The 115,343-nt window shown below is 52.1% G+C and carries 85 protein-coding genes and 1 tRNA gene (1 of these 86 running past the window's edge); 47 read left to right on the top strand and 39 right to left on the bottom strand.

What is annotated here, in order from left to right:
• Positions 1-3,515 carry the 5' portion of a PVC-type heme-binding CxxCH protein gene (locus RID21_RS19140; protein WP_350191602.1) on the bottom strand. 733 nt of this gene lie to the left of the window's left edge, so the window shows 3,515 of its 4,248 coding nt (coding positions 1-3,515); its start codon is at positions 3,513-3,515; the stop codon falls past the left edge of the window.
• A 69-nt stretch (positions 3,516-3,584) separates the two neighbouring features.
• Entirely contained in the window at positions 3,585-4,847 is a 1,263-nt protein-coding gene (locus tag RID21_RS19135; protein WP_350191600.1) for an SGNH/GDSL hydrolase family protein, read from the bottom strand.
• 206 nt (positions 4,848-5,053) lie between these two features.
• Between RID21_RS19135 and RID21_RS19130 the strand changes: the two genes are divergently transcribed.
• The gene (locus tag RID21_RS19130; protein WP_350191598.1) at positions 5,054-5,995 is read left to right on the top strand and encodes a cysteine hydrolase family protein; all 942 of its coding nucleotides are present in this window, start codon (positions 5,054-5,056) and stop codon (positions 5,993-5,995) included.
• A gap of 47 nt (positions 5,996-6,042) precedes the next feature.
• Positions 6,043-6,597, top strand: a complete 555-nt coding sequence (locus RID21_RS19125; RefSeq protein WP_149343946.1) for a suppressor of fused domain protein — start codon at positions 6,043-6,045, stop codon at positions 6,595-6,597.
• Positions 6,598-6,628: 31 nt separating this feature from the next.
• On the opposite strand, the gene RID21_RS19120 is transcribed toward RID21_RS19125, so the two are convergent.
• A complete protein-coding gene (locus RID21_RS19120) occupies positions 6,629-8,146 on the bottom strand; it encodes an FAD-dependent oxidoreductase (RefSeq protein ID WP_350191596.1) in 1,518 nt (505 codons plus the stop codon).
• Positions 8,147-8,412: 266 nt separating this feature from the next.
• Here RID21_RS19120 and RID21_RS19115 point away from each other — a divergent pair, with 266 nt between their 5' ends.
• The 5 genes from RID21_RS19115 (at position 8,413) to RID21_RS19095 (ending at position 15,392) form a co-directional block, all read left to right on the top strand.
• Positions 8,413-10,791, top strand: coding sequence for a PSD1 and planctomycete cytochrome C domain-containing protein (locus RID21_RS19115; protein ID WP_350191594.1), 2,379 nt, complete (start codon positions 8,413-8,415; stop codon positions 10,789-10,791).
• A 55-nt stretch (positions 10,792-10,846) separates the two neighbouring features.
• Positions 10,847-12,205 (top strand): DUF1501 domain-containing protein, encoded by a 1,359-nt coding sequence (locus RID21_RS19110; RefSeq protein WP_350191592.1) that lies wholly within the window; start codon positions 10,847-10,849, stop codon positions 12,203-12,205.
• Between the two features lie 94 nt (positions 12,206-12,299).
• Positions 12,300-13,682 (top strand): sulfatase family protein, encoded by a 1,383-nt coding sequence (locus RID21_RS19105; protein ID WP_350191590.1) that lies wholly within the window; start codon positions 12,300-12,302, stop codon positions 13,680-13,682.
• Positions 13,683-13,755: 73 nt separating this feature from the next.
• A complete protein-coding gene (locus RID21_RS19100; protein WP_350191588.1) occupies positions 13,756-14,394 on the top strand; it encodes a DUF502 domain-containing protein in 639 nt (212 codons plus the stop codon).
• Positions 14,395-14,492: 98 nt separating this feature from the next.
• Positions 14,493-15,392, top strand: a complete 900-nt coding sequence (locus RID21_RS19095; protein WP_350191586.1) for a metallophosphoesterase family protein — start codon at positions 14,493-14,495, stop codon at positions 15,390-15,392.
• 9 nt (positions 15,393-15,401) lie between these two features.
• Here the strand turns inward: RID21_RS19095 and RID21_RS19090 are convergent, their stop codons facing one another.
• The 5 genes from RID21_RS19090 to RID21_RS19070 form a co-directional block, all read right to left on the bottom strand.
• Entirely contained in the window at positions 15,402-16,730 is a 1,329-nt protein-coding gene (locus RID21_RS19090; RefSeq protein ID WP_350191584.1) for a Trx7/PDZ domain-containing (seleno)protein, read from the bottom strand.
• A 62-nt stretch (positions 16,731-16,792) separates the two neighbouring features.
• Complete coding sequence (locus tag RID21_RS19085) at positions 16,793-19,114, bottom strand: alkaline phosphatase D family protein (RefSeq protein ID WP_350191582.1); 2,322 nt, start codon at positions 19,112-19,114, stop codon at positions 16,793-16,795.
• Between the two features lie 161 nt (positions 19,115-19,275).
• The gene (locus RID21_RS19080; RefSeq protein ID WP_350191580.1) at positions 19,276-21,381 is read right to left on the bottom strand and encodes an alpha/beta hydrolase family protein; all 2,106 of its coding nucleotides are present in this window, start codon (positions 21,379-21,381) and stop codon (positions 19,276-19,278) included.
• Positions 21,382-21,530: 149 nt separating this feature from the next.
• A complete protein-coding gene (locus tag RID21_RS19075; RefSeq protein ID WP_350191578.1) occupies positions 21,531-22,583 on the bottom strand; it encodes an agmatine deiminase family protein in 1,053 nt (350 codons plus the stop codon).
• Positions 22,580-23,476, bottom strand: a complete 897-nt coding sequence (locus RID21_RS19070; protein WP_350191576.1) for a carbon-nitrogen hydrolase — start codon at positions 23,474-23,476, stop codon at positions 22,580-22,582. Before RID21_RS19070 ends, RID21_RS19075 begins: the two co-directional genes overlap by 4 nt.
• Before the next feature lie 317 nt (positions 23,477-23,793).
• Here RID21_RS19070 and RID21_RS19065 point away from each other — a divergent pair, with 317 nt between their 5' ends.
• The 4 genes from RID21_RS19065 (at position 23,794) to RID21_RS19050 (ending at position 29,322) form a co-directional block, all read left to right on the top strand.
• Positions 23,794-25,473 (top strand): NAD-dependent malic enzyme, encoded by a 1,680-nt coding sequence (locus RID21_RS19065; RefSeq protein WP_350191574.1) that lies wholly within the window; start codon positions 23,794-23,796, stop codon positions 25,471-25,473.
• Positions 25,474-25,519: 46 nt separating this feature from the next.
• On the top strand, positions 25,520-27,214 hold the full coding sequence (locus RID21_RS19060; protein ID WP_350191572.1) for an alpha-keto acid decarboxylase family protein: 1,695 nt from the start codon (positions 25,520-25,522) through the stop codon (positions 27,212-27,214).
• A 74-nt stretch (positions 27,215-27,288) separates the two neighbouring features.
• Positions 27,289-27,699 (top strand): acyl-CoA thioester hydrolase YciA, encoded by a 411-nt coding sequence (gene yciA / locus RID21_RS19055; protein ID WP_350191570.1) that lies wholly within the window; start codon positions 27,289-27,291, stop codon positions 27,697-27,699.
• A 177-nt stretch (positions 27,700-27,876) separates the two neighbouring features.
• Positions 27,877-29,322 carry an FAD/NAD(P)-binding protein gene (locus RID21_RS19050; RefSeq protein ID WP_350191568.1) on the top strand — a complete coding sequence of 482 codons (1,446 nt, stop codon included), beginning with the start codon at positions 27,877-27,879 and terminating at the stop codon, positions 29,320-29,322.
• 30 nt (positions 29,323-29,352) lie between these two features.
• Here RID21_RS19050 and RID21_RS19045 read toward each other — a convergent pair whose 3' ends face one another.
• Complete coding sequence (locus tag RID21_RS19045) at positions 29,353-30,267, bottom strand: class I SAM-dependent methyltransferase family protein (RefSeq protein WP_350191566.1); 915 nt, start codon at positions 30,265-30,267, stop codon at positions 29,353-29,355.
• A 40-nt stretch (positions 30,268-30,307) separates the two neighbouring features.
• Positions 30,308-31,273: a TauD/TfdA family dioxygenase gene (locus tag RID21_RS19040; protein WP_350191564.1), complete on the bottom strand. Its 966-nt coding sequence runs from the start codon at positions 31,271-31,273 to the stop codon at positions 30,308-30,310.
• 443 nt (positions 31,274-31,716) lie between these two features.
• Here RID21_RS19040 and RID21_RS19035 point away from each other — a divergent pair, with 443 nt between their 5' ends.
• From RID21_RS19035 to RID21_RS19015, 5 genes are all read left to right on the top strand, one after another.
• Entirely contained in the window at positions 31,717-33,246 is a 1,530-nt protein-coding gene (locus RID21_RS19035; RefSeq protein WP_350191562.1) for a class I adenylate-forming enzyme family protein, read from the top strand.
• Between the two features lie 31 nt (positions 33,247-33,277).
• The gene (locus RID21_RS19030) at positions 33,278-33,532 is read left to right on the top strand and encodes an acyl carrier protein (protein WP_350191560.1); all 255 of its coding nucleotides are present in this window, start codon (positions 33,278-33,280) and stop codon (positions 33,530-33,532) included.
• A 56-nt stretch (positions 33,533-33,588) separates the two neighbouring features.
• Positions 33,589-34,488, top strand: a complete 900-nt coding sequence (locus RID21_RS19025) for a 2-oxo acid dehydrogenase subunit E2 (protein ID WP_350191558.1) — start codon at positions 33,589-33,591, stop codon at positions 34,486-34,488.
• Positions 34,489-34,572: 84 nt separating this feature from the next.
• Complete coding sequence (locus RID21_RS19020; protein WP_350191556.1) at positions 34,573-35,904, top strand: bifunctional lysylphosphatidylglycerol flippase/synthetase MprF; 1,332 nt, start codon at positions 34,573-34,575, stop codon at positions 35,902-35,904.
• A gap of 206 nt (positions 35,905-36,110) precedes the next feature.
• A complete protein-coding gene (locus RID21_RS19015) occupies positions 36,111-36,485 on the top strand; it encodes a hypothetical protein (protein ID WP_350191554.1) in 375 nt (124 codons plus the stop codon).
• 12 nt (positions 36,486-36,497) lie between these two features.
• Here the strand turns inward: RID21_RS19015 and RID21_RS19010 are convergent, their stop codons facing one another.
• Entirely contained in the window at positions 36,498-36,950 is a 453-nt protein-coding gene (locus RID21_RS19010) for an SRPBCC family protein (protein ID WP_350191552.1), read from the bottom strand.
• A 330-nt stretch (positions 36,951-37,280) separates the two neighbouring features.
• Here RID21_RS19010 and RID21_RS19005 point away from each other — a divergent pair, with 330 nt between their 5' ends.
• From RID21_RS19005 to RID21_RS18995, 3 genes are all read left to right on the top strand, one after another.
• Positions 37,281-38,234 (top strand): DNA-methyltransferase, encoded by a 954-nt coding sequence (locus RID21_RS19005; RefSeq protein ID WP_350191550.1) that lies wholly within the window; start codon positions 37,281-37,283, stop codon positions 38,232-38,234.
• A 161-nt stretch (positions 38,235-38,395) separates the two neighbouring features.
• Positions 38,396-39,835 (top strand): hypothetical protein, encoded by a 1,440-nt coding sequence (locus RID21_RS19000; protein WP_350191548.1) that lies wholly within the window; start codon positions 38,396-38,398, stop codon positions 39,833-39,835.
• A gap of 91 nt (positions 39,836-39,926) precedes the next feature.
• Positions 39,927-40,433: a hypothetical protein gene (locus RID21_RS18995; protein WP_350191546.1), complete on the top strand. Its 507-nt coding sequence runs from the start codon at positions 39,927-39,929 to the stop codon at positions 40,431-40,433.
• Here the strand turns inward: RID21_RS18995 and RID21_RS18990 are convergent.
• Entirely contained in the window at positions 40,418-41,956 is a 1,539-nt protein-coding gene (locus RID21_RS18990; protein ID WP_350191544.1) for a M20/M25/M40 family metallo-hydrolase, read from the bottom strand. The two genes, RID21_RS18995 and RID21_RS18990, sit on opposite strands and share 16 nt — an antisense overlap.
• A gap of 370 nt (positions 41,957-42,326) precedes the next feature.
• On the opposite strand from RID21_RS18990, the gene RID21_RS18985 reads away from it, so the two are divergent.
• Together RID21_RS18985 and RID21_RS18980 are read left to right on the top strand one after the other, a co-directional pair.
• Positions 42,327-45,680 carry a spermine/spermidine synthase domain-containing protein gene (locus RID21_RS18985; protein ID WP_350191542.1) on the top strand — a complete coding sequence of 1,118 codons (3,354 nt, stop codon included), beginning with the start codon at positions 42,327-42,329 and terminating at the stop codon, positions 45,678-45,680.
• A gap of 262 nt (positions 45,681-45,942) precedes the next feature.
• Positions 45,943-47,820 (top strand): hypothetical protein, encoded by a 1,878-nt coding sequence (locus RID21_RS18980; protein ID WP_350191540.1) that lies wholly within the window; start codon positions 45,943-45,945, stop codon positions 47,818-47,820.
• A gap of 36 nt (positions 47,821-47,856) precedes the next feature.
• Here the strand turns inward: RID21_RS18980 and RID21_RS18975 are convergent, their stop codons facing one another.
• Positions 47,857-48,858, bottom strand: coding sequence for an EF-hand domain-containing protein (locus tag RID21_RS18975; protein WP_350191538.1), 1,002 nt, complete (start codon positions 48,856-48,858; stop codon positions 47,857-47,859).
• 436 nt (positions 48,859-49,294) lie between these two features.
• Between RID21_RS18975 and RID21_RS18970 the strand changes: the two genes are divergently transcribed.
• The 13 genes from RID21_RS18970 to RID21_RS18910 all read left to right on the top strand — a co-directional run bounded on the left by RID21_RS18970 (position 49,295) and on the right by RID21_RS18910 (position 69,993).
• Positions 49,295-53,059: a secretin N-terminal domain-containing protein gene (locus RID21_RS18970; protein ID WP_350191536.1), complete on the top strand. Its 3,765-nt coding sequence runs from the start codon at positions 49,295-49,297 to the stop codon at positions 53,057-53,059.
• A gap of 52 nt (positions 53,060-53,111) precedes the next feature.
• Positions 53,112-54,794: a GspE/PulE family protein gene (locus RID21_RS18965; RefSeq protein ID WP_350191534.1), complete on the top strand. Its 1,683-nt coding sequence runs from the start codon at positions 53,112-53,114 to the stop codon at positions 54,792-54,794.
• Between the two features lie 63 nt (positions 54,795-54,857).
• Positions 54,858-56,066, top strand: a complete 1,209-nt coding sequence (locus RID21_RS18960; RefSeq protein WP_350191532.1) for a type II secretion system F family protein — start codon at positions 54,858-54,860, stop codon at positions 56,064-56,066.
• A gap of 91 nt (positions 56,067-56,157) precedes the next feature.
• A complete protein-coding gene (locus RID21_RS18955; protein ID WP_350191530.1) occupies positions 56,158-56,610 on the top strand; it encodes a type II secretion system protein GspG in 453 nt (150 codons plus the stop codon).
• 45 nt (positions 56,611-56,655) lie between these two features.
• The gene (locus RID21_RS18950) at positions 56,656-57,276 is read left to right on the top strand and encodes a prepilin-type N-terminal cleavage/methylation domain-containing protein (RefSeq protein WP_350191528.1); all 621 of its coding nucleotides are present in this window, start codon (positions 56,656-56,658) and stop codon (positions 57,274-57,276) included.
• Positions 57,273-57,725 carry a type IV pilus modification PilV family protein gene (locus tag RID21_RS18945; protein WP_350191526.1) on the top strand — a complete coding sequence of 151 codons (453 nt, stop codon included), beginning with the start codon at positions 57,273-57,275 and terminating at the stop codon, positions 57,723-57,725. The genes RID21_RS18950 and RID21_RS18945 overlap by 4 nt, the downstream gene beginning before the upstream one ends.
• On the top strand, positions 57,722-58,648 hold the full coding sequence (locus tag RID21_RS18940) for a type II secretion system protein GspJ (RefSeq protein WP_350191524.1): 927 nt from the start codon (positions 57,722-57,724) through the stop codon (positions 58,646-58,648). Before RID21_RS18945 ends, RID21_RS18940 begins: the two co-directional genes overlap by 4 nt.
• A gap of 21 nt (positions 58,649-58,669) precedes the next feature.
• Entirely contained in the window at positions 58,670-60,376 is a 1,707-nt protein-coding gene (locus RID21_RS18935) for a type II secretion system minor pseudopilin (RefSeq protein WP_350191522.1), read from the top strand.
• Positions 60,377-60,444: 68 nt separating this feature from the next.
• A complete protein-coding gene (locus tag RID21_RS18930) occupies positions 60,445-61,929 on the top strand; it encodes a hypothetical protein (RefSeq protein WP_350191520.1) in 1,485 nt (494 codons plus the stop codon).
• A gap of 62 nt (positions 61,930-61,991) precedes the next feature.
• On the top strand, positions 61,992-63,890 hold the full coding sequence (locus RID21_RS18925) for a putative Ig domain-containing protein (RefSeq protein ID WP_350191518.1): 1,899 nt from the start codon (positions 61,992-61,994) through the stop codon (positions 63,888-63,890).
• Between the two features lie 548 nt (positions 63,891-64,438).
• Entirely contained in the window at positions 64,439-68,257 is a 3,819-nt protein-coding gene (locus tag RID21_RS18920; protein WP_350191516.1) for a secretin N-terminal domain-containing protein, read from the top strand.
• Positions 68,258-68,281: 24 nt separating this feature from the next.
• A complete protein-coding gene (locus RID21_RS18915; RefSeq protein ID WP_350191514.1) occupies positions 68,282-69,175 on the top strand; it encodes a hypothetical protein in 894 nt (297 codons plus the stop codon).
• A gap of 167 nt (positions 69,176-69,342) precedes the next feature.
• Complete coding sequence (locus tag RID21_RS18910; RefSeq protein ID WP_350191512.1) at positions 69,343-69,993, top strand: BON domain-containing protein; 651 nt, start codon at positions 69,343-69,345, stop codon at positions 69,991-69,993.
• 6 nt (positions 69,994-69,999) lie between these two features.
• Here the strand turns inward: RID21_RS18910 and trhP are convergent, their stop codons facing one another.
• The 4 genes from trhP to RID21_RS18890 form a co-directional block, all read right to left on the bottom strand.
• Positions 70,000-71,376 (bottom strand): prephenate-dependent tRNA uridine(34) hydroxylase TrhP, encoded by a 1,377-nt coding sequence (trhP, locus tag RID21_RS18905; RefSeq protein WP_350191510.1) that lies wholly within the window; start codon positions 71,374-71,376, stop codon positions 70,000-70,002.
• Positions 71,377-71,432: 56 nt separating this feature from the next.
• On the bottom strand, positions 71,433-72,362 hold the full coding sequence (locus RID21_RS18900; protein WP_350191508.1) for a sialate O-acetylesterase: 930 nt from the start codon (positions 72,360-72,362) through the stop codon (positions 71,433-71,435).
• A 160-nt stretch (positions 72,363-72,522) separates the two neighbouring features.
• The gene (locus tag RID21_RS18895; RefSeq protein WP_350191506.1) at positions 72,523-73,980 is read right to left on the bottom strand and encodes a DUF1501 domain-containing protein; all 1,458 of its coding nucleotides are present in this window, start codon (positions 73,978-73,980) and stop codon (positions 72,523-72,525) included.
• 9 nt (positions 73,981-73,989) lie between these two features.
• Positions 73,990-77,271 (bottom strand): PSD1 and planctomycete cytochrome C domain-containing protein, encoded by a 3,282-nt coding sequence (locus tag RID21_RS18890; RefSeq protein ID WP_350191504.1) that lies wholly within the window; start codon positions 77,269-77,271, stop codon positions 73,990-73,992.
• 453 nt (positions 77,272-77,724) lie between these two features.
• Between RID21_RS18890 and RID21_RS18885 the strand changes: the two genes are divergently transcribed.
• Positions 77,725-78,474, top strand: a complete 750-nt coding sequence (locus RID21_RS18885) for a hypothetical protein (RefSeq protein WP_350191502.1) — start codon at positions 77,725-77,727, stop codon at positions 78,472-78,474.
• Between the two features lie 159 nt (positions 78,475-78,633).
• Positions 78,634-79,128: an SsrA-binding protein SmpB gene (gene smpB / locus RID21_RS18880; protein WP_145043994.1), complete on the top strand. Its 495-nt coding sequence runs from the start codon at positions 78,634-78,636 to the stop codon at positions 79,126-79,128.
• Positions 79,129-79,188: 60 nt separating this feature from the next.
• Here the strand turns inward: smpB and RID21_RS18875 are convergent, their stop codons facing one another.
• The 10 genes from RID21_RS18875 to RID21_RS18830 all read right to left on the bottom strand — a co-directional run bounded on the left by RID21_RS18875 (position 79,189) and on the right by RID21_RS18830 (position 88,503).
• Positions 79,189-80,331: a PASTA domain-containing protein gene (locus tag RID21_RS18875; protein WP_350191500.1), complete on the bottom strand. Its 1,143-nt coding sequence runs from the start codon at positions 80,329-80,331 to the stop codon at positions 79,189-79,191.
• Between the two features lie 187 nt (positions 80,332-80,518).
• Positions 80,519-81,040, bottom strand: a complete 522-nt coding sequence (gene lptE / locus RID21_RS18870; protein WP_145043990.1) for an LPS assembly lipoprotein LptE — start codon at positions 81,038-81,040, stop codon at positions 80,519-80,521.
• A gap of 45 nt (positions 81,041-81,085) precedes the next feature.
• Entirely contained in the window at positions 81,086-82,558 is a 1,473-nt protein-coding gene (gene bamD, locus RID21_RS18865) for an outer membrane protein assembly factor BamD (protein WP_350191498.1), read from the bottom strand.
• 31 nt (positions 82,559-82,589) lie between these two features.
• Positions 82,590-83,336 (bottom strand): DNA repair protein RecO, encoded by a 747-nt coding sequence (recO, locus tag RID21_RS18860; protein WP_350191496.1) that lies wholly within the window; start codon positions 83,334-83,336, stop codon positions 82,590-82,592.
• A 258-nt stretch (positions 83,337-83,594) separates the two neighbouring features.
• On the bottom strand, positions 83,595-83,897 hold the full coding sequence (locus tag RID21_RS18855; protein ID WP_350191637.1) for a hypothetical protein: 303 nt from the start codon (positions 83,895-83,897) through the stop codon (positions 83,595-83,597).
• A 213-nt stretch (positions 83,898-84,110) separates the two neighbouring features.
• Positions 84,111-84,881, bottom strand: coding sequence for an alpha/beta hydrolase (locus RID21_RS18850; RefSeq protein ID WP_350191494.1), 771 nt, complete (start codon positions 84,879-84,881; stop codon positions 84,111-84,113).
• A gap of 63 nt (positions 84,882-84,944) precedes the next feature.
• Positions 84,945-85,682, bottom strand: coding sequence for a peptidoglycan recognition protein family protein (locus RID21_RS18845; protein WP_350191492.1), 738 nt, complete (start codon positions 85,680-85,682; stop codon positions 84,945-84,947).
• A gap of 357 nt (positions 85,683-86,039) precedes the next feature.
• A complete protein-coding gene (locus RID21_RS18840; protein WP_350191490.1) occupies positions 86,040-86,918 on the bottom strand; it encodes an HvfC/BufC family peptide modification chaperone in 879 nt (292 codons plus the stop codon).
• Positions 86,915-87,838, bottom strand: coding sequence for an MNIO family bufferin maturase (gene bufB / locus RID21_RS18835; RefSeq protein WP_350191488.1), 924 nt, complete (start codon positions 87,836-87,838; stop codon positions 86,915-86,917). Before bufB ends, RID21_RS18840 begins: the two co-directional genes overlap by 4 nt.
• A 125-nt stretch (positions 87,839-87,963) precedes the next feature.
• Positions 87,964-88,503 (bottom strand): hypothetical protein, encoded by a 540-nt coding sequence (locus RID21_RS18830; RefSeq protein ID WP_145191118.1) that lies wholly within the window; start codon positions 88,501-88,503, stop codon positions 87,964-87,966.
• Between the two features lie 592 nt (positions 88,504-89,095).
• Between RID21_RS18830 and RID21_RS18825 the strand changes: the two genes are divergently transcribed.
• A complete protein-coding gene (locus RID21_RS18825; RefSeq protein ID WP_350191486.1) occupies positions 89,096-89,908 on the top strand; it encodes a DUF255 domain-containing protein in 813 nt (270 codons plus the stop codon).
• Positions 89,909-90,049: 141 nt separating this feature from the next.
• Here RID21_RS18825 and RID21_RS18820 read toward each other — a convergent pair whose 3' ends face one another.
• Positions 90,050-90,928, bottom strand: coding sequence for a YHS domain-containing protein (locus RID21_RS18820; RefSeq protein WP_350191484.1), 879 nt, complete (start codon positions 90,926-90,928; stop codon positions 90,050-90,052).
• 359 nt (positions 90,929-91,287) lie between these two features.
• Here RID21_RS18820 and RID21_RS18815 point away from each other — a divergent pair, with 359 nt between their 5' ends.
• Positions 91,288-92,145, top strand: a complete 858-nt coding sequence (locus RID21_RS18815) for a hypothetical protein (RefSeq protein WP_350191482.1) — start codon at positions 91,288-91,290, stop codon at positions 92,143-92,145.
• A gap of 30 nt (positions 92,146-92,175) precedes the next feature.
• Here the strand turns inward: RID21_RS18815 and RID21_RS18810 are convergent, their stop codons facing one another.
• Positions 92,176-92,784, bottom strand: a complete 609-nt coding sequence (locus RID21_RS18810; protein WP_350191480.1) for a methylated-DNA--[protein]-cysteine S-methyltransferase — start codon at positions 92,782-92,784, stop codon at positions 92,176-92,178.
• Positions 92,785-93,009: 225 nt separating this feature from the next.
• On the opposite strand from RID21_RS18810, the gene RID21_RS18805 reads away from it, so the two are divergent.
• From RID21_RS18805 to RID21_RS18795, 3 genes are all read left to right on the top strand, one after another.
• Positions 93,010-93,627, top strand: coding sequence for a hypothetical protein (locus tag RID21_RS18805; protein WP_350191478.1), 618 nt, complete (start codon positions 93,010-93,012; stop codon positions 93,625-93,627).
• 128 nt (positions 93,628-93,755) lie between these two features.
• On the top strand, positions 93,756-95,018 hold the full coding sequence (locus RID21_RS18800) for a pyridoxal phosphate-dependent aminotransferase (protein ID WP_149343819.1): 1,263 nt from the start codon (positions 93,756-93,758) through the stop codon (positions 95,016-95,018).
• Positions 95,019-95,086: 68 nt separating this feature from the next.
• Positions 95,087-95,512: a VanZ family protein gene (locus RID21_RS18795; protein WP_350191476.1), complete on the top strand. Its 426-nt coding sequence runs from the start codon at positions 95,087-95,089 to the stop codon at positions 95,510-95,512.
• Between the two features lie 12 nt (positions 95,513-95,524).
• Here RID21_RS18795 and zwf read toward each other — a convergent pair whose 3' ends face one another.
• Complete coding sequence (gene zwf / locus RID21_RS18790) at positions 95,525-97,084, bottom strand: glucose-6-phosphate dehydrogenase (RefSeq protein ID WP_350191474.1); 1,560 nt, start codon at positions 97,082-97,084, stop codon at positions 95,525-95,527.
• Positions 97,085-97,152: 68 nt separating this feature from the next.
• Positions 97,153-98,298, bottom strand: a complete 1,146-nt coding sequence (gene ispG, locus RID21_RS18785; protein WP_350191472.1) for a (E)-4-hydroxy-3-methylbut-2-enyl-diphosphate synthase — start codon at positions 98,296-98,298, stop codon at positions 97,153-97,155.
• 207 nt (positions 98,299-98,505) lie between these two features.
• Between ispG and RID21_RS18780 the strand changes: the two genes are divergently transcribed.
• Complete coding sequence (locus RID21_RS18780) at positions 98,506-99,969, top strand: tetratricopeptide repeat protein (protein WP_350191470.1); 1,464 nt, start codon at positions 98,506-98,508, stop codon at positions 99,967-99,969.
• 79 nt (positions 99,970-100,048) lie between these two features.
• A complete protein-coding gene (locus tag RID21_RS18775; RefSeq protein WP_350191468.1) occupies positions 100,049-100,441 on the top strand; it encodes an outer membrane protein assembly factor BamB family protein in 393 nt (130 codons plus the stop codon).
• 34 nt (positions 100,442-100,475) lie between these two features.
• On the opposite strand, the gene RID21_RS18770 is transcribed toward RID21_RS18775, so the two are convergent.
• From RID21_RS18770 to RID21_RS18735, 8 genes are all read right to left on the bottom strand, one after another.
• Entirely contained in the window at positions 100,476-101,537 is a 1,062-nt protein-coding gene (locus RID21_RS18770) for a GNAT family N-acetyltransferase (RefSeq protein WP_350191466.1), read from the bottom strand.
• 140 nt (positions 101,538-101,677) lie between these two features.
• Positions 101,678-102,094 (bottom strand): (deoxy)nucleoside triphosphate pyrophosphohydrolase, encoded by a 417-nt coding sequence (locus RID21_RS18765; RefSeq protein WP_350191464.1) that lies wholly within the window; start codon positions 102,092-102,094, stop codon positions 101,678-101,680.
• Between the two features lie 24 nt (positions 102,095-102,118).
• Positions 102,119-103,132, bottom strand: coding sequence for a PIN/TRAM domain-containing protein (locus tag RID21_RS18760; RefSeq protein WP_145043950.1), 1,014 nt, complete (start codon positions 103,130-103,132; stop codon positions 102,119-102,121).
• Positions 103,133-103,858: 726 nt separating this feature from the next.
• The gene (locus RID21_RS18755; protein ID WP_350191462.1) at positions 103,859-104,371 is read right to left on the bottom strand and encodes an ExbD/TolR family protein; all 513 of its coding nucleotides are present in this window, start codon (positions 104,369-104,371) and stop codon (positions 103,859-103,861) included.
• A 56-nt stretch (positions 104,372-104,427) separates the two neighbouring features.
• Positions 104,428-104,898 carry an ExbD/TolR family protein gene (locus tag RID21_RS18750; RefSeq protein WP_350191460.1) on the bottom strand — a complete coding sequence of 157 codons (471 nt, stop codon included), beginning with the start codon at positions 104,896-104,898 and terminating at the stop codon, positions 104,428-104,430.
• Between the two features lie 72 nt (positions 104,899-104,970).
• A complete protein-coding gene (locus RID21_RS18745; RefSeq protein WP_145043945.1) occupies positions 104,971-105,867 on the bottom strand; it encodes a MotA/TolQ/ExbB proton channel family protein in 897 nt (298 codons plus the stop codon).
• A 164-nt stretch (positions 105,868-106,031) separates the two neighbouring features.
• Positions 106,032-107,075 carry a tetratricopeptide repeat protein gene (locus RID21_RS18740; RefSeq protein WP_350191458.1) on the bottom strand — a complete coding sequence of 348 codons (1,044 nt, stop codon included), beginning with the start codon at positions 107,073-107,075 and terminating at the stop codon, positions 106,032-106,034.
• A gap of 109 nt (positions 107,076-107,184) precedes the next feature.
• On the bottom strand, positions 107,185-110,820 hold the full coding sequence (locus RID21_RS18735; RefSeq protein ID WP_350191456.1) for a tetratricopeptide repeat protein: 3,636 nt from the start codon (positions 110,818-110,820) through the stop codon (positions 107,185-107,187).
• Positions 110,821-111,355: 535 nt separating this feature from the next.
• On the opposite strand from RID21_RS18735, the gene RID21_RS18730 reads away from it, so the two are divergent.
• The 4 genes from RID21_RS18730 (at position 111,356) to RID21_RS18715 (ending at position 115,188) form a co-directional block, all read left to right on the top strand.
• Positions 111,356-111,440, top strand: a tRNA-Ser gene (locus RID21_RS18730).
• 120 nt (positions 111,441-111,560) lie between these two features.
• A complete protein-coding gene (locus tag RID21_RS18725; protein WP_145441586.1) occupies positions 111,561-112,919 on the top strand; it encodes a tyrosine-type recombinase/integrase in 1,359 nt (452 codons plus the stop codon).
• Positions 112,920-113,100: 181 nt separating this feature from the next.
• A complete protein-coding gene (locus RID21_RS18720; protein WP_350191454.1) occupies positions 113,101-114,948 on the top strand; it encodes a serine integrase family protein in 1,848 nt (615 codons plus the stop codon).
• Positions 114,949-115,005: 57 nt separating this feature from the next.
• Positions 115,006-115,188, top strand: a complete 183-nt coding sequence (locus tag RID21_RS18715) for a hypothetical protein (protein WP_145441588.1) — start codon at positions 115,006-115,008, stop codon at positions 115,186-115,188.
• The last annotated feature ends 155 nt before the right edge of the window (positions 115,189-115,343 follow it).

Raw genomic sequence — 115,343 nt, 5'->3', positions numbered from 1 at the left:
TAATCGGGCGGCGAACTCGAACCGATGGCTGCCAGGTCCGGACCCAGTACAGGTCCTGCATTGGAAATGCTGTGGCACTTCATGCAGGCCAACTCGGCCCTGCGGAATATCAACTCACCCCGGGCGGCGTCCCCCTGCTCTCGGGCTTCACTGGCCAGATCGAGTACATTCTCTTTGAGTAGTTGCGCTTCCAGAGAATCCTGCATCACTCCCCCGCCAAAGGCATCGATCAAAGCCTTATTCGTTTCACCGGTTTCAATCAGATGTTGACGAATACGGGCCGCCATTTGAGCATTCAGCTTTGCCGATTTCAGCTGCTCTGCCAGAACCTCAGGGCCTCCTTTTCGTTTCGTGAATGCGGTCAGGAACCAGGCGGGATCAGAGTCCTTGGGATCCTGATTGAGAATGCCTGGCGTCAGACTGGCTGCCTCTTTGAGGTCATGCGCTGCCAGACCATAGATGCCCAGCAGACGCTGGTTGACAGGTTTCTGAGAGTTCGCGAGCCCCTTCAGATACTTGATCGAACCCGCATCGCCCAGCATTCCCAGCGATTCTGCTGACAGCTGTTTGATTTCTTGGTCAGTGTCTGCAGCATTCAGATTTCGCTGCAGTCGTCTGCCTTCACGCGTCAGTTTCCAGGAACCAATCAGCCGGGCTACTGATTTTTGCACAGGCACACCAGGCACCACCGCAGAGCGGCTGAGCATGGAACCGATGTTACCTTCGGGGACGACTCCCCGTTCCCGCGCAGCCCGATCCATCGCATCCAGCAAGATACTGAGTGCCTCGGGAGAGATGCCTTTCCCACCCTGTGTTTTGTATTCGCGTGTGACTTCCACCAGACTCAGCACCAGTGGTTCCAGTTGATTCGCATTGGCTTTTTCTGCAACAACCTGGGCGGGGCCTTTCAACAGATCAGCATCAATGCTGCCTGCATTGAGCAGATCAATAATCACGTCGATGGATTCATTCGACAGCAGATTCGCCAGGGCATAATTTTTATGTGCTGGCTTATCGAACTGAACCTTACCAGCCTGCTGCGCTTTGACCCAGTGTTCCTGTAACCCGTCGATCGTTAACTTCAGCGCGTGTTCCAGGTAGCGATCCATGGGGGCGTCGATGGCTTTGACCGCGATCGTGACCGAACGGGGATCGGGAATATAGCCTGCGGTCAGAATCGCTTCCAGGCGGACACGCGGATGCGCGTCATGAATTGCAGTTTCCAGTAGCTCAAGCGGATTTGTTACCTGGGCATGCCAGTAACGCAGCACACGCAGTGCAGCGGCCCGGGCACGTGGATCCTGGGCTTCCAGTACCTCTCGCAACAGTTTTTCATTCACGACTCCAATGGTCTGATAGCACCAGAGCGCTTCCAGGCGATGATGATCGTAGTTCGGTTCCTGGGGAGCCAGAGTCAGCAGCCAGTCATCCAGGGCTTTTTTCGCCTGTTGCTGGTCCGCATCATAGAGTACTCGCCTGACCTGTTGACGCGTGAAGCTCTCCGGATCTCTCAGGTGGTTCACTACATCTTTCAGGGGGACGTCGGTTAGTTGAGGACGCTCAACCAGCGGACGTCCCTTATAGGTCACCCTCCAGACACGACCATGTGTCGTGTCGCGCCGTTCATCCCGAAAGCTGTGTTGCATGTGACCAATCAGTGGATTGTACCAGTCCAGCACATAAGCGGCTCCATCCGGTCCCATCTTCAGATCGACGGGGCGGAAGTAAGAACTGCTCGACTGTAGTAAAGGCTCCAGCCCTTTGACCGAATAACCGGCTCCATCATCGGTGACTTCATAACGCGCGATTGAGTGTGTTTTATACTGGTTGGTCCAGATCTCTCCCTGGACTTCCGGGGGAAAATGGCGGCTGGCGACGAATTCGCCGCCACACTGCTTTGTTCCTTCGCCGCTGGCCTCGTAACCCAGCTTGGCGCGACTGTTCGCGGTCAGTGGTGCACTGAAATAGATGCGCGGGTTGTCGATCACGAACGACTGTCCCCAGTCATCGAACATGTGCCCCCAGGGATTCGAAGCACGATAATCCGCAAAGACATTCAGCTTCAGAGTGCGTGGCTGGAATTGAAACACGCCTCCATTTTCCAGGCGGACTGTACCATACGGTGTCTCTACCTGAGTATGCATGAAGGTCCCTTCCTGGAAGTAGAGCCAGCCTCCTGGTCCCCATCGCCAGGCACTGATTGAATGGTGATTGTCTTCCGTGGCAAATCCGGTCAGAACCACTTCCCGATGATCGGCTTTCCCATCTCCATTCGTGTCTTTCAGGAACAGGAGATCTGGTGCGTTGGCAACGTAAACGCCCCCGTCACCCAGTTCCAGTCCCGTCGGCACATAGAGCCCGTCGGCAAACACCGTTGATTTATCTGCCTGTCCATCATTGTCGGTGTCTTCCAGAATCACAATCTGATCGTTCGGTTTTTCTCCCGGAGAAACCTGTGGGTACGAGGTAGAACAGATCACCCACAGTCGCCCCTGGGGATCCCAGGTCATGTGAATCGGATTGACCAGCATCGGTTCGGCGGCGAACAGGTTCACTTCATAGCCAGGCAGCAATTGGAATGTCTTACGTTCCGTTTCGGGAGAGTGATCCTGCGTCAGTTCGAACGGTCGTTTCAGATTAGGAGCGGAATTCGCAACCGCCAGTTTTTCCGGAGTTGTGCCTACAGGCAATTCCAGGCACCAGTGCACAGCGTTGATCAGCAGGCGATTAAAAGCGTCCAGCCGAAATGAATCTTCATGTCCCAGCGTGGTGGTAAAGACACGACTGTCCCATTCATTCTTCCACGTCCAGGCAACGGGCCAGCTCATCTCGCCCGTCAGTTCATAAGTGCCAAACTGGTTTTTGAAGATCCCTTTACGTTTGGAGTTTCCTGTACCGGTCAAGAGCGGTGTGGCATCCGCAGGGATATCTGCCTGATAGAGGACACCGGGGGCCAGAAATTTCGCTGCGACCCCGTTCAGAATGTTATGATCGCGATATTCCAGCACATGCTCCACAACTGTTTCACCTGTGAGGTGAAAAAAATATTCGGAACCTAAAACGCGTTTGCCGAATCCCCGGTTCCACTCTTCCAGGGGATGCCCTTTTTCGTAATCGAAGGCATGCGTGCTGGTCCGCAGACCGATCACCGGTTTTCCGGATTTGATGTAGTTCTGAATGTGTGCAAACTGCCGCGGCGGTAGTTGCAGGAACCGCATGAAAAATACAGCCAGATCCGCCTCTTCCAGGACTTCCAGCCCCGGAAGTCCTTTCTGGTTACGTTCGGGATCACCGTCAGGCAGCACCACGGTCGTCTTGAAACCATACTGCTCCAGCCGCTTCGCGAATGCGGGCAGCGTTTTCTGTGGTGCATAATGGGTTGTCCCCACCACAAACACCACATGTGGTTGCGCCGGTTTCTGATCAGCAGCGAAAACGGATTGTGTCATCACAAAGCAGATCGAAGTCAGAATCAGTCCCAGGCAGAAGCGGGCTGAATAAGTTGAGTTTCGCATGAGTCACTCTATATATCGAATTGAAAAGTTTCAGTAATGATGGGGAAGTCTTGTCAGGTCGATTTGTAATCAGTCGACTCGAATCAGTTCCCATTTTGCTGCTTCGATGGGTCGAGCCTGTTCCTGAATCTTTTTCTCTCGAGACTGGATCAGTTCGTCGAATGTTTCCATCTCAGGTGGAAATGAGACGGCACCGAACGGCTTCGTGCGGCGACCGAAAATATACTCGGCGTTGTGTGCACGGTAGACATAAAAGAAGAGCTCATTCTTACGGTTGATGGTAGAACGAAGATCGGCCACCTGCACCTGAGACGGCAGGTTCAGCAACACAATGCCCCGGTCCCAGTCGCTTGCAGTGCCTGTCACAATCACAGTTCCGCCGACCACCAGTCGATAATTGCCCTCGGGTAATTGTTTAACGCTCAGGCGAGGTTGCCGGGCCAGCAGATCGCTGTCCGCGATCGCTCCTTCCGGCGGTACAGGGATCGGCAGGAGCAGCGGTTTCACGATGAATTCAATCTGGTCCGTCTTGAGCTTCTGCTGTGTGACCTCTGCATTGGTCGTTTCGATGTTCTGGGATTTCAAATCGATCACCAACTGAGGACTCGTGACCTCCTTCGCCAGCAAGCTGTCTGCGATCAGCTGACTCACCGCCCAATAGCCGTACTGGTTGAGATGGATGCCGTTATGGGTCAGCTTCTGCGAAGGGTTTGCTTCCATCAGTCTGGAAGTCGCATGATACAGGTCGACGAAAGGCAACTGGTGCTGTTCCGCTACGGACAGCATCGTTTTTGTATATGCAGCCAGACTCTGATTATGGTCTGCAGGATCAGGCAGTGGTGGTCCCATATTTTCATGGGCGATGGAGGAGAGGATCACCACACGCGGCGCAGTTGAACCATTATACTTCTTTGACTTCAGATGCTTGAGGAACTGTTCCCAGTGTTCGCGATACGCTTTCACCTCGCTCCGACCGGCGAACGATTCATTCATGCCAAAACAGGCGATAATCACATCCGCTTTCTCTGCTGTGAGATGGTCATCCAGTGAACCAAAATTCAACGGACGAGGCTGTAACGTCAGCGTGTCGCCTGACCAGGCCAGGTTGCGAAAGCTGAGTTTGCTGACCGGCGCTTGTGCCGTCAGCAGCGTTTCCAGGTAGTTATATAACCGCAGTTGGTCGGCGAACGTATTACCAATAAAGACAATGCGATCCCCTTCCTGCAATATCAGCCGTTTTGAGGGACTCTGATCTTGCTCTGCCGCATTGATTGCAGGGATAGACAGCAGGAGGCTGCTGAGCAGCAGCATCCATCCGATTTGATTGCGCATATTTCCAAATCCTGAAATTTCGTCACTGGAGAGGAGCGATTTCTGTTAGCTTGTTCTATTATGAATGGCAGACAGAGCAAAGGAAAGCCTGTCTTTAAAACGAAGGAATGCTCATCTGGAATTAATAAATCAATTCCGATTGAATTGTGCAGACAGCCCCAGCACAATGTGAGCGGTATTCACTTCCCCGAATAGAGGTAAGAGGCATGATGTTACATCCCGATCCCCGCTCGCGACGTCAGTTCCTGCAATCAATTCTGCAGGGCAGCCTGGCCGGTGCGCTGACTCCTTCCCTGGCTGGTTTGCTGGCGGAAGAGACGACTGAGGCAACCCGCCAGATTCCGCCAGTACCGGGAGTATTCTCCGTCGAATTGAGAAAACGGGGAAAAGAGGACTCCGCGCCTGCTCAGATGGAAACTGCTGAATGGAAGGCTTCCGAAACCGCCATCATTATCTGCGACATGTGGGCCGATCATCCCTGCAAGCTGGCTGCACATCGGGTCGGCCGGATGGCCCCCCGGATGAATGACGTCATCTCGAAAGCCCGCGATCGGGGTGTCGCCATCATTCATGCACCCAGCGGGGGAATCCAGCTCTATGAAGACACGCCTTACCGCAAACGAATCAAAGAAGCCAAACCGGCCCAACCTCCCGTCAAAATCCAGGGCTGGTGTTATCTGAATCCGGAAAAAGAAGGACCGCTCCCCGTAGACGATACCGTCAAACGCACCGATGGTCCCATCCGGGGCTGTGATGATCCTTTCCCGACCTATCAACCCAATCACGATCGACACGAACATCCGGCGATCAAAATCATCGGCTATGATGTCATCAGTGCTAATGGACAGGAAATCTATAACTTCCTGGAACAGGAACAGCGGAAAAATATCGTGCTGATGGGCGTGCATACGAATATGTGCGTGCTGGGACGACCATTCGGGATCCGACAGATGCGTTACCTCAACAAAAACGTGGTCCTCTGTCGTGACCTGACCGATGCCCTTTACGATCCCCGCGACAAACCTTACGTCAGCCATACCAGGGGGACCGAAATGATCATCGAACATATTGAACGCTACTGGTGCCCCTCGATCCTCGGTAAAGATCTGACTCAGGTCATTCCAGGATCAGATAACCCGGCCAGTTGAACTAACTACAACACCATCACTACTCGCTCTCAAGGATAAATTAATAAGTGGACACATTCGAAACGAACTGGCTCAAGGCATTAGAAGAACGCTTTGGAGAGATTGATGGAATTGTTGAAGTTCAAGCCAATGACGACCAGCCCGAGATCAAAGTGATCTACTTTGAGAACCTGCCTGAAGAGGGAACCCTGACTGCGGTTACCTGCGGTCTCTCACAGGCCTCTCATCCGGACTGGGAAGAAGGATCCAAACCAGAATTGATTGTTTCTCTGGATACGAAGGACCAGAGCTGGGGCTTCGCCGCCGGGTTCTTTGCCTCCGCGTTCTTCAACGAAAAACGATTTTCTTATGGTGACATTTTTCAGATCGACGATCCGATCTCCGAAGAAAGTGAGATGAGTGCGTACTTGGTATTCGCTCCATCGTTTCTGAGTCAGGAAGAAGCGACATTCGAACTGCCCGATCGAACAATTCATCTACAGGGGCTCTATCCACTGTTTGAATCAGAAATTGATCTCTACGATGAAATCGGCCTGGAAAAGTTCTGGCACCTGGACGGTTTTGATCTATACGACGTGAAACGAAAACCTGCGACCGCATAAGAGCACGGCAGCAGGGATAAATGGAGGGCGGTCACTGGTTGTTTGATTTCCCCAGGATTTCTCCCACCAGGCGACCACTGGTAAGTGCCCATGCGATGTGCAGTCCGTGTCCCCACAGCACCTGTCCGCCCATGCCGTTACAGCCAATCGCGTATAAGCCGGGAATCGGATCACCATGCTCGTCCAGTGCCTGCAGTCCGTGGTTGATCGCTACGCCCCCTTCCGTTGTGGTGAAGTAGGCCTTCGCCGGTCCCAGCAAAACCCAGCGATTTCCGGCCAGCGGTTCAGTATCACCAGTCCTCCCAAACGGATCTGCCTGCTGGCCTGAGGCATACGCATTGAATTGGGCGACGGTGTCCTGTAAGTGAGATGGATCAAGCTGGCGTTGATTCGCGAGTGCTTCCAGTGAACCTGCAGCGGCACTCACATCGGGACGTAGTTTCAGATAATCTTCCACGTACGCATAGGCGATCTTGGGCGCAGTCGAAATAAAATGCGGCCACTCGCTGTAACGGGCAGCGATGCGTTCATCCAACAGAATATAAGCCGCTTTATTCTCCTGTTCCGAAATCGCAATCTCCCTCTCCGGAGAGACTCGCTCGTTGCAGAAACGCTGCCCAACTGTATTCACGAGGATCGCACCATCGTCAAACAGTGCATTTTCCGGATGCTGCCACGTCAACAGCAGTCGCTTGATGCGCCAGTTAATCAAAAATTGAGGCAGATAAGGGACCAACCGCCCCATCAGTTGCGCCAGAAATCCGCTGGTAGGCAGCAGTTGTTCAAACGGATCACCCGGGGGCGGCACAAAACGGAGTTCCGGGCCATAGGTGATCTCCATGTTCAACAGTTGCGCACCCGTCTGTTCTGCCAGCAGATGACCATCGCCACATGCTTTGGGATTCACCCCTTCGATCGAGCGAAAACGATCTCCCTTGAATCGTCCGATGATCTCCGGGGCATTCGCATAATCGCCCGCTGCCAGTACGACGCCCCGTTGCGCTCGGATCGTCTGTCGTTCGCCTTGAATCTCAGCGACGACTCCCGTCACTCGCCCCGCTTCTCGAAGCAGTTCGACCACTGGTGCATCGCAGACAATCATTCCCTGTCGCTTGAGAATCTGTGTCTGGAAAGCGGCGATGTAGGCTTTCGCATTCGGCACAATATTATGCATTCGGGGCACACGGTTGGGAGGCTCAGGGTTCGGTCCATGAAAGTGCAGCCCCAGATCGCGCAGCCACTCGAGGGTCTCTGCGGTTTGTCCCAGAAAGAATCGCCGCATCTCAGAATGGTTCTGTGCTTCAATCTCAGGTGACGCGAACAGACCAGCGTCGGTTTCATGATCATCGGGATTGTCTTCGATCCCTGCGGCTCGTTGCAGGCTGGTATCATTACCAGTAAACGATCCGATGGCCATCCCCGTGGTGCCACCCAGCTGCGACTGCTTCTCCAGCACAAGTACCCGGGCACCGAATTCTAAAGCCCGCGCAGCAGCAGCCAGTCCACTGCCACCACCTCCGACGATCACAACATCAAATTTATTCTGCACAAGGTTCACTCTCTGTTGAATCACAATTTCGGGGCCGTTCTGCCGCTCATCGTAGCAAAACCACCGGTCACATCAATCAGATAGACTGTAGCGATCAGTGTTCCACTTTTAAAAATGCTGGGCATCGTCCTCAAACAGGACGAAGATATATTTAAGGTTGTTGACTTAAACACATCAACAAAGTATGATTTAAGCTTGTTCACTAATCTTGCCTGTACGCGCCTGGTCGCGTATGACTTTTCCCACCTGATTAGAATTCGTCGGCCATGCGTAAGTTGCTCACCCCGCTCACTGCCGTCTATTGGATCATTGCGATCGCTTTCTATCCCGCGATCCCTGCCTGGAGTGCGAACAAGCCCTCCAAAAACATGCATCCGCAGGAACGTGCCTTCTTCGAAAATAAAATTCGGCCCGTTCTGGTCAAAAAATGTTATTCCTGCCATTCCTCAAAGTCGGAAGAACTGGGGGGAAAGCTGCGGATGGATACCCGCGATGGAATGCGCGTCGGAGGAGAATCTGGCCCGGCGTTTGTCGAAGGACGCCCCAATGAGAGTCTGCTGATTCAGGCACTCCGTTATGATGGTCTGGAGATGCCCCCGGATGAGCCGCTGTCAGAAGCCGTGATCCAGGATTTCATTAAGTGGGTAGAAATGGGTGTCCCCGATCCGCGCGTCGAACAACCGGTGGTCGCCCGGAAGCCCACTGCAGAAAACGCGGCTGCGAACCCGGAACTCTGGTCATTCCAGCCGGTGAAGAACCCTTCACCACCGTCGGTGAAACAACAAGACTGGTGCTTTGATCCAATAGATCGGTTTGTCCTCTCCCGCATTGAACAGGCTAAACTGCAACCCACGCACGATGCTTCACCCGTACATCTGGTCCGCCGCCTGTATTTTGATCTGACCGGCCTCCCCCCCACGGCAGAGCAGGTAGAATCATTTCTGAACGATTATGAACAACATCGACAACAGGCGGTAACGCGACTGGTTGATGAACTGCTGGCTTCACCTCATTTCGGTGAACGCTGGGGACGGTACTGGCTCGATGTGGCCCGCTATGGTGAATCCAACGGCAACGATGGATTGGGACGTAATCCAACCTTTCCCCATGCCTGGCGGTATCGGGATTATGTCATCCAGGCTTTCAATGACGATGTCCCCTACGATCGGTTTCTCACCGAACAGATCGCCGGCGACCTGCTTTCAGCCGAGACTCCCAAAGAACGGGATCGTCTGCTGATCGCAACAGGCTTCCTGGCCATCGGTGCTAAACCTGCCAAGGCAATGAACGTCAACTTTGATATGGATGTGGTCGATGATCAGATCAATGTCATCAGCACCGGCGTCATGGGCCTCAGCGTCGCATGTGCCCGCTGCCACGATCACAAACACGATCCCATTCCTGCCAGCGACTATTATGCCCTGGCCGGTATCTTTCTCAGCACCGAAACCATGTGGGGTTATGCTGCCAATCAACCTTTGACGGCTCCTGAAACACCGCTGCACATCCTGAAAGCCAAAACCCACTATGTCGCACCGCCCGACAGTGGCGTGAAGCCGGTTGTCAACAAACGGGCTCAATCCCGTAAGAAAAAGCCCAAAAACGTTTATCCGGCTGGTACCGCACTGGCGATGGGCGTCCGTGAAAAGAAAAAAATTGTTGACTGTAAGATCAATATCAAAGGGGAATCCAAGAAACTGGGCCCCCAGGTACCCCGAGGTTTTCTCTCGGCCTGCAAGGTAGATCAGGCACCTGAAATTACTGACAAATCCAGTGGTCGTCTGGAACTGGCCCAGTGGCTCACCTCCGCCGATCATCCCCAGACGGCACGCGTAATGATTAACCGCATCTGGCTGAATCTGTTTGGTCAGGCACTGGTACGCACTCCCGACGACTTCGGCGTCTATGGAGAACGCCCCACACACCCGGAACTACTCGATCATCTGGCAACCCGCTTTCGCACGGAAGGCTGGTCGGTCAAACAGCTGATTCGTGCGATCGTCCTCAGTCATACCTATCAGCTCAGCAGTTTCTGCGATGCAGAAATTCTCGAAGCCGATCCAGAGAATCGCCTCCTCTGCCGACACAACCGTCGACGTCTGGATGCGGAATCACTCCGCGACAGCATTCTGGCAGCCAGTGGTCAGCTCAATCGAGAACCTGCACGGGGCTCAGCGATTGCCAACGTCGATGAACTGGTCAACAAGGTCAGTAATCTGCATCTGTCTCACAATCATCGTAGCATTTATCTCTGCATGCTCCGTCATTCTGATCCCCCCGAACTCTCTGCATTCGATCTTCCTGATTCCACCAAACCGGTAGGCAAACGCAATGAAACGACCCTGCCGACACAGAGCCTGTTCCTGCTCAACAGTCCGTTCCTGGTCGAGCAGGCAGACTGGTTTTCCAAAGAAGTGCTCTCCGATCCTGAACTCGATGAGAGCGGGCGCATTCATCTGGCTTATCGTCGTGCTTTGAACCGGACTCCAAACTCAGCAGAACTCGAGCGGGCTCTGGCATTGATCCATGACGTAGACCAGGCACTCGTATCGGAAATCTCACAAGAGGAACTCCGGAGGGTCGCAGTCTGGGCCACACTCTGCCAGGGACTGCTCAATACAAATGAATTCCGCTACGTTGATTAAATACTGAGAAGATAAATCCAAAAAGAGAAAAGAAGACGACACAAGGAATCCTGCCATGCTCGGAATCTCGCGCCGCGAAATGTTACGATCCGCCTCCTGCGGCTTTGGCTACCTGGCCATGTCGGCACTCTGTGGGCAGAATTCGTTTGCAGCAAGTTCTGCGACGGCGCCCAGTCTTAACGCCCGGCCTCCTCAGCTACCAGCTCGCGCGAAACGGGTCATCTTTCTCTGCATGAGTGGCGGACCGGCTCAGCTCGATACATTCGATTATAAACCGCAGACCGGCAAAAAGAAGCACGCCGGATCGGTGTTCGATTTTAAACAACATGGTGAAAGCGGTCTCTGGATTTCCGAGCTCCTCCCCGAAACCGCCAAACACGCAGATAAGCTCTGTGTCCTCAACGGCATGTATGCGGACATCACAAATCACGCCCAGTCATTCCTGCAACTGCACACCGGCGATCGCTTGCGACCCCGCCCCAGCCTGGGCTCGTGGATCGTGTATGGGCTGGGAACAGAGAATCAGAATGTGCCCGGGTTCATCAGTCTCTTTCCTCGCAAACCATCGGTTTATTCCAGTGCCTTCCTCCCCCCCGTCTATGAGGGAACCCCAATTGGCTTGAATACATCCGATATGTCGAAAGCGACAATCAATAACATCGCCAGCGATCACCTGCCGGCCCGCGTGAAACGTCGTCAGCTCGATTTCGTGCAGGCCATGAATCGCGAGCACGCCACGCGTCGTCCAGACGATTCCCGCCTGGAAGCCGTCATTCAGTCCATGGAACTGGGTTTCCGGATGCAGGTCGCTGCTCCCGAACTGCTCGATCTGAGTAATGAAACCAAGTCGACTCTCGAGCGTTATCGTGTCGGTCAGGGCAAAGTGGTGGGAGCCTGTGGAGATTCTGACTTCGGTCGTCAATGTCTACTGGCGCGGCGTTTCGCGGAAGCTGGCGTCCGTTTCATCGAAGTCAATCACGGCAGTTGGGATCAGCACAGTAACCACAGGGCCGATCTGACCGCCAACTGTGAATCAACGGATGCACCGATTGCCGCCTTACTGGAGGATCTCGAACAGCGTGGTCTGCTGGAAGAGACACTCGTTGTCTGGGGAGGCGAATTTGGTCGCCCCGGCCTCGTGCCGGAAAACAAGAAAGATGGAACCGGACACAACGCCCGCGGCTTCACATTCTGGATGGCCGGCGGTGGTATCAAACGGGGACTGGCCTACGGTAAGACTGATCCGACCGGAGCCCGGGCCATCGAAGGGAAAGTTCACTTCCGCGATCTGCACGCCACTATTCTGCACCAGATGGGCCTGCAGCATGACAAGCTTACCTTCAAACAGGGGGAACGGGAATTTCGTCTCACTGGTACCGAAGGGGGTAAGGTCGTCAAGGACATTATTGCCTGAGCCCGGCTTTTCTATACAATGGTGAGTTAGTCACAGAGGGATGATCTTATTCCCTGTTTCGCTGCCCGAATAAACTCACTCTGGTAAGAATACGATGCAAAGACAACACTTGCGCTGGTACCTCATTTACCTCCTGTTTCTAATCACGCTTGTGACACCTCTGCATGCAGGCGAGCGGCCGAACTTCCTGATTATCTTTACCGATGATCAGGGCATCCATGATGTCGGCTGTTATGGCAGCGAGATTCCCACGCCGAACATCGATCTCCTGGCAAAAGAGGGGCTGCTGTTTCGGCAATACTATTCTGCCTCCGCAATTTGTACCCCCTCCCGGTTTGGGCTGCTCACAGGACGCAATCCGAGTCGCTCACGCGACCAGCTGCTCGGCGCTTTGATGTTCATGAGTGACGTCGATCAGAATCGGGGCATCCAGCCGGGTGAGACGACTATCGCGGAAGTCTTGCAACAAAACGGATACCAGACTGCCCTGCTCGGTAAATGGCATCTGGGGCACGGCACTGAATCCTTCCTGCCGGTCTCTCACGGTTTTGATCTATTTCGCGGCCATACCGGAGGTTGTATCGATTACTTCACAATGACCTATGGAAACATTCCGGACTGGTATCACAATCGTCAACATGTGACAGAGAACGGGTACGCCACCGATCTGATTACCGAAGAAGCAGAACATTTCCTGAAAGACCAGCGGACGGCGGAGAAACCATTCTTTCTGTTCCTGGCGTATAACGCGCCCCACTTTGGCAAAGGCTGGTCTCCCAAAGCTCAGGAACCGGTAAACATCATGCAGCCGCGCGGTACTGACCTGAAACGGGTCTCCTTCATCAAAGACAAAGTCCGCCGCGAATTTGCCGCCATGACGGTCGCCCTTGATGATGGTATCGGCCGTGTCATGTCGACCCTGAAGAATAACGGTTTGGATGAAAATACAGTGGTGATTTTCATGACCGATCACGGCGGCGACTACGTTTACGGCGGCAGTAATCAGCCGTTTCGAGGGGGCAAAGCAACTCTGTTTGAAGGGGGTATTCGTGTGCCCTTTATCATGCGCTGGCCCGGCAAGATTAAAGCCGGAACTGAAACCAGCGAAGTCACCTGGGCGCTCGACCTGTTCCCCACCATCTGCCGCCTCGCTGATGTAGATACCAGCAGCCTGACTCTGGACGGTCGTGATATTTCGACACTGCTGACTGAGAGGAAGCCGGTTAGCTCCAGGGAATTCTACTGGCAGTTGGGGCCCCATCAGGAACTGGATCGAGGCCGCTGGACCGCTGTCCGGCAAGGGGACTGGAAATACCTCGAGGACGCCCAGGGAGCAGAATTTCTGTTCAACCTGAAAACAGATCCCTATGAAAAACAGAACCTGATTAAAACAGAGCCGGAAAAATATCAGGCACTCCAGCAGCGTCGGGATGAACTAGCCAAAGAACTCTCACCCCAGGCACAACCCCGCGAGTAATCATCGCCTCCTAAGTATTAAACTTTCCCCAGTCAGATTAACACCGCTGAATCTACAGAGACGAGATCCTTTTATGGAACAGCATGTCACACACGTTAAAAAGAGTTTTGGCTTTCTGAAAACCACCGCCATCGGGGGGCTGATCTTTCTGTTGCCCCTGATCGTCATCGGAATTCTGGTGGGGGAGATTGCTCCCATAGTACTGGCGATCGCCAAGGTGCTGTCCAATTCCAGTTACATCGACACAGAAAAACCTGCCGACGTCGCACTCTTGTTTGCATTGTCGATTGCGATCGTCGTGCTGATGTGTTTCTTAGCAGGGGTGATTGCCCGCTGGTCCATCGGACAAAAACTGTCCAGGTTCATGGAAAAGAATCTGATCATTCTCTTCCCCCGATATGCCATCTATCGTGAGCAGCTCAAAGGCAGTATTGGCGGCGAGCATAATAAACCGGAGTTGATTCCGGTTCTGGTCCGCTTTGACGATGTCACCCGGCTGGCTTTCGAAGCCGAACGTACGGAAGGTTCACTCGTTTCCATCTTCCTGCCCGGTTCCCCCGATCCCTGGACGGGGAATGTGATTTTCATGTCACCAAACAGAGTCGAACGACTCGACATTCCCTTCTCCGAAGCACTGGGGATCTGTGAACGGATGGGGCGCGAGTCGCTGCATTTTCTGGAACAGCCTCCCCAACCACTCACGGAAAATTAATTCAGGTTTCGGTTTCGTCTGGTTCGGGGGTCGAGTAGGATAATAGCTCTACCAGTTTATTCCTGCCTCTAAACTTAATCCATCAGGGAGTATTTCCCATGCCCGTGCATCTGCCCGCCCAGAACCGTCGCCAGTTCCTGCTTACTCTCGGAGCTGGTTTCCTCACGTATTCTGCTGGTGCCTTTGCCAAAGATTCACAACAGTCAGATATTATCTACCTGCTCAACGACACCCATATCGGTGAGAAGCACCCGGAGAATTCTCCCGTGTCCAGTCATCTCCGCAAAGTAGTCAGTGAACTGGTAAGCCTGGAACAGAAGCCAGCCTGCGTTCTCATCAACGGAGACCTGGCACTGCGGGATGGTCAGCCCGGTGATTACCGTCATCTGGCGAAACTGATTCGCCCCGTGCAGGAGGCAAAAATCGACATGCACCTGACCCTGGGGAACCATGACGAACGCGATGTGTTCTACAGCGTCATGCAGGAAGAACAACCAGAAACACCGCCGGTTAAATCGAAGCATATTTCCGTGGTGCAGACACTGCACGCGAACTTCTTTCTGCTTGATTCGCTGCATAAAACCATGGTTACCCAGGGAACGCTGGGAGCAGAACAGCGTTCCTGGCTGGCGAAAGCCCTTGATGCCCACGCCGATAAGCCGGCCATCATCATGACGCACCACAATCCCCGACTGGGAGGCGATCCCAATCATTTCCCGGGTGGCTTAACGGATTCGGTCGAACTCTGGGAAATCCTGGCACCGCGTAAACAGGTGAAAGCTTACATCCATGGACACATTCACCATCGTAGTAATGCCGAGCATAAAGGGATTCACATCATCAATACTCCAGCGACCTCCTATGTCGGGAATCCCAAAGCTTCCACGACCGGCTGGACGATCGCGAAACTGAGCCCCACGGGCATCACACTCACCACCCGTACAACCGACGATCAACATCCCTGGAATCACCAGAGCCAGACACTCACCTGGCGTTAAGCGAACCGCTCATTTCTGACGGGGCAGACTCAGCTTAAGCTGTTTCCCGCCCCGGAAGACAGTGACGTTTACCGTCTCTCCCGGTTGATGGGAGTTAACTCCGTAAGCTAACAGATCGGTCTCGCGGGCCAGGTTGGTTTGTCCGTCAAAGCCTGTGATAATATCTCCCTCCTGAAAGCCCCGTCGCCGGGCGGTGGCATGCAGACCATATTTGCCCAGACCCCGAATTCGCAGTGCCATCGATGCATTTGCAGGCAGACCGGCTGCCGTTCGTTCTTCCGGAGTTGTCTCTTCCAGGATCGCCCCTCCCAGTACCATCCGCCGCATCGGCCAACTGCTCACGCGCCACGACAAATCATCGGCTCGTTTCCAGCCGCTGGGTAAGGCAAGCGTCAGCTGTTGTATGTTACCGTCACGTTTGATCTCTGCCGTCAACTCATCCTGGCTCTCTGCGCGATGCAGGATCCACTGAATGTCTGCGATCGAGAGCAAGGGTTGACCTGCCAACATCAGGATCTCATCGCCGGGCTGAAATCCTGATTTCGCAGCAATCGACGCCGGTTTGACTTCTTTCACCGTCGCTTTTTCAGTCGGATCCAGAATCAGACCCAGGATTTTAGGATGCGGATACTGAAACAGGATTCGTTCCGGCAGAGGTTTTCCCTGTCGTAGATAAGAGTCTCGCTGTGCATCACCAACCTGATGACAGTGGATGCAGCTTTTGACTACTTCTTTTTTCTCGTTGATCTGCGACCGGTATCGTCCTTCCAGCAGCGGATACTTTTCTGGCGAAGGAACGTCGGGGCGAGGCCCCTGCTTGGCGGCCAGAGAATCTTTCACTGAGTCATATTTCGCATGCAGTTCCAGTGCCCCCTGCATCGCCTTGGCCAGTCCCTCGATCGACACATCTTCGGACCAGAGTGTATGATGCGACCGTGTGCCAAATCGTCCATAGATCGTACGATCCGCATTCAGCAGAAACACCGCAAATGACTGGTCATAATCGTATTGAAACAGGGAGAGATCCAGACCATTGGTCGAGATCTGCCGCACCCGCACAAACTGATCCATCAGGGGCTTCAGCTGAGGATCTTTTTCCATCAGCTCCTCATCCAGTTTGACACACTCTTCACAGGGAATGCACCGCAGGACAACCAGCATGGGGCGTTTTGTCTCACGTGCCTGCTGGAACCCCCGTTCCAGATCGTTATAGATCCAGTAGCCCGAGGCTTCCACTTTCTCCCGATCCCGACGCACCTTTTCTTCGCGCGTCTGGGCCTGGAGTAGTGAACCAAAAGTCAACACACAAAGTACACAGACGCAAACGTTCCTCAGCATAGTACTGTCTCCATAAACCGGCGGGTGGGAGTATGTCAGATGTATTGACGTGAAAAAGTGTCTCAGCTGATCAGTTTGGTTTCGCCTCCGTTTTCTTTCTGGTGAATCGTAACCGGCCAGCCTGGAAATTCATTGGATGCTCTCCCGTCGGTCGCATCTACCAGGAAACGATAGGAGTGCAACGTATACGTTTTTTCTTTGGGATCGATCAATACCAGACCAAAGCCGCTGCCTTTCTGATGTGCCAGATCGTAGCGGTTTTTCTCACTGGCCGGTTCCGGATTACCTACGGCGTAGACATACACCTTGTTGCCAAACCCGTCTACATATTCACCCGTATTGGGCAGACCATGTTTCGGGCGATTCTCATGCTGCATGCCGACTTCATCTGGACGCCACCAGCGGGGGTAACCTGCGGAAATCGCGGGAGTACAGAAAGCCCAGCAGCTGTCGCGCTGCTCATCGGCTCCATATTGGGACAATGTGGTCAGATGCTGATCGCCGTTGATATGCAGCGGCATCCCCTTACGGATAATACGCACAGCCCGGTTGCGGGCAGTCTGAGGCCAGCTGCCACAATCGAGGTCGGCTTTCAGGTAACCATCGTAACCGCCATGGTGGGTCGCGACTCCGGCAAAGACGGTCTGGCTGAACAGGACTTTAATCGTGTGGCCCCGCCAGTCATCGCACCAGCGTTCCAGGAATTTTTCCTGACGCTCGCCCAGCAGTACCAGGTCGGGTTTATCCAGTTTGGATGTATCGAAGTTGGCATCGGTCACATGGTCTGCCCGACCGCTGCCTGTTTCAACATGTTCAGGGCCACTCTTAAACTGCCGGTCGGCAACAATGGCAAAACCAACGTCGCCATAAACCATATCTCCATAGTAAACGCTGATATTCTGCTTGCAGGGAGTCGGGTCGGCGTAATCGGGATGATGAGCGGTACACGTTTTGTGAACTACATTCACCATCCGCGCCGGTTCCCGATAACCTCCATTCGAAGATGTGGTTCCTTCTTTCATCTTCATCCCGCCTTCCCCCCAGATATTTCCCTGGAAGACGTCATGATCGTCGGGTAGACAGATGACAGGACGGTCACGCATCGCTTCACCAAAGGCCCAGCCATGCATGTAGAATTTACGTAGATAATTCAGAATCGCGGGCTCCGCAGGTTCACGGATCAGGCCAAAGCCACCATGATCTTCATATAACTGATCGCCTGAGAAATAGAGCAGGTCCGGATCGACTTTCAGTAGATTGTTCGCTACCGGCTCATACGGAAACCCATAATCTTTCTGGCAGGTCAATGCTCCCAGTTTGAGCGGACGTCCGACAGGATTGGCGCGAATGATACCCGTTCGATCTGCATTGATCTCGGTACCATCTTTCAATTTTTCCTGATAGACCAGTTTAAAAGGCGTTTCCTCTTTTTCGTCCCAGTTGGGAACCCGAAACGTGGCTGTCCAGGCATCCGTATCCAGTTCAGCCGATCCCGCCGGTTTCCATTCGTTTCCCTTCTTGATGAACAGTAGCACTTCTTTGTTATCCTGCTCCCCCAGTGGACCTGTTAGAGCAGTCATCTTCATCACGAAACCATCGTCACTGCGCGAATCACTGAGTGAATACTGCGACCATAAGATAGGACCAAATTTATGATCGACGGAAACAGAAAATGCATCACCTGTTACCGACCAGTCGCTGAAGCGGTAACGGGCACCAATCATGCGTTTGAAACGTGGATCGAAATTGCTGACGACCGCGACGTTGCCCAGCACAGCCTGGGGAGGAAAGGTGTGTGAAATCGTATCCAGTGGCTTGTCTGATTCAGAATCGCTGACCAGCAGCGTTAATGAATACTTTTCCCCCTCGGGTTTACCAACAACGGTCAAGACACAGTCTTTCAGATCGACCGGCTGCTTGAGTTTCTGTTCTTTATTGCCCAGGATCAGTTTGCCGTTGACGACTCCCGCTTTGATTCCGCTCTTCGCGAAACAGTTGCTGCGGTATTCGTTAATATCACTTTTGACACCAATACGAAAACCGACGCCGCCGTCCTGCTGTTTGAATTCTACCTGACTGACATGGACGGACATGGTAAACGACGCTTTGGGATTCGTCAGTTGATGAGTCAGCAACTGAATATTGCGACTGCCGCCCGTTGACAGGCACTCGGCGGCCCCATCAATGATTCGCCAGTCTTCCATCGGATTGGCCCAGAATTCTTCTCCCAGCCAGACCCGATCATTCGTTTTCTTCCAGCGGCCGATGACAGGAGCGGCACTCTCTGACTTTGCTGCGGTTAATGCTGTTGTTTTTTTGAAACCGAAAAATGTCGTCCCCAGGGCAAACAGTTTCAGCGCCATCCGTCGGGTCAGTGATTGCATTAATTGTCTCCTGTCGAGCACAAACCGCCGTTCGAACCGGCGGAGATGAAATGTCGTAAATGAAGTCCAGAACCGTCATTATTAAGGGCGCAGCAGGCTTTGTCCAGCGTGGTTCAAAGAAGAACACGCTGTTTAAACTTGTTAAGAAATGCCTGTTCAGCTCAAGGCTCTCGCGTGGCCAGACCCGCTTTGACATCCGCCGGCTGGGAGACCTTGACCCGCTCTTTCCCTACCAGGGTGATCAGGTTTGGCAGGTCGTAGACCTTAAGTGATCCATGCACGGTATTGATCAGCTGATTCTGGGTTTCCGGTGTTTTCACAACTTCCCCCCAGGAGGAAATCATCCGGTTCAGATCGACTTCTGAAAAGAGTTGCGGTTCCAGAGCCGCGGCGTGCAGCGCGGGAATCCCCGTTTCTCCGATCGCGACCAGTTCAACCTGTTCTGGTTTGTCACTCGAACCATATTCTGACAGGAACCGGGCGGCGACCAGAATGTCTTCTGCCCGCAGTTTGACCATCGATTCACCCAGCAGGTAGGCCACCGCCCATTCATGATAGTTGGGGCCCAGCAGACCATGCGACCAGCCGATCTTACGATTGTTCTTGCGTGAAGTCTCTCCGATCGCACGAATATCTATCGCCAGAACGGTCTCGCCCTGTTTGACTCGCTGTTCAATCGGTCCTCCTGCTGCAGCATTCACCTGCTTGCCCTCACCATGCAGATAGAGGGTCCGTTTGCCGGTGGGGGCTTCCGGTTCAAACAGCAGCGCGGGCAGTGGGATACCGTGATCTGGTTTCAGGATCAGCTTTGTGATCTTGTAACCCGGTCGCTCAATAGAGCCGACTGTTTGGGATGTTGGGCGGGGCAGTGTCTCCAGTCGCTTGATTCCGCTCACTTCACGCACCTGATCGCGCAGCGTGCCGAGGTCGCCGCTGCTCCAGAGTTCCGCCCGTTCTTTTGCGAGCTGCTGATTCAGACCATCGTTGATTTCAAACAGCGAACGTTCGCCTGCATCGAGCAGTATCTGCCCCGACTGAGAACATTGCAGTTCCTCATCGGTAAAGACGGGCAGATCCCCTTCGAAGATCGCGTTTTCCTTGTGCAGCAGCCAGCGGTTCATCCAGCGTGCAGAACCTTCCCGCAGCTTGATAGTGAATCCATGCGGGGCGTCGGCTTCGATGATATCCACCCGCTCCGCATAACCCATGCGTGTATAGAACCGTTTGGCTTCGCGGAACAGTTCCCACGTACCATCAATTTTGAACGTCGAGTCATGTGTGCCGGCACAGATCAGCGTCGGTTTGGGAGCCCGCATCAATGTGTAATCGGCGATGTCCATGCCATAAGCCAGCTGTCCGAAGATATTCTGCTCGCCATCCTGGGGACCATTGAAGTCGATCAGGTAACGATACATGGTCGAGTAGCAGACCGGCGCTGCCGCCTGCACCCGTTCGTCCAGCGCCATGATGTAACTGGTCAGTGTGCCTCCGCCTGAATTTCCCGTACAGCCGATTCGGCTGGCATCGATCTCCGGACGACTGACCAGGTAGTCAATGCTTCGCATGCCGTCCCAGATGCGATAGCGGGCCGAGTTGCTGCCCAGGGGAATCGAGCTGACCGTCATCAGCGTATGCTCTGCCGTGCAGTAATACTGTACCTGTGGATGAGGCGGACGATAGCGACTGCCTCCTTTGAAGAATTCATTGGGTTGCTCTGACAATACCTGGTACCGTTCCCCCTGCCCGATCGGATCGTAGCAGAGTGCTGCCATCCCGTTTTTGGCCAGCAGCATGCAGGCCCGCTGGTATCCGTCTGATGCTTTTCCGTTATGACTGTGTCCGCAGGGGACCAGCACTCCCGGATAAGGGGGCGGCGTGGTGGGCAGATACAGGTTGGCGGTCACATGATGCCCGGGCCAGCTTTCGTAAATCACATTCTCGACTCGAAATCCGTCCCCCTTCAGTTTTCCGATCACGCGGGGATTCAGCGGCGTTCGTTCCGGAAATCCGCCAATCTGTGTTTGGAAGAAATCTTTCATCCGCTTCTGGTAGGCTTCACAGTCCTCCGGGGTTTTGATGTTTTCATAGACCTCTTTCCGTTTCGCGAATGCTGCATGCGCCCGTTTTTGCAGAGCCTGGTACACCAGACCGGACTCGGCGGCTTCGCCCGTCATTGGTGGCAGGACCGTGAGGTCTTCCGCAGAATAGACGAGCAGCGTGCTATTGAGAGTGAAAACACAAGCGAACAGTGACAGCAGGCATTTCATGGTAGAAGACCTCGGCAGCAGGAGTTCGGGCAGGTATCAGTAGTCGCTGCAGAAACGGCGACCGGCGGATAAATAAACAATATTAAATATGATACCTGTGTCGAACAGCAGACTCAATCGAATCCTGCGAGGTCAGGCAGGATTTGAGATTATTTTGCTGCTACGGCAATCTCATGACTCAGACAATGCAGCGTTCCCAGCCCCCAGACCAGATCGACTGCATGAATGCCAATCACCTGGCGATCCGGATAAAGCTCGCTCAGAATTCCCAGGGCCTGCACGTCGTTTGGATCGTTAAACGTTGGCATCAGCACACAACCGTTGGTGACCAGAAAATTCACGTAGCTGGCGGGGAGTCGTAAATCCTCAAAGTCGAGACGACCCGGCATGGGCATTTCTACCACTTTGAGCTTGCTGCCGTCTTCGAGGCGTGCACTTTTCAGACGCTCCCGATTCTGTGCCAGACGACGATGATTGACATCTTTTTTGTTCGGCTCCACGCAGGCAACAACGGTCGTCGGATTCACAAACCGGCAGATGTCATCCACGTGGCCGTGCGTGTCATCTCCTTCGATGCCGTCCCCGAGCCAGATGACATTCGAAACGCCCAGATATTCTGCAAAGACAGCGGCGTAGTCTTCTTTTGAGAAGCTGGGATTACGCACCTGGGTTTTCTGGTCGAGCAGACATTCCTCGGTTGTGATCAGGGTGCCCCGTCCGTTGACTTCGATCGCTCCCCCTTCCAGAACCACGGGACGTCCCTCATAGGTGACCTCCGTCAGGGGGAGCTTTAATGACTGCGCGACTGCAGAGGGGATTTGCCAGTCCAGGCGATGATTGGGATACTTGGCCCAGCCGTTAAAGCGAAACTGGAGTGCCTCGCGTTTGCCGTCACTCCGCTGCACGACGATCGGTCCCGAATCTCGCATCCAGCTGCGGTTCGTATTCTGCAGAATGTATTTGACCTGCTTCGTATTCGCGTGCGCCTGCTGCAGCATGGCAGCGACTTTCTGCTGCAGTGCCTCATTTTTCACAACCAGCAGCACGCGCTCATACTCGACCACCTTGCGGATGATTTCGATGAATGCCCATTGGATGACTTCGTACTTCCCCGGCCAGTCATTGCCATTATGCGGAAAGCAGAGCAGCGTGGCCTGGTGTGGTTCCCATTCAGCGGGCAGTCTGCGGGTGATCTCGCTCATGGCGTGGGATCGTCATGATAGAGTTTCAGAATATTGCCATATGCGTCAATCCGGCGGTCACGCAGGAAAGGCCAGTTCTGGCGAACCTCAGCGGTCTGATCCAGATCGACCTCTGCAATCAGAATTTCTTCCTGGTCCTCTGATGCCTGGACGATAATTTCTCCCTGCGGCCCACAAATGAATGAGGAGCCCCAGAATTCAAGGCCCGCCTGTTCCGGCTCCGGCTGTTCGAAGCCAACGCGGTTGACTGCAGCCACGAACGTCCCGTTGGCGATCGCATGACTTCGCTGAATTGTCATCCAGGAATCATGCTGCTTGGGCCCGTATTCTTCTTTTTCGTGGGGATGCCAGCCGATGGCGGTTGGATAGATCAGCACATTCGCCCCGGAGAGTGCCGTGATCCGGGCTCCTTCGGGGAACCACTGGTCCCAGCAGATGAGTGTTCCGATTTTCCCGAAACGGGTGGGGATCGCTTTGAAACCGAGGTCGCCGGGCGTGAAATAGAATTTTTCGTAGAAGCAGGGATCGTCGGGAATGTGCATCTTGCGATACAGACCAGCTTCACTGCCATCGGCGTCGATGACGTAGGCGCTGTTGTGATACAGCCCTTCGGTCCGTTTCTCAAAGAAAGGTACTACAATAACGACGCCCAGTTCTTTGGCCAGGTTGCTGAAGGCCGTGAAGGAGGGACCATACAGGGGTTCGGCGAACTTGAAGTACTCCGTGGTTTCCTTCTGACAGAAATAGAATGAGCTGTAGAGTTCCGGCAGACAGATGACCTGTCCCCCTTCTTCAGCGGCAGTACGGACCCAGTCCAGACATTTCGTCAGGTTTTCATCCGGAGTGCCATTCAGTGAGACCTGCACCAGTGCAAGTTGGAAGCGACGGACCATAAGACAAACTTATCCAGGAAATGAAAAGCAGAAAACTTAGAATCCGGTCAATCGGAACCGGGCCATGTGGATATTTACGATATCTGTTTCCGAGTTGCAAGGAGTGGATGCTAAACTTAAAACGTTTGCCGGCAATTTGCAGGGGGATGATTACTCTGCGCGAAGGTTTCAGGAATCGGGGCAGTTTCCTGAGAGTAACATCGACAGATTGGCTCTGTTTCCAGTATTCTATGCCTGTCGCCGGCGAATGCCAGAGGCGGCACGCCCGTTTCTCCTCATCCACTCGCGATCCTTCTTTTTTTAGGGCAATTCTTACTATGAATTCAGGACGGTCAACCGAAGAATTTTCGATACAGAAACGGGGACATCTGCTGATTGAGGATCCCCTCCTGAATAAGGGGACCGCCTTCAGCGACCAAGAACGCAGCCAGTTCGGTCTGGTGGGCCTCCTGCCACCCCATATCGACACGCTTGAGGAACAGGTTGAACGCTCCTATGAAGCCTTTTGCGATTTTCAGAACGATATCGATAAACATATTTTCTTAAGACAACTGCAGGACGAGAACGAGACTCTGTACTACCGGCTGCTGCTGGAGCACATCACCGAGATGATGCCCATTGTTTATACGCCGGTGGTGGGCTTGGCGTGTGAACGGTTCAGCCACATTTATCGTCGTCCCCGCGGAATTTTCATTTCTTATCCCGAACGTGATCAAATGGACGAGATCCTGGAAAATATCGAACGGGATATCGAAGTCATCGTGGTGACCGACGGGGAACGCATCCTGGGACTGGGCGACCAGGGGGCCGGCGGGATGGGAATTCCCATCGGTAAACTCTCGCTTTATACCCTCTGTGGCGGGATTGATCCGGCCAAGACACTCCCGATTCTCCTCGATCTGGGGACGAACAACGAAGAACGCCTCGATGATCCCCGCTACGTCGGCTGGCGGGAACACCGCATCAAAGGGGCGGAATACGATGCCTTTATCGATCAGTTCGTCCAGGCCGTCAAGAAACGGTTTCCGGACGTACTCCTGCAGTGGGAAGATTTCGCTTCAGTCGATGCGGAGCGAATTCTGGATAAATATCGGGATGACCTGTGTACCTTTAACGATGACATCCAGGGAACCGCCGCGGTCACAACAGGCACCATTCTCGCTGCCATTGAAGCAGCCGGCGGAAAACTCACCGACCAGAACATCGTCATGCTGGGGGCCGGTTCTGCAGGAGTGGGCATCTGCCTGCAGTTGAAACAGGCCATGCTTCAGTCCGGCTTGAGTGAGGATGAAGCAAAGGCCCGGTTTTATGTGATCGACCGAGATGGACTCCTGCATTCCGGCCGAAACGATCTGGATGAATTGCACCAGCTACTCGCGCAGTCACCAGAGAACCTCCAGGGCTGGGACTGCGATGTGAGTGGTGCGATCTCTTTCGCGGATGTCGTCCGCAATGCAAAACCAGGCGTCCTGGTTGGCGCCACGGGACAGACGGGCGCATTTACCGAAGAGATTATCCGGGAAATGGCCAGCCACGCAGAACATCCCGTCATCTTCCCGCTTTCGAATCCAACCTCACGGGCCGAAGCGACACCCGCAGACCTGTTAAAATGGACGGACGGCAAAGCCGTTATTGCCACCGGCAGCCCTTTCGATCCAGTGGAATATAATGGCGTGACACATATCATTGCCCAGTGTAATAACAGTTACATCTTCCCTGCGATGGGTCTGGGGATTCGGGCTTCCCGGGCGCGACGGGTTACCGATTCCATGTTCATGGCGGCAGCGTTTGCCTTAAAAGAGGCCTCTCCGGCCCTCAAGGATCCGACGGCTTCGCTACTCCCTTCTCTGACGATTATCCGCGACGTGGGTCGATCGATTGCCCGGGCTGTCGCGCAGGCAGCCATTGATGCTGAAGTCGCAGATTCCATGACCGCTGAGGAAATCGATCAGCGGATCGAAGAAACCATGTGGAAACCCGAATACAAGTCTCTCTAATTCGACTGATCGTCTCGCCAGCATTTTTTGTCTGTAAGGAACACTCATGACTGACCATTGTACCACCACCGTCGGTTCTTATCTGGCTGACCGTCTCGAAGAAATCGGCTTGAAGCATTACTTCGCCGTCCCGGGAGACTACAACCTGGTTCTGCTGGACCGGATCCTGGAGAATAAGAATCTGGAGATGATCTCCTGCTGTAATGAATTGAATGCCGGCTATGCTGCAGATGGTTATGCCCGGGCCACCGGTGGAGCCAGTGCCGTGTTCGTAACTTACAGTGTCGGTGGTCTGAGCCTGCTCAATGCTGTTGCCGGAGCGTATGCGGAAGACCTGCCTGTCATCGCTGTTTCCGGCGGCCCGAATACGAATTCTGAAGCCGAATTCGAAATGTTGCATCACACACTGGGGAAACTGGACTACGATTACCAGCGAGATATCTTTTCCAAAGTGACAGCGGAAGCGGTCACGATCCGCGATCCCCATGAAGCTCCAACGAAAATCGACCATGCGATTCAGACCGCCCTGCGGTTTCGTAAGCCGGTCTACATTGAAATCGCCTGCAACATTGCGGATGCAATCACCTCCAAACCAAATGTTCGCTCCTTTGGTGGTCCAACTGCCAGCGACCCCGTCTCGCTCCAGGCAGCCGTCGATCATGTGGCGAATCTGCTCAACAACGCAGCCAAGCCCGTTCTGGTCTCGGGGGTCAAGCTCCGTTCCTTTGGAGCCGAGGAAAATTTTCACAAGCTGGCTGATGCCTCAGGCTACGCGATTGCCAGTATGCCCAATGCCAAGGGCTTTTTTGACGAACAGCATCCGAATTATATGGGCATTTACTGGGGGCCTGTCGGATCGCCTGGCTGTGGCGAAATCGTCGATTCTTCAGATCTCTGCCTGTTCGCCGGCCCGACTTTCACCGATTACACGACAACGGGACACGCCGCACTGGTAGACCCGAGTAAGGTGATTCAGGCTCGCCCCAACAGCGTAGTCTGCCCGAATCAGACTTTCAGCAATGTGAAACTGTCCGAGTTCCTCGAGCAACTGGCTCCCCGCATCAAAGCCAACGATGCTTCCATGGTCGCTTATAAACGAATTCAGGAAGATCCGCCTGCACTATCTGCTGGTGCCCCCGAGACGCCTCTCTCGACCCGACAGCTGGTTTCGCGTGTCCAACAGATGCTGACCGCAGATTCCGCTGTCATTGCAGAAACGGGAGATTCCTGGTTCAACGGTATGCAGCTCAATCTGCCGACCGGATCCCGATTTGAAATCCAGATGCAATACGGTTCCATCGGCTGGTCTGTGGGAGCGCTGCTGGGATACTGTATCGGGGCGCCGGAACGACGGCCCATCGCATTGATCGGCGATGGTTCGTTCCAGCTGACCGCACAGGAAATATCAACCATCATCCGGTACAACCTGAATCCGATCATCTTCCTGATCAACAATGGCGGCTACACCATCGAAGTCGAAATTCACGACGGACCGTATAATAATATTAAGAACTGGAACTACGCTGATCTGGTTCATGTTTTCAATGCTGCGGACGGAAATGGCTGGAGTGGTAAAGCGGCGACTGAAGGCGAACTGGATGAGGCGATCAAAACGGCCAAGTCGCATAATGGTCCTGCTTTTATTGAAGTTATGATCGACCGCGATGACTGCAGTAAAAATCTGCTCGTCTGGGGCAGTCATGTTGCCAAAAACAATGGTCGACCCCCGCGAGTCAACTGAGCTGATCTGAGACACTTTCGAGGTGTCAGATTGACGAGTCCGTCGCCGACAATAGAGAAACAGGAATGACACCAATGGAAGAGCTCTGTGACCTCCCGGAAGGAAAACTGATTCTGCGCACGCTGGCCATGCCTGCGGATACGAACGCCAACGGAGACATCTTCGGCGGCTGGATCATGTCGCAGATGGATATTGCTGGTGGGATTCTCTCAAAAGAGGTAGCAGGTACCCGCACCGTCACGATTGCGGTAGAGTCGATGAAATTCATTCGCCCGGTCAAGGTGGGAGACGTTGTCTGCTGTTATGGCCAGATTGATCGGATCGGGACAACTTCGATCACCCTCTCGCTGGAGGTCTGGGTTCAGCCAGTACTGCGACACGAAGCGTCCGACTGCCCCCGTTTTAAAGTCACCGAAGCCGCCTTTACCTACGTGGCCATCGATGATCAGGGAAACAAAACTCCTATTGTTCAGCAGGACTGCTGATTGAGACCGGGCCGTTTATGGGCCGTTGTCTGTTGCTGGTAATACGATCTGGGTACAATTCAGAAGACTCCCTGAGTCAGATCGCAGTCATTCCATCAGCAAACATTCTGAGTGACACACTCACAGCCGGAACCCTTTTACTCCGGTCGACGCGGTGTGCGAAAGGACCGGACTCTCATGAAGACAGTGGCGATTATTGGAGGCGGATTCAGCGGGACCATGGCAGCGGTGAATCTGGCACGATTGAGTGACGGCCCGCTCTGCATTCAACTGATCAACGACCGCTATCCACTGGGACGTGGCGTCGCTTATGGCACGAAACGGGAAGAACATCTGTTGAATGTCGCCGCTCGCAACATGTCTGCCGTCCCCGACCATGCCAATCACTTTCTGGACTGGTTACGCACTCGCGTCGATTACAGCGACCTGCCCGATCCGCAACTGCGTGAGACTTATGTTCCCCGTCGGATCTATGGCGATTATCTGCGAAGTATCCTCGCGAATTACATGCAGCCGATTGATTCACATCATCCGGCGGAGATCCGCGTCATCGAAAATGAAGCCGTCGACATAGAATATAATTATGACGGGAGTGCTGAGATCACGCTCCGCGATGGTTCTACTTTAGAAGCTGATCGCGTGCTGCTGGCGACAGGGAATCAGCCTCCCTCTTCACTGGCTGGGGAAGATTTTGCGCATCCCGCCTATTCAGCAGATCCATGGGGAAACTGGATGGAAAAGATTCCGGATCCCGATCAGGACATCATTGTGCTCGGCACCGGATTGTCGATGATCGACGTCTTTCTCACGCTCAGCGAACTGGGCTGGGAAGGGAATATGATCGCAGTGTCGCATAACGGCATGATTCCGCAGGCTCATTTCCGCGGCATTGAATATCCCGACTTCCTGCCAGAAGAGCCGGAGAGCCTGGGCCTCGAAAACCTGGTCCAGTTACTGGAAAAACATTGTCGGCAGCTGCAACGGATAGGTGAGAACCCAGGCATCGTCGTTGATCGACTGCGGCCCCACACGCAGCGGATCTGGCAGCAGTTTGACCTCGAAGAAAAACAGGAATTTCTCAAACGTTACGCTGCCCGCTGGAATGTGATCAGACATCGGATTGCGCAGCCGATTCATCAACGGGTGACGGAAGCGATTACCGAAGGACGCCTCAAAGTAGTACGGGGCAGAATCACAGGAATCACGTCTCAGAATGATCAGGTCGTGGTGGATGTTCAGAATAAAGCTGGGTTAACCCAGACGCTTGAGGGGGGACTGGTCATTAATTGCACCGGACCCAATTGTGGATTCTCTGGCACCAGTGTGCCACTGTTCCAGAATCTGCTCAAACGGGGACTCATCCGGCCCGACGAACTGGATATGGGCATCGATGTCGGTGCTGATTTCGCGGTGATTGATGCGGAAGGAAATCCCTCTGAGTTCCTGTTCGCTGTTGGACCGTTGATGAAGGGGACTCTCTGGGAGACCACAGCAGTTCCCGAACTGCGTGGTCAGGCGATGCGTGTCGCGCAGTTGCTGTTGGATGATGTCGCTCTGGTCACGCCGGGACACGATTACAGGATGTCAGTCGAAGAGGAACACGTCATCGAATATTACATTTGAGACGTTGGCGTCAGCCCTGCATCACAGTCTTCAATCTGACTCTGACGCCGGTTTCACTGCGGTCACAATCGGATAGATTCCCATCGGTTCGGTTACCTGGTCGATGACGCGAAATCCGACTGTTTCCAACATCCTTCGTACATCATCGCCTGAGCGTCTGATGTGCTGTAGATTGAAGATCCGTTTGAGAGAGGGAGCACCATGCCAGGGATCGAGAATCCCATGCGTGACCAGATTTCCTCCCGGGACCATGATTGTATGCAGTGAGGTCAACAGTTCGTGTAACTGCTGGTCATTCAAGTATTCGATGAGACCGATCAGTTTGACGATATTCGGTTTGACATCCTGTAATACCGTCTGAATCTCACGCGCATCTCCCTGCAGGAAGCTGATACAGTCTGCAATTTCGAGTTGTTCTGCCAGTTGTTGTCCGTATTCGAAGGCATCATCATCCAGGTCGATCAGGTGGGCGTGGACTTCATCCGCGGTTAACTGCAATCGGGAAATCGCGGTCTGCACATGTCGACCCGGGCCAGCACCGACGCCCATGAGAATGACGGGACCGTCCGACTGACAAGCCTGAATCAGATCGATCAGGATTTGGGTTACCGTCTGCAATCGATTTCGCGAAGCTCTGGAAATGGGGTTATCCAAGATCGCCTGTCGATCCAAAAGGTCGACTGGTGCATCTTTCCGGTACAGGATTTCCATAGCCCTCCAGCCACCAGGGCGGCGGAAGGTCTCCGCGAGCAACTCGCTCTGACTCGACTGTAGCAATCTTTTGAGCCAACCGGCGGGGATCAGATAATTTTTGTAAGGATTGATCAGCCAGTTCCCGATTCGCTGTCCTCGGGTCATTGTTTCCAGCGGCTGCTGAAGATCCTGGGGAAGCCAGATCGCAGCAGAATCGGTGTCTGACTCAGGTGTTGCCGTTGTATGTGCCATACCGTCCTGCCTTAGTGGTTAGACATTTAAAACTCTGTATTTATCCCATTGCAACGAGAATCTTCCGTGGTCCTGCATAAGGCATCCGGCCATGGGCGACACTGAAATTATCCAGGGCCAGCACATCTCCCTGCTGCCACGGGAAGATAACGGCCGTCTCCCACAGGGTCTTTCGAACTACTGCGAGATCCTCATCGGTAATGGGGGAACCATCCCCGTAATACGCGTGGGTCGGCAGGTTTTCTTCTCCAAACCGCTGCAGCAGTTGGGCGCGGTTTCGTTCATTCACATTGGTGATATGCCAGAGATCGGCCTGGTTAAACCAGAGCATTTCTCCTGTAACTGGATGGGCCAGCGTGCCGGGGCGAATGGACCAGGTACGCAGGTTTCCATCGGCCGTCCATTCAAATTCGATGTCGTTGTCTTTGAGGTATGCTTCGACCTGATCCCGATCACTGGTTTCGAAATAATCCATCCAAGACTTGCCGATCCCCCGCTCCTGCCCGTGCATGTTCTTGACATAGCGGACTCCCCGTTCTTCGAACTTCGCCAGAATCTCGGCTGGCATCTCCCGGTAGAGTTTTCGGCAGTCGACGATCGGGGTTTCTCCCCCGGTTTCCGCAGCAAGATGACAGTGGAATACGATCCGCGGGGGAGGCGATTTGGTGTAGGAAAGCTCGTTGTGCAGCGTGATGCGAAACTGGGCAGGAAATTCGGTGGAAGTATATACGTTTCCGGTCACTTTGGTGCGGGGAGACTGTCCCTCGACGTACGGCTTTAACTCTGGAATCAGCGCCTGGGCCACGTCCTCAAATTCATCAATTTCCTGAATGGTGAATCCACGCAGCAACACGCCTCCCTGCTCCAGCAGAGTCTGGTCCAGCCAGTTCCGTTCCCGTGAGATGAATTCAATCAGGTCACTCAGGGAGGCAGACCCCTGTTCGGCCGGTTCAATGAGCAGAGGCAGGGTTTGTGGCTTTTCCAGATTCGAAGTCTTCACTTGCACGGGACTTACTCGGAATTAGAGAAAGGTTGAATGGCATATAAAGGTCAACCGGAGATTGTTGCTGGTGAAAGGGGCCTCAATCAGTGATATCGGCTACTTACTGAACGGGCGGATGATAGTTCTGAATAGATTGGGTGTAAATCCCTTTAAATCCCCTGTGATATTCGTTCTGTTTGGGCGGATGGGTGAAATAGGTTGTTTGGTCTGGTCGTCCTGATAAAAACGGGGGTATGTATACCGATTCAGCGGTGCAAACGATCATGGAACGCCGATAAGGATGAGGGATATTACCCTCCGATTTACGATCGTCCGAGGGATTTTCTCTGAAGAGAGCAATTTACACTTTGAGACCGTTTCGTATGCACTTCCCCATCGACTTTCTCTCCAGCCTCAGGCTGGTCCAGCATCCGCTAGCAGCCTCTCCCATAACCCTTTTGGAGGAGGTGACCTCTCAAAGCAGAGGAGCAGGGCTGGTCGATCGACTACTGGAAATTGCAGCTCTGCATAGTGAGCAACCCGCGGTTTCCACATCTGAGCGGACCTTGAGTTATGGTGAGCTGATTTTACTGGTCAGGCAAATTTCCGAACAGCTGTCTGGGATCACCGGTTTTGAATCTGGAAGCCGTGTTGTACTGCTGGTTCCCAATTCCGTGGAGTATATCGCTGCTTTCTACGCAGTCTTGTTCGCTGGCGGTGTCGTTGTGCCTGTTCCAGCGAATACGGAGAGCGGCGCGCTAAAGAATATTCTGGATTCAACGCAGGCGATCTGTACGATTACAACCACCCCGGTTTTAAGGCGTCATCCGGATCTGGAAGAATTTACTGTAAAGGGCATGGTTTCAGAGGAATCTGCGACTGGAACAGTTCCAGTAAATACACTCAATCCGGTTGCACGCTCTGAGAAGAGCCTGGCTGCGATTTTTTTTACATCCGGTTCCAGTGGAATGCCCAAGGGGGTCATGCTGAGTCATGGGAACCTGATCTCTAACGCGCAATCGATCCAGGAATACCTGCAGTTGCAGGCAGACGAACGGCCTATCTGCGTCCTGCCTTTCCATCATGCGTTTGGAAACTCGGTACTGCAGTCTCACCTTCTAAAGGGGACGCACCTGATTCTGGACGGGAATACCATTTTTCCTGAAAGCATTCTGGAAGCAATGATCCGCCATGAATGTACCAGTCTCTCAGCGGTCCCCGACCTGTATCGGATTCTACTGGAACGAACTTCGTTTAAGCAGACGCAGTTTCCACATCTGCGTTATATGTCTGTTGCCGGAGGTGCCCTGCCTCATGCACAAGCCGTCGAAATCAGCGACGTCATCCATCCGGCCCGGTTCTTTGTCATGTATGGACAGACGGAAGCTACGGCTCGCTTGGCCTATGTACCACCGGAGCAACTCGCCGGTGTAAGCGACGGCTCCATCGGTCAGGCAATACCCGGAGTAACGCTGCAGATCGTGGACGAAAGTGGACAACGTGTGACTGCAGGTACGGTCGGCGAGCTGCGGGCTCGTGGCCCCAACATCATGCAGGGCTACTGGAGAGATGCAGAAGAGACCCGCAAACGGATCCACAACGGCTGGCTCTATACGGGAGATCTGGCCACCTTCGATCAGTCAGGCAGAATCGTCATCAAAGGTCGACGAAATTCACTAGTCAAAATTTGCGGTTATCGCGTGCACCCAGCTGATCTGGAGCAATTCGCGCTGCGAACTTTTCCCCTGTCGCAGGCGGTGGCGGTCCCCTTTGAAGCAAAGAATACAGGTACGCGGCTGGCATTGTACATCGAAACCACTCCAGAAGGTACGGGACTCACGGAAGCAGAAATGCTGAGCGTCTGTCGCAGCCAGCTGCCACGCCAACTTGTGCCGGACCGGATCCGGATCTTACAGAAAATACCATTAAATCCCGCCATGAAAGTTGATCGGGTCAAGCTGTCAGAACTGGCAGCAGTCGGCGATCTGGAATCTTAACTTTCGTCTGCAACTGCAAAGGACACGATAAATGAGTGCATCGATCCAGGAACAACTGGTTGAATTTCTCAACTCCGTCACCGGACAGACAATATCTGACAGCACCGAACTGATTGATTCCGGTCTGCTGGATTCCCTGACGATGATGGACCTGCTGGTCTTCGTCGAATCTGATTTTGAAGTACGACTCGATTTTCAGGATATCAGACCAGATTTATTTAAAAATCCCGCCACGATTTCTCAACTGATTGCCGAGCGACAGGCAGAGCAGAAGAAGGCTGCCTGAAACTGCTCTGAACAGGATGTCAGAGCTTTACTAATTCAATAGACAGGATGTCTGATATGTATTGGGCGACAAAGAGTAAACCGGTGCCACTCTCCGAGATTGGCTGGATCAATACCACCTATCTCGCGAGTACATCACTCCGCTGCGATCCGATGCTCGTCTGGGGAACCACGGTCGATACCGAAGAGCTGGAGTCCTTTCTGGAGGAGCAGCGCAGCCGCAACTGCACTATGCTCACTCCCGCGCATGTTCTGGTACGTGCCGTGGCTGAAAGCCTGCGACAGCATCCAGAAGTCAACCGCCGAGTGATTGGGAAAAAAGTCTACCAGTACGAGGGCGTGAATATCGTCATGCCGATGCTGCAGACCAGCACTGGCGAAGTCGATTGTGTCTTCATGCGGAAAGCTGAAGATTATTCACTCGACGAGATCGCGGGTTTCTTCTGGGAATCTGCCCGAGAAAAATCGATGCAGGTGGCCCGTGATAGAAAACGTGCCAAAGAGGGATCGACGTTTAAAAACGCATTGATCAACCTGGGACGCTGGCTCCAACTTTCCTGGATTCTGCACACCTCGAAGGTAGGATTCACGGCTGGCAACTGGCTTCGGGCTCCCACCATCTGGCCCTGGCAGCAGGGACTGAATCATGCCGGGGCATTCGTCAATTATCTGGGGTTCTCAGGTGCACCGCCGTTGATTGCCCATAAACCCGCGTCGCTCCCGCTGAATGCTTACTGCATCGCCGTCACTATGGGAGCGACTGAAAAGCGAGCTGTCGTTGTGGATGACAAAGTCGTCGTGCGTAAACAGGCTTCCCTGTTTGTGCGGCTGGACCATCGAATGGTCAACGGAAATCAGTCTGCAGCGTTCATCAATACGCTGCGCGGCTTTCTGATGCACCCGCAGAGTCTGGTTCAGCAGTCTGAGGATACAGAATTACAGAAACGGGCTGCCTGAACTGAAGTTGTAATTCATTTAGAAATCCTGCTTCCCTTACGGGGATGTTCTGTACCACGGTCCGTTAATTTTCGGAGCACAAAAATGTCGTCAGCTGATTCTCATTCCAGACAGGGCCTGCAACTGCATCAGTGCGATCAGGGGCAGGCACGCCAGAACCAGCACGTCGACCAGCTGAACATTCAGAACGCAGACCGTGTTGAAAGAGCCAGTACACGGTGGCGGATCGATCCATCGCATCAGGCGTTCGATCAAGAACCGCTGGGTCTACCCGAGGAGCACACAGAAACAGAACTGCGCGATTTTATTTTTGAGCATGGCAGATATTTTGATTCCTATCTGGCTTCCGAACCGGATCGTGATCAGTTCTGGTCTCAGGGGAAACGGGGATTGATCTCCTACAAACGCTGGTACCGGCATGTCATCATCGGCGGAGGCCTGATTGCTCCCGAACCTCATAAGCCTCAACTGGTACGCGAATTTCTGGATTATGCGAAACAGAACCGACTATCAATTGCTTTTCACAACATCGGAGAAGCAGATCTTCCCCTGTTCCAGGAAATGCAGTTTCAGGTGACCAAGTGGGGCGAAGACCCAATGATCGATCTGGATACCTGCACCTGGCAGGGAAAAGATTATGAATGGGTTCGCCGACAGACCAATTATTGCCTCAGGCAGGGGATGACTGCCTGCGAGGTTCGTCCAGATCAACTGCATCCGCTGCACTGGTCCGATATCATCTCAGAGGTCATTGAAGTAGCTGACGAATCGTTGACGCGTAAACCTCAAAAAAAAGCGATGCGTTTCTTTGAGGGACGAATTGATAATCATGCACTCGGGCGACGGCGCCTGTTCGTTGCCCGCTACCAGGGACGGATCGAAGGCTTTGTGATCTGTAATCCCATTTTGAATGGGACCGGCTGGGCGACAGAACTCTATCGGCATCGCCTGGATTCGATCAAAGGTACCATGGCCTTCCTGATTCATTTCGTATTACAGCAACTGAAACAGGAAGGCGTTGCGCAAGCCGGGCTCTGTCTGGATCTGGGGCGTGACTGTCACCGCCTGCCTGGGGACAGTGCATTGGTAAGGCACGGCCTGCGATTTGCAGAAAATTATCTGACCAGCATTTTTGATTTTAGCGGACTGCGACATTTTAAGAGCCGTTTTCGACCACGCTATGAAAAGCGGTTCGCCTGCGTTTATCCCAAGGTCACCATCGGTTCGATTCTAGCCTTCGTCAGTACTACCGGCGTACTCGATCTGCATTACGGACGCTATTCCCGCATCCTCTACGATCAGCACTGCAAACGAAAGCTCCGCCGAAATCTGGCGACTGGTAATTCGACGCAGTCTGACACTGCTGCTTCGCCGAAAACGAATTCTAAACCTTTCTCTTTGCGGAAGAGTGCCTGATTCCCGGAAAACACAAATCTGTCTGGTTCGTAACCTGTATTCTGCCAATAGCTTAGTGTAGGCGGGGTCTATAATGCCTGAGAGGTTCACAGCAAGTTCCAGAAAAAAGGGACCAAAATTGTCGCTGCTGTCAGCGCTTTGACGAGTTTCAGTCAGAGAAATCATTCTTCTCTCTCAAAATTCGATTCAGGCAGGAGCAGGCGACGATGTCACGATTCATGCTGATTGCAGTGCTGGGGATGTTCTGCCTTTCCCAGGTCCGGGCTGGGGAGACACGGACCTGGGAAGGGAAATGGAATAACCGTAAGTACAATACCACGGGCCCCTTGAAATGCGTCGCTACGTCTGACGACAAGGGAAACTGGAAAGCCACCTTTACCGGGCTCTTTAAAGGGGATCCCTTCAAATACGCGGCGACCTTTCAGTCTAAATCCACAGGCAGTGAATACAAGCTGTCAGGTAAGGCGACGATTCGCGGGCATCAGTACCAGTGGATTGGCTTGATGAAAGGAGCAACACTTAGCGGAAAGTATAAGTCGAATATCGGCTACTACGGTGAATTCGTTCTCAAAGAGAAATAGTAAATCATCTACTTACAATTCGCCTTCCGTAGTTATCTGCTCTTTGATCCGTTGCAGGTTCGTCAGACCGGTTGGCTTGCCGATTTTCATAATCAACTTGACCAGCAGCCAGCCCCAGAAGGGGATTTCTCTCTCGAAAATAATGCGTTCGACAATTTGGGTGGCGCGTCCGCCGGGAATGATTTCATAAACCACGGTCATATGCTCAGGATCTCGCTTTTCTGGCTCTGTTTGAATGACGATATTACAGGTGACCTTTAACGGATCATCATCTTCCGGAACCATACCGGCAAATTCCAGTGTTTTGCCTTTGAACTCCATCTCGCCGAAACAACGATTCCCCTCTACTGTGACCGATTTAATCTTATCGTTGATCTTGGGCCAGTTCTCAAGATCGCTGAGCCATTCATGAATGACCTGCGGAGATGCATTCAGTTTCGTCTTTTCGGACAGCTCTAGTTTCATTTGTGGAGACATTCTGTCAGCTGGTTTGTTTTATTGAAGATTGCTAAGTATGTTTCGAATGAATTTTGACTGCAAGACTGAGTTGTTCGCTCCTCGTTCCTGGGACAGATAATAGTATTTAGTGACAGTTCCAGGATCTACCACAGCAGGGGGATTCAACTCTTTCCCGAAAATACAATTTCGTATATTCTTGTCCCGGGTCTTTTATCTGGTACATCAGATAAAAGACTGTGATGAGTTGCGAACTGCGAACGGACGTCAAAGCGGACATTAAGCTGCAACAATGACCTTTCGCTTTCTGATACGAAACCCGGCGAAAGAAAGAGTCAGATGAAAAACAATCCTCTGCCGCGCCTGGACGAAGATTTGGTTTTGAGAGAACAACTGTTACCATTCTGCCGATTAAAACCGGGAGAAGTCTGGGATGATCCCACCGGTCGACATCGAGTGGCCTGCGCAGATGCTACCAATTCAGAACAGATCAGCAGACTGATCGGCGAGGATCGTCCTGTTCTGGCGATTCAGGACCCGCCCTATAACCTGGTCGCCTTCGATCTGCGTAATATCGATAAGTTTATTGAGTGGTGTGCCGACTGGGTACGCATGTCTGCCCGCTTTCTGAGTTCGGATGCTTCCTTTTATGTCTGGCTGGGCGCGGATCAGAATCAGCATTTTCAACCTTTACCCCAGTTCATGATAATGATGCAGCAGACCGGGTTGTTCGACTCACGGTCCCTTGTCACCATGAGGAACCAGCGTGGGTATGGCACACAGAAAAACTGGATGGCCGTACGTCAGGAACTCTTATACTACACGCGTGGTAATCCATTTTTTGAAGTGCAATACACGGATATTCCGAAGATCCTGCGCGGGTACTATAAAAACATCAACGGAAAAAAGACGGAGAACCTCGAACGGGGCCGTTCCGAAAACATCAGGCCCGGGAATGTCTGGGTCGACATCCAGCAGGTCTTCTATCGCATGGAAGAAAATGTTTCCGGATGTTATGCCCAGAAGCCGATCAAATCGGTCGAACGAATTCTGCAGGCCAGTTCTCAATCGGATGACTTTGTACTCGATCTGTTTGCTCATTCCGGTACAACACTCATTGCCTGTGAGAAACTGGGCCGCCGCTGTCTGACCGCTGACCTGGATCCCATTTTCTGTGAGATCAGCATTCGTCGGCTGGAACATTTGCGTGCGACTGGGAAATCCGGTTGGCAGAACGGGCACCCCTTTGAAGACATTCCCGATTTGAATCCGCAGGCCGTTTCAGAAGGTTGAGTTCCGGTTGCCGGTTCGGTTTAAAGTAAAGCTGCACTGATGATGCCCGCTGGTTTCATCCATTGATGCAGATTGTTGTATTGGTAGTTCCTCATTCTTATAATTGTGGAAGCAACTTACGTACACAAAAATGCAGACCATCATCCAGAGGAGCAGACCAGATGACGTTTAAATACAGCCGACTTATGTCAGGGGCAGGAATCTGGGGGGCCAGTTTCTGTTTCTTCCTGTTCGTTTTCAGCACAACCACAACGTTTGCGGCTGATAAGGTTCTGAAGGCAGGGGCTGCGACCAGCAATATTACGCCGCCTCTGGGAGAATATATCGTCGGTGGATTCAAACCGTTTCCAGCTGAAAACGTACACGATGAACTGCACGCCCGGTGTCTGGTACTGGATAACGGTGAAACCAAAATTGCCTTCGTGATTTGTGATAATCTGGGGATCACTGTTGATGTATTTCAGGCGGCCCGGGATTACATCAAAGCAGAAACCGATTTGCCACCCGAAAATATTCTGATGGCGGCCACCCACACGCATTCCGCTACCCGCGCCAGTAGTTCCAAGTATCACGACTTCCTGGCACGAAGAATTGCTGATTGTGTTCGCTGCGCAATGGAAAATCGGGAACCGGCACGCATCGGCTGGGGCGGCGTAGATGAACCTTCTGAAGTCTTTAACCGTCGCTGGTATACCACAAATCCTGATTTCTGTAAGAATCCATTTGGTGGGGTCGACAAAGTGCGAATGAATCCACCCCGGGGCAATGCCGCTCTGGTAAAACCCGCAGGGCCCATTGATCCGGAAATCTCGTTCATCAGTGTGCAGTCGCTGGATGGTCGACCGCTGGCACTCCTGGCTAATTACTCTCTGCATTATGTGGGGGGCGTCAAGAAAGGAGAAATCTCTGCAGATTACTTCGGTATCTTTTCAGAAAAAATTGGCCCCCTGCTCGGAGCAAAGCCGGAAGACCCTCCGTTTGTGGGAATGCTGTCGAACGGCACCAGTGGTGACATCAATAACATCAATTTCCAGAAGCCCGGCAAACGGATGGCCGCTTATGAAAAGATGAACCAGGTAGCAGACTTGGTAGCCAGACGAGTAGCCGAAGCCTGTCAGCAGGTAAAGTATCAGACCTGGGTTCCTCTGGGTGCAGCCAATGCAGAACTGACGTTAAAAGTCCGGAAACCCGATGCCGAAATGCAGGCTTATTTCAAAAAGGTGATGGCCCAACCAGAGAACGCGGAACAGCATCATCGTTACGAGCGTAATTATGCAGGGCGAGTCCAGCGGCTCCTGGAAGGTCCTGATGAAATTACCGTAATACTGCAGGCATTGAAAATTGGTGATCTGACTGTTGCCGCGATCCCCTTTGAAACCTTTTGTGAAATCGGTCTGGAACTGAAAGAAAAAGCACCTTTTGAAGATGCTTTCACGATTGAACTGGCGAATGGTTACAACGGTTATCTGCCTACACCCGAGCAGCATAAACTGGGAGGGTATGAAACCTGGATGGGAACCAACCGGGTCCAGTTGGATGCTTCAGATAAAATTGTGGCAGTGATCCTGGACCTGATGCAAAAACTGAAATCTCAACCCTGATGTCTCTGTGCTCATCTTACAGCTGAATTTCGTATCAGAGGTGTGGTTCGATACAATGCGATTTTCTCTCACCCACTGACAGGACCGAATGATGCGCAAGCAACCAAAGCGAATGATGTATGCCGGGGGAGGCGTTTTAATTCTGGGGATCATTCTGGGTCAGTTCATCGGATTAACGCCCGGCATTAATTCCGGTCCAGGTGAGGGAGAAGAGAAGGCTGAACCACAGGCGGAAGAGAGTTCACCCTCCGTAATGGCGTCTACTGACTCAGATATGATCCCGGTTTTAATCCAACCGGAACCACGAGAACAGAAAACCCTGGCAGAGCTCCCCTTACAGGTCCTCGATATTTTGATCGACGATCGCAGTTACAAGGTCAAAGCCGACTCACAACCCCGCGAAAAATATCAGCCCGCTGATATTCAAACCATTCTCACGCTGGCAGGGCGGGCTACTGGGGACGAGGATGGTGTCAAAGTTCGCGTCTATCGTACCGGCTCTGCACGCGTGGTGCCGGAAAAGACTCTCAAAGAGGAACTGACACAATCCGGTCTTGATGCACACCAGGTCGAATGGAAATCTCATCTCATTGATTGAACTTCAAAGCTCCGCAGTCGTCCCTCGCGTTCGACCTGCAGTTTTAGAGGCAGAGGCAGATCTTTTACCAGTTCGCGAAATTCATCACTGCTCTCAAACGACCGTCCGCTGATCTCATAGATCCGGTCATTGATTTTCAAACCGGCAAGATCTGCAGGTGATGATTTGATAATGTTCGAGATCACCATGACTTCGGGTTCGGTTTCATCAGTCTGCCATTGAATTCCCAGTTTGAGTTGATTGCCTGAAAGTTCTACGGGGATTTCCAGTAGTTCCTCTTCGTTTTTTCGCTTGATCTGCAGCCTGATCTTTTCAGGGGAGCTTCTCACCAGTGCATCGAAGCCCGGTGCTTCTACAGGCGATCGTCCGTCAATTTTAATGATCTCATCTCCCACCTTCAGGCCGGCGGCATCCGCTGCTGAACTGGCCAGAACCTGGGTAATCATCAGGTGCCCTTTCTCGTACTTGTCTGCATTCCAGGCCACTCCCAACCGGGGCGGCTCCTGTGTCGTGATTCTAGTTTCCTGGTCGATCCCAGCCAGAATATCCTGATCTGCTGAACGGTATTCAGGCTTTTTATCCTGCATAGCAAATTCAAATACCAGTTGGGTCAACAACTGGGCACATTTCTGGGTGCCTTCGTAATCGATTTTAAACGCATCGTCTTCGGGACGATGATAGTCGTCATGCTTTCCGGTATGCAGCATCAGGAAGGGAATCCCCTTCTTGTAGAAAGGCCAGTGATCGCTGTCGGGACGGATTGCACTGTCGAATTTGATTTTCAGATCCGTGTCGCGATGATTGCATTTGACTGTGCAGGATCTCAAGCCGATGGAAGAACGGGATCCAAATAGAGTCAGCGGTTGTTTTTTGAGACGCCCGACCATGTCCAGGTTGAAATAAATTTGGATCTGTTCGAGTGGAACACTCGGGTAATTCATCCAGTGTCGGGAGCCTAACAGCCCCATTTCTTCTGCATCCCAGAAGGCAAAGAGGAAAGAACGCCGGGGGAGCTCTTTATGCTCGGAGATGGCTTCAATGATTTCCAGCAGAGCTGCAGTTCCGCTGGCGTTGTCATCAGCTCCATTATGAATCTGACCAACCCCACCCCGACTGTTCGAGGGCTTGCCGTACCCCACATGATCGTAGTGAGCCCCGATAACAATGTATTCATTTTTTAATTTGGGGTCGTTACCGGGAATGATTCCCAGAATATTTCGAAATCCCCCATCGAACTCCTGAAAGTAGCCTTCTTCACCCATACCTGGTTGGACACCGTGCTTCTGTAAAAAATTGCGGATATAGGTTCCAGCCGCCTGGCCACCCTGGGTACCTGCTTCGCGTCCTTCGAGTGCGTCACTGGCCAGGAACTCGATATGAGATTTCAGCTCATCTGTCTGAATCGAACTGGATGCGGTTTTCGCTGTAACCAGATAACTGGTCTCGGCAGCATTCGACGCAGAGAAACCCGCGACCCAGGTCAGGCAGAAGAAAAGCAGAGAATGCGTGAATTGGGATGGCAACCATGGACCATCTGGTTGGCTGCTCAGTCTGGTGACTGGGGGAGAGGCCATTGGGCGTTGGGTTTTCCGTTTCACACCGATGATTTCTATTCAAAGTGGAATGGGAGATTTTGGAGTCTACCTATTTTTACTCGATGACGTATTTTTGGCTAGTGCAGTATACAAGTGTGTTGTTGCCAGGCAAGTGGTAATGGGGTTACAACGACTGGTATTGCATATATTTACGCATTTTCGATAAAACACAGTCTTCGGTCCCTGCGATTCTATCGGCAGAAATTGCTGCTAAGGGACTCTTAAAGAATGACTTAGAGTATGAAACTTTAAGCCGTGATGCAATTCCGATTGATCAATAACGACAGGCAAGGAAGCCATGATACGTTCGTTTGCTCAAAATCTAGTCAAATTCACTCTCACTCTTGCTCAGACGCGATCAGGGTTCGCTTTCCTGTCCGGGTGGATTTGCGGTCTCTTTCTGCTCGCCTGTATTCAGCGTTTTCAGACCCTGGTTGGAGAGCATCTGTCTGTCGTTACAGGCATCGGTCTGGCGACGGTCATGGGAATCTGGCTGGGATTACCTTCAACCGTATCAGAAAATGTCAATCGCGAATCTGAAACGACGCTCTGGAAGCAGAAGCGATTTCGGACCGGCATCACATTGGCTCTGTTTTCAATCTGGACACTTTGTTTTCCAATACTGCTCTGGCAGTTCAACCAGATCCTACATCTGATCTCACTGGATCAGATTTCTAACCCGGTCTTTTTAACGGGACTGATGACACTTTCTGCCATGGTTCTCCTGCTGCCTGTTGTTTTCTGGACAGCCCGCATCTGCTGGTTCTCAGTCAGAACTTCACTGGAACAGCAGTCCGCAGGTAGTGCCCCCCTGGTCTCCCCTGTTGCACGTTTTCTCACCGGAGTGACACTCGCATTGCTGTCGGCAGTCTATTGCCTGGTTCCCGCGTTGGGCTGGAATCTCACATTAGGGATCGCAGCAGGCACCGCTCTGCTGATTGTAATCAGTCCCTGGTTGCGCAAGCTGGCCACTCGATACTTGCCCGGTATGATCAGCTGGCTGAAGTCTATGACCACTGACAGTTCGTTGAACGCCAAAACCGATTCCAAAAATGGAAGTATGCAGTGGAAACATTCCCGACTGCTGGTTGCCAGCGGCTTCCTGGTCAGCCTGGCGACCGGTTTTCTGACTGTCATTATTGAGCGTGTCGTCTTCCAGTTGTATCCGGACTCACTCTATTTGAAAGTGACTGCCTGGGCGGCGTTGCTCGCAGGCGTCAGTGCAGCCTGGTTCTGGATCGAAGCGCGTAGTGCAGCGCGAGGTTCACAACTCGCATCGCGCTTAACCCTGGGCGCTGCATTGATCGGAGCAGCGGCGCTGGCACTGTTCCCATTCCTGGTGAACTGGATGCTGTATGCCAACGCTTACATCGAATTTGCATTTCTGCTGGCGGTGATACGCGGCGGGCTGTTGACGCTCTTCCTGGCACCTTTGGGCTTCTGCTGGGGTGGTTGGATGAAGCTGTCGATTACACGTCAGTCAGACAGCACTGACAACACTTCCGTCTATCGTCTGCCGGTCTGGCAACCTTTCTGTTTGCTGGCAGGATTGCTCTGTGGGTCCTGGTTGCTTGGTACCGCACGCGTGGATCTCAAAACACTGTCTCTGGTGACTACGGGGGCTTTGTCCTGCTTGTCACTTCTGATCTGGGGTGTCCAGTTCCGCTTCCCCCGCTCACGCTGGCAGACAGCTGGTGTCAGTTGTGCTCTGGTCCTGCTGGTTGTCCTTAACTCCGGGTACAATAATTATGATCCGCATCGTTCTACGAAACTTCTGTTTTCTACGAATACATTCACGGGACTCCGTTACGGCTTAAAACCGGATCTGCTCCCCTACATGGACGAAGGTCGCTGTCTGTCAGAAGTAGAAGGACCCCACGGAACATATACTGTCTGGTCCTATCATGAAAACCAGCTGCAAATTCGCCGCAGCGGGCTGCCTGTAGGAGTCACCACTACCGATGCAGGGCTGTGCCCCCATACAACAGGGGAACTGATGCCCTTTGTGATACCGGTAACGTTGCATGACCGCCCCGCCGATGTGTTGTTCCTGGGACTGGGATCGGGAGTGAGTCTTAACTCCAGCCTGGATTTTCCCGTGCAGCATATCACCTGTCTGGAACATGATCCGGGACTGATTCAGTTATATCGGGATGAAATTGCTACTCGTAATTCGATCTCGGCACTGGATTCTGACCGCGTCACTCTGGTGCAGTCCCCTGTCGCTCTGGCCATGGCGTCGCGTGCAAAAACGACTGCTACTTATGACCTGATTATCAGCAATCCCGTGCAGTCGGTAGTCGCTCAATCTCAGTCAGAGTATACGGCTGATTTTTATCGAAATGTCTCCCGGCATTTGAAAGCAGGGGGTATGTTCTGCCAGCGTTTCCAGCATATTGACTTTGGCGCACAACCTCTGCGGGTGATTGCCCGCACATTTCTGTCGGAATTCAAACAGGTGATGGCTATTGAGATTGCGAACGGAGAAACTCTGTTCCTGGCGACCAACTCCGAAGAAGGTTTTATTCGCCCCGGTCTGATGGATCGCCTGCAGGCACCCCAAGTTCGTCGCACGCTGGCACAGGTTGGTTGGGACTGGTCAGTTCTGTTGAACCTGGCCGCCTACTCCAATGAGTCTCTCCAGCAGATGGTGGCAGATCAGCCGACCTCGGTAAACAGTTCAGCGACAGGTCAATTTGCATTTACTCTGCCTTACGAAATGATGCGCTGGGGATTGAAGCGGGAAGAAGTTCAGCAGATGGTGAGCCGTGATCAGCGGACCGAACGACTGATTAACTGGATGCATAATGAGCAGGACGACCCGATCGTGCTCCGTAGACTCTCCGAAGTCACAGCCCAGAACAAACTGATGGTGCAATATCCGGATCAGTACTGGAAATATCGCAAGCCGGCCAAAGAACAGATCACTGACAACCCTCGATCACTGATCAGACAGGTCGCTGCTGAAGGGCTGAATGAGAATGATTTTATCCACAACGAAGATAAACGCCGGATGCTCTACTTCAAGGCGCTATCCGATGCGATGGCGAAACCTTCTCCCTCGGTAGAATTGATTACGCGCGTTTCCCGCTTTACTTCGATCTATGACCCGATGATAAGTTACTTCATGCACGATGAAGTCGCTGAACTATATAGAAAATCTGATGATGCTCCACCGGAGCTGGAATTTGCTCATCGTCTGCACGCAATCAATTACGGCGCAGGCTCTGACCGTTCGATCAACTCGGTGGTCCGGGCGATTGAACTCGCTGCAGAGAAATCGGAACTCTTCCAGGAGACCGGGCAGCAGTGGGATCACCTGAATGGCCTGTTACAGCATTTGAAGACCCGTTGGGACAATCGTTCCCAGGCTCCGCCAGTGACGTCGAAGCAGGCGTTGCATGATATCGAACTCAGCATGTCCGCGATTGACCTGGCGTTTGAGACCATGGAAGAGATCCGGGAAAATGCGGGGATTTCTGAACAGGAGTGGTCTTTGCGCAAGAAAGTTCTGGATCGGACCCTGGTTCGCCCTCTGGAGACTTATCATCAGCGCGTACTGCCACACCATTATAAGCAGGACAGGAATAACCGACAGGAACGTAAGAAGCTCCTGGATAATCTCAACCTGCCCCAAGTGCCGTCTCTGTAACACATCGGTGTGTCTCACAACTCAGACGTCCTTGCGACTCACGCTGATCTAAAATTCCAGATTCCCTGAATCTATTTGATTTTTTCAGGGGTATACAGGATGATAGCGTGACAGCAGGCCTGTCTCGTCCCGGCTTCTCTGGCACAGAATATTGCATAAAATCAGTAGCTGTGCCGGTCTCGAAATGCAATCAGATCTTGTGGGCGATGGGCCGGGCTTCTGAAATATTCTGGTGAAACTCACGTCTGTGAAAAGGGATCGTATGATTTTTCCATATTCTGCTCCGAGCTTTACTCAACGACAATTCGGCTGCCGCTTCGTGTTTAGCCTGACCCTGCTGATGGCCCTGTTCTGTTGCGGCTCATTACAGGCACAGGAGTCGGACCAGAAAAAAAAGGATGAGGAGGCGGATAAAAAAAGTCAGTCCGTCGAAGCTCTCTTGCCCAAACCTGTCGTCGTGGTGAATGTTGCCAGCGTGGAGCGGATCCTGCAGGATATCGACTTCATTTTTGAACTGGCAGAGCGACCTGAAATTGCTGAGATTGCATCGGCCTCACTGGCAAATGTAAACGACCTGGAGGGGCTTGATCAGAATCGGAATCTGGGTTTCGAATTGTACTTGAAAACAGGCCTGCTGCCTCAGCCGGTATTCATCCCTTATTATCCCGTCTCGAAAATCAGTTCCTTCATCGAAACTTTTCAGAGTATTCTGCCCGGTTTCATGAATGCAGAAGAGCGTCTACCCCGCGAGGAAGGTTTGTATGTAGTCGAAGCGGGCAACAGCGCCTTTTACTTTCGTATCGAAGATAAATATGCCCATCAGTTTCATCAGCGGGGAGATGCGGCGCTCGATCTGGAAGTCTTTGAAACACATCAGTTCAAAGATCCTGCCCAACAATATCAGCAGCTGACGACTCAATTCGACGCCGCAGCACAACTTGATATGAGTTCAATTCCAGAACTGATGCGAACCACGTTTCTGGGATTTTTCCGCACGGCAATCGAAACACAGTTGCAGCAGCGGGACGGTGAATCCAATGCGGCTTACGAACTCCGGAGAATGTCGGGCAAGCAGAACCTGGAGAACATTGAATATTTTCTCAATGAAGCGCAGCAACTGACACTGGGAGCCCATATCGATAAAGAGCAGAAGCAGGGCTTCGTCGATCTGTTAATCAAGGCCCGTCCGAACAGTGACCTGGCACGCAGCATGAAAAATCTGCCAGGCCAGGCTAGTTACTTCAGCGTCGTGACAGCCCGTGAAACGTTACCGCTGGCGGCGTCTGTTTCCATGATCATGCCTCGGCGTGATCGCAAAACCTATCTCAATTATTTGAATTATTTTGAAACTCAGTTGAGCGAAAAATTGCTTACCGCCGATGAGCGGCTTCAGCAGACGAATTCCGTTCAGCAATTCTTCGCCCCAGTCAAATCCCAGGTAAACAAAGGCCATCTTGATGCTTTCGTGCAACTGGTCTCAACCCCGTCGAAAAAATTTGCCCTGATCGGTGGCATTAAAGTCGCTCCGTCGTCAAACCTACCGGCTGCTTTACTCGACATGATCAATCGTGTGGACAAAAATCCTGACAACAAGGCCCGCATTTATACAAACGCAGAAACCGTTCAGGGGATTGGCCTGCATCAGTTACAACCTGATGTTAAAAATGCCGATGATCGACAGCGACGATTCCTCGGCGGTGTCCCCTCACTTTATGTGGGCGCTGATTCTGAAGTCATCTGGTTTGCGATGGGAACCGAGATCGCGGTTGCCGCTCTGAATGAAGCGATCGAGCGGATCCACACTGCGACCCCCGAAGAACGCAAGGTCCAGCGGACGGCTCCGTTTCAGTTTGAATTCCATATCAAGCCCTGGCTGCAGTTATTCTCAGAAGCCGAGATCAATGAAAGTGAAATCATGAAAATCCTGGACGGAATCTTCACTTCAGAAAATGATCTGGTGCTCATCACAACTCAACCGACTGATACCGGAGTCCGCTCCCGTTTCCAGTTTGACGAGGGCTATCTGAAGTTGCTGGGAGTTTCCATCGGGAAACAGTTTGACCGGAATCAGGAACGTCGTTCGCGACGCAACAGGGAACGCGAACAAAAGCGAGACGCTCAACCCCAGCCGAAACCATGACTGTATCAAAGTGGTATCTGAGCGTTGTCGGCCAGATCAATCTTTTTTGATTGCGATATAATGCTTGACAAACTGTTCCTGCGACATGGTCACAGTCAGGTCGATGCTGGCTTCTTCGAACATGCGTCGCATGGATCGGCTCTTCTTCCATTCTTCTGGAGAGATGGAATTGTCTTTGTCGCGATCCAGCAGTTTAAAGAAGTAGTTTGCCTGGCTGACCATGGGGTCGGAACTGGGGGCCACAGGTTTTGTTTCTGCTGTCGGCTGGGCAGACTGTTCTGCTGATTTGGGTGCTGAAGCTGGAGTCGTGCTCGCAGAGGACTCCTGTGGAGCTGGCTGGGAAGTTCCTGATTGTCCCGAGTTCAAGGCGAACATGAATGAAGCAGCACTTCTCTGAGGGGTACCCGCTTTGGAGAGCTGAATTTCCTTCGGAGTCAGAAACCCGTCACCGTTGAGGTCCATGGAGAAGAACTCTGACAACTTGCCGGGGTTGTTTTTCCGCCATTCATAAAGTCCGATCTGCCCGTCCTGGTCGGTATCATGGGGTACAAAATCCGAATTCAGATCCACGGTAGTCCGTACCGGTTTGCTGGGTTCCTTTTGTGAACTGCTGGAGCGGCTGCGTGAATCGCCCTCGTCACGACCTCGATCTGATTGGAATGATCCGTAGCGTCCTCGCATGGAGTCCCGATCAAAGCCGCCTCGCGAGTTATCATCGCGGTCATCGTCGTCATCACCCCGGGAACGGGAAAAGGAGCTGGGCGGGCCACCGAAACCAGAACCACCAAAGCTGGGACCTCCAGAACCGCGGGAAAAACTGGAGCGACGTCGGTCATCACTGTCACCACCGCCGAAAGAGCCACGACGGCTCCGCATCTGTTCCATCACACGTGGCATGACACGTTCATATTCCTGAGCTGTCATGCTGCGGGATGTATCAACGCCCGCTGATTCGAGCATCTCTTTAAAGCGTCCCGGCATCCGATCGAATTCATCGGGTTCGATGACACCATTCCGGTTGCGATCCAGAAAGGACATGAACCCTCGTGAACGACTGTCACCTCCAGGCTGCGCATATGACAGATCAGCACTGAACGTTACCAGCAGTACAACTGGAACGAAATATCGGACAAACCGGAACATTTTCTGGCTCCACATGAAATAGAGCGGTCTTTCGAGTCAAAAACCGTGTTTAATAAACAGAGACAGGGATTTTGCGCATCTTTTGAAATAAGCTGTAATAACCCCGTTTCAGACTCTAACATAGAAACACCAGACCTCTGAGAAAAGATCGCTTCATTCTGAGAGAATCGGTAGATCTTTGAAACGGTTCATAACTCCTTGAAGTATAAGGTGATACTAACTGATTCGAATTTTTTATCTCGTAATTGATTTTCTGCAGTTCTAGCATAATGATCAAAAGAATATCTTATTTGCACTTCTTTGCCGTTTTATCGCAGAATCGTGATTGAATATGACTCGTAAAATGAAATATCAGTTCTTCCTGCTCAGCGTACTCTCTGTCACCTTCGTGTGTTCAGACTCTGTACACTTAGTGCTTCTTGCCCAGGAACCTTCCAGTGACTCTGAAGACCGAGGTGGTTTTGGAGGTCGACGGGACCGCGGAGGCTTCGGCGGCGACCGAAGTCGTTTTGGTGGCAGAGGTGGCTTCGGAGGCGACCGTGGCGGTTTTCGCGGTGGATTTGGTGGAGGTGGTTTCAGCGGCTTTCGTGGGGCGATTGGCTTCATGGTGACGCGTGAAGAGATTCAGAAGGAACTTCAGCTCACCGAAGATCAGATCAAACAGCTCCAGGAAGCAGCCCAGTCAATGCGTCCCAGTCGCGAGTCGATGGAGCCCTTCATGAACCGCATGCGGGATGCCCAGACTGATGAAGAGCGGACCAAGGTCCGCGAAGAAATGAGTGCTTCCTTTGAAAAACAGCGTACGGAAGGCGAAGCCAAACTCTGGGGTCTCCTGAATGAAAAGCAGGCAGCACGCCTGAAGCAGCTGCAGCTGCAGGAAAACGGCTATCGTCAGCTGACTGATGACGAAACCGCCAAACAACTCAAAATGACCGCTGAGCAGTTGGCGAAGATCAAAGAGCTTGAAGAGCAGCGCTCGTATGCCCGTCGGGATCTGGGGCGACGTGCTACTTCGGAAGAACGGGAAAAAGTGCAGCAGGAATTCGACCAGAAAATTGAGGCGGTCCTGACACCAGATCAAAAGTCTCAGTGGAAGCAGATGCTCGGTCCCGCACTGGTCACTTCAGAAAGCACAGCGACCCCGGGAGCGACGCCCTCTGTCAGCAGTACTCCCGGAGCTGCTCCGCGACCAAGACCGCAGATCCCCATTGAACCGGAAGGGCTCAAGCCTGAAGACCGCAGCATCTCTTTCGGTGCTAAACCAGTGGCAATGAATGAAAACGAAGCGGATGAGAAAACCGTCCCTGCGAAAAAGCCGGGTGAAGTTGGCAAGATGTCGTTCAACTTCCGTTTCGCACCCTGGGGCGATGTCCTGAAGTTGTTTGCTGAGTCCGCAGGCTATACGCTCGATCTCAACGATGTGCCCCCGGGGACCTTCAACTACTACGATCAGGGTTCTTACAGTCCCACCGAAGCGCTGGATATCATTAACGGATATCTGCTGCAGAAAGGGTATGTCATTGTTCGGCGGAATCAGTTCCTGGTAGTTTTGAACATCGATAACGGCATTCCACCAAACCTGGTACCCATCGTCGATGCCAGTGAGCTACCCCAGCGAGGCAAAAATGAACTGATGAGTGTGAGCTTCCAGCTGGAGGGAGTCGACATTGATCAGGTCGCCAAAGAAGTCCAGGCCATTCTGGGCCCGCAGGGTAAGTCCGTTGCACTGAAAACCGCCAATTCGATTATCGTTACCGATATCGGCAGCAACCTGCAGCGTGTGAAAAAACTGCTGGAAGGCGCCATTGCGAATGCCGGTCCTACCGATCTCGCATTCCGCGCGTTTGAATTGAAGTTTATCGATTCCAATGAGGCTGAGAAAATTGTGCGTAGCCAGTTCGGGCTGCCCTCGGCTACCCAGAATGTCAGTGCCAGCTCGTCCTCTTCTTCTTCACGCTACTACGATTATCGACGTCGCAGCAGTCGAGACAGTTCTCCACCTCCTCAGACGCCGACGAAAGATACGACAACACAGGTGACAGCGGACCCGCGTACTAATCGGCTGCTGGTAACTGCGACACCAGCCCAGCTTAAACTGGCGGAAGAAATTATCAAATCGATTGATGTCGACGAAGGCAACATGCTGGCCCCCGGTGGAAACAAGCCTTACTTGCGGGTTTACTCTGTCAATTCTTCGGATCCGCGGGAAGTGACCAAGACCCTGGATGCGATGATGCCGGGAGTCGTCGTTAATGAAGATGGTCGGAATAATAAGATTCATATCGTGGCGACCCCCAAGGAGCACCAGGAGATTGATGAATTAATCCGGCAACTGGATGGCGAAGGGGGCAGCCAGTCTGTCTCAGTCATCAACCTGAACAAGCTGGATCCCCTTTCCGCAACCACAACCTTGCGCTCCCTGTTTCTGCGGGATGGAAACGACGCTCCCACGATCGAAGCCGATCTTCTGGGACGGCGTCTGTTGATTCGGGGAACTCCGGATCAGGTGATTCAGGTCAAAGCCCTGCTGGCGCAACTGGGGGAGGATGGTACTGGCAGAGCCCAGGATGACTCAGATCGTGGTCCCATTCGCACGATCCCTCTGGGAGGTCGGGATTCGCGTGAAATCATGCAACTGATCGATAAGCTCTGGTCAGCCTCGTCCGGGGATGAAAATCCGATCCGCATCGTTGTTCCATCACAGGAAAGTCAGATTCGGGAACGTGTGTTGGGAGAAGATGAGAACCCCACCCGGAACCGGGGTTTTCGCAATCCATCACGGAATATCAGCACTCCGCTGGATCGACCGATCAAGCAGGAACGCCGGAAAGCCGATTCCGATCAGTCTCGCTTTCTGTTCACAGCCAGCGAGCAACAGAAAGAATCAGAGTCAGGGGCGAAGTCAGAATCAGAAAAACCTGCTACGGAATCAGAGAACAAAGCAACTGAAGCCGCCGTCGATTCTACAAAGAAAAATCCGATCGCGGTTTCCACCAACGGGGATAATTTGATTATCACATCCAACGACCAGGAAGCCCTTGATCGACTGGAGAAAATGATCGACGCCTTGACCCAGGCGATTCCTCCTAAAAATCAATGGACGGTATTTTATCTCCGTTCTGCCGATGCGACAGCCACAGCTAAGATGCTGGAAAGCCTCTTTCCCAGCAGTTCCGTTTCCGATACTGCCAGCGATTCCGGAATGTTCAGCGGGATCTCTTCGATTGGAGGCGGGCTGATGGATGCTACCGGACTGTCCACACTGGGGATGGGGCCGCAGACGCTCCGCATTATCCCCGAGGCACGTTCCAATGCTCTGTATGTCACAGGACCTCCTGATAAGGTGCGTTCGGTCGAACAGATGCTCAAAGTGCTGGATGCTTCTGAACTCCCCGACTCACTACGGGATCGTTCACCAGGCATTATCCCGGTGGAATACGCGTCTGCAACGGAAGTCGCGAATATCGTCAAAGAGCTTTACAAAGACTATATGGAAGCTCCCCGCCAGCAGAATAACTCTCGGGGCGGCAATCCCTTTACAGCGATGATGGGCGGACGGGGATCTCAGAATTCACAGAATGCACAGCCCCCCGAAGCCAAGCTGGCCGTCAGTGTGGATGCCAACGCCAACCAGTTACTGGTGTCAGCGAACGACTCTCTTTTCCAGGAGATTGAATCTCTAGTACGCGAGCTTGATTACTCTGCGCAAATGTCACGCAAGTCAGTCCGGGTTGTCACCTTGAATAACGGCAACTCGGCACTGATTCAGAATGCCTTAACCTCCTTGCTTCCCAATGTCAGTGTCAGTACCACCGGCAGCGATTCGCGTAAGAAAACAACCGAACCAACTCCCTCCAGCTCAAACCCGTCGGATAACTCCTCCGGATCAAGCGATCGTGGCGAAGAAATTCGACGCTTCTTCGAACAACGGATGCGGGAACGCATGGGTGGCGCATCGCCGGGTGGTGGTGACTCGGGCCGTGGTTCTTCCGGTTCACAGTTTGGTGGTCGGTCCTCACGTGGTTTCCGATTTCCCGGCAGCGATGGTGGCTCCCGTGGTGGCAGCAGCCGTTTCGGTCGAAGCCGTGGACGATAAACATACCTGAAATCATCTCCTGAAAAGTTCGTTATCCCATCGAGTCGAATCCATGGAAATCAGTGATATTCTCCAACGACGTGGCATCCTTGACGAACGCCAGTTGCTGTTAGCCCAGCAATCGGCCAACGGTCATCGTCTGGACCGCGTGGTGATGGAGATGGGGCTCGCCTCTGAAGAAGATCTGCTCAAAGTTTTCGCCGATGAGTTGGGCATGAAGTATTTCGAACTCAAAGACTATCAGATTGATACCCAGCTGCTGTCGCAGTTTCCAGCAACTCCGATCTTTCGTCATTCCCTGCTCCCCCTACAGCGTGAAAATGGACGAGTGCTGGTCGCCTCTGCCGACCCGTTTGACTTCGAAGCCCTGGATGAACTCAGTTCGCTCAGTGGTGAAGTACTTGAGCCGGTGCTGGCGTTGCATGAAGACGTCGTCGATCTGATCAAGCAGAACCTGGGTGTTGGCGGCGATACCATCAACGAACTGGTCTCTCAGAAAGCGGCTGAAGACGGCGTTGAACTTCTGGAAGAAGTCTCCGAGGAACATGGTGAACTGGCCGACATGGCACAGACGGCCTCGGTGATTCGTCTGGTTAACGAACTGCTGGTAGAGGCGCTGCAGCAGCAGGCCAGTGACGTGCACATTGAACCGCATGAAACCGGGCTGGTGGTCCGTTATCGCGTGGATGGTTTGTTGCGGGTACAGTCGGTGCCACCAGAGATCAATCATTTTTATTCAGCGATCATTACGCGTCTGAAAATCATGGCGCATCTGAATATCGCGGAAAAACGACTCCCCCAGGACGGACGCATCAAACTGCGAGTTACGGGGCGTGAAATCGATGTGCGTGTTTCGATCATTCCCATGATTTACGGCGAAGGAATCGTACTGCGACTGCTCGATAAGGAACGCATGGTTTTTCGTCTGGATAATGTGGGCTTGAATGCGGAGATGCTGTCCACGTTCCGCGAAATGATCGAGCTGCCTCACGGAATTATTCTGGTGACCGGACCTACGGGTAGCGGGAAAACTTCAACGCTCTATAGTGCTTTGAATGAGATCAAAAGTCCGGAAACGAAAATCATCACGGTGGAAGATCCGGTCGAGTATCACAGTGAAGGGATCAGCCAGATTCAGGTGAATTCCCGCATCGGATTGACTTTCGCAGCCGGACTGAGAAGTATTTTGCGTCACGACCCGGATGTAGTTTTGATCGGGGAAATTCGTGATGGAGAAACTGCGAACAGCGCCATTCAGGCATCGCTGACCGGGCACCTTGTTTTCAGCACGCTGCACACCAACGACTCACCCGGTGCTTTTACCCGTCTGGTTGATATGGGAGTGGAAGCATACCTGGTGGCCAGTACGGTAGAAGCCGTTCTGGCTCAGCGTCTGGTGCGTGTCCTCTGTAAACATTGTAAACGACCACATCAGCCTCACCCGGATAAAATTCCCCCGGACTTTCCCCTGGAACGGATGCAGGAAATTTATGAACCTGTGGGGTGTCGACACTGTAGAGAAATGGGATACTCGGGGCGTATTGGTATCCTGGAACTGCTCATAAATGATCCTGTTATACGAAAATTGTGTACCGAACACGCCAGCTCAGGCCAGATTCGCGATTACGCGCGAAAGAATGGCTGGCAGACCTTAAGGGATGCCGGTTGGGAAAAGGTCCTCGCCGGAATCACGTCGATCGATGAGATCCTGCGGGTCACCAAGGGAGATATTTAACTCGCACTCCCGCAGAGAGGAAAAAGTGTTGAGTCCAGTTAGTAAGTAATTGAAGTCAGTCAGATGCCCGAATTTCAGTATATCGCACGAGAAGCAACAGGCCGCCAGGTGACCGGTGTGCTTTCTGCTGCCAATCAGCAGGATGCACTGAATTCGCTGGCTGCCAAGAGTCTGTTTCCGGTCAAAGTCGATCTGGCAGATGCGGCGAAAGCGCAGCTGAGACGGTCTGGTAAACGGGTTCGGGCCCGCTATCTGTCTGTTTTTTATACACAGCTGGCCGACTTGCTCAAATCGGGGGTGCCTCTCTTACGCTCATTGGAACTGTTGAACCGGCAATCGACCAACCCGTCGCTCAAGCAGGTACTCGAAGAGGTTCGTGCGGAAGTCGCTGACGGAACCCGGCTGGCAGTCGCGATGGGGCAGCATCCCAAAGTCTTTTCGGAACTGGCAGTGAGTATGGTACGTGCCGGCGAGGAAGGCAGCTTCCTGGAAGACGTCTTAAAGCGAATTGCCAGCTTCACGGACCATCAGGAAGAACTCAAAAACCGGGTAGTCGGTGCGATGATTTATCCCGCGTTCCTGACCACCTTCGGAACTGTGATCGTCAGCTTCCTGCTGGTTTACTTCGTTCCCAAGTTTGAACCGATTTTTCAACGAATGTCTGAGCGAGGCGACCTTCCCTGGGCAACCACAACACTGCTTGGTTTCAGTGCCTTTATGCAGTCGTACTGGTTTCTGATTTTTTTTGCGATCGTTTTCGTGGGAGCCGCGGTTTATAAATATCTCGAGACAACGGAAGGCCGTCTGAAATTCGATCAGTTCCGGTTGAATGCCTATGGCCTGGGAGCGATTGTTCGCAGTCTGGCTATCGCCCGTTTTTGCCGAATTCTCGGGACCCTGCTGGCCAATGGTGTACCCATCCTGCAATCCCTGAGAATCGCCAAGGATGCCGCTGGTAATAAAGTCATCAGTAATTCGATTGGTGAAGCTGCAGAGAGTATTTCTGCCGGAAAATCGATTGCCCAGCCTTTTGCCCTTAGTGGTCAGTTCCCGGAAGAAGTCGTCGAAATGATCGCCGTTGGTGAGGAAGCCAACAACCTGGAACAGGTGTTGATCGATATCGCAGATAACATGGAACGCCAGACCAACCGCAAGCTGGATATGTTTGTGCGAATGCTGGAGCCGCTTATGCTGCTCATCATGGCCGCTGTGGTCGTTTTTGTGATGCTGGCATTACTTTTACCGGTTTTCCAAAGCTCTGGTTTAATATAATAGTACGTGACAAGTCATTGGTTTTATCTTACTCGGGTAGAACCCAGAACATTCCCTTCTGGAACAAGTATAAAGTAAAAAGGATGGAGACATGAAACAAATCAAGATTCACAACAAACAACAGCGGCGTGGTTTTACCCTCCTCGAAATGCTGATCGTGCTGGGCATTATTCTTGTGATCGCTGCGATGGTCGTTCCCAACCTGCTGGGAAGCCAGAAAAAAGCAAATATCAAAGCGACCCGCGCCAGTATCCATAATCTCGAACAGGCATTCAAACTCTATGCCGCCGAGAATAATGGTGAATATCCTCAAGGCGGACCGGAACAGTTGCAGCTGTTGCTCGAACCCGTCAGCTCGGATGGTCAGGCGGCTGAACCCTTTATTGAATCTCTGCCACTGGATGCCTGGGGGCAGATGTTCCACTACGAGTACCCCAACAATAAAGCGCAGTCCACCAAACCAGCCATCTGGTCCTCAGGCCCCAATCAGCAGGACGAAAACGGCTCCGGCGATGATGTTAATAACTGGGAGCAGACAGAATAGTTTCTGTCCCGTTCCAGTCTCTGATTTTACCAGAGGATATACCACGTGATCTACCAACAGTACCAGCCAGGAAAACAGCATTCACGACGGGCCGCTTTTACGCTGCTCGAGATGCTGCTGGTCCTGGCTCTGCTGCTGGTTCTGGTCAGTGTCGTCTGGCCAGCTGTGTTGCGGATCAGCGCGAGCAACCGGTTGCGACAGAGCATGCAGGATCTGAATTCCGCCTTTGCTGCCGCCCGGGTGCGGGCCATTGATCAGGGGGTGATGTATCAGGTTTTTCTGGAACCGGGAGGGCGGCAGTATCTGGTCGTTCCCGTCGATCAGGGACTGCTGGGAGGCGAATCTTCTGGAGCCAATACGGGTACCATCGCGACCAGTCAATCTGTGCTCTCGGGGAAGTTGCCCGAGGAATTCCAGTTCAGCCAGGAAACTTCCGCAGTTGTGACAGAGGCGGCAGTCCCCTATGCCTGGTTATCAAACCTGCCAAATTCAAAAGACTGGAACTGGATGCAGGGAGCTTTCCCCATCACGTTTTATCCGGATGGGACGGCTGCTTTTGATTTGAATCAGGATGTTCTGAAAGATAAACGTTCCGTGGCCCGCATTCAACTACGCGGCCTGACCGGGACGACCACGGTTTCCTACGGACAGGGGAAATCGTCATGATCAGCATTCCAACACAAAAACGCACACGTACCGGGCTGACCCTGCTCGAGGTCTTAATCTCACTGGCGATTTTCCTCGGCGCACTCACTGCCCTCAGTCAGTTGATTGGCATCGGTTCCCGGGCAGCAGTGCAGGCGCAGTTACGAACACAGGCAATACTTAAATGCCAGTCAAAACTCGCGGAAGTACTGGCGGGAGCCCAGCCTCTGGAAGCGGTCTCCCAGGCTGCCTTTGAAGATGAAGAAAACTGGAAATGGAGCCTGGATGTCCAGCCTGGCGCCTACGAGAACATGCTGCAGTTAACAGTCAGAGTACTCTACTCCGGAGCTGGAGAAAGTGTAACGACCAGCTATCAGCTGACACGACAGATTCGAGATCCGGCAATGCTGCTCGACGCAGCCAACACCGTGGAGTCAGCTTCAGAGCTGACACTGGAGGAGCAGCTATGAAACGCTCCCGGTCGCATAAGCATGTTCACATGGTACGATTACCCGGGTTCACCCTGCTTGAAGTCATCCTGGCCATCGGACTGACCAGCCTGCTGCTGGCTGCCATTTATTCTGCTCTGGATCTCTACTGGAAATATACGACGCTGGGGCATCGCCAGGTGGAACAGGCTCAGATTGCGCGGGCCGTCTTCCAGAAAATATCACATGATCTGCACTGTGTGACTTATAGACTGGAGACAGCAGAAGAAGAGACGGAGGGTACAGGCTCTGCTGATTCAGAGACCGAAGAAGCAGAAACCGTCGAAATCCAGGTGACCAGTACCGATGATGCCTACACTTCGGGAAACATTGGTGTGTATGGCGATAGTCAGTCTCTCGTGCTCCACACCAGCAGACCAGCCCGCCAGCCTCTGCTGCTCTCTTCGAATTCAGGAGCAACCACCACGCCGAGCGTCCGTAGTGATCTACTTTCCGTATCTTACTTTCTGGCAGTTGTGGGGGCCGGAGGACTGCAAGGGGCCGCCGGCGATCAGTTTCGGAATACTTCCGGGAGCGGTGAAGATGTGCAGGGAGTGGCTCGTCTGGAAGGAGACCGGCTCTCAATGAGCATGGCGGATCAGGCTGCGGATCTCGAGCAGATGGCATCACAGTCAGAACTCCTGGCGCCGGAAATCAGCAGTCTGCAGTTTCAATATTTTGATGGCAGCGACTGGCTTGAGCTTTGGGACAGCACTGAATACGGGACCGTACCGCAGGCAATCAGAGTCACAATCGGCTTTCGCAGCGACCTGCAACAGACAGCGCTGAAGTCTGTGAACGAAAAAATAAATGGTTACAACAATACCTACAGCATGGTGATTGCGCTCCCGCTGGCTCTACCTGCGGTTTTACAGACCACAGAACAGGACACCAGTTCGTTTTAATCAGAACTCTGATAATAATCCATGAAGTACACCGTCAATTCACAACCTGATTTTCGTAGTAGTCGACAGACACCTGTCGGCAGGCTGTCGGAACGCGCAGGTAGCACTTTGCTGGTCGTGCTAGTAGTCGTGGTGATGCTCAGTCTGGGGGCGTATACCTTTTCGGAACTGATGATCGTGGAGATCGAAGCCACCAACAGTTACGGTCGGGCGATTCAGTCTCGGGAGCTGGCGCTTTCCGGAATCGAACTGGCGGCTGCCTATGTTGGAGATCGTTCTGATGTTGATGGCTGGAATTCGTATCACAATCCGAGTCAGTTTCAGAATATCAATCTGATTCCCAGCGATGTCCCCCGCGCGAGTGGCTATTTCAGTGTTGTTGCCCCGGTCATCTCAGACGCACAATCAAAAACCATTCGCTTTGGTTTGAGTAATGAATCCGGCAAGCTGAATCTCAATATTCTGGCGACAGAAGAGGACAATGAACTGGATGTTGAGGCAATCACCGCGGTTGACCGTCTGATGTATATTCCGAATATGACTGAGGAAATTGCCTCAGCGATTCTGGACTGGATCGATGAAGACGATGATCCACGTGCGTATGGGGCTGAGAGCGATTACTACGGCACCCTGGAATCACCTTATTACGCAAAAAATGCCCCGCTGGAATCACTGGATGAACTGTTGCTTGTCCGTGGCGTGACTCCGGAACTGCTCTATGGTGAAGATGCAAATCGCAATGGTATTCTCGATCCGAATGAGAACGATGGCGATGCCACGCTGCCCCTGGACAATGCAGACGGTGTGCTGGATGCAGGCTGGTCAGCTTATCTCACAGTACACAGTCGAGAGATCAATATTCGTCCGGATGGCTCTGAGAAGATTAACGTCAATCAGACCATGCTCACGGAACTCTACGATCAACTGGAGACCGAACTGGGACCTGATGAAGCCCGGTTCATCGTCGCTTTCCGAGTGAGTGGGCCCCTGCAGACTGCTGAAGATCTGGACTCGGGGCCAACCTTGACAACCGTGGGAGGCAGTACCTCGGAACAACAGGCCTTAAATGAACTGGCGACCGGTCTGGCCAAAGCAATGTTTTCGGAAGAGGGAGTGACGGTCACCCGCGGGGGCATGGACCTGTCCGCCGGAGCCGCATTCACAATCAATTCCATTTATGATCTGGTGGGATCAGAAGTTGAAATCGAAATCGATGGAACCAAGACAACACTGACCAGTCCCTGGCCTGCAGATGCGGCCAGCATGACGACCAGTCTCCCGATTCTCCATGACATGTTGACGACCACAAAGAATCAGTACATTGAGGGACGAATTCAGATCAGTGAAGCCCGCCTGGAAACTCTGTTGGGAATTCCCGAAATGGATGAAACGCTGGCTAATGCGATCGTAAGTTCCCAAATGACTGCTACAAACGGAGCCCCTGCCACAGAAATCAGCCAGGCACGACAGACAACGGGATGGCTTGTGATTGAAGGTCTCACGACAATAGAACAGTTACGAAAACTGGCCCCCTATATCTGTAGTGGCGGTGATGTCTTTCGCGTGCAGGCGCTGGGTTATTTCGGTCAGTCCGGACAGATGACCCGCATGGAAGCCATTATTGATGGAACTTTTATTCCGCCACGTATTACCTATGTTCGTGATTTAAGTAATCTCGGTGCAGGCTATGATCTTTCGACCGTACAGGGAATGTCACCGGATCAATAATTGCTGAGTACCAGACAAACCGGCAGTCGAATTCAGCCTGTTTGAACTCGTTTATTGAGAATTTTATTATGGCAGATTATCTGGCAATCAACTGGGACAAATCGAAGCTGACTGGAATCGAAGCGCATGTCGGTGTGACCTCGGTCTCCATCAAACGTACCTTTGAAATTACCTGGCCTGATCAACATCGTCCTGCGCAGGATCCGGTCTCTGCCGGTAGCTGGCTTAAGAATGAACTCCACCGTCTGGGAGTCTCCGCGAAGCAGGTCCTGATTTCGTTTCCCCGTCACGAATCCACGGTTCGCCTGATCGAAATTCCCGATGTTCCTCTAGATGAAATTCCGGAAATCGTCCGGTTCCAGACTGCTACAAAATCTTCTGTCCCTCTGGGACAACTAATGCTCGATTACCTGCTGATGCCGGTTCAGGAAGGTAAGACCACCCGCGAAGTTCTTGTTGTCAGTATCGGGAAAGACTTACACGACAAAGCTCTGAAAACATTTCAGTCGATGGGGTTGGAAGTCGTTTCCACCGGACTCAGCTCCGTCAGTGCTGCGGAATGGGTTGCCCATACGACAACGGGAGATCTGGAATCGCCGACATTGATTCTAAATTCGACTGACGATTATCTGGAAATGTCATTGATCCAGTCGCGACGGTTACTGTTTACCAACTCCGTACCGGTTCCGATAGCAGACGGAAATATTTCGAATCAGACAATCCAGACCGAACTGAAACGTTTTCTCATGGCACGTAGTGCCCAACTGGCTGGCCAGGATATCGGTTCCATTACTCTGATCGGAGATGAATCCCATCTGCAGCCACTCATTCAGGATCTACAGGAACAGTATCTGTGTCCGGTTGAAGTTTTGAATCCGTTGGTGTCCGTTACGACTGCGGAGAATTCAGAGACCTCTCCTTTACCTGGAACTGTGTCAGGCCCGCTGGGACTCGTCTATGCTCGGCAGCACAAACGTCTTGAAACAGTTGATTTTCTGCATCCCCATAAAGCCGAAGAAAAGCCAGACCGCAGAAAACTGCAGATTGCTCTGGGAGTTGGTGGACTGGCGTTGATCGTATTGACGGCGTTTTTCCTCACACATCAGCGGGTCTCAGAACTGGATGAAGAAATTGCAGAGCGGCAAAAGGTACAGCGCGATCTCGATGAACTGCTCAAGCGGGGCCAGCCCACCCTGGAGTCGGTGGCTGTGATCGAAGAATGGGAGAAATCGAATTCTCCGACCTTAAAAGTATTTCAGGAACTGGAACGCGTATTACCGGGAACAGACCGGATCTATTTGAGTGAGCTCTCTGTGAGTCGTTCCAGCGGCCAGTCATTGAGCCGGCTGCGTACGACTGGCAATGCCAAAGACGATCTGGATGTGAGAGATCTGAATCAGCAGCTCTCATACAATAATTACCGGGTCCATCCCAAACGAAGCAATAATCTGACGAGCGATACCGATTATCCGGTTCCCTTTGAAATTGATGCAGAACGCCTGCCGTCTCAAGAAACACCTTCAGCAAAGACGGCAACGGAAATAAAAAAATAATGCCAGCAGTTATTAACTGTCTGAGCTGCCACGATCTTGATTAGTGTTGAATGTAAAAAGTTATGCAGAAACGAGAAAAAATACTGGCTGCGATTTTTGGGACCATCATTCTGGTCTGGCTCGGGATGCCTGTGATTAACAGCACCTTCATCGAACCGGTTCAGACACGGCAGAATCAACTTAAGGTATTGAATCAACAGATCGATCAGAAGGAGAACAAAGAACTGGAACTGCTCCGCTCTGCCCGACAACTGGGTGACTGGGTGGCGCATAGTCTCCCTCCAGACGAGCATGACGCGCAGCGTCTTTACCTCGAATGGTTGAGCGATCTAGCGGAACTCTCGGGTATTACCAATCTGAAACTCTCACCCGGGCGGCGGATTCGAGAAGGAAAAACCTATATTGCGATTCAGGTGTCGCTGGAAGGGACTGCAACCTACGCTCAGCTCGCTCAGTTTCTGCTGCACTTCTACCAGACAGATTTACGTCAGAACATCATCAATCTGGAATTGGACAGCACCGGGACAGCAAAAGCAGATCAACTCGAATTGAAGTTAACCGCGGAAGGGCTGGCGCTGAGTAAAGCCAGGCCGCGCGAACAGCTGTTTCCGCGTACCAGGCTGTCTGAGAGTCTGAATTTTGATGCAACCAGTCTGAAGCTGAATGGGGCTGAGGAATTCCCGAACGAAACGCCGTTCCGCGTGCGGATTAATCAGGAATTCCTGACAGTGAATGCGATCAAGGGTGATAACTGGACAGTTACCCGTGGTGCCAGCCAAACGGTACCGGCGCGCTACGATGCAGGGACTCCGGTCGAACTGGCTCCCATGAATCAGACAGCAGAAGGAAGTACGAAGCTGCAACAGCCTCTGACCCAGGATGCTCAACTGCTCAAGGTTCTGTCGGATCGCTATTTCCCCTCTGGCGAGAGCTTCCTGATCAAAATTGATAACGAAATTCTGAATGTGAGCAGTCGTAGTTCAACAGAGTGGACTGTCCAGCGTGGTGTGCTTGATACCAGACCAGCCTCGCATAACAAAGGAGCGGCTGTAACTCAGGTGCCGGAATACCTGCAGGCATTGTATGACTATCAGAAGATCGCTGATAACAGTCCTTTCGCCAAACCGGTTCCTGATAAGGTCTATCAACTGGAACTCCGCGATATTGGGAAACAGACTCTGATCAGAGGTAGCTCCCTGGATCTGTCCCTGCCTCTTGCAGGGATCAATCCCTCACAGTCAGCACCGAAGATTTCAGTCAAATCAGATTTACCCGGCATTGTGGCCCAGGCTGGAAAACTGCAATGGGCACCGGCAACAGAACAGAAGACCGGAACGTTTCCCGTGACTATCACTGCCACTCAAGGCGATCAGAAAGTTGAGAGAACGTTCGAGATCGAGTTTCTGGAAAAAAATACCGCCCCTCAACTGGAATCGGTAACTACTGTGACGGCATACCAGACGCGCCCCTTAACGCTCCAGGTAAAAGCGACCGACTCGGATCAACCTGCTCAGAGACTGACGTTCGAATTAGAGTCAGGTGCTCCCGAGGGTATGCAGATCAATGCTCAGACAGGTGAGTTGACCTGGACGCCGTCCGTTGCGACAGAAATGAAAGAATACCCTGTGACAGTCAAAGTTACCGATTCCGGGATACCGTCTGCGTCCAGCACACAGAAGCTGACAGTCAAGGTCACGTTGGATGATGCATTTTTTACATTTTTAACAGGCAGTATCGAACTGGACGGCCGTCGAATCGCCTGGATCCGCAATCGCGCTACCAATGAAAAACGAGAAGTCAAAGAGGGGGATTCAATCGAAGTTGCAGATTTACATGCGGTTGTGAAAACGATCACTGATCAACACATCGTTCTGGAAATAGACGGAAAGCCCTGGATGCTCTCTCTGGGAGAAAATTTCAGATCTCTGCGAAACCTGGCCTCGGTTCCCGTGTTAAATTAGCGCCACATCCCCTCTCTCTCATGTGGCATTTGTAAAAACAAAACCATCCTATCTACGTAGACTTACCTCTCCTTTTATCAATCCAAGATGTCCTATTTTGCCTGTCGGTATTCGCCAGCAATGTATTTCTTCCTGCGCCTGTATTCCGAGTGGCGTTGTAAGTTACTGATAAATCTGCGCTTAACGCGATAGATGTCCGGTTTAAAAACACCGACTTTCTTGGCAAAATCAAAACCTTTGTTCAATGTGAATGTTAAACTTTACCGATAATAACGATTGTAGGGATTCTGTCGGAGATGATCTCGCTCGAGATGCGTCCACTTTCCCGACCTTTAATTCCTCTCGTTCACTTCTGATTCTAATGGGGTGCCCCCTTGTTTTCTTACAATAGAATAGTCAGAAATATTTCCAGACATCTGCGTTGTCTGTTAGCGATTCTTGTGCTGTGCGGTCCCTCTCTCGCAGCATACGCTGACAGCAAACCGGGATTATGGAACCGCCTGCGTAAACCCTCTAATGCATCGTCTGATCAGTCGGCAAAAGCAGCTGTGGTTACTTCAAAGAGTGTTCCCGTATCAGAACTGCCCGTAGAGGAACTGGATGAAACGCAAAACAGCGAAGATGTTGCGAATATCACCCTGAACCATCTGCAGTCCACCTGGGATCAGGTGCTTCATAAAGTCGCCGAACAAAGCGGACTGACACTCGTGATGGACGTTGTTCCCAAAGGATTCTTCTCCCGCAGAGATAAACGGCCACATACCCTCGAAGAAACGTTTCAGATTTTGAACCGGGATCTGGAACCCAAAGGTTTCCGTCTGTTACAGAAAGATAAATTTATTGTCGTCCTGGATCTCCGATCGACCAAGGCCAGGTATATTCGTCCGACAATTCAGTCAGCAGAAAATGAATCAGACCAGCCTCAGCAGAAACAATCAGAGGTTGAGCGTGTATCACATCAGGAAAGAGCACAATCCTCAGTTCCAGCAACTAGACAAGCTGATATCGCCGCTGCTGTAGAACCACCGGCATTTGAGAACAGTGCCCGTCAACTGCAACCGAGCGCAGAAAATGCAAAAGTTCTTTTCAGTGTCCATCCCCGTACTGTTCATAGCACCGACATTCTCAGACTGTTTTATCATGCATTTGAAACACAGGCAGAACTGCAGGGGGAAGGTCCCCGGGGGTTGCCTGGTATTGTTGTATTTGAATCACGCCAGCAGACATTGAATCGTGATCAGGACAGTCAAAGCCTGGATGTGATCTCTGCTCAGGTCGATTTCCGTATCGGTCTGGACAAACAGAATAACGAACTGGTTTTCGAGGCATCACGGAAGAAAGCTGCTGTCCTCAAATCAACCGTTCTCAAGCTGGACCGATCTGCCAATGGTTATGCAGAATCGATTCAGCTCGTAACGGGTTCTCCACAAATTGGTCGAGTTGCACAGACACTGCATCAGCAGACACAGGTTGCCTCCACTGCTGCCGCTACCCGAAACAGGCCTGCAAAAGGCTATGTAGATCAGCTGGGGGTGCCTCGTGAGCAACAGATTGATCAGCTACGGGATCGTATCGACCAAATGTCGTTTGATGAAGCTCAACCACAAAACCCGAACGCTCCACAGGTACCACCTCAACCGGCTGAAAAACCGGAGAACATGTCACCGAAGCCATCGTTACCTGAACTGTTACAGGACCTGAGTGGTAACGTCAACATTGAGTCGGTTCCCGATCTGGGAGTCCTGATTCTGCGTGGGAAAGATGAAGATGTGAACGCGCTGATGAAGATCATCAAGGAACTGGAAAAACTCAGTGAAGGAACACGTCCCGATATTCATCTGTTAAACCTGCGGAATGTGAACTCCGCTGCCCTGGCAGAACTGTTGAATGGAGTATACGAAGACCTCGTCAAGCTGCGGGCAATCCAGGGGCAGGAACAGAAGATAAAAATCATTCCCCTGGTAAAACCGAATGCCCTGCTGATTCTGGCTCCGGAAACCGACATGCCATCCATTCTGAAACTGGCTGATGAACTTGATCAGCCAGTGGATCCGATGAACGAGTTTGGTGTATTTCAACTCAAGAGCGCCAGCGCCAGTCAGGTTGCGACAACCTTGCGTGAGTTTTACAACGAGCGTGGCGGACTGGGGACGCGGGTGGTGGTCTCACCAAATATTCGCACGAATTCCATCATCGTGCAGGCGCAGCCTCGCGATATGCAGGAAGTGGCTGCCTTGATCAAAAAGATTGATCTGGATCAGTCGCAGGCGGTGAGCCGTGTTAAGATCTTCCCACTCAAGAATGCCATTGCCGCCGATCTGGCGGAAACGTTGAATGCTACTCTGCAGAGCGTATTAAACCCGGCAGCCGCCCGGACCACGACCGGCCTGGGAGCCAATATCGGTGGCGCCGGTGGGGAAGCCGCACAGCAGTTGCAGGAAGCCCGCTCTGTGGTACTTGAATATCTCTCAAAAGAAGGACAACAGAGTCGGGTACTCAGATCCGGTCTTCTGGCTGACATTCGCCTGATTCCTGATCCTCGGGCCAATACACTGGTTGTAACCGCCCCTAAGGATAGCCTGGACCTGATCGGCGCCTTGATTCAACAGTTTGACGAACGCGTCACCACAGTTGCAGAGCTCAAAGTCTTTACTCTGAAAAATGCTGATGCAGAATCAATGGTTACATTGTTGCAGTCAACATTCTCAGAGGAAAACCAGCAGACCGATCTGGGAATTCAGATCGCAGGTGTAAATGATGCGAACAGCAACCTGATTCCGCTCAAGTTTTCAGTCGATCGCCGTACAAACTCTGTTGTTGCCCAAGGGGGCGCCGATGCCCTGCAGATCGTCGAAGCGATTCTACTCAAACTGGATAGTGCCGACAGCAGGAAACGGGAAACGACCGTTATTCAATTGAAGAATACCCCGGTGGCTGATGTATCTCAGGCAATCAATGAATTTCTCGAAACGCAGAGGTCACTGGTTGCCCAGGACCCGGATCTGATCAGCAGTTTTGAACTGCTGGAACGCGAAGTGATTGTGGTTCCAGAACCGATCAACAATAACCTGATCATCAGTGCGACTCCCCGTTATTTCGAACAGGTTTCCAACCTGGTCAAAGAGCTGGATAAAGAAGCACCGCAGGTGATTATTCAGGCTCTGATTGTTGAAGTGGAACTGGATAACGACGATGAGTTTGGTGTGGAACTGGGGATCCAGGACTCCCTGCTCTTTAACCGCAGTCTGATTGATAATGTTCTGACGGTACAGCAGACCGTAACCGGGCAGAATAACGTGACTCAGACAAATCAGACGATCGTGTCTCAGGAAGCAACACCAGGTTTCATCTTCAATTCTGTGAATCCTCTGGGGACTAATAATACGAATAACACCGGCAACACCGCAGGCCAGGCCCTGAGTAACTTCTCGCTGCAGAGAGGCAACAGTGATCTTGGTTTCGGTGGACTGGTACTTTCTGCCAGTTCGGAATCAGTGAGTATCCTGATTCGGGCCCTCGCCGCAAAACGGAACGTGCACATACTGAGTCGTCCACAGATTCGTACTGTAGATAATGTGACAGCTCAAATTCAGGTCGGTCAGATTGTGCCCGTGGTCAATGGAGTTTCTGTTACCGCAGTCGGTTCAGCGAATCCCGTCATCGTGCAATCGGAAGCAGGGATTATCCTGACGGTCACTCCTCGAATCAGTCCGGACGGTAACATCGTCATGGAAACCCTGGCAGAGAAAAGTGACTTTAACGGATCGAGTGTTCCCATCTTTACCGATGCGACCACCGGTAACGTTGTGGAATCTCCCATTAAGAATATTACATCCGTGCAGACAACAGTCAGTGTGCCCAACGGACAGACCGTTGTTCTGGGGGGCATGATTACAGAATCTGATACCACGATCGAACGTAAGGTTCCATGGCTGGGTGACATTCCCGTTTTAGGCATTCCATTCCGTTACGATTATCTTTCAACGCGTCGTAAAGAACTGCTTGTATTTCTCACGCCGAGAATTATCCGTAATGATGCAGATTCTGAATTCATCAAGCAGGTGGAAGCCGAACGTATTCATCTCCAGGTAGAAAAAGCGGAAGATATGCACGGCCCCATCTTTGCAGTGCCCCCGGGAGAACCGGAGTTCATGCCTGATGGCCCCGGTATGCTGGAAGAAATTCCCACGACTGTGATGCCACAATCGAATCTGAATCCTATGCCCGAAACTCCACCGGCACCAGCTTTGGGGGGAGAAATTCAGCAGATGAATTATGAGACGAAATCAAAGCCTGCGATCCCCACTAAACCTGCTCCGAAAACACGATTCAAGAAACCGAAATTTCCCTACTGGAAGCGAGACTAAGTAATGCAGCATTCGATCAGATCTATGCGATATTCTGTGATCTGCCTGTTGTGTTTCATTCCTCTGTCTGGTTGCAGCAGCCTGGCACTCACGACCTGGAACTGGCAGAATTCCAGACAGTATGCCAGTGCAAAGAAGCCGGCAGTGGAAGTGATCGCGCTGTGGGAGCCGGCAGAAGGCAAGGGAGTGGATGGTTTACCTACACGCGGATTCGCCGGACAGATACTCTTTTTTCAACACAACAATACGACCCCCGTCTACGTGAAGGGGGAGGTCATGATTTACCTCTATGACGATCAGGGCGAGGGGGCCGAGCAGTCCAAGCCGATCCACCAGTTCAAATTTGATTCCGGGGCCTGGCAGGTTCATGCTGTGGACTCGACCCTGGGGCCAGCTTATCAACTCTTCATTCCCTACGTGCGTAAAGGGAAGGATCAGGCGGAATGTGCTTTGCGGGTTAAGTTGACTCAAACGGAGGCCCCCGAAGTTTATTCCCGGATGGTTTCTGTCAAACTGGAAGGCAATAAGCCTCCTGCTGATTCGGCTCAACCACTGGCTCAACTATCACCTGCTCCTCAACCTGAAGAAGATGCTGTCACCTCCGTCGAGACGCTGGCACGACGTGAGCGCGGCAAGCGACTGGAACTGGCTGCCGATCTCAAACGGAAGTCTGTATCAGTACCGGTTCAGGAATCTGTGATTCAACAGGTGAGTGCCGAGTCTCTCGCGCCGCGCGAACAACCCCCCTCTGTCGATGATCGGGATCTGCGGATTCGACGACTGGAAGAACAGTTGGGTCAGTTGCTCAACGAGAATAAACAGACCCGGATTGAACCTGCACCTGTTCAACAGGGAACTTCGTTTGAATCTCAGTCTGACACAGAATATCGGCAATACCGTCTGAGTGGGAATCGCTAAAGAGGCAGCGGGCGACAAACGGATTATTTGCTTTCCCCCGCAAATGACGATGGTATAATTAGAGAAGTATCTGCAAGCCCCGGTTCTATCTCCCATTTTGAGGGAATATCATGTTGAATAAATTCTTCACAAGTTCAATGATCACTGCGGGTTTTGCGTGTGCGGTCATGCTGCAAACGCAAATCTGTCAGGGGCAGGTGCAGACGCTTTCTACCAGTGGTGGCTCACAATCATCACGGGGGGGTAATCAATCTTTGGGAGGATCCACATCCGGGTTGGGGGGAAGTTCAGGGACAGCACAGACTCCTCTGAACAATCTGCAGACACCGCTCTCATCTGGAATGGGGACGCCACAGAATCTGAACTCTCAGAACAATTTTATTGGCCGCTCTGATGCTGCGCAGAATGCATTTATTGGTCGCAATAATGCCCAGTCTGCGACCGGCGGTGCTCCCGGACAGAATCGGAATTTCAATCGTGCGACGGGGGGAGGCTCGCAAAACAGTCTGAATCAGCGGAATGCGGGGCAGACGGGGCCCAGGGTCCCTGAGTTCCGACCCCAGTTACGAGTCGCATTTACGGCGCCGGCTATTCCCATGAGTAACGTCTCCGCTTCAATCGGGAATTCCTTCGATCAACTGCGAACCCGAAATGACAAATTGAGTGGTGTTCAGTTTCAGGTCAACGCCGATCACAGTGTGACACTGCGTGGTGAAGTCGACTCAGCAGGAACTCGGAAGCTGGTCGAATTCCTGGCGATGCTCGAGCCGGGAGTGCGCATGGTCAACAACGAACTGACTGTTAAAGGTCAGAAGTAAACGGCTCTAGGTGAGTGAAGCCGTCGCTGGCGTCCCAACCGATTTCATGAGCAGTGCGAACTGTTGATCGTGGTCGCTCATCGAGCCTGCACTCTCTTCAAGCTGATTCTCTGTGAAGGGAATCTTCACTACGTGCCCACTGCCCGGCGCCACGTCCACAGATTCTGATTTCTGGTTCAGTAGCGATTTCAGTGAGAAGACCGTATTCCCTGCAGGAGTCATCAGCTCGAGTTCATCATTGAGCCCGAACTTGTTTTTGACATCAACAATCAGACCGTCTGCATCGCGGTCGATGATATCGCCGACAAACTGTTGCTTGCTGGCAACCGAACGACCGTGCTCGTAATTCTGCATGCTCTCTGATGCATGTCTCTGGAAGAAACCTTCCGTATAACCGCGATTCGACAGGCTGTCGAGCATTTCCATCAGTTCGTAATTGAACTCCACCCCTGCTGCAGCATCGTCGATGGCTTTACGATAGACCTGTGCGGTGCGGGCTGCATAAAAGAAGGACTTGGTGCGTCCCTCAATTTTCAACGAACTGATGCCCATGTCGGTAAAGGTCTTCACATGCTGTACCGCGCGGAGATCTTTGGAGTTCATGATGTAGGTGCCATGCTCGTCTTCATAGGCGGGCATATACTCTCCCGGTCGTTGTGGTTCTTCGAGCAGGAAAACCTGGTCCACGATCGGCAACTGTGGTTCACGTGGGGGCGGGGGATTCTTCAACACGATGTCCCCTTCTGGTGTCTGTACGGCTTCGTTGACTTTATAGTCCCAGCGACAGGCGTTGGTGCAGTTCCCCTGGTTGGAATCGCGATGATTCATATACCCCGATAGCAGGCAACGTCCGGAATAGGCAATACACAGTGCGCCATGCACGAAGACTTCGAGCTCCATGTCGGGGCATTCTTCCTGGATCTCAGCCACTTCCTTGATGGACAGTTCCCGCGACAGAATGATCCGGGTCAAACCAAACTTCTGCCAGAACTTGACGGTGGCATAGTTGACTGCGTTGGCCTGCACTGAAAGATGGATCGGCACATCGGGCCAGCGTTCGCGGACCATCATAATCAGTCCCGGATCCGACATGATCAACGCATCGGGCTGCATGTCGATGACCGGTTCCATATTCTTGAGGTAACTGCGGACCTTGAGGTTGTGAGGGGCGATGTTGCTGGCGATGTAGAATTTTTTACCCAGCTTGTGTGCTTCGGCAACCGCATCCGCCATGACATCCAGTTTATTGAATTCGTTTTCCCGCACACGCAGGCTGTAACGGGGCTGTCCCGCGTAGACGGCATCCGCCCCGAAGGCGTAAGCGTACTGCATGGCTTTGCGGGTTCCGGCTGGGGAAAGCAGTTCAGGTTTGGTTACAGACATCGAAAATCACACTCTCAAATAGAATATAAAAAGGAAAGTCTTCACGCAGGATAGTACTAATCCTGGGGGGCTTTCCATAGGGCCTGGGCAAATTTACTGCCTAAATCCAGATAACCTGCTGAATTATAGTGCCAACGATCCGAATAACCATATCCGTCTGTACTGGTTACCAGGGCCGCATGTCCGTCTTTTTTGACGAACGACGCCTGGGCATCGCGTACAATTTCACCATACTTCCAGACCTTTCCCTCCGGATTATCTCCGGAATCAGAAATACGTCCAATCACAACGGGCAGGTCATCTGTCAGTAGTGTAGCGCGTATTAAGTCCATCAGTCGCTTGAGGTTGGCTTCATACTGCTGGGCGATTTCTTCGGTGTAGGCAGCATCACTTTCTCCCTGCATCCAGACAATTCCAGCCGGCACCAGCGTATCTGGCTCTCCGTCCTGATCGATATCACGTGTCTGTAAGGCTCGTTTCATGCCTGCCAGAAAGTGGTCGTACTGGTTGATTCCCTGCCCTGCACCGGTTCCACTGTTAAAATCTGGGTCCCAACAACCGAATTTGCCGGCGGCATCGATGGCGATTGAGGTGCCACCACGCGAGATCTTGATCAGTGCCACCGGTTCATCAGGGGCCAGTTCCTTAATCTTACGGGCGAAGGTCAGCTCCACACCAAATCGATCGGAGTATGTATTCGAAGTTCCATCCGACTTGAAACCGGCTCCATGACCGGGTTTCAGAGGAGCCCAGATTCCGCGGCCATCGACGGGGACTGCATCTGGTGCCGGGTTCGCGTGAAAGATCATCACTCCAGAGACCTGGTCACTTAAGTCTTTCGGCAGATCTTTGACATAGCCATATCCATCCATGTTCGACTGGCCTCCCAGGAAATACACCCGGTAGGTTTTCGCAGTTGCCCGATCGATATTCAGCAACAGCAGGGATGAAAACAGTGTCAGCGCGAGACAGACAGAACGCAGCATGGGGACCCCTTTCGCAGCAACCTGGTAAATAAGGAAACCGTACGATTCTGAATCGTACGGTCTTATTATACCGGTTCCTTGAGCGGATTCGACCGGTCAGTAGAAAAGATGCCCGATGAATCCCTTGAAAAGCGGCTCGGCTGGTGATAGATGTGCTGGTTTATGCGATGATTTCATCAATGGGGTGACCGAAATCCATTTCGATACGCTTATGACCGGGCACTTCCAGCAGACGGGCATTCAGGCCAAGCTGCTTCATCAGGGTGGCATGCACGTCGGTCACATAATGCGGTTTTTCCACGGCGTGGAAGCCGAGTTCATCGGTTGCTCCGTGTGCAACGCCCCCTTTCAGTCCACCGCCGGCCATCCAGATTGAGAATCCGTAGGGATGGTGATCGCGGCCATTACTTCCCTGTGATCCGGGGGTCCGTCCGAATTCGGTGGCGAAGACGACGATCGTATCTTTGAGCAGGCCGCGGCGTTTGAGGTCTTTCAGCAGACCGGCGGCTGGCTGATCAACCTGATTGGCCAGTTTGGAATGGCTTTTCTGGAGGTTGGAGTGCGAATCCCAGGCACCGGCGGCACCAGGCCCGTGCATAATTTGTATGAATCGAACTCCCTTCTCGACGAACCGACGGGCTGCCAGCAGCTGCATGCCAAACGGTTTGGTCTCCGGGTTGTTGAGTCCGTAGAGATCCTGGGTCTCTTTGGTTTCCTGATCGAAACGAATCACCTCCGGGACGGCGGTCTGCATGCGGAACGCCAGTTCGTAGGATTTCATGCGTGCCTGTAGCGTAGTATCGTTCGGATACTGTTCGGCACTGAGTTGATTCAACTGGTTGACCAGCGAAAACTCAATCTGCTGTTCCCGGTGAGAAAGATCCAGTTCCGGCTTGGCATAAGGCAGCGGGTTTTTAGGGTCGACTTTCAGAGGAACGGAATCATAGGCGGGGCCCAGATAATGACCGTCGCGTACGTCAAAGAAACGCGGCCCCATATTAATAAACTGTGGGAGGTTCTGGTTCAGAGTGCCGAGCCCATAGTTGACCCAGGCGCCAATGGTAGGCACACGCCCATCGAGCATGTGACGGCCGGAATGGAACTGCACCTGGGCACCGTGGTTGTCATCGGTCGTCCACATTGAACGCACGATCGAAATGTCATCGACGCAGCCGCCGATATGGGGGAACCAGTCGCTGACTTCGATACCACTTTCGCCATACTTTTTGTAACCGACCTGCAACGGATAGATTTTATTCCGCTGCTGACCGTTGGCATCATTGACGACAACCACTCGGACTTTTTTCAGCTTTTCCGGGTCCTGCACGTCTTTCCAGGGAGTTTCACTGATCGATTTCCCCTCGTATTTGGTGAGCATCGGCTTGGGATCGAAGCTCTCCATATGACTCACTCCACCCCGCATGAACAGCCAGATCACACTTTTGGCTTTGGGACGAAAGTGTGGCTGTCCGGTCGGCGGGTGATGTCCGGAGGCTTGGGCCTCTTCCTGCAACAGTGAAGCCAGAGAGATTCCAGCCAGTCCGGAACCCAGGCTGCTCATAAAATGACGGCGGGGTAACGGGCTTTGTGTCTGATCAGTATATGATCGATGATTCATGAGGCACCTTCAGCGAATGGTGATGAAATCATTATGGTTAAGTAAGGCGTGAACCAGGTTCTCGCGGGAACGCCAGAGCGGTTCTTTCTGCCCGGACGTCTTGAGGACGGATTGCATTTCACCCAGGGCCTGCAGACAGAGTGACTGGGCCTCGGCCGTCGGTTCGACACACAGAATCAGTTCATAGGCACGCTTGACGAATTCCTCGTCATTGGCTTCGGGAGCCTGTTTTCGTAATCGAGCCGTGATTTTACGTGCCATCTGCAGGGAAACTTTACTGTTTGCCAGAGCCAGTGCCTGCTGAGGGACTACACTTTCCTGACGACGGTAACAGGCAAAGATGTCAGCGGCATCAAACATACTCAGGAATTTTTCCTGGGAATCACGAGAGTAGGTGAAGTACAGGCTGCGGCGTTTGCTGTCTGTATTTTTGTCAGGATCGATGGTGGGGCCACCCAGCGTCAGGTCCAGTTCTCCTGCCAGGGAGAGCAGGCTGTCACGGATGACTTCCGATTCCATGCGGACAGTATTCCGACGCCAGTAATACGCATTGGCTGAATCAGCTTTGAGTGTTTGAGGGTCGGCGTCGCGGGTTGAACTGCTGAGTTGATAAGTCTGTGAAGTGACCATCAGGCGATGCAGGTGTTTCATGCTCCAGTTGTGTTCCATGAAATCGACTGCCAGCCAGTCAAGCAGATCCTGATGCAGTGGCTGTTTGGAACGCAGGCCGAAGTCGGTTACATCTTCCACCAGTGGCTGACCAAAGTGCCTCAACCAGATGTGGTTGACGGCCACGCGGGCGGTCAGTGGATTCTGGCGATCAGTGACCCAGCGGGCGAAGGCAGTGCGTCGGCCGGTGCTGGTTGTAGGGTAAGGCTGCGAACGGGAAGCTTCCGTTTCAGCTGGTCCTTCCAGAGCCTTACGCGAAGCACGAACCCGCGTGTATTTTTCACCTGGTTCCTCAATCGCTTTCCGGGCTGCCTGCAGTTTGCTGTCGGCGGTCTGAATCTCTTTGTCCAGTTTTTTCTGATCCGCTGCTTTAGTGGTCGCTTGCCGTTTTTCCTGAAGCTGGGCCAGTTTCTCTTTTGCCTGAGCCAGCTCATACTGACGGGCCGCCAGGGCGGCAGCGCGTTTCAGTTCGGTCTGTTTCTCTTCGGGCAGATCAGAATATGCGGCTTTATCCGCGGCGAATGCGGCCTCCAGCGAGGCTTTATACAGTTTTGCCGACTGCAGGGCTGCTGCCGCGGTTCTGGTCCTGGCCTGTGCGACTTCCAGGCTCGGTTTGGCTGGTTGTTTACCTTGAATCATTTCTGCATCAGCTGGCAGTGGGATAATCTTGACAGAATCGAATTCCGCGGCAGCATCGAATGCCAGCAGATCGATTTTTCCGGCTTCCCGTGCCAGCGGTAGAGTATAAGCGATTGCATGTTCGCCATTGAGGGAGACGTTGACCAGCCGATCGCGAACTTTGATTTCCATTTCATAGTTCTCATTCAGGCTGACTTCGCAGGCGTGGCGCCCCTCGGAGGGATAGATAGATTTTGCATCTTCTTTGTAGCTGACCTGCAGCTTGGAACCGGGTTGGACGGCACTCAGGTAAATCCACTTTTCCCGGTCTCCATTCACATCGAATGCGAGTCCAACTGACCGCCATTTATCACCACCTGTAGTTTTGAATTTGAATGTGGCCTGGAAGTCCTCGGGGTGATCCGCCTTTGATCGCAGGTAAGCGCGGCCGTAACCGGTTTTTGTCTGGATCAGTTTTCCATCCTGATAGGCCCATTGTCCGGGACCGAGTTCCCAGAGTTCCGTATTGGCTTTTGCAAAATCGTCGATCAGAAAGGGTTTGGAGGGAGCAGGCGTCTGGGCTTGAGCAACCTGAGACCGGGCCGTCTTTTCCAGTTCCGCCAGTTGCTGTTCCGCTTTCTGATGACTGCTCTGTGCTGCAGCGATTTTTGCGTCAGCGGCTTCTAACTGGTCTTTGAGAACAAATTCCTGCAGGGCAGGATGATGTGCGGTTGCGGGGAGAGAGACCGGTGCAGGCTTATATTCTCGGAACGTGAAAATCTCCGGTGTTGCAGGCGGCATGGCCTGGCTTTCGTCCGGATCTTTTTCGTTACCCCGGACATGCACATAGGTCTTGGCATCATTGTGTGCATCGAAGATCCGCGGGAGCCCGTCTTGCTCCAGGTCGGTGACGCCCGGAACGGGATCCAGGCGGACCTGATATGGTTCGAAGATGGCCCGCATCTGGTAATAGTCGTGATGGGTCAAAGGGTCATACTTATGATCGTGGCACTTGGCACAGTTCATGGTGAGTCCCAGAAACGCTTTCGATGTGTGTTCCAGGGTGCTGTCCAGCCAGGTTGTGCGATTAAACAGGTAATAGTGTCGTGCGAGGAAGCCGGTGGCCCGCAGTGCATCGCGATCGGTCGGCTTGATTTCGTCTGCCGCCAGCATGTCCTGCACCATCTCGGCGTAACTGCTGTCGTTATTCAGTGAGTCAATTATCCAGTCCCGCCAGTGCCAGATATGCTTCTGGCTGTAACGTAACTGTTTTCCCAGACCGTACCAGTCAGTATAGCGCCAGATATCCATCCAGTGTCTGCCCCAGCGTTCTCCATATTGGGGACTGGCCAGCAGGCGATCTACGGCTTTTTCATAGGCTTTGGGATCGGTGTCGTTTACGAATTGTTCGATCTCTTCCGGTGAAGGTGGCAGGCCGATCAGATCCAGATAGACACGTCTGAGTAAAATTCGCCTGGAAGCCGGAGCGACGGGGATCAGATTCTGTGCCTGTTGTTTTGCCTTCAGGAGTGCATCAATCGGATTCAACTGATTTCCTGCAGGAAGTTTATATTTGACGGGAGGCTGGAAAGCCCAGTGGTCTTCCGGACGTCCGGGTATGGTCTCGACCGGCGACTCTGCCCCCTGCTCAATCCAGGTTTTGATGAGTTCGATCTGCTTAGTTGAGAGACGTGCACCTTCCTCGGGCGGAGGCATCTGTTCGTCTCCCTCTGCCATGATCCGGTAGAGCAGCAGGCTGTCATCTGGTTTGCCGGGAACGAGGGCCGCTCCGCTGTCACCGCCGTTGAGCATCAGCTCGCGGGTTTCGACGCGTAACTCGGCTTCCTGCTTCAGCGTACTGTGGCAGGCATAGCATTTTTCGGTCAGCAGAGGTTTGATCTGTTTCAGGTAGTCAACTTTCTCCGCAGCCTCTAAAGCAGGCGTTGAGACAGTGATCAGGGTTAAAAATCCCAGAACTGAAACGACACGAACAGGTTCAGGCAATCGTATTTTCATACATTAATATGTACCAAGGAATCGGGAGGTGAGTAAGTCCTTACTTTTGATTTTTATATATTATATATATTTTTCTTTGTATATTTTATACAAAATAGAGCCAGTCGGAGGCATAATCGGCAAACACAGTGGCCCTCGTCAATCAAACGACAATACAGCCAGGCGGGAATGAAGGTGGCAGGTCCTAAGTATCAGTCCCTAAACAGCCTTGCAGTCCGCATTCAGCACGTCTACTATTGCGGAACACTAACGATTCTGAATTGCCGGGAATACAACACATTTCCACCGAGACAGTGCTCAAATCGGGTTCTGCTTGCAGGTTTTAGTGATCCATGGCGGCTCAAAATGCGTTGTGCTCAAGGAAGTCAATTCGATCAATAACGGGGTCTGCTTTTCAGCGTCAGACTCCAGCACCAGTGAATAATGATAAGGGATTCGATCATGGCCGATGATTCCACGATGGGTGAGGAACTGAAACCGGGAGCCGGGCACCACAAAGATGATGTCCCCGACCGTATCTACCTGATTTCCTACCCCAAGATTGTGTTTCTCTATCCAACCCTGATCGTCTCAATCGCTGCTGCGATTTTTATGACCTTTGCTGGGGAATCAGCGTATGTGGGCGGTAAATCGGAACATACGGCTGAAGTCATGGCCTTGATCTTTCTGGGTGTCTTTGGCTTTAATCTGACAGTACTGGCGTTTGACTTTCCCCGCACCACGTCGTTGACTCTGTTCTTCCTCGGCGTGGCTCTGTTTATGGGGGCCTGGATGATCCTGCGGTTTAACCCGGAAATTGTCCCCGCACTGTCGAATTTCCTGAAAAGTCTGCGTCCTTGGGCCAATTCTCAGATGTACTGGATGTTCTCTGGGATTCTGGGGCTGATCTTTATCTGCGTGGGCATCTATGTTCGCTTTGACTATTGGGAAGTTCGTGGTAATGAACTGCTGCATCACCATGGATTCCTGAGTGACCTGGAACGATTTTCGGCTCCCAACCTGAAGATTGACAAGGAAATCAGCGATATCTTTGAGTATCTCCTGTTGCGTTCCGGCCGACTGGTACTGCATCCCCGTAATGAGCCACGGGCCATTGTGCTGGATAATGTTCCCTTCATTTCCAAAAAGGAAAAGCAGATTACCCGGATGTTAGGAGCTCTGCAGGTTCAGCTGCGACCGGACAGCAATTAAGTCATTTGCTGCTGAACCAGATCACACCTGTGTGTGTCAGTACCAGACGCGCGTGTGATTTCAAGCTGATTGAAATCAGTTCATTCTCGGTTAAAATGTACGTCTTTAGAGTAAGCATCGTTCGCCCGATTATCCGGGTGACTTCAGGAGATTCTGGCAATGGGTAAAAAGGGAAAGAAGAAAGCTTCGAAAGAAGATCCCAATTCGCGTACCGTCTGCCAGAATCGTAAGGCCCGCCACAATTACGAGATACTGGATACACTCGATTGCGGAATTATGCTGGCGGGGAGCGAAGTCAAAAGCATCCGCGCGAACAAGATCTCCATCGAAGAGGCTTTTGCCCGTGTGCAGGATGGAGAAGTCTGGCTCTTTAACTGTGATATCGCCCTTTACCCGCAGGCGAACACAATGAACCACCAGACCCGGCGTCCCCGGAAGCTGCTGATGAAGAAAGCCGAGATCCGCAAATTTGCTGAGCGGTCTGAGAATTCGAGTCTGACGCTGATTCCATTGACCGTCTACTTCACTCGTGGCCTGGTGAAGGTGAAACTGGGAATCGCCAAAGGTCGTAAACTGCACGACAAGCGGGAGAAGCTCAAGAAAGATTCCGCACGCATGGATATTCAACGTGCGATGCGCGCCCGCAATAACTGAAAAAGCCCCGGGGTGGTTTCCCCAGGGCTTTTCTATGAGTTATTTATGTTCTTACCCGGCTCAGTTTTGTGCTTTACTCGGATCGACGTAGAGCTTCAGATGAATCGTCTGGCCCTTCTGAGCTGCAGAACCTGGTACAGGAACCTGCTGATAAACCTGGTAGATCAGTTTGGGTTGTCCTGCAGGATCGCCTCGGTGAAACTGAGGTTTCAGGCCCATATCTTCCAGTACTTTTCTGGCGGATTTAAAGTCATGTCCGACCATATTCGGTACTTTAAAAGTAGCATGCTGAATAGGAGCGATCTGTTGCTGCGGAGCAGGTTGTAGCTCCTGACCGCCATCGGCTTGAGCGACCACTTTACCCTGGAGCTGATAGCCTTCCAAGTCCGGTGTAAATGGACTGTTTCCGAATACTGTAGCGATGATGCCTCTGGCTTTGTTCGCTTCCACTTTTTGGAAACTGTAAACAGTGGACTGATTCCCGCCTGGGTGAATTAACTGCACAGCTCGCGGCAGATACGTATTTGGATCCAACAGGACTTTGGCTTCCTGGTAATTTGCCGCATCTGCCCGCCGACGTGGTTTGACAGCGATGACAATTTGTTGTGGTGAGTTATCTATCAGTTTTAAATAATAGCGTTGCTTAGCAGTTTTTGCAGGCATCCCGAACAGGAACGGCAGGGGGCCTTCCATGATATTGGCACCACGACGCTCCAGGGGGATCGGAAAGACTTCGTACGCTTTTTCATCTTCATCAATTTTGAAAATCCGATGTCCGTCACAGATCCATTTCTCATTTTCGCCAGGTTGTAATATGAAGGGTTTTCCTGTTTTGGGATTCACTTTACCCGGCTTGGCATTCTTACCAATTTTCATGCCGGTAATATCGATCCGGCCTTTATCTGGTTTCTCGTAATAGAATTTTCCCTCGGAGCGTTTTTCGACACAGAAAACATCGTCATACCAGATGCGAACATGCTCGCCTTCCAGTTTATTGATTTTGCCTGATTCCTTTTCCCACTTCGCCAGAATGTCTTCTAACGCTTTGGGGAGTTCCTGGACCTGCATTACTGCGTCGGCCGGGTCGGGGCGTGGTTTTCGCTGATCGACCTGCGCTTCAAGAGACGCGGTCACAAGCAGTGTCAGTATCGCCCAGGAGAATAACGTGAGAGCACTTTGGTGTAAGACAGGTTTTGACTTCATTTGATATCCAAATCCTTCCCTGAATTGCAGGTCTGGCTTGAGGCCCGATGAGATTTCGCAATCCGTACTTGTGTAGTAGACAGGTTCATCTGAAAGGTGGGGATGGTTTAAATTGTTGGGTTTCTGAAATGGTGTAGGATTTTATCAGGATAGAGAGATCCTGACCATGTGTGTTTGTGAATCAAAATTACCAGGGGGCTTCCATAAGTTGTACAATCTGATTGGCCAGCTCATCGGTGACTCTCTGGGTCGCTGTCGCCAGGGATTGCCCGACTTCCGGTGCAAACGAAGCCTGGGAAACCAGGTTGACGACATCGGCAGTAATGGGAACCTGCTGCTGTGACAGAATTTGGCCACTTCGCATATCTTCCCAGGTGACATCCACGACAAACTCCAGATTCAGATTACGAGGATCGTCATTCTGAGTGGTCCCCAATACTGATTTATTGATTTTTCTGATGGTCCCGGTAAGCCGGGTATCAGCTTCTACGCCTTTGGCCAGTCGGAAAGGAGTTCGTGACTGAATCTTACGCTGCACGGCCTCGGTTAACTGGTACTCATATCCACGACGCAGAGTCTGATTTTCGAAAATAGGTACATACACTGTCTGTACGTCGGGCTGATACGAATTGCCGACGGTGTAGCCGCAGCCTGGCAGATTGACTGACAGCACCAGCAGCACGAACAGGTTGACCACAAAACGTTTCATAAACTAAGTCATACAGGGTGATACAATTCTGCCAGGCAGAGAGGTTTATAGTTGGATCCGTGCCGGTTCCGGTTCTCCGTCTGAGGGAATTCTTCTAATCGGTTCGTCCAGTCCATCCAGTCTCAAACGAGCCGGAGGTTCGAGTTCCGTATCCTCAGCGGGTGCCTGCTCAGCAGGTGCTTTGGATGGGGCGGGAATCGCCTTGGGTTCGTCGCTGCCAAAACCGGGTATGCCCGGAAGAGAGAAGCGAGATGGTTCTGGTTCTTTTTCAGCTGATTTTTTCCCTGGTACCGCATAATTGGCCCAGAGATGATTCGTGTTATCGCGTCCCAGTTCGGCCAGCAGATCGCGGGCCTGATTGGCAAAGGGAGATGTAGGATAATGTTCGATCAGCAGGTTACAGTAGACTGCTGCTGACTTGGGTTTGCTGCGGCGCATCCAGTATTCAACGGTCTCCCACTCACGCTTTGCTTTCGCGTATTCGATTTTCTGGAGTTCCGTCTTCAGCCGTTGCTTGTCGGCGTTGGGGAACATTCGCAGTGTAGTCTCTTTCAGGTTTCCAGCATCGTCGAGCACGGTGGCATCGTAGCGGGGGCCCTGGTAAGACATCAGTTTCACGTGCGTTCCCAGCATGAAGGCATCCTTCAGGTGGGGGCTTTTCGGATATTCTTCACGCAGCAGACTGAAGGTCCGGTCTGCATCCATGTAACGTCCCTTCTGCAGATAATGACTGGCGGTCAGCATCAGAGCGTCATCGGCCAGAGGACCGGTAGGGTCATGTAGCCAGATAGACTTGAGGGCTTCGAGAGCACGGTTTTCGGTATCGAACACAGGGCGACTGCGGTCAAACAGGTTTGGCACCAGTGCCCAGCGGCTGCTGCGTTTCTTACCATCATCGGGCAGTTCGGGGGAGTCCGACCCCGGTTCCTCCAGGTTAACCTGCTGGACTTCACTGCCGGAAATGATCGAAGGATCCTGCAACCAGTGGCGTGCGATGGTAAACATCCGCTTGGTCGTCTGGTCGAGGTGACGTGTGGAAGGGAAATCCACCAGCAACTGATCGTAGCTGTCCTGTGCCCAGGAGTATCGCTTCCGGGCAAACTGACACTCGGCGATCATGAACTGAGCGTCTTCTCGAATGGGATCGTTTTTGAATTTCTTGACGATGGCCTTGAATTCTTTTTCAGCCTCTTTGTAATTCTTGGCGTCAAACAATTCCTGGGCTTTTTTGTATTCAGTTGCACCAACGCCAGGTTTGATGAAATTGGATTCCCGTTCTTTTTTCCACATCGCTGTCTGCAGCACGCGCTGCATAGGGCCGCGTACGTTGTCGATAGTGGGATCATCGGTCACGCTTTTCTTAGACCAGGGCGGTTTCCACGCGGATAATCCGGTCGAACGGTCGCTGAACATGGCGCAGCCCGTGGCACTGACACAGACGCTGAGAATCAGAGCCTGAACTACAGTGCGGAATACGCGTGAAGTTTTATTAAGTCGATCATAAGTGGACATGGTCATCCGTGACTTCCACCTGAGGAAAATGAATTGATTACAGTTTGAGGTAGGACGCCATTTTGGGGCGACGCCCCAGGATATGGGACATGGTAGTTGACAGCAGGTGTCGAATCTCGCGTTGTTGTTGAAGGGACAGGTTCAGTCGCTGGGACAGTACCGTTTTTTCAGTTGACAGTTTCTGCAGTACCGAGATGGTTCCCCGCGAGACACGCACATTTCCGTGTCTCTGCTGTTCACAATCCCGGCAATACACTCCGCCATTATGGGCATCATAGAGATACGCTTCAGCAGGCCCCAGTTCGCCGTTACAGCCGGCACAGTATTCGAACTGAGGAAGCTGACCGATCTCCTCTAATATGGTTAATTCAAATTTAATCAAAGGTTTCTGGAAATCGTCGTGTTCCTGCAGGTGCTGTATTGTTTCGCAGACTGCGTCGTACAGCTCCGGGTGAGGATCGTACTCCTCGGTCAGAGCATCCAGCAGTTCTGCGATGTAATATCCCACATACAGGTGAGACAGGTTTCCAGGATAAGGTCGAAAACGATTCACGAGCTGGGCCTCGGTGAGAATATCGAGCCCGCCGGAAGATTTTCGGATGAAGACTATCCGACATGTGGCAAGTAAGTCAATAGCAGCCTCAAATGAGCTTTTCAGCCGCTTGGCACCTTTCGCCAGACACGCAGTTTTCCCAAAGTCCCGCGTAAACCAGGTAACCACTTTACTCGACTCGCTGAAGTCGGCCAGTCGAATGATGATACCTTCCGTTTTTTCGTTTGACATAAAGCTGTAACTGCCGGGCGTTTTGAATCGGGATCAGAGGGCTGGTCAGGGGAGGTCTATCGCCTGGGAAAAGTGAAACTGTGATTCCTGAGCCAGGATTCATTCTGAGATAATTTTAGAATGTCAGTGTCGATTGTGGAAAGTGGAACTGACGGGAAATTCAGTTCTCAGAGGGGAATTAAAAAAGCCTGCGAATACTTCGCAGGCTTTGGTGTTCAGATCACGGGGCGTGCTGTAGAGAGTCACGCAGGGAGTCTTTTAAAAGACGTCCAGATAGAAGTGATTGCCTTTGTGATAAGGGCGTTCACTGGGGTAGAAGTTGTGCCAGTCTTTGTTGTAAACCGGGATTCTCATATTTTCCGGATAACGGTAATAGAGATTGTCATAGCTCCCCTGAGGTCGCTGGAAATTCTGGGGATAATAGACATAGGGGTAATAGTAGAATCGTTTCCAGTCGGTTGGTTGTCCGCGTCCGGCTGCCAGTGCATCAGCAGGGGAAAAAGACGTGGCCAACCCAACCACAAACAGGAACAACCCTGCGAGCATGAGACGCCGCACCATCATAGTTCTCTCCTTGCCGGTCGGTAGAATAAAGCGAACAGTCCACAAAAGGCTGCCCGTAAATTTCAGCAGTCGGACTCCGGTGTCGGTACCGGGTTCCAGTTAATTCATCGGCCAGACTGGACGCACTACGACAGGAAACTTCGGCATAAACCGATTAATCGTCGTAATTGAAACTGTACAGGCGTAATCAGCTGTGGCAGAGAACCTGACTCAGGCCAGCTTCGCAGTGGAAATTCCTTCCATGATCCAGTAATCGAGGGCCCGCAGAAGTTCGCGCCCCTGGTTTTGTCCTGAATGCTGAGACGGATGCGGGAGTTGGACATCCGCGCCTCTGGTTTTCCAGAGTCTCATCAGTCGCTGTGTGGACAGGGGCTGCTGGGAGTGCTGTGGATCCAGCAGAATCCGTTTCCCTGCAAGATTACCGATTTCCTGGTACTGGAAATCATGCTTGCTGAAATGTCCCTCCAGGAGAGCAGCTCCCGCAAACAGGTTCTCTGACTGCAACAGCAGGCGGGTGGCGATTGAACAACCGGTGCCCTTCCCTGCCAGATAAATCCGGTCGGGATGGATGTGGAATACTTTTTTCAATTCTTCTACTGTCTGTTCCACCTGGCTGAGAAATAACTCAATAAACAGCTGGCTATCGGGCCAGCGGTAGCCGTTCTGTGGTGCTTTGGGATCAATGGCCGGAGCCCGGAATGAAAGCCCCAGATAATTCCGGGTACTGATTTTGGGCATTACCGTATGCAGGTCGTGTTCAGAGCCACAATCAGGATGCAACCAGATCACGAGCGGATAAGCGTAACCGGCCTGGTAATGTTCAGGGCGAAACAGGGAAATATGCTTCAGAGGCAGATTCAGCGTGGTGTCAGCCTCAGGTGTCTGCTCCCCGTTGCAGTCTGAAGAATTGAGACGGTCTAACCCTCTGCTCTCAGTCTGTAAAATATGTTCAATCCATTTAAGACGTTGAGAATAATCCATTTTCATTTTGCTTTCAGTGAGTGAATCAGGGGGTAGTCTTAAATGTGGGGGTGTCTGGTTGAGCTATTCCTGAGCCAGTTCGATCTCAGGTTTTCTCGTGGGTTCAGGTGGGGACGTTGATCCCAGAACGGGCAGATCAACGGCAGAGGCGACTTCGCTCATGGGGAAGTATTTCCCAGGGCAGGCGGTCGCTTTGACATCGCGGTGTCCCTGTACGTTTTGACTGGAGATACTGTATTCCGCTTTGAGGACTCCCACGAGCTTCTTCACTGCAGCCATTTGTGCTTCTGTGGGAGGTTCATTTTCAAAATTTCCAACCAGACAGATCCCGATACCTTTCTGGTTGTACGCATTATTTCCCGCATGAGCACCATGCATCTGCTCACGCCAGCGGAATGTGGATTCGATCTCTCCGTCAGGCATGCCGTTGCCATTGCCGATCACGAAGTGATAACCGATTCCCAGCCAGGAATTACCGGATTTATCCTTTTTCTTACTGTGCAGTTCGTGAATGCTTTCGACACTACCTGAAGAGGACGCGGTGTGATGAATCACGATATATTCCCAGTCACGCACCTCTGCTTCTGGCTTCCAGGGGTTGGACGGTTCGATTGCAATCGTCGGAGGCGTGGTGAACAGGGGCCCGGTAGGAGCTGGTTTTGCAGCTTGGGCCGGGTATTGTGGGGCTGGCATGGGAGCGGGAGAATTAATAGTCACTGGAGGCAGGGAGTTCCGTTGCGTACATCCCGTGATTTCAAAGGCTGGCAACATTGCAACACAACACATGATGATGCCCTTCATATTGCTGCCCTCCCTGACAGCCCCGCTGCTGATCATTTTCTTGAAAATAAGCTAAAGAATTATCCGTATGTAATTTTTATAAGTCGGGACTGTAATTCCGAGTCGTTTTTGTGTCAATGCGGGGCACGCGGGTGCTTTGAGGTGGGGGCCTGTCAGACGACAATACATCCTGATTTGTTGATTTGTATCTGCCTGCGGAGCCGATATTCCCTTGATTTTGAGCAGTAATTCTTTTGCTAGAATATCTAAGTTGTCCATTCTTTTCAACAGGCGCGATTTTGAAGCAAAAATTGAATTCGCTTGATTTCGTCTCAAGTCCCGGAAATCCGCTCTGAGATCAGCAGTCGCTTCACTTACTCAGTTGGTAAATCCAATGATGAACGCCGCGGCAGTCCAGTGGCGGAACCATTCGTGCAGATGAGCGACGAGATCTTCTGGATCCAGCAGTTCTGCTTCTACCAGCCCGGCGATCGCTTCTCCGATTTTCTGCCCTTCCTGCAATTGAGAGAGCAGTAAGTATTCAGGCTCGGAAATACTCTCTCGTCGGACAATAAAGTTGCGGCGGGTGATTGCCAGCCAGGTGGTCTGGGGAGCCGGAATGGCTGGCTCTTCTGACTTCCGGACAGAGGTAATGAATTCGTGCACAGGATATTGGAACCGGCGCAAACGGAAGCAGGGCGCTAACTGCAGTTTCAGTGCTGGCAACTCTTCGGGAGAGAGGGCGTTCAGTTTTTCCGGAGTCAACAGAGGTGTCTGTTCGATGCCCGGTCCATCGAAGACTTCGCTGTAAAGTCGCTCCAGCGTTGCGACTTCCACGAGGAAATCGGTCCAGTCCGGTTCCTTCGTCTCCTCCCGAGCCGGTCTGTTTTCTGACAGGAATTCAGGGAACTGGGCGCCCAGGTCCCCCAAGGTATAACTGGTTGAGGGACACGACTGCAGATATTGCATGCAGAAAGCCCCAAACGCGGTTTCTCCCAGAACAGCGATTAGTGCCGGGTATTCCTCACTCAGGCATTCCAGTAACCGGGCATAATAGGCGTTGGCATAGATTCCGATTCGTTCCTGACTGGTCAATTGAGTGGAGCGGGTAATCACGGTTTCCAGTTCATCAGGGTTCAGAGGAATCGCAGACTGCGCATCCTCTGAAGCAATTCCATCCTGGATTTCACCCGGCCAGGTAATTACGGCCTGCATCCAGCGCTGAATCTGATCCAGATGGCGTGGTTGCTGACTCATTCGAATTCCGCCGCGATAAATGAAGCCGGATGCGGAATTGCCTCAGACTGGAGAGACCCTCTTTCCGAGGAATCCTGCTCTGGAATGACCAGGTTTTCATCCATGTATTGTCGGGCTTTTAAGACTTCTGCATGCACGGTCGGGAAAGGCGGAATGTCGGCGTCCCATTCCAGCAGTGTTGCCACGCCTCCCGTACGCTGATGTAGCAATTGAAACAGGTTCCAGACCGGATTCACCACATGGCCGTTGTGCGTATCAATCAGATGCGTGCCACAGTTCGTGTGGCCCGCCAGGTGACACTGCACGACCCGTTCTGCCGGAATTGACTCTACGTAAGCGACGGGGTCAAATTCGTGATTTACGCTCGAAACATAGACGTTATTGACATCCAGCAGCAGTCCACAATCGGCTTCTTCCGCCATGCGACAGATAAAATCGCACTCACTCATGGTTGAGTCCTGAAACTCAAGATAGCTGCTCGGATTTTCGAGAATCAGGGGCCGCTCAAGAATCTCCTGAACCGTGCGAATCCGTTCGACGATATGCGTCAGCGTCGCTTCAGTATAGGGAATCGGCAGCAGATCGTGGGTGTTCCGACCTGCCACTCCCGTCCAGCAGACATGGTCTGAAATCCAGCGGGCATTAACTGAGTCGGCCAGTGTTTTCAGTTTCCGGAGATAGTCCTGATTGAGGGGATCAGTGCTACCGATTGAGAGGGAGACTCCATGCATGACGATCGGGTAGCGTTCTGCAATCTGCTCCAGAACGTGGCGGGGGCGTCCCTGTGAATCCATGAAGTTTTCGGAAATGATTTCGAACCAGTCGACTTCCGGCTGATGTTCCAGGATGTGTGAGAAGTGAACGGTCCTCAGACCGACTCCCAGTCCGAGATTTTCATGTCCAAGACGCGGCTCTGTCATTCGTCTTTCCCTCTGAGCGATTTCCCGGGTGCTGTTGTGTTTACAGTGTGGTGATCTGGCTCAAAAAACAGGCCCCTGATCCACTGTACTGGATGAGGAGCCTGGCAATTTTACTTTATGAGAGATTACTCTTTTTTAGGCTCTGGAGCGGGACCGACTTTCTTGCCGGCTTTTTCCATCGCTTTTTCGAATTCAGCGCGGGCCAGTTTCCAGGCACCTTCCATCAGCGGAATATGACAGCCCCCTTTTCCTTTACAGGAATTCATACCGGGGTTGGTGCCACAGCCACCCTGGCCTTTGCACTCATTCTGACCAGAGCAGGCATGCTCGGCGACCGAAGCACAGGCACCCAGACCAGCACAGTCATTTTTGATGCCTGCATTAGTTCCTTTGCAGGTATTCAGTCCACGACAGACGTGTGGCTCTTTCATCAGCAGGCTGACATCTTTATTTCCCTTTGCCGCTCCTGCATCATCGGCATGATCGTGGTCGTGATCATCGTGTCCTTCAGAGGTTGTACTACCGGCTTCGTCACCGGTTGCTGGTGTCTGCGGAGCTGGTTCTGATTTCGGCTGACAACCCGTCATCGAGCCAGCGACCATCCCACCAAAGGCGGCGAGTGTCATTCGATTAAAATCACGTCGATTGAGATCAGGGCGTTTCATGGAATACCTCAACGTTTCTATCGCAGGAAAGAATGAAATTTCAGACAAGGAGTTAAGACTAAAACCCGCTCCTCAATTGTTCTGTGAGTTATCTCACATTTGACTCTGAATTTAAACTGAGGATACGGGAAATCAAAGAAAAATCCCCCTTCTCCTGCTCTCAAAGTCTGAGCTGTAAACTCCATGAATTTCAGAGTTTGAGTATTCAAGTCACAGGCAAGTCCTGCCTGCTGGAACTGCTTTTGTAAGCTGCTTTACAGTCCCTGGCGCACAGAAAGACGATCTTCATCACAGACGGATTTATGACAAAATTATCCAATAAAATATGAATACTTTACGTATGAAGTATGTTGATAACTCTGAAAAAACTACCGACACAACCTACCCTGCAAAAGCGGTCGCACTGTGAAACTGGGGGAGATAAATCCCCTGCGTTATCCTCAGTGTTTATCTGAGCTTACGAATCGTTCTAAACCTCAAATCAATTACAAAAATCTGATCCAGAATAATCCTGCAAACTGAACGAATCATCAAATCTGTCCGATATGTAAAGCGTGCAGGAATTTTTGGGCTACTATCATAAGGGAATGTTATGCGCGCCAGGAACTTACTCGTTCTGACATTAAGTTTTGTTTTTCTTCAGTCTTTCACTCCCGCCTTAAGAGCGGATGAAATCAGCTGGCAAACCAACCTGAAGCAGGCTGCCCTGCAGGCCCGCGCTCAGGAAAAATCGATGTTCATTCAGATTGGAGCCAGCTGGTGTGGTTACTGTCATAAAATGGATAAGGAAACCTTCAAAGATCAGAAGGTGATTAAGCACATTAATTCCTGCTTCATCCCACTTCGCGTGGATGCGGATGAAAATCCGGAATTCGTAGAAGCCATCGGTGTCGCCGGTTTGCCTACAACGGTCATTATTTCGCCCGAGCTGAAGGTGGTCAAAAAGCTGTCGGGTTATGTGGCTGCCCGCGATATGTCGGGACACCTGCAGAAAATCTGCCTGGTGAATCATGAGCAAGCTGCTCCTGCTAAAGCCCAGACAGCAGAAATCAAGAAAATGAGCCAGAAGGAAGTGGCTCCCGAGTTTGCTTTCAAAGGGGTCTGTCTGGTCAGCATGCTCGACGATCAGGAGCTGCGGGAAGGGAGTGCGCAGTTTACTTCGGAATTCAAAGGACGCAAGCTTTGCTTCGCTTCTCGTGAACACAAACAGAAGTTTGATGCGAGTCCGATGGAATACTGGCCTGCATTCGACGGGCAATGTCGTGTATCAAAACTGGAACGAAATCAATCGGTCGAGGGCGATCCTTACGCGGGGGGCGTCTATCGGGAACGTCTGGTCTTCTTCTCCAGTGATGCAGAGCGGGAACGCTTTACATCAAATCCCTCTTATTACCTGGCCCGGTAATTAAAAAACACCTGACAGCATTCTTCGGCTCAGGTTGGAAGAGAGAGGAAGAAAACAGTCGCTGCCAGGTGTTGCCAATAATCAAAGTATTCAGACAGCCTGAAACCAAATTGGTCTCAGGCTGTTTTTCAGTTGATTTGATTATTTCACGGTTTCAATTGATTGAGGAGCGAGCCAGACGAAATTGCCTTTAGATGCAATTTCTTTGCCTTTGACTTTGACCTTCAAGCTCTCGAAACGGCTGTCGTACAGGCTGGGGTGGGATCTGTGAGCACCTTCGATCACATAGATTTTTCCATCCTCGCTTTTAACGGCGAGCCCCAGTTCACCGGGATCCTGTTTGGGATGTACGCCAAACTGACAGGCGGCACAACCGGTAGTTCCGGTGACAGAGACGAGCTGTGATGCAGCGTCTGTGGTACTACTGGTTTGAGAGTCAGTTTTGAGCTGGGAAATATATTTATCAGGACTTGCCTGGAATTTCTGCATGACAGCTTCGCTGGGAAACTGGTAACGCATGCCTTTGTGGATGGCGGTAAACTTCGCTTGACCAGGTACATCTTTTCCACCATCGACCTTGCAGACGATACACTTGCCGTTACAGGCCAGATCGACGTCTGAGTATTTTGCAGGCGCTTTATCAAATACAGCTTTGATCTGTTCGTTGGGGAACAGAAAGACGCGTCCCTGGTAAAAGCTGATGTGATCGACGGTTCCCGGATTGCGATGACCATCATGATGGGCAAAACAGACGGTGCAGTCACCCTTGAGTGCCGGCACATACTTTTCGGGGCTCGCCTCGAATTCCTGTTTCACTTTTTGAGACGGAAAAAGATAAGTCTGGCCATCGAAGACCACTTTGAATTCCGGTTTCCCTTTTACAATTTTCTTTCCATTCACTAGGCAGACGGCACAGTTTCCATCTAATGCAACGGGAGCTTCTTTGGCTTCCACGGCATGGCTGAGCATGACAGTTGATGCCAGAAATGCTGCCGTTAAAAATACGCGGACCAGATTCATTCGTTTCTCCTGAAAAATAACTCGAACAGACGTTTTTAGGTTGGGCCATGGTTCGAACCAGGGGGCGGCTGTGTCAGACGGTCCCCTTGTGGCATGTTTTGAATCACAACAGGTGAATCACAGCCTCAGTATTACAGGCGGTCCGGGTTCAATCTGTGGTGTATTTCACACTCTGCATATTTTTCTATTCTCGAAGTGAACTGCGGTCATGACCTGCTTGAGCTCTGGTCTGGAAATGAAAAACGGTCTTGCATCAAATGGCCAAGTATTGATAATCCCTGTCTCTCTCCCATCTATAAAGCATTTCAGCGAACTCTCAAGTCCTCTCCAGTTATTCAGTTATCAAAACCAGGTGCCTTATGTGGTGCACAAGTTGCCAGTCAGATGTGGCTGCCGAAGTTTCTTCCGATTCCACGCGGATCCATTGCGCGATCTGTGGAAATGACATGGGAAGTACGGCTGCAGCTCGAATCAGTGATAAAACCAAAGAAGCCCGCGAACTGCTGGCGCGCTGGTCGAATCGCGATATTCTGGACCCCTACGGGCCTCTGACAAAAGCCGAATCGCGCGTGCAGGACGCTTCTTCGTTATTTGCTTCCACAGAACAGAAGCCGCCAGAAAATTTGAAACCGCCGGTTTCAGAACCACCACAGGTGAAGGAAGCCCCTGCTGCGGCTCCGAAAAGTGAACCTGCTTTCGTACAGGATGATTCTGCCAGCTGGGCAGACGAAACTTTCCAAACGGAAGCTTACGATACAGAAGAGGTCGAAGAAGAATACGAGCCTGTAACACCTCGACTGCATTCCGATTTCCGCGATATCCAGAGCCTGATCGAAGAGGAAGATCAGAAGCCTAACTGGCTGGGACTGGTTGGTCAGCTGATGGCCTATGGCGGCGTGGCAGTTTTGACAATTGGAACGACACTCGTGCTCTGGGGTTATTATGGCGGACCAGCCAACTATGCCTCTACCGGCTGGTTGATCAGTACTGCAGGACAGATGCTGCTCTTTCTGGGAGTCATTACGCTCGTCTCTGCAGGCATGGAACAGACCTCGAATTCCGTCACCCGGCGGATCGATCGCCTGGGGCAGCGGATCTTTCTGTTTGAACAGGCCATGCTCGATCAGCAGCAGCAAGCAGAACACAAAAAACGCAACGCAGGGCCTCGCTCTCGCACAGCTTCTGACAGATCTTCGGAACTGCGAAAGTCCGCCTGAGACGATTGCTGGCAGTACCTGGACGGGAACTTACTCAGTGAATCCCCGGGATTCGAGTTGCAACAGGTGCGCTTTCAGCGAAGTCCCCTGTGGTGCAGAGAAGACTCCCAGTTTTCCTCCCGCAGCAACAACTCTGTGGCAGGGGATCAGCACTGGAATTCGATTCCCGGCCATCACCGTTCCCACCGCGCGAGCGGCCCGTGGTGAGCCTGCTTTGCTGGCTAACTCTCCATAAGTGATTAACTCACCGTAACCAACCTGCTGCAGAGCCTGGATGACACGGGACTGGAATGCCGTCAGTTGAGGCAGGTTCAGAGTGATGTCCTGAAAATCAACCCGGGCGCCCTGAAAATAATCCTGCAGTCGCTCCCGTAGCTCTGGAAACCAGTCGGCTTCTTCGATTTCTTCCTCTTTAAGCTCAGGATTTTGCTCGCAGAATTTTTGCAGAGATTCCAGCGCATCAGTGCGGGAATGGTGTCCCATCCAGAGTCGGGTTACCGTATTATCCCTCCCCAACAGTCCACACCAGCCTGTTTCGGTGGCAAACAGGGAGCATTTCAGGGGAGATGACTGACCAACACTGGTTTTCTGTTCGCTACTGCGAACTCCCTGCGGATCAGCAACTGTTCTTTGACCCATCTGAAAACCTCCGGTAGAATAGGCTGACTGTTGCGCTTCTGAATCTCGGACCCTGACTGGGCTCGTGCTGCTAATATACAAGATGATAGAACGATTATGCACCCTTACAGTATGCTGTCCGATGATTATTTCGTGAACCTGAATTTATGCACGGAAATGACGCTGCCTTCCTCACGGGATACAGTACTGAATTTTTTTGAGCGGGTGCAGAAGTCGTTTCCCTCGATGCGCAATTTTTATAACCGGGGAGAAAACGGCTTCATTCTGGAGGAAGATAAGGAAGAGGTCGGCCAGCAGCGATGGATGTCCCTGGAAACGCAACGGGTCTGCAGTGGCTATTTTAATCCCAATGACCCGGACGACTGCCTCACTCAACATCAGCTCATGCTGGAGCTAGTGCCCTATATGTTGTCAGTCAGTCCGCTCGACTGTGAGGCACTCGACTATATCGTCGGATTTGATTTTTCATATCGGGGAAATCACGACGCACTGGTCGCGGAAGCGCTGGGAGCAAATCAGGCCGTGGACAGCCTGTTGCAGATTCCCGGTTCCCGGGCATTGAATTATGAACCTTCGATTACCCTCAGCCTGGATGACTCCTGTCGCTGCCAGGCACGCCTGATGATCGAAACCCGTACGAACGCCTACCAGGTCCGCCGTGACGATTTTCCTGACGAGCAGATTTCGGTGTTCTTTACCCTCAGGCAGTACGGCAGCCTGTCGGCAGACACCCGGCTGGAAGAAACGATGTATGATCTGAAAGCCAAATCGGATCAGTTGATGAAAGACTATGTGATCGATCAGGTTCTGCGTCCGCTGGCACAGGCGATCTCAACGAAATAACGCGCGTGAAATAAAGTCAGTTTCAGAGAATGGGGGCCGAACCAGTTTCAAAAAACGGGCGACCCCTTTAAAGTAATCAGCATTGAGAACACTTCCGGAATAACTTCAACCTCAAAGGGGATTCTTTCGTGGCTTTACAATTAAGTGATTTTGCTCAGTCTCTTACCGTGGAAACCGCCTTCAGTGTTCTGGCAATTGCGAAACAACTCAAAGCGCAAGGCAAAGATGTTGTGGAACTGGAAGTGGGAGACAGCCCCTTTGACAGTACCGCTTCCGCGAAGGCTACCGGAATTGAAGCCATTCAAAATAACCAGTCGCACTATTGTGCCTCTCCGGGGATTCCCGAGTTCCGTCAGGCGGCTGCCGATTTCGTCTCCCGTGAGTTCCAGGTTGATGCCAAGCCGGAAAATATTGTTGTCGGGCCTGGTGCCAAGGTCTTTGAGCAGTTCTTCTGTGAAGCTTTTCTGAACCCCGGGGACGGCGTACTCGTTTTCAGCCCCTACTTCCCGACCTATCTCCCGAACATTGAACGCCGCGGCGCGCGGATGGTACTCTCCGACCTGAAGCAGGAGAATGAGTTCCGACCCGATCTGGCTGACATTGAGAAATTCATCAATGAAGACCCTGCTCCCAAAGCAATCTTCCTGAACTCACCTCACAATCCTACCGGCGGTGTGATTCAGGAATCCGATCTGAAAGCGATTGCCGACCTGATTCGTGGCAAGAACATTGCCGTCTTCAGCGATGAGCCTTACTGTCATATGGTCTGGCAGGGTAAACATCATTCGATCCTGGCACAGCCCGGAATGCTGGATCAGTGTGTGTCTGCTTACACCTTTTCAAAATCTTACAGCATGAGTGGCTGGCGGCTTGGGTTCTGCGTCGCCTCAGAAGAGGTCGCGACTTCCATCGGCAAAATGGTCAATACCACCCTCTCCTGTACTCCCCCCATCGTACAACTGGCGGGAGCAGCCGCGCTGAACAAGGATTCGCAGGAACGCGATGAGGTGATGTTGAAGTTCCGCGAAAAAGTCGTACTGCTGACCAACAAGCTGAATGAGATCGAACATTTTCATGCCCTCGATCCTCATGCCACTTTTTACGTATTCGTGAACGTCGCTCCCGTCTGTAACGAACTGGGAATCACCAGCCATGGTCTGGCTCTCTATCTATTACAGGGCGCCGATGATGATTTCGGTATCGCGTGCCTGGGAGGCGAATGTTTTGGCGAAGCCGGTCATGGCTTCCTGCGGTTCAGCTGTGCGGAACCCAACGACCGTCTGGAACAGGCCATCGACTTCATTCCGGAAGCGCTCTCCCGCAAAGATCGTATCGCCAGCTATCTGGAAGCGCATCCGGAAGCACGGCAGAAAACACCCTATCGGGTTTGATTCCGTTTTAGGATGATCTATCTGCAGGGGATTCGGTAACAGTTGACATTCGATTGGGCAGGGAAGTGATGCATCGTTATCATCTTTTGATTCGTACGTTGCTGATTCTATACTTGATGGTGCTGTTTACCGCGACTCACGTCCCTTTGAAAAAAGGGACGCTCCCCCAGGGAACCGATGTGCCTCTGCATTTTATCGCTTACGCAGGGCTGGCGTTTCTGCTGACCTGGTGGCTGTCACTGCGCTGGGATCGACTGTCCCTGAAGCGTCTGCTGTTGATCGTTCTGGGCGTGAGTCTGTTTGGGATTGTCGATGAACTGCTACAGGGGATCCCTGTATTAAAACGGGAACCGAGCGTCAAGGACTGGGTTGCCGATACGCTGGGAGCCTTGCTGGGAGTCACACTGTTTCTGCTGTTGTCAAAGCCACTGCAGGTACTGAAGCAAAAGTTAGCGGAGCCGCAGGAGTCAGAGCAGGCTGACTCTGCGGATTAATGCTTCGTCTGGTTATTCCTTCTTGCTTGTAGATGGGGTTCGCCAGTGTCGGCCGGATCTGCTCAACAGGTTTGTTGCACCTGAGGGGCCCCAGGTACCTGCATAATAAGGTTCCGGTGTATGGTCGCCTTTCTCCCACTGGTCGAGGACGGGAGTGACGAACTTCCAGGCAGCCTCCAGTTCGTCGCTACGGGTAAACAGAGTAGAGTCGCCGCGGAGAACATCCATCAGCAGTCGCTCGTATGCTTCGGGCAGGCTTTTGTGATAGGCGTCTTCAAAGGCGAAGTCCATAGTGACCGGCTGGATCTGATACTGCATCCCGGGCCGCTTCGTTGAAAACTTCATCGAGATCGACTCTTTGGGCTGAATGCGGAAGATCAGTTCGTTCGGCTTGCGTTCAACCAGCGAACAGATATCGCCATCACATTCAACGGTTGTAAACAGATTCATGGGCGGGTGTTTGAACTGGATGGCAATTTCACTGACCCGTTCCGGCAGTCGTTTGCCAGTGCGTAGATAGAAGGGAACCCCTTCCCAGCGCCAGTTCTCAACCATGACTTCCATCGCTACGAACGTTTCCCGACGTGAGTCGGCAGGTACACGTTCTTCTTCACGGTAACCGGGCACAGCCTGCCCGAATGACTGGCCGGCCGTGTATTGACCGGCGACCGCCCAGTCGGAGATCGGGCCTTTCGATCCGGGGGCCAGTGTTTTTAACACTTTCAGTTTTTCATCGCGAATTTCTTCACCGCTGAACAGGGCCGGCGGTTCCATGGCGATCAGGCAGAGCAGTTGCAGAACGTGATTCTGTAACACATCCCGCAGGGCTCCCGAGCGATCGTAATAGCCGCCTCGCCCATGTTCGATCCCTTGTGACTCAGCTACGGTGATCTGGACATGGTCGACATGATTACGGTTCAGCAGTGGTTCAAAGATCGAGTTACTCAACCGGAAGAGCAGAATGTTCTGCACGGTCTCTTTACCCAGGTAATGGTCGATGCGGTAGATCTGATCTTCGCTGAGCAGTTCGCTTAACTGGGTACTGAGCTCCTGGGCCGATTCCAGATCGTGACCGAATGGTTTTTCAATGACGACCCGCAACCACTCTTCGCTCGTATTTTTGGGAACCATCCCTGCGCGGGAGAGTGCCTGCACAGACGGGTGAAACAGTGAGGGGGCCGTGGCCAGGTAGGCAACCCGCTTCGAAATCGTGTCCCCTAAAGTTTCCCGTTCGACCGCTTCGATGGTGTCTTTGAGGTGGACGTGATCGCTCTCGTCTGTGATATCGACTTCCCGGTAGTAGAGCCGTTTCGAAAACTGTTCCCATTTCTCATCGGTGACTGTCCCGGTGCGTGTGAACTGTGAGACGGTGTCACGCTGCTCGTTGCGGAACTCTTCATCCGTCTTGGAGCGACGTGCCAGACCAATAATCGGCAGGTTTTCGCAGAGGTAGCCTTCGCTCCACAGATCGTAGAGAGACGGAATTAATTTACGGGCGGTTAAATCGCCCGAGGCTCCGAAGATAAGAATGGTTGCTGTGGTCAGATCGTTCGAAGAGTTTGAATTGGCCATGATGGACGTTCATGCCTTCCAGGAAGTTAGATTGGAAAAGTGAGCAATATGTGTCGCGCGCATAGAGTTTAAATCTGGGCCGTCTGTTCTTCAATCAGGGCATCCAGTTCGCTTTTGAGTCGCGGCAGAATCTCATCATAGGAGTAGCGTCCCAGAGATTCACTCCCTTTTTTGAGATTCACATAATTCGGACCGCACCAGAGTCCGAGGTCGGCATCATCGGTTTCGCCCGGTCCATTTACGCGACAACCCATCACGGCAATCGTCAGCTTGTAGTCTTTGGCGTACTCGGTCATCTTCTTGACGTCAGCTGCCAGATCGACGAAAACTTCATTCTCAACACGGGAGCAACTGGGACAGCTGATGATGTTCAGGCCCTTCAGATCAAAGTCGACCACCGTTCGTACCCGGCCTTCCGCGATGTCTTTCAGAATCGCGCGGCCGGCTTCGATCTCTTCTCCCTTACGGTCGTTAGGGACAGTAAGCGAAACGCGAATCGTGTCGCCGATCCCTTTGCTGATCAACTGCTCGAAGGCCATTCGGGTTTTGATGATCCCATCGGGAGGCATTCCGGCTTCGGTGACACCCAGGTGCAGCGGGATATCCGGACGCTGTGCAGCGAAACGGGTGTTAACTTCGATGACTTTCGCGGGATCCGAATCTTTCAGAGAGACACAGAAGCGTGTGAAGTCGATCGATTCCAGAAACGTACAGTGATCCAGAGCGCTTTCCAGCATGGGCGAAATCGAATCCGCAGGATCATACTTTTCCAGCTTGGCAGGGTCGACCGAGCCACAGTTGACTCCGACGCGGAGTGCACAATCATTGTCGCGGGCAATTTCGGCAATGAAGCGGACTTTATCCTGCCAGGGTTTTTCCGGTTCGTGGTGATACAGGTGCCCCGGATTGTAGCGGAGTTTATTTACGTATGGGGCAATGACTTCCGCCAGACGGTAGTTTTCCTGCAGGTCCACACTGATGGGAACCGTTGTCTGCTTGCGAATTTCGATCAGGGCGGCTGCTTCGCGACGATTATCGACGGCCACACGCACGATGTCCGCCCCTGCCTCTTCCAGAGAGTGAATCTGGGCAACAGTGGCATCGATGTTGCTGGTCTTGGTCGCTGTCATACTCTGGACGGCAATCGGATTCGCGTTACCGATGACAGCTGAGCCAATTTTCACTTCTCTGGTCGGGTTACGTGGTAACTGCAAGTGACAGGTTCCTTTAAGGTTAAATCAAAGTTCAGGACAGGATTGTAGTCCCCGGATTGTAAAAGATCGGGGTCACGACGTCCATTCATGAAAATGGCGGAAAATCAATTGGGATTGACAGATTTTCAATGTCGATTTACAAGCCTTCGCAGGATTAATTGCATTTTATGCAACAGGTATGGATACACAAAGTAGGTGATAGCAAAAATGAAGCGTCAGATTGCAGGGATGCTGGTCGGTTTCTTTCTGGTAAGTGGATGTGGTGCTGAGTCGCAACCGGCTGCACGACAAGCAGTTAAATCAGATAAAACACAATCCGCGGAGCAAAAGCAGCCTGCGCAGCAGGGCACAGTTGCCGTGAATTCGGAGGCCAGTGCGAAGCCAGCTGCGACACCATCTACCTCTGAACCTGCGGCACAGCAGGCGTCAGTCGATCAGGCCGCTCAGAAGAAAGCGGAAGAGCTGTTCCTGCAGGCACGTGCCTTGATTAAACAGGGCAAGCTGCCTGACGCGACGCGGGTGCTCAACTCGGCGATCACGCTGAATCCCCAGGTCGCCAAATACTATTTCCATCGAGGCAGCGCCTGGGCAGACCTGAAGCAGGACGCCAACGCCATCGTGGACCTGACCAAAGCCATCGACATGCAGCCAGGCGTTGCTCAGTATTATTATACACGGGCATTATTTTTCATGACCCGGGGCGGCGGTCAGCTCGCGCTGAACGATTTCACCAAGGCAATCGAGCTCAAGCCGGACAGTCATCATGCCTACAATAACCGTGGGTTGCTCTTCGCGACGTCTGGCAAGCTTAAAGAGGCCCGGGCCGATTTCGAGCAGGTTCTCAAGATCAAACCCGACAGCCTGGATGCCATGAACAACTTGGGATTCACACTGATGAATCTGGGAGAGGGCGAAGAGTCCATTAAGATCTTAAACAAAGTCATTCAGGAAAACCCGAAGTATCTGAATGCCTATGACAACCGGGGACTGGCCTGGCAGAAGCAGAAAAAATATGACAAGGCCATTGCCGACTTCACCAAAGCAATTGAGCTCAGTCCGCAGAATCAGAAGTTTTATCGTCAGCGGATGTCTGCATATGAGTCAGCGGGAGACAAGAAAAAAGCGGATGCGGACAAACAGAAACTGGTCTGGTTGCAGCAACTGGCTACGATCAATGAGCGGCTGGTTAAGGATCCTGAAAATACCGAGTTGCTGCTGGAACGGGCACAGTTCTTTCTCGCTTCAGAAGAACGCGAATCTGCCATGCAGGATTACGCGAAGATCGTCGAACTGACCCAGGATACCGGCCGCGGTTACCTGATTCGGGGCGCACTCTATCTTGAAGAGAAAGAGCTGGATCGTTGTATTCAAGAATGTTCACGTTCCATCAAAATCCAGCCGAATCCCGAGGCTTATTCAGTCCGCGGCGATGCTTTCATGCAACGGGGCGATCTCGATCATGCTTTGCGTGATTTTGAACGTGCCCGCCGGATTGACGAAGTCGTCGCCCAGGCATATCTGAAACGCTCTGAAAATTACAAGAAGCAGGGCAAGCATAAACTGGCGGCTGAAGATTTCGAACGTGCGGTTGCCATCGATCCTTCCCTGGGACCGGAAAAGCTGAATAAAGAGAAAACAGCTGCAAAACCCGTGATCCGTCCCATCGATTAATCCGTTCTCAGAGTGGCTTCGACAACGGCAGAAAATCGGGAGCCAGACCTGTTTCACAACTCAATCAGGAACTGTTCCCATGAGTGGCGGATTTCTGGATGACAATGCGTTCTCCGATCAAAGACCACGCAGAACCGACTCTTACGAGATCAACGATCTGCTCTTCCTCGGATTCAACTCGCGTGTCATGGCATTAGACCGGGACACCGGCGCATTGATCTGGAGCTGGAAAGCGCCTAAGGGACGCTCCGGCTATGTTGCGGTCATGGTGGATGAAGAACAGCTGTTTGTCTCGATTGATGGATACACTTACTGTCTCGATCCCTTCAGTGGGAATCAGCTCTGGTTCAATGGCCTCAAAGGCTTCGGTTATGGTATCCCCACCCTGGCAACTGCTGGTAACCATACCAACTCGGCCGGAGCCGCCGAAATGCGGGCTCGCGAACAGCGCAGGCGGAACAATAACGCCTAATAAACCAGTTTATTAATGGTATGACTGTGAGAGCTTAAGACAGCAACTCTGCGTTGGTCAGATGCCAGTGTTCCGGGGCGAGGATCGTATCCATCTGTAAATCAGAGTACTGAGGGTTCTGATATACGAAAACCTGAGTCGCCGACTTCCGTTCGAAAAAACCGAAGCGGGATAACAGTTTCCCGATTTCTTTTCGACCGAAATAATTCATGACGATCGTATCCATTCCAATCTGCCGGCACTGCTGAATAAAAGCAGCCAGCATTGTTTTAAGAACTGATTCATCTTGGTAGAAGAAGTCCTGAATCCCGGCAGCGTGGTCTCCGTTTCTGCCTGTCTCGCCGATCACGTACACGATGTATCCCAGCAGTTCCTGATCTCTGTTTTCCAGCGTCATAATCTGGAATCGGGAAGTCGGCTCCTGACAAAACCGCCATTCCAGAAATTCACGCGTCCGCTCTACTGTGATCAAATCCTGTGAATGCCGAGTGAACAGATCATGGAAGCGTTCATCAAAGGGGGCTTCAAAATTGGTTCTGAGACGCGGTGACAGGAACGTTCGAGACTCCAGTGAATAGAGACGCAGCCCCAGATCAACAAAGGTGGCTGCTCCTTTTCTCACTAGTGGGTTCGCGATTTTATTTTTGAGCTTATACTCGCTGCGCAGCGGCATAACCCAGTGCTGGAAGGTGCCGACTTTTTTGTAGCGACAGCGCTGGAAAACGGCAGCGGCGGTTTCTGTCATACCGTACACGAATTTGAAGTCGGTTTCCGGAAGATGTGAAACCAATGCTCGTTGTAACTTGATGGCAGCCTGGGCAGAGCGATGTTCGGGATCAATGTTAATCGCCTCGGCCTGACCAAAATACAGTGGCTCACCCTGATAATTCATGCGTCGACTGAGCAGCCCCGTTGAGCCGATCAGCTTACCGGCTGCTTCTTCCCGGGCGAGCCAGCAGTAGTTTTGCCCGAAGGGATTCTGTCGATGCGACCAGTCGAACCACTGGGAATCATTTTTATCAAAATTCCGATTAATCAGGGAAATCAGTTCTTCCTGATCGTCACTCGGTTGTGCCTGAGTGATTGAATAGCCCATTCTATTCCAGCCCGCTTCAGTTAGGGAATAATACCATTGAGGTGTTTATAAACGACCCTGAAGTTTAGGCCACGGAACGCCCTTGTCAAATCGGATCTGACGGGCGGAATTCTACTCGCGAGGCAAACATTCAGGTGTTGTCAACTGCGGATGTAGGCATTGATCAGCAGATCAATCAGCGGCGCATTTGCGGCGGGAAAATTTAAGGCGGGAAGTTCCTCAGCCGGGATCCAGCGGAACCCTTTCAGTTCTTCTGTGAGCAACTGAGCGGGTATAGCTGGTTCCGGGTGACATAACCAGAAATGCAACAGCACGTCTGCATGATCGTACGCGTGTTCGACATAGAGCAACTCTTCCGCGGGGTGAACATGCAGCCCCGTTTCTTCGAGACACTCTCGGGCGGCGCAGACATCCGGGGCTTCCCCGGGTTCGCATTTCCCCCCTGGGAACTCATGGTGCCCTGCGAGTGTCGTCGAGTGATCACGAACACCGATCAGGAACTGCCGCTGGTGTTCCACAACGGCAATTCCGATCCGGTTCGTTTTGCGCTCATTCATAACAGCCATCCGCTGTGAATGGGGTTAGCGGCTTTCGGTGACGCGGCCAAAGATCATGCGGCCGGCACTGCTCTGCAGCACACTGGTTACCACGGCATCCACGTCGCGCCCCACCAGGTGATTGGCCTGTTCGCAGACCACCATCGTTCCATCGTCCAGGTAACCGACACCCTGTCCCTGGGATTCACCTTCCTTGATGATCTTCAACTGGATATGTTCTCCGGGCAGGTAACGCGGTTTCAGCGAGTTGGCGACATCGTTCAGGTTGATCACATCGACCCCTTGCACGCTGGCAACCTTGTTGAGGTTGAAGTCGTTAGTCACAACTCTCCCCCCCAGTTTTTTCGCTGCCACCACCAGTCGCTGATCGACGGTGAGTCCCTTTTCCTTTTCCGTCTCCTTGGCGTCGTACATCGAGATATCGACGTTCGGGTTATTCTGTAAAGTAGAAAGAATATCCAGGCCCCGACGGCCACGGACGCGTCTGACCTTGTCGCTGCTGTCGGCAATATCCTGAACCTCTTTCAGGATGAAGTCAGGAACCACCATTTCCGAGTCAAGGATCTTGGTTTCCACAACGTCGGCAATCCGACCATCAATCAGGGCGCTACTGTCCAGCACCAGGGGACGGCCCCCCTTCAGTTCCCGTGAGAACTCAACGTAAGGCACGATGAAACGAAAATCGTCCTTCGTCTGTAAGAGAAACGATATACACAGGTAGGGGAGCGTCAGCGTCGAGATCATCACCACACCTTCCCCCCAGGGCGTTTTGGAAATTACCGGGCTTAGAGCCTGGATCAGCAGATAGCTGAGCAGAACGCCGACCAGCAGGCCGAAATAAATGGCAGACATCACCTCGATGCGCTTCTGGCTGATGAGCAGGTCCAGGCAGGTGACGCCCTGGGTCAACATCATGAGCAGCACAAATGCGATCAGGGGGTACTGATCCACGGGGCTGGGCGGGTTAGAGCTGACGTACGTTGCGATGGCTCCCGCACAGACAAAGGCGTAGAGCACTCGAATACTGATTAACAACATTGGTTTTAGGTCACTTCAGGTATAAGGCAAACTTCTAGTAAGTTGTTCCCTGTGACTCCTGAACGCTGACACGCATCGTATACTTCCACATCCGGTGACTGTTCGACAGCCTGGGATGCAGATTCAGAAACATTCCTGAACTCTGAAACGGGTCTAAGACATCCAGAGAGCTTGGGAATGATTTTGAGTCGGTGATCAGAGTGGTTGAATTAATGCAGCTGATTAATCAAGTCGTCTGAAGGACGCATCCGGTGGGAAGGATCTCGTAGAAGATCCCTGTCCTGTGGGGTGCAATCTGTTCGTGAATGGGCCGGTTGGTGCTGGTTCATTTTCAATGCAGGACCTCGTCAATTCCTTCATCAAATTTGTGGAAACCAATACAAATTCTTCAACAGGCATCCCGGTAACAGATACCGAGGCAAAAAATCATTGTGTGATCTCCCAAACACACAACATGCTGCAGCTTGTTTCCGGCTGGTGAGCCGGCATAGATCAAGCTGTTATTATAAACCTTACGCCCGTATTACGGGTTAAGGATGATCGTACACTATAGCCTAACCCCAGATTACCTGCTACTGAAAAAGATTCGGTTAGAACTGTTTCCTGCATGAATTTCAGGTGTGGCTTTAGTTGGACATTGGTGTCATTAAAAAAGAGAGTCGCCACCAATGAAAAAATGCTCACAGATATGGATATCTGTAAGCATTTTAGCGAATAATTCTCTGCTTAACTGCCCGCTGCGGGACCACCCACGGGAGGGGCAAATTTGATCTTCTCAATGTAACGAATAATATGCTTAGCCGAAGAATCAAGTCGTCCTGTACAGGCACTGACGGCCTTCAGGGTGTATTCGTAATGCAGGTTGTAATCGGCTTCGATTTCGACTTCCATATCCTTGGTGATCGGGTTACCCGGTTTGCCGATGATCTTCAGAATCTCATGATTCAGACCGGCAAAGACATTGGGACCGTTCCCCAGATTGACCTGACCCAGACGGATCGTATTCAGTGAGCCATCTTCATTGGCGACCAGGCGAACTTTGATATCCGGGAAAATATTCGGGTCTTCAGCCGGAGTATTACTGTCCGTGATCGGCATGTTGACGTTGAAATCCCCTTCGGGTTCAACAATGTTCAGCGTCAGCATGAAGAAGATCAACAGCTGGAAAACCACGTCAATCATCGGCGCCATCTGGGGCTCGATTTTTTCTGCTTCCCGGCCTGAGCTGCGTAACTTCATAGGAACCTGTTCCTGTTATTGAATACTCGCATGCATTGATGCGTTGAAAGATACCGTTATTGAATCTTCTGTGTCGCCTTGAAGGCAAACTTGGTGAAACCGTTCTCCTGGGCGAGCTTGATCAAATCCTGAATCAGCCCCGTTTTTACAAGCGCATCGGCTCGCAGAATCACAGGTACCTCTTTAGGATCCTGGTTCTTCTGCTTGTAGATACGGGCTTCCTGTTCCAGTTTAGGGCCGAATTTCAGCACCGGGATCTGTTCGCCATTATAAAAGATATAGGCTTCGGGGTCGGTGATTTCGCCCTGCGTGTTCCGGTCGAAGCCGATGTTCAGAACCAGTTCATCAGCGGCTTTGACTTCGGGTGGTTTGGCCAGTGAGTCGGAAGGGAGTTTCACCCGTTCGTCGGCCTGGATCTGTTCGAAGTTGGTAATCACCATGAAGAATGCAATGAGCTGAAAGACGATGTCGATCATGGGAGTCATGTCAACATCAGCGACAGCCGGCTTCTTTGATTTGATTTTCATCGGTTCACTCTTTTCTCCGTCAGAAGTCACTGCTCAACTGATGAGACAGTGACTCTGCTGGAAATTGGTGGTTTATTTACTGCTGGAAGAGAAACGGTTCATCAGGCTTTCGCTGATCATGCCGACTTCCAGTGAGAAGCGGGCAACCCGGTTTCGCAACAGGCTGTAGAAAATCATCGCGGGAATCGCAACAGTCAGACCTTCCAGTGTGGTGAACAACGCGGTCGAAATACCGTCAGCCAGTTCGGAAGGTTTGGGGGAAGTTGCCGAGTTAGCGATGGTCTGGAAGCTCAAAATCATACCATACACCGTACCCATCAGCCCGATCATGGGAGCGATGGCACCAATCAGAGCCAGGTAGCTCAGCTTGTGTTCCATGGCCATGTTTTCGTCTTCACCGACTTCCTGCATCCCCTCGACGGCTTCTGAGTAACCCTGATTCAGTTTGCTCAGTCCCGCTGCCAGTACGCGGGCAACGAATGAGTCATCGCTTTTAGCCAGCTCGAAGGCCCCCTGGTAATCTTTGTTATTCAGCTTTTCTTCGAAGGCACCGATCAGATCCGGTGGCATCAGGTTGTCGCGACGAATCGAAAGTACGTTAGCCATGATCAAGGCAACCATCAGGAAGGATAGCAGCAACAGGATCAGACCGAAGAAACCCGAAGCCCGAATCATCCAGGACAGGAAGCTTTCAGAGGCAGCAGCAGGTGCGGCACCGTTGGCAGCAGGTTGAGCTCCACCGGCTGCCGGAGCTTCGCCGGCAGGGGCCTCTCCAGCCGCGGGTGCTTCACCAGCGGGGGCTTCGTTAGCGGCAGGTGCTTCACCGGCAGGAGCAGCTTCATCCTGGTAAGCAAAACTGCGGGCGGTCAGCCCCAGCGGTGTCATCAGGACGGCTAGCAGTAAAAACAGGCTCAGGCTGCGGTAAGTCAGTGAAGTCTGATTCCGTTCCAAGGAATTCCCCATCATCATCGTTGTGTTCTCCGGTCTACTGAAAGGAGTGTTAATCGTGGATATTTCGTTATTGTACCTGGAAGTCGTAAATGTTTGTGGTCGTTATTATTTATTGGCCAAAATTGGCTTGTAAAGGGTAGACATGCCGTTTCTTGCCAGCAAACTGACATTCGTAACGAATATTAGCTTCCTGAGGCTTTTTGCGACCATTCGCTGTCCGGATACTGCTGCTGCAGGACGGCTCGTGCTTCCGCACCCCGCTCTGGCTTCTGCACTTTTCCCCAGAGATTGGAGAGGTGGTACAGCGCTTCTGCGTGCAGACCAGGTTCAGACGGGAACAGGACGTCGACATGCAGATAAGCAATCAGAGCTTCTTTGGATTCACCCAGTGCCTGGTAGCAGTCACCTTTTTTGATATAAGCTTCTGCCAGCAGGGCTTTCTGCTGAGAGTTGACATTCTTGATCATGTCATCCAGCAGCTGGATCGCTTCTTTGGGTTTCCCCTCTTTTTCCAGGCATAAGGCGCTGCCCAGTTGAGCGGCTCGTTTGCTGGCCAGTTCACCTTCGGATTTGCCATCCATTTTGGCGACGGCATTGAAGGCGTCCAGAGCACCTTTGGTGTTCCCCTGGGCCAGCAGGACACGCGCCTTCATGTTTTTGGCATCCATCTGGTAGTCTTTCCAGGGAGACCGTTCCACTTTTCCAAAGGCCGTGTTCGCATTGGCAAAATCTTTTTTGGCCAGATAGGCTTCCCCGAGGAGCTTCTCCGCGGGGTAATAGCGGAAGTGATCGGGATTGGCTTTGATAAAAGCGTCGAGCAGTTTAATCGCGTTGTCCAGCTCGGCAGCATTGGACTGGGCCTTTTTCAGACTGGCCCGGGCAATCATGAACTGCAGGTTCTTCTTCAGATTCTCGCTTGCGCCAGACTCGGCTTTTTTATATTCGGCCAGGGCTTCAGTATAGTTGCCGTTCTGTTCCTGGTTACGGGCGATATTCAGCTGCGGCGGTTCCCCGTCCCAGCGAATCCGTTCAATATCATTCGCAGGGATCTTTTCGGTGGTCGAACCGCGTTTGAGTGACAGTTCCGTCTTGGTGTAGCCACTGACATCACCCAGCTGCGGACTGCCTGAATTAGTATAAACGGTATCTGCAGCAGACGCGGATGCGGTGCCCCAGAGCAGTGAGCCTGCTAACGCCATCAAACTGAAACAGATGGAACGTTTCATAAGTTGATTACTCCCCAACGGCATGAAATAACTTTTCTCAAATTGTCTTATCTAAATCAATCAGTCAATATAACGACCGGTTCCGCTAAGCGGTCCTGGAACCATGGTTCTAGGATTGGCTATCTGAGCCGGGTTTCGATTTCTTCTGCTGTTTGGCCTGGGCCGCTTTTTTCTTGGCAATCGCGGCTTTACGTGCTGCCAGCTCTTCGGGCGACATCTGAGCCAGCTTGGCCTTGCGGGCTGCAATTTCTTCGGGAGTCAGTTTCCGTTTCTCTTTTCCGGAACTGCTGGAAGAAGATTTCTCCTTACTGCTCGTCTCTTTACTCGCAGTTTTCTCAGGGGCCGGTTTCTTAGGCTGCGGTTTGTCTGTAACAGGAGCCGGTCGAGAGGCTTTTTCCAGTTTGGAGCGACTCGGTTTAGGAGACGCCGGAGGCGGCGCAATATTGATGTCAGCAGATGCCGTTCCACTCGCAGCAAACTGGTAAGAGGGACGCGATTTCTTGCCTTTGAGACCAAAGAAGTAGAATGCCACGGCACCGCCGATTCCCAGTACGATTACGGCCAGGAACAGAATGGTGCTGGAGCCTCCCTGGGCAGCAGCATCCTCTTGTGACTGCTGTGCCACCTGCTGCTGAGTATTCGCTGGAGGAGCTTCCTGCAACTGAGCTGCCTGATTACTGGCAACTGTTTCCGTAGCTGATTTGCGTCGTTCCAGATCCTGTGGGTCTTCACCCAGGTCGGTCTGGACCTGTCGGTAAAGTTGATTAAATCGCTCGTAGACATCATCGGGCAGATCCACGCTGATCTGAGCAAAGACGTTTGCTTCCGATTTGGCCATCTCCAGTTGTGAAACATCATTGCTGGCAATACCGTATTTGCGACGCGTGTCGATGCTGTTGTACTGGGCGTCGTAATACATCTTCTTCAGGTCGTCTCGCCCGGAAGAAGCCATGGAGCTTGACAGCAGGCGTGCCAGATAGGCCCAGCCACGAATCAAAGCACCATTCTCAAGCTGCATCCCGTTGATCGCCTGCATATACTTTTCGTTGGAATTACCCTGTCCACTTTCGGCCCAGTCCATCAGGATCTTGGCTGCTTCAAACTGAACTTCGGGGGACTTGTCTTTTTCCTTTAAGACGGGAGTGAGCAGGGTGAGGGCTGCTTCAAACTCATCCTGTTCCCGCTTGCAGTTTACCAGTCGCAGAGTAATGCCGACTTCGAAATTGCCGGGAATGAAATCGCCCGTGGCTGCCTGCCGTTTCTTGATTTCTTCGAAGGCGGCTGCCGCTTTATCGAAATACTTGCGCGCTGTCGCCGGATCTTCGCTGGCTCCCAGTCCCATTCCGTAATAAGTTTCTCCAATCCAGACCAGTGATCCATAAGTCTGATCTTTCCGCTTGAAGATATCATTCAGGAAGGTTTCCAGTGATTTCCGTACGTCTGCCAGTCGCTTTGTATCGCCGGTCGCTTTCAGCCGTTCAATTTCTTCAGTGATTTTTTCACCCAGTTGCCGATACATGTCGGTAATCGCTTCTCCTCCGGAACCGGAGGCGGATTCTTCCAGCTGCTGCATCGCTTTCCGGGCCAGATCGATCTGCTGCAGGCCGATATAACCGCGGAGCTGTAACTGGTAGACAAGATTGGCAAATTCGGAACTCTGCACCCCTTTGGCAGGACGTTTTTTACCTTTAGCGACATGAATTGCTTTGAGCACCGAGTGCGGATCTTTCCCCAGGATGTCGATGGCTTCCTGGTAGTTGCCTTTGTCCAATGCGATCTGCGCCAGGGACGTTTTGGCTGCGGTCAGTATCTCAGGAGCAGGATCTTTGGCCGGTATTTTTTTCTCTGTGGCAGCAATCCCGGTTCGCAGGTGTTTCTCAGCCAGTGAAGCCCACTCATTCAGATTCGCGGGTTTATCGTCAGAACGACGGGCCAGAGCGGTCAGGTAACTGTTCCAGTAAGCCTGTCCGGCTTTGATCTGGGCATCGACGTATTGAGGGGCCGAAGCGGGTACCTTGGAGTACCATTTGGCTGCTTCCACCGGACGCTCGGTCTGGCTGTAAATGTTACCCAGCTGAATTTTCGCGTCGTTGGCTCGATCGCTCTCAGGCCATTTTTCTGTGATCAGGTTACAGATACTCTCCATGTGCTGGTTGTCGACATAACGTTGCTCTTTGGGGGAATCGTTATAGGCCTGCAGATAACCTGCCAGCGCCAGGTAGGCGGCGTCCAGGGCGACCTGGGAGCTGTCTTTGTCGTGGTAATTGGCGACGAATTCCCCGAGCACCGCACATTCATAACTCCGTCGCAGGTTGTAATAGGTGTAGCAGAGCAGGAAGCGGGCGTGGTCGAGTTCTTTGGGATCGGTTTTCTTGTCAGCCAGTTTGAGCCCCAGCTTCAGCAGACGTGCCGTCTCTTCCATGAACTGGTCGAGTTCCACCTGCGCCTTTTTCTTGGCAGCTGGTGTTTTGGCAGCGGCTACCTTCTCTTTCAGCGTTTTAGTCTGCTGAATACGATCCTGCCCCAGGCCGTAAGCGGTGGCGAAGTCTTCGGGATCGCCGCCTGCGCGTCCCTGGATTTTCGCGTTGATCCGGCCGATCATCAGACGGGAGACATCACGAAACTTCCCGCGGAAGGCATTCACGAAGCGGGCGTTGGTCAACGCCTGACGCAGGATGCGTTCCTGGTCCGCCGGTTTCACCCCTTCCTGGGTGGCCAGTGCTTCTTGTGCCCGTGCCAGTTCCCAGGTGATTCCCTGGCCGACAGCGGTACGTCTGCGGGACCGGTTTTCCTTGAGCCACTGCTCGGCTTCGTTGATGACCAGTTGATAATCTTTTTTCTTTTCATCATTCAGACAGATCAGGCGGAACTGCAGAATGTTGTCTTTTAACTGCCTGATGGGCTGCGATTTACCTGGGTGCCCCAGCAGTTCGTTATAAATCCCCAGGGCCCGGCCCAGTTCGCCCTGCTCTTCAAAACATTTCCCTTGCCACATGCGGGCATACAAACCACCCACCTGGCTGCGGTAACGTTCGTGAATCTTGGCGTACTCTTCCGATGCCTTTTTCAGCAGCCGGTTGAAGTCGGCACTGCCCGGATCATAAGTCTGCGCTTCTGCATAAGTACACTGAGCCAGGTCCAGCTGCGCGCTCATGAATTGAATTTCCGCTTTGGCGCGGGCTTCGTATTTTTCCGGTTCTTTGTTTTTGTCGATAAAGGTCGCCGGGAACGATTTCCAGGTCTTTTCGTGCTGATCATAGGCTTTCTGGAAGATACTGCGTGCCTGGGCAATCAGCTTGCGGGCTGCCTCCTGGTGGGCCTTTTTGTTGTTCTGCTCGGACGGCGATTCGGCCTTGCGGACTTCGACTTCCGCTTTCTCCAGAATAATCTTTCCCCGTTCTGTATTCGCGGTACCCGCTTTGGGGTGATTCGGGTTTTGCTTGGCGAACAGTTCCAGCTGCGCCAGTGCCTTATTCAGCGTCTCTTCCTGCTCTTCGGGAAGTTTCTGGGTTCGCGAGAACAGCATCAGCGTCATGGCACGTTCGAAGGGAATCAGCTCGCGGACCTCTTTCGGAGTGTCTTTGGCTGCTTCGATCTGATTCAGATAATCGAGTGCGATATCGTGATAATTTTTCTCACGCAACCCCTGCACAAATTCCAGATACTGTTCTTCTGCTGGGAGAGAGGACGCGAAAGTCAAAACCGTAAACAGAGTCACGATCGAAACAAAATGGAAAAGACGCATATTCTAAATTCCATTGCTAATGAACGGATGAACCGAGGCCGTGAGAGATGAGGAATCGATACCTGTGACATCACGCCTGTCGAAAGCACCCCACAGAATGGGCGTACCCCGGCATACATCATACCTACTTCGTTTATCAAATGTTCGCTGTCAGATAGTAATTTTCTGCGAGAGATGATTTTTCCAAGATGAAAGGGAACCTTTCTTTACAGAAAATCTCTATGAATACCAGCATATCCCGACGTCGGGGAGTCTGCAAGAAAGATGCACGGAATCGTCCAAATTCAAGCTGTTCCTGCGCCTGACTGGCCTTCCGGTCTTTCCTTTTAACGCAGTTAATCACTGTTTCCTACGTGAAAAAAGAGGGGAAAGTTGGACTCCCGACCGACTGTAGAGTGAACGACAAAGCGATTCGGTTTGTCTTTACAGGAAAAGCAAAGTCAGCCCCGGCTGGAATTTGACGCTGAGCCACGTTACTTATATGCTGTGAAACACGCTGGCTCCGCAGTCCCTGTATGGGCGCCGCGGTCCGTCCGGAGAGGTGACAGAGTGGCCGAATGTGCCGGTCTCGAAAACCGGTGTGCCGCAAGGTACCGGGGGTTCGAATCCCCCTCTCTCCGCTTTTCAAACTGACCAAACGCGCTAAGTTATTGAATTCAATAGCTTAGCGTTGTTTTTTGCGCGTCGTAATAAACCCCCTGGTGCACAGTTGGTGCACACAGTGTGCACAGGAGGTTTTGATGAGACGACGCAAAAAGTCTGCGCAACGCAAACGCGTTGGGCGTGTTTCGTACTATCTGCATCACGGTGCCTGGTATCTTTACTACCGTGATGGAGACCGGCCAGTCCGGTTGCGAGTCGCTGACACAGAGGATGAAGCCGAGCAGATCGCGGCGCAAGTCAATGCGCAGCTGGCTTCGTCCAGCCCTACTCTGTTTTCCTTCACGTCTGTCAGTTTTTCAGAACTGCGACAGGCCTTCCTCAATCATCATGAAACCGTGGCTCCATCCTCTCCGGCCACGATCAGACGCTATCGATCGGCGACCCAGCATCTTGAAAACTATTTCAATGAATGCCGTCCATCTGACCTGGCGCATGCGATACGCACAGACCATTTTGTAGCCTGGCTGAGGAAGCAGAAAGTTTCCCCAAACGGCCATCCCAACACGGCCAAACGGGTACTTCGTGATAAAGGCCTGCGCTTCGTTTTGGAAGTCTGTCGGTCGGTATATATCTATGCCGCCCAGCAACGATTTCTTCCCCCCTACTTCGAAAATCCTTTCTCCAAGCTCAACCTGGAGCGGATGAGAATCGAAGATGCCAAACCCATCTTTGTCTTCGATGCGGAGGATGAACTGAGATTCTTCCAGAAAGCGGATGACTGGACTTTTCCCATCCACTTTATTCTTGCCAAGACAGGATTAAGGTCGGGCGAACTGATCCATCTGCTGATCGAAGACGTCGACCTGGAAAACGGATGGCTGCATGTTCGCAACAAGCCAGAGTTGCACTGGAAAATCAAAACCAGACGCGAACGCTCTGTCCCCTTGATTGAGGAAGCGGTCACCGTCTTACGCAGGGTGATTGGTAATCGAACAGCGGGTCCTGTATTTATCCGGCACCAGTTTGATCCCCTCAACTCGCCTTTGGGAAACCTGGACCAGATGGCACTCCAGGAAGAACTTCGGCAACGCATCTCGCATGCTGACTCAGGAAGTGTGCTGACTCTTTCGCAAACCATGGAGGAGAAGCTCGCCCGAGCCGTCTGGCGTGAAGCCGGCGTGATTCGCTCGGAGCGTGTGCGGACATCGTTTATCCGTACCGCCAAGTCTGCAGGTCTGAAACAGTCTTCCTGCCCCAAAAGCTGGCGGCACTCTTTTGCCACACTGCTTCAGGATGCCAACGTCGATCCACTCATTCGTCAGGTCACACTGGGGCATAAACCGAGCGAGGACGCCCGCAGTGGCGGTCTGGGGATGACAGGCGTGTATACGCACACTCGCGCCACCACGCAGAAGCGAGAGATCGAACGTGCTCTTCGCTTCTGGCCCCAGTCTCTCGCTTATGCGAGGCGATGGACCAATTCTAAAAAAGTCTGAGTCTAAGCATACTGACTCGCTTTGAACACATTAATAAATACCCATTTAAAAGGGAGTTTTAAGCATGAGCTATAGAGAAGAAAATGAACTCAAACCACGGAATGGTCATACACTGGTCGTTGGGATTCTAGGACGTATTTCCGGTTGTGCAAACCAGAAAGAACTCAGCCTGGATGATCAAGTGGATCATGGCAAACAGATTGCCTATGAAATGTACGATGGAGAGATTGAGTTCCGGATAATCACAACCAAGGGAAAAGGTGAGCGACTTGACCGTCCGGAACTTCTTAAGATCGAGAACTGGCTCAACTCAGATGAGTTGGATTTATTAATTGTCGAAGATCTTGGTCGCTTGGTACGTGGCCCAGCAGCTCATCGTCTGTGTGGCATTGCGGTCGACCATGGAACCAGAGTCATTTCTCCCAATGATTTTATTGACACTAATAATGAAAATTGGGAAGACGATGTACTTAATGCATGCAAAGAGCATCTGAAACACAATACGCATACATCTCTTCGATTGAAACATAAGTTGATGAATCGGTTTGAAAAGTACGGAGGTGCCACTCCCTGCCCTATTGCTGGATATATCAAACCTGAGAATGCCAAGTCGTACTCAGATTGGGTCAAGAAGGAAGATGCAACTATATTCATACGCGAAGGTCTTCAAATCCTCAAACGGACTCTCAATGGCGAAGCCGTTGCGGAATACTTTAACGAAAATGGATTTTCACCAGGTCCCTATTGCAGTAAGGATCAATGGGACGGACGTATGGTGCTACGCTTCTACCGTAATCCGACACTTAAAGGATTTCCGCAACGTGGAGATAAGCATTCCATCAAACATCATGAAACCGGCAGAAGAATCTCAGTCCGTAATCCGAATGGTCCCCGGTATCGAGAAGAACCTCATCTGGCATTTTTCTCTCCTGATGAGATTGATCCCGTTCTCAAAGCTTTAGCTGAGAAAAATGCGAATTATAAACGTAAGAAAAATCAGAATGGCACTGACTCACGGCATCGGGTTCCCAAGAAACGGACCCGGGCCTTTGGTCAGCATGCTACCTGCTTCTATTGCGGTTTTCATTACGTGTGGGGAGGGAACGGCATGACGGACAACCTGATGTGCTCCAATTCCCGCGAGTGGCACTGCTGGAACTCTGTTGGGTTTAACGGGCCTGAAGCCGCACAGAAACTTCTGGAGGTGGTTCTGGATAGCGTTGCGACTCTGGATGAAATTGATTCTCAGTTTCGAGAGATTGTGCAGCAGACGCATGCCGGTGGTCCTGAAAAACTTCTTGCCCGTGAAAATCAATTAAATCGGGAAGAGGAAGACATTGAACGTGAACGCGCTAAGCTCAAAAAGTTTTTCAAGGAGATCGATGATATCGATGGTGATTTTCTTTCTGAGATGCTTGCCGAGTTAAAGGGTCGAGAAAAACAGTTATTACTTGACCGGAGGGCATTAGAGCATGCAAGATCTCGTCAACTCGATCTTCCGAAATCCACATTAGAGCTCAAGGGGATTTTGCAGCATCACCTCGAAGATGTCGATATCCACTCTCATGAATTCGGTGATTTGATCCGGGAATTGGTCCCGGAAATTCATGTCTACCTAGTACGGCTGATTGACGGTGGTCATCTACTGCCTCGTGCCAAGATCTGCCTTAATCTTGCAGGGAGCATTCCGGATGCAGCTGCGTCTACTGAGTTACAGCAGTTACTGTCTAGGGAACTGACTCTGGATCTCTTTGAGCCCCCTCAACGTGAATTGATCCGACCGGAAGCCGTCAGACTGGCTGCTGCTGGACTGGAACAGCGGGAAATTGCGAGTCGGCTGGATGGTAACCCCACTCAGACCGCGGTCTGGAAAGCCTTGAAGCTGCATCAGCAGATGCTGGAACAGGGACTGACAAGTCCTTACATATTTTTGGATGAACCGCCTGACGACTATAAAAAACTGCGCAGGCACAGGAACAAAAAGTATTCTTTTCAGCCGAAGCCCGGTTATCAGCGACCTCCACTCTGAAAATGAACACCCCCATTGATTCCTGATCCGACCCCGGCAAGTTGCCGGGGTTTTTTAATGCGCTATCTGAAAGGAGCTATTTTGAAAGCCAGACACTCCCAAACCAAAAAGAAAAACGTGAAGCCAACCGGCCCCGTCATTCCGGGAAGCCCCGTGCATCGGCTGTTACAGCTGATTGCCAGATCAATTGTCAAAAAGTATGAACCGGACGACGCAGAACGGGATTCCCGTAAAAACTAAATTTTGCCCCAAAACGTGTCATAATAAATAGGATTATATGCAGCGTGTTAGCATTCAGGTGGAGCGGTTTTTCGGGGTACTCAACACGCGGCATATGATCTATTGGACTGAACCGCAGGGACGTTTTCGACTATGGGGATTGAATGACCGCAGGG

Origin of the sequence: Gimesia sp., assembly GCF_040219335.1 — a bacterium.
GTDB lineage: Bacteria > Planctomycetota > Planctomycetia > Planctomycetales > Planctomycetaceae > Gimesia.
This window is presented reverse-complemented; position numbering and strand designations above follow the sequence as displayed.

What these genes read in the sequence shown, in the direction of transcription:
- RID21_RS19135 (WP_350191600.1), bottom strand. Translation starts at nt 4,847, where the DNA reads ATGCGCAATCAAATCGGATGGATGCTGCTGCTCAGCAGCCTCCTGCTG.
- RID21_RS19130 (WP_350191598.1), top strand. Translation starts at nt 5,054, where the DNA reads ATGATGTTACATCCCGATCCCCGCTCGCGACGTCAGTTCCTGCAATCA.
- RID21_RS19115 (WP_350191594.1), top strand. Translation starts at nt 8,413, where the DNA reads ATGCGTAAGTTGCTCACCCCGCTCACTGCCGTCTATTGGATCATTGCG.
- RID21_RS19110 (WP_350191592.1), top strand. Translation starts at nt 10,847, where the DNA reads ATGCTCGGAATCTCGCGCCGCGAAATGTTACGATCCGCCTCCTGCGGC.
- RID21_RS19105 (WP_350191590.1), top strand. Translation starts at nt 12,300, where the DNA reads ATGCAAAGACAACACTTGCGCTGGTACCTCATTTACCTCCTGTTTCTA.
- RID21_RS19100 (WP_350191588.1), top strand. Translation starts at nt 13,756, where the DNA reads ATGGAACAGCATGTCACACACGTTAAAAAGAGTTTTGGCTTTCTGAAA.
- RID21_RS19095 (WP_350191586.1), top strand. Translation starts at nt 14,493, where the DNA reads ATGCCCGTGCATCTGCCCGCCCAGAACCGTCGCCAGTTCCTGCTTACT.
- RID21_RS19090 (WP_350191584.1), bottom strand. Translation starts at nt 16,730, where the DNA reads ATGCTGAGGAACGTTTGCGTCTGTGTACTTTGTGTGTTGACTTTTGGT.
- RID21_RS19085 (WP_350191582.1), bottom strand. Translation starts at nt 19,114, where the DNA reads ATGCAATCACTGACCCGACGGATGGCGCTGAAACTGTTTGCCCTGGGG.
- RID21_RS19080 (WP_350191580.1), bottom strand. Translation starts at nt 21,381, where the DNA reads ATGAAATGCCTGCTGTCACTGTTCGCTTGTGTTTTCACTCTCAATAGC.
- RID21_RS19075 (WP_350191578.1), bottom strand. Translation starts at nt 22,583, where the DNA reads ATGAGCGAGATCACCCGCAGACTGCCCGCTGAATGGGAACCACACCAG.
- RID21_RS19070 (WP_350191576.1), bottom strand. Translation starts at nt 23,476, where the DNA reads ATGGTCCGTCGCTTCCAACTTGCACTGGTGCAGGTCTCACTGAATGGC.
- RID21_RS19065 (WP_350191574.1), top strand. Translation starts at nt 23,794, where the DNA reads ATGAATTCAGGACGGTCAACCGAAGAATTTTCGATACAGAAACGGGGA.
- RID21_RS19060 (WP_350191572.1), top strand. Translation starts at nt 25,520, where the DNA reads ATGACTGACCATTGTACCACCACCGTCGGTTCTTATCTGGCTGACCGT.
- yciA (WP_350191570.1), top strand. Translation starts at nt 27,289, where the DNA reads ATGGAAGAGCTCTGTGACCTCCCGGAAGGAAAACTGATTCTGCGCACG.
- RID21_RS19050 (WP_350191568.1), top strand. Translation starts at nt 27,877, where the DNA reads ATGAAGACAGTGGCGATTATTGGAGGCGGATTCAGCGGGACCATGGCA.
- RID21_RS19045 (WP_350191566.1), bottom strand. Translation starts at nt 30,267, where the DNA reads ATGGCACATACAACGGCAACACCTGAGTCAGACACCGATTCTGCTGCG.
- RID21_RS19030 (WP_350191560.1), top strand. Translation starts at nt 33,278, where the DNA reads ATGAGTGCATCGATCCAGGAACAACTGGTTGAATTTCTCAACTCCGTC.
- RID21_RS19025 (WP_350191558.1), top strand. Translation starts at nt 33,589, where the DNA reads ATGTATTGGGCGACAAAGAGTAAACCGGTGCCACTCTCCGAGATTGGC.
- RID21_RS19020 (WP_350191556.1), top strand. Translation starts at nt 34,573, where the DNA reads ATGTCGTCAGCTGATTCTCATTCCAGACAGGGCCTGCAACTGCATCAG.
- RID21_RS19015 (WP_350191554.1), top strand. Translation starts at nt 36,111, where the DNA reads ATGTCACGATTCATGCTGATTGCAGTGCTGGGGATGTTCTGCCTTTCC.
- RID21_RS19010 (WP_350191552.1), bottom strand. Translation starts at nt 36,950, where the DNA reads ATGAAACTAGAGCTGTCCGAAAAGACGAAACTGAATGCATCTCCGCAG.
- RID21_RS19005 (WP_350191550.1), top strand. Translation starts at nt 37,281, where the DNA reads ATGAAAAACAATCCTCTGCCGCGCCTGGACGAAGATTTGGTTTTGAGA.
- RID21_RS19000 (WP_350191548.1), top strand. Translation starts at nt 38,396, where the DNA reads ATGACGTTTAAATACAGCCGACTTATGTCAGGGGCAGGAATCTGGGGG.
- RID21_RS18995 (WP_350191546.1), top strand. Translation starts at nt 39,927, where the DNA reads ATGCGCAAGCAACCAAAGCGAATGATGTATGCCGGGGGAGGCGTTTTA.
- RID21_RS18985 (WP_350191542.1), top strand. Translation starts at nt 42,327, where the DNA reads ATGATACGTTCGTTTGCTCAAAATCTAGTCAAATTCACTCTCACTCTT.
- RID21_RS18980 (WP_350191540.1), top strand. Translation starts at nt 45,943, where the DNA reads ATGATTTTTCCATATTCTGCTCCGAGCTTTACTCAACGACAATTCGGC.
- RID21_RS18975 (WP_350191538.1), bottom strand. Translation starts at nt 48,858, where the DNA reads ATGTCCTTTCTGGATCGCAACCGGAATGGTGTCATCGAACCCGATGAA.
- RID21_RS18970 (WP_350191536.1), top strand. Translation starts at nt 49,295, where the DNA reads ATGACTCGTAAAATGAAATATCAGTTCTTCCTGCTCAGCGTACTCTCT.
- RID21_RS18965 (WP_350191534.1), top strand. Translation starts at nt 53,112, where the DNA reads ATGGAAATCAGTGATATTCTCCAACGACGTGGCATCCTTGACGAACGC.
- RID21_RS18960 (WP_350191532.1), top strand. Translation starts at nt 54,858, where the DNA reads ATGCCCGAATTTCAGTATATCGCACGAGAAGCAACAGGCCGCCAGGTG.
- RID21_RS18955 (WP_350191530.1), top strand. Translation starts at nt 56,158, where the DNA reads ATGAAACAAATCAAGATTCACAACAAACAACAGCGGCGTGGTTTTACC.
- RID21_RS18945 (WP_350191526.1), top strand. Translation starts at nt 57,273, where the DNA reads ATGATCAGCATTCCAACACAAAAACGCACACGTACCGGGCTGACCCTG.
- RID21_RS18940 (WP_350191524.1), top strand. Translation starts at nt 57,722, where the DNA reads ATGAAACGCTCCCGGTCGCATAAGCATGTTCACATGGTACGATTACCC.
- RID21_RS18935 (WP_350191522.1), top strand. Translation starts at nt 58,670, where the DNA reads ATGAAGTACACCGTCAATTCACAACCTGATTTTCGTAGTAGTCGACAG.
- RID21_RS18930 (WP_350191520.1), top strand. Translation starts at nt 60,445, where the DNA reads ATGGCAGATTATCTGGCAATCAACTGGGACAAATCGAAGCTGACTGGA.
- RID21_RS18925 (WP_350191518.1), top strand. Translation starts at nt 61,992, where the DNA reads ATGCAGAAACGAGAAAAAATACTGGCTGCGATTTTTGGGACCATCATT.
- RID21_RS18915 (WP_350191514.1), top strand. Translation starts at nt 68,282, where the DNA reads ATGCGATATTCTGTGATCTGCCTGTTGTGTTTCATTCCTCTGTCTGGT.
- RID21_RS18910 (WP_350191512.1), top strand. Translation starts at nt 69,343, where the DNA reads ATGCTGCAAACGCAAATCTGTCAGGGGCAGGTGCAGACGCTTTCTACC.
- trhP (WP_350191510.1), bottom strand. Translation starts at nt 71,376, where the DNA reads ATGTCTGTAACCAAACCTGAACTGCTTTCCCCAGCCGGAACCCGCAAA.
- RID21_RS18900 (WP_350191508.1), bottom strand. Translation starts at nt 72,362, where the DNA reads ATGCTGCGTTCTGTCTGTCTCGCGCTGACACTGTTTTCATCCCTGCTG.
- RID21_RS18895 (WP_350191506.1), bottom strand. Translation starts at nt 73,980, where the DNA reads ATGAATCATCGATCATATACTGATCAGACACAAAGCCCGTTACCCCGC.
- RID21_RS18885 (WP_350191502.1), top strand. Translation starts at nt 77,725, where the DNA reads ATGGCCGATGATTCCACGATGGGTGAGGAACTGAAACCGGGAGCCGGG.
- smpB (WP_145043994.1), top strand. Translation starts at nt 78,634, where the DNA reads ATGGGTAAAAAGGGAAAGAAGAAAGCTTCGAAAGAAGATCCCAATTCG.
- RID21_RS18875 (WP_350191500.1), bottom strand. Translation starts at nt 80,331, where the DNA reads ATGAAGTCAAAACCTGTCTTACACCAAAGTGCTCTCACGTTATTCTCC.
- lptE (WP_145043990.1), bottom strand. Translation starts at nt 81,040, where the DNA reads ATGAAACGTTTTGTGGTCAACCTGTTCGTGCTGCTGGTGCTGTCAGTC.
- bamD (WP_350191498.1), bottom strand. Translation starts at nt 82,558, where the DNA reads ATGACCATGTCCACTTATGATCGACTTAATAAAACTTCACGCGTATTC.
- recO (WP_350191496.1), bottom strand. Translation starts at nt 83,336, where the DNA reads ATGTCAAACGAAAAAACGGAAGGTATCATCATTCGACTGGCCGACTTC.
- RID21_RS18855 (WP_350191637.1), bottom strand. Translation starts at nt 83,897, where the DNA reads ATGGTGCGGCGTCTCATGCTCGCAGGGTTGTTCCTGTTTGTGGTTGGG.
- RID21_RS18850 (WP_350191494.1), bottom strand. Translation starts at nt 84,881, where the DNA reads ATGGATTATTCTCAACGTCTTAAATGGATTGAACATATTTTACAGACT.
- RID21_RS18845 (WP_350191492.1), bottom strand. Translation starts at nt 85,682, where the DNA reads ATGAAGGGCATCATCATGTGTTGTGTTGCAATGTTGCCAGCCTTTGAA.
- RID21_RS18840 (WP_350191490.1), bottom strand. Translation starts at nt 86,918, where the DNA reads ATGAGTCAGCAACCACGCCATCTGGATCAGATTCAGCGCTGGATGCAG.
- bufB (WP_350191488.1), bottom strand. Translation starts at nt 87,838, where the DNA reads ATGACAGAGCCGCGTCTTGGACATGAAAATCTCGGACTGGGAGTCGGT.
- RID21_RS18830 (WP_145191118.1), bottom strand. Translation starts at nt 88,503, where the DNA reads ATGAAACGCCCTGATCTCAATCGACGTGATTTTAATCGAATGACACTC.
- RID21_RS18825 (WP_350191486.1), top strand. Translation starts at nt 89,096, where the DNA reads ATGCGCGCCAGGAACTTACTCGTTCTGACATTAAGTTTTGTTTTTCTT.
- RID21_RS18820 (WP_350191484.1), bottom strand. Translation starts at nt 90,928, where the DNA reads ATGAATCTGGTCCGCGTATTTTTAACGGCAGCATTTCTGGCATCAACT.
- RID21_RS18815 (WP_350191482.1), top strand. Translation starts at nt 91,288, where the DNA reads ATGTGGTGCACAAGTTGCCAGTCAGATGTGGCTGCCGAAGTTTCTTCC.
- RID21_RS18810 (WP_350191480.1), bottom strand. Translation starts at nt 92,784, where the DNA reads ATGGGTCAAAGAACAGTTGCTGATCCGCAGGGAGTTCGCAGTAGCGAA.
- RID21_RS18805 (WP_350191478.1), top strand. Translation starts at nt 93,010, where the DNA reads ATGCGCAATTTTTATAACCGGGGAGAAAACGGCTTCATTCTGGAGGAA.
- RID21_RS18795 (WP_350191476.1), top strand. Translation starts at nt 95,087, where the DNA reads ATGCATCGTTATCATCTTTTGATTCGTACGTTGCTGATTCTATACTTG.
- zwf (WP_350191474.1), bottom strand. Translation starts at nt 97,084, where the DNA reads ATGGCCAATTCAAACTCTTCGAACGATCTGACCACAGCAACCATTCTT.
- RID21_RS18780 (WP_350191470.1), top strand. Translation starts at nt 98,506, where the DNA reads ATGAAGCGTCAGATTGCAGGGATGCTGGTCGGTTTCTTTCTGGTAAGT.
- RID21_RS18775 (WP_350191468.1), top strand. Translation starts at nt 100,049, where the DNA reads ATGAGTGGCGGATTTCTGGATGACAATGCGTTCTCCGATCAAAGACCA.
- RID21_RS18770 (WP_350191466.1), bottom strand. Translation starts at nt 101,537, where the DNA reads ATGGGCTATTCAATCACTCAGGCACAACCGAGTGACGATCAGGAAGAA.
- RID21_RS18765 (WP_350191464.1), bottom strand. Translation starts at nt 102,094, where the DNA reads ATGAATGAGCGCAAAACGAACCGGATCGGAATTGCCGTTGTGGAACAC.
- RID21_RS18760 (WP_145043950.1), bottom strand. Translation starts at nt 103,132, where the DNA reads ATGTTGTTAATCAGTATTCGAGTGCTCTACGCCTTTGTCTGTGCGGGA.
- RID21_RS18755 (WP_350191462.1), bottom strand. Translation starts at nt 104,371, where the DNA reads ATGAAGTTACGCAGCTCAGGCCGGGAAGCAGAAAAAATCGAGCCCCAG.
- RID21_RS18750 (WP_350191460.1), bottom strand. Translation starts at nt 104,898, where the DNA reads ATGAAAATCAAATCAAAGAAGCCGGCTGTCGCTGATGTTGACATGACT.
- RID21_RS18745 (WP_145043945.1), bottom strand. Translation starts at nt 105,867, where the DNA reads ATGATGATGGGGAATTCCTTGGAACGGAATCAGACTTCACTGACTTAC.
- RID21_RS18740 (WP_350191458.1), bottom strand. Translation starts at nt 107,075, where the DNA reads ATGAAACGTTCCATCTGTTTCAGTTTGATGGCGTTAGCAGGCTCACTG.
- RID21_RS18735 (WP_350191456.1), bottom strand. Translation starts at nt 110,820, where the DNA reads ATGCGTCTTTTCCATTTTGTTTCGATCGTGACTCTGTTTACGGTTTTG.
- RID21_RS18725 (WP_145441586.1), top strand. Translation starts at nt 111,561, where the DNA reads ATGAGACGACGCAAAAAGTCTGCGCAACGCAAACGCGTTGGGCGTGTT.
- RID21_RS18715 (WP_145441588.1), top strand. Translation starts at nt 115,006, where the DNA reads ATGCGCTATCTGAAAGGAGCTATTTTGAAAGCCAGACACTCCCAAACC.